This is a genomic window from Devosia sp. Root685 (assembly GCF_001427875.1).
Lineage (GTDB): Bacteria > Pseudomonadota > Alphaproteobacteria > Rhizobiales > Devosiaceae > Devosia.
Window position 1 is genome coordinate 1,252,874 of the sequence record NZ_LMHK01000002.1, and the last position, 113,822, is coordinate 1,366,695.

Here is a 113,822-nt window from a genome sequence, read left to right on the forward strand (position 1 = left end):
ATCACCCCAATGATCGAACGCGTCAGATCGGTCTCGCCAATCCCCGCCCGCAGGGCCTTGGCCGCCCCGTCATAGACATCGAGCGTCTTCAAAAGGTTCGGATCGCGGTAGCTGAGGAACGAAAAATTCCCCGATGACAGATCGAACCGGCTAGACCCGCCATAGGCCCCACCCTGCACGCGCACCTTGTCCCAGAGATAGGTGGTATTGAGGAACCGCAGCACCACGGCGGAGGCGGCCGAAGCCGAATAGCCCAGCGCCTTCAAATTCGCGCCCTTGCCGACATAGTTGACCTGCGCCGGAATGACCAAACCTTCCGACTTCGGCTCAGAAGCAAAACCCCAGTCATGCCTCGTGACATCGCGCTCCGGCAGTCCCGAAACAAATGCTTCGAGCGCCCCACGCGTCTCGGCAAAAAGACTGGCATCGGCCGTCAGATTGACCACCATCCCCGTGCGATTGAACAACAGGTCCCGAATGCGCCGGAACGTCGCTTCCACCCCGGCCCAATCGCTATCGATCCGCTTCACCAGCTCGCGCAAGAAATTCAGATAGCTGACGCCACCCAATTGCTCCGCCGCCCAGCTTGCCTCGGTCAGGCCCGCCTTGAGGCGCGTATCGACGATGGAATTGCCGGCCGGGATCATGCGGGCTTCAAAGCCGGCCTTTTCCTCGAGCGCCATCTGGCGAATGCGCTCCTTGTTGTCGAGCCGCGCATCGAGCAGCACATCGCTCATGATATCGAGCATGTCGCCATATTTCGCCGGCACCGACTTGCCCGAGAGGAAAAACCACGCTGCCGTCTCGTCATTATCGAGCCGCGTCGCGAGGCTCCGGTGCTGCGCAATACCGCCAGTATTACGGCCAATGCGCTGCGTCAGGCTGACAAAATCTTCCTTGCTCGTGCCGGTCTGCAATAGCGCCCGCCCAAAGAGCGGCAGATAGGGCAGCAGCGCCGGCTCCAGCACTTTCAGGTCAAAGCCGAGATCGAGATACAGGATCCCCAGCGTCGGCAGATCATGATGCATCAGCCGCGCACCAGCCAACGTGCTTTCGTCGGTCGGCAGCATACGGATCGAGCGATCGAGATCCCCCAGCGTCAGCGTCGGAATCTTCGCGAGGTCTTCCGGCTTGTCGACCTCCTCCTGCAAGGCTTTCAGCTTCCCGGTCTGCGCAATCGTCGCCTTGATGGCGTCTTCGTCCATCCCGGCACGCACCGCGGCCAGCTTGTCTTCCTCAGCCTTTGCCTCACGCGCGCCCTTTTCCGGATCGGCCTCGATCTTGGAGGTCACGCGATGCGGATTATCAAGGAACAGGCGACGGATTTCGCGTTCAAAATGCCCCTGCCCAGCCTTCTCCTTGAGAGCGGCTAACGCCGCCTCAAACGTCAGCGGCGCCAGCGGATCACCACCGTGCAGCCAGGAACCAAGCGCGGAGAACATATAGCTCATGCCCCGCGGCTGCCCGCCGGTATTCTGTTCGCGAAGATGGAATTCAAACGTATTAAGCGCCGCCTCGCGCTGCTCCTCGGAAAAACCGGTTTCGGCCAATTCCGCCAGCGTATCCAGCACCAGTTTCTCGACCTTCTCGGCATCCGCCGGGTCGATCCCCTTCATCCCGAAACCAGCCATCGGCTGGCGCAGCCAGGTGGAAATACCACCGCCCAACATGCTCTCGCCAATACCGCTTTCGGTCAGCTTTTTCCGCAGCGGTGCCGCCGAATTGCCGGCCAGCAAATAACTCAGCAGACCATGGCTCAGCGTTTCCTCGCGCCCCGTCGGCGGGTCGATCATCCAGTTGATGCTGGCCATGCCGTCGCGGCGCTTTTCCGCGTCCACCGTCCCGGCATAGGTGCCGCTCACCTGCCGCGGCGCATTCCAGCGCGGCTGCAGCGCAATATCGGCATCGACCGGCGCCGCATCGAACTGGCTGAAAACCTCGTCGAGGATGGCAAGCCGCTTCTCCGGCGCATCATCGCCCGAAAACACCACGCGGGCATTGGACGGGTGATAGAATTTTGTATGAAAGCGCTTGAACTGCTCATAGGTCAGCGCCGGAATATCCCTGGGGTCGCCGCCCGAAGAGAGCCCATAGGTCGTATCGGGATAAAGCGCCCGCTGCGTCTGGTCGTGCATCACCGAGTCAGGCGAAGAAAACACGCCCTTCATCTCGTTGAAAACGACGCCCTTATAAACCAACGGCGCATCCGCACTTTCGAGCTCGTAGTGCCAGCCTTCCTGGGCAAACGTGTCTTCCGTCAGCAGCGGGAAAAACACCGCGTCGAGATACACATCCACAAGGTTGTAAAAATCCTTGAGATTGGCGCTGGCCACCGGATAGGCCGTCTTGTCCGGAAAGGTCATGGCATTGAGGAACGTGTGCATGGAGCCCTTGAGCAGCTCCACGAACGGCTTCTTGACCGGATATTTGCGCGATCCGCAGAGCACAGAGTGCTCCAAAATATGCGCGATCCCGGTCGAGTCATCGGGCGGCGTCTTCAGCGTAACGCCAAAAACCTTGTTCTCGTCGTCATTGATCAGGCTCAGCACCTCCGCCCCGGTCTTCTTGTGCCGAAAGAGCTGCGCCTGTGAATTGATCTCGGCAATGGACTCGTCGCGCACAAGCTCGAAAGCAGGGTGGATGGACATGAAACTGGCTCGTCTTGTTGTTATGTAAAGCTAACCTAGGTGCGGCAGGCCGGTTCCGCTAGGGTGGGCACAAAGGGTTCACACCCCGCCGCGGATCTCAGGCTTCACTTCTTGTCGATACCACTCGCCGAGCTGGGTCATCAGCGCCGGGAACAGGCTTTTGCGCTCGGTCGCCGCGACATTGTCGGCGATCTGTTCCGGCTTTGAGACGCCGGCAATGATCGTGGACACCTGCGGATGGTCGAGAATCCAGCGCAAAGCAAAGTGGCTCATCGGTACGCCCTCGGGCGCCAACCCCTTCAATTCCTGCACCAGTTCGACTCCCCTCTCGAATTTTATCCCCGAAAACGTCTCACCCACCGAAAAAGCCTGCCCGTCGCGATTGTAATTGCGGTGGTCGGACGTGTCGAAAGTGGATGTCTTGTCATATTTGCCGCTCAACAACCCGCTCGCCAGCGGCAGCCGCACGATGATCCCGACATTCTTCTCCGCCGCCAGTGGCAGGAGCTTGTCCGCCGCATCCTGCCGCAACAGATTGAAAATGATCTGCAGCGTGGCGCAGCCGGGCTGTTCGAGGCAAATCAGCCCTTCCTCGATAGTCTCGACACTGGCCCCCCAGTGCCGCACGAGGCCCTCGGCCTTGAACTCATCCATCCAGCCAAAGATTTCGCCCTCGCGCAGCACCTCGGTCGGCACGCAGTGGAGCTGCGCCAGATCGAGCGCGGCAACGCCAAGCCGCTGCGCCGAACCAACAAGGCTCTCGCGCACCCGGTCCTTGCTGTACTTATTGGGAAAAAGCGCCGCCGAACGCCCAAGCTTGGTCGCAACCTTTACATCGGGCGCCTTTACATGCGCGCCAATCCGCCGCTCGGAAAGCCCGCCGCCATAAACGTCCGCCGTGTCCCAGAAATTGATCCCCGCCCCATTGGCCGCATCGAGAATAGCTGAAGCCGCCTCGTCCTCGACCGGGCCGAAATCCCCGCCCAACTGCCAGCAGCCAAGGCCGATTTCGCTGACCTCAAACCCCGTCTTGCCCAAAAGCCGCGTCTTCATTCTACGGTCTCCGTATGCTTGTCCGCTGGTTCCGTGCCCAGCGTGATAATCTGATCGTCCGGCCCGATCACGCTGCGCCTGTGAGTGATGGCGAGGATAGTCACGCCATCGAGCCCCCGCAATTCGCGCATGATCTGCCCCTCGGTCGCCTCGTCGAGCGCCGAACTTGCTTCGTCGAGGAACAATACTTTGGGACTGGCATAAAGTGCACGTGCTATCGACACGCGCTGGCGTTCCCCACCGGAGAGTTTTAGCCCCCGCTCCCCCACCGTGGTCTCAAAGCCCTCCGGCAGGTTGTCGATAAATCCGAGGATCGAAGCCTGCGCCGCCGCCTGCCGCATGCGTTCCGGATCGAGCGGACGCCCCAGCACGATATTGGCCGCAATGGAATCGTTGAGCAGCATCACATCCTGCGGCACGACACCCACGGCTTCATACCAGTCCGCCCGGTCGATCTCGGCGAGATCGACGCCATCGACCAGTATCCGCCCCTCGGTCGGCTCCAGCGATTTCAGCGCCAGCCGGAACAGCGTCGTTTTCCCCGCTCCGGTCGGCCCGGTGATAAAGGCGATATTGCCCGGCGCCACCGCAAAGGACACCGCCTCCAGCGTCTGTCTTTCGCCATAGCGGAAGCCAACCTTGTCGAACGTGATATGGCCCCTGACCGTGCCCAGGTGGCGGTCGCCATGACTCGCCCGGTCATCTGGCGCCTGCCACATCTCGGCAAAGGGCTTGAAGCGCGAGATCGATCGCATCACCTCGTCGATCGCCGTGCCGATCATTTCAAATGGCCGATTGAGTTGCACCAGCACGAGATTGATGAGCACCAGATCGCCCAAGGTCATCAGCCCTTCGGCAAAGCGCGGCAGGAGTATGAGATAGGTCACCGCCAACTGCACCGCGAGTGCGAGGCCAAATAGCCCCGATAGCGCAATGCGCCGCCACGACCAGCCGACCCAGGAGGCCCGCGCCAGTTCCGCCTTTTCGGCAAATTTCTCGCTGATCCAGCGGTCGCCGTTGAAATAGCGGATCGTCTCCATGGCGTTGACGGCATTGCCGACAAAGCGCGCATTGTCCTGATTGGCTTCGATCGCCTGATCCAGCAGTGGCCGGGTCCACTGATTGGCAAAATAGGTCAGCGTGACAAAGCAGACGCCATAGACCACCACGATAACGACGATCTCGCCGCTGATCGCTGCCCCGAGAAGACCGATGGAAAGCGCGATCTGTGCTACGCCCGGCACGAAAACGATAAGACCCAGCTGCACCAGCGCCTGCACCGCTCCTTCCCCCTGCGCCCGCGCCGTCTGGATGGCCACCGGATTGTGTTCGATGAAAAAGGTGCCAGGCTTTCTCAAGAGCTTGGCGAAAAACTCGGTCGCCGCGATAAAGCGCAGGTTTTCCGAGGTCATGAACGACATGAAGCCCGAAGCATTGCCAAACAGCGTCTCGAACCCGCGCATCACCGCATAACCGACAAAAGCAGCAGCGATTCCAGCCGCCACATTGCCGGCGGCCAGTTCATCGACAAGCCGCGAAAACACATAGGGCGTCGCGATGGCAAGAACCGAGGACACCAGCGTCACCGCCGTGATCCCCACTAGCATCAACCGCGAGTCACGCCAGAAATGACGGAGAATGGCGCGCAAGGCGGGCCAGGCCGTCGTCCAGTCCGTTCGGGTCATGGGCGCTCGCTCGCTGCCGGGTGCTTTAGGCATAGCCTGCAAGGAGGCGTAACCTGACGAGGTGAACGCGTCGGGTCAACCCGCGGGGAACAAAAACCCGCGCCGCAGCCTATTCAAAATAATCGGGAAAATCGGAAATCGTCTGATTGAGCAAAAGCTCGGCCCGCGCCAGATGCGCCCGCATCGCCGTTTCCGCCGCCGCCGCATCGGCCCTGGCCACCGCCTCGACGATCTGCTTGTGCTCGGCGATCGCCCGCTGCGTCGACGACACGCCGAGCGTCAGGTAGCGCACGCGATCGAGCTGCATCTTGTGGTCGTCGATCAGCTGCCAGGCGTATTCGACCCCCGCAAGACGCGCGAGCGTGCGGTGAAAAAGCTCATCAAGCGTATGAAAGCGCCTGCTGTCACCGGCATCGGACGCCGCTTCCTGATCCGCGATCAGTTTTGTCAGCACATCGGCCGCATCATCGCTCGGCTGCCCCGCAACCCGGCGGATGATTTCCACCTCGATGCTTTCGCGAATAAACCGCGATTGCCGCACGCCGAGCGGCGAAATCTTTTTTACCACCGTTGCCCGCTTGGGCCGGATCAGCAGCAGGCCCTGCTGGGCGAGGCGAATGAAGGCCTCGCGCACCGGCTGGCGCGACACGCCATAGCGGCCGGCAATATCGCTCTCGGAAATCACATCGCCGGGCTTGAGAGCCATGGTGATGATGTCGTCGCGCAACGCATCGACGACGCGCATGGCGATGGTTTCCTTGGTATTTTCCAGCGCCGCTGCGGCCATGGCTCACCGATTCCTTGATTGCCGACCATGGGCCGAAACACCGGCCATGGCTCTATTTCCCCGCAGACTTCCACAGCTTTCTGGCCAATGCCGACATGCTTCCATACAAGATCGGCATTTACCCAGCCTGTCAATTCGGGGCCAGTGCTTCGGCAAGCAGATCGAACACCACGCGGATGCGCCGCGCCGTGCGCAATTCGCGGTGGGTCGCCAGCCACGCCGGCACCGGCACGCCGGCAAATTCTGGCCAGGCGTCCACCACTTCCGGCGTCACCTCGGCCACCTGCTGCACCATTATGCCGAGCGCCATGCCCCGCCTGACCCAGTCCCAGGCGACGAGCCCGCTATTGGTCATCAATGGAAAATTGGCGGCATTGAGCGAAAGCCCATGGCGCCGCAACTCGGTTACGAGCACCTCGATATTGTCGCTAAAACCGACGAAATCGGCGCGGCCAAGGGTCTCCGCACTCACCGGCCGTCCGATCTCTCCCACGAGCCTCGGGACGCCATAAATCCGGGCCACCGTGTCCGGCAAGCGCCGCGCAATCAGCTCTGCCTCCTGCGGCGGCACATGGCGAATGGCGATATCGGCCTTGCGCCGGATCAGGTCTTCCACCGAGTTGGAAGCGACCACATCGACGACAATGCCCGGCGCCACTTGTCGCAGTTTCATCAGGATCGGCGGCAACAGATATTGCGCATAGACATCGCTTGCGGTGATGCGGACCAATCCCTCAACCGACTGCGATTGCCGCGACGCCACCAGCGCGATCGTCTCCGATGCCGCATCCATGGCGCGCAACGGTGCCACCAGTTCCCGCCCGGCCTGCGTCAACACCAGCCCGCGCCCGACGCGCTCGAAGAGAGTCACACCCAGACTCTTTTCGAGCGCCGTCACCTGCCGTCCCAATGTCGGCTGGGTCAGGCCGAGCTTTCGTGCCGCGCCCGAGAGCGATCCCGCCTCGATAGTCGCAAGCAGCGCCCGCATCTGGTTCCAGTCGAGCTTTTCACGATCATCCATGCATCCATGTATATGATCTCTGCTTATTTCTGCAATTTTGTTGGATCGCACAAAGCTCTATTTTCAACGCCGTGGACCGCCGCAGGAGTACGCGAATGAGTGGGCAACAAGCTTTCTGGAATCGCATGGCCGATCGCTATGCCGCGCAGCCCATCGCGGACGAAGCCGCCTATCAGACCAAGCTCGCCGCCACCCGGCGTCTCTTGCGCCCCGATATGGAACTCTTCGAATTCGGCTGCGGCACCGGCTCGATTGCGCTGATCCACGCCGCCAATGTCGGGCATATCCGCGCCGTGGATTTTTCCGAGCGCATGATCGAGATCGCCGAGGAAAAGGCGAAAAAGGCCGGCGTCGAAAATATCGACTTCGAAGTCGGCTCCATCGAAAATGTCGAGCTTGCGCCTCAAAGTCTCGACATGGTGCTCGGCATGTCCATCCTGCACTTGCTCAAGAACAAGGAAGCCGCCATCGCCAAGGTCTTCCGCGCCCTCAAACCCGGCGGCTATTTCATCACCAGCACGGCCTGCCTCAGCGACATGATGCCCCTCATCCGCTTCGTCGCTCCCCTCGGCAATCGCCTGGGCCTCCTGCCCCATCTCGATGTCATGACGCAGAGCCAGTTGCGCACTGCGATCGAAACCGCGGGCTTTGCCGTGGAGCACGAATGGTTGCCCAAGAAGAAATCGGCGGCTTTCATGATCGCCCGCAAACCAGCCCTGTAAATTGAACTGGCTCTTTGCCGAATCGGCGGCTCCGCGTGCTAAAGGTCTCGGCACGCGTGTGCTGGAGTTGAGATGCAGGTTGCAATCGACATGGGCGAGAGCCGGGGTGCCGGCACTGCCCACATGGACCTTGAGGAATTGCTGGCCACCCGTCTTCTGGTCCAGGGCAATTCCGGTTCCGGAAAATCCCACCTTCTGCGGCGCCTCCTCGAACAATCCGCCCCCTGGGTGCAGCAATGCGTCATCGATCCCGAGGGCGATTTCGTCACGCTCGCTGACAAGTTCGGCCACCTCGTTGTCGATGCCACCCGCACCGAAGCCGAGCTGACCCGCATCGCCACCCGCGTGCGCCAGCATCGCGTCTCCGTCGTCGTCAATCTCGAAGGGCTCGACGCCGAGCAGCAGATGCGCGCCGCCGCCGCCTTTCTGGGCGGCATGTTCGATGCCGATCGCGACTTCTGGTATCCCGTTCTCGTCGTCGTCGACGAAGCCCAGCTCTTCGCCCCCGCCGCCGCCGGCGAAGTCTCCGACGAAGCGCGCAAAGTCTCGCTTGGCGCCATGACCAATCTGATGTGCCGCGGCCGCAAGCGCGGCCTTGCCGGCGTCATCGCCACCCAGCGCCTCGCAAAGCTTGCAAAGAACGTGGCAGCCGAGGCGAGCAACTTCCTCATGGGCCGCACCTTCCTCGATATCGACATGGCCCGCGCCGCCGACCTTTTGGGCATGGACCGCCGCCAGGCCGAACAGTTTCGCGATCTCGCCCGCGGCCATTTCGTGGCGCTCGGTCCCGCCGTCTCCCGCCGGCCCCTGCCCATCATCATCGGCCCCGTCGAAACCTCGGCCCGCTCGACAAGCCCCAAACTGACCCCGCTGCCCGAAGCCCCGGTCGATGCCGCCGACCTGATCTTTACGATGGATCCGGACGAGATGGCCCGCCCCGTCGTGCGCCGTCCCGCGCCGCCACCGCCGCCCTCGACCAATGAACTCCTCGCCCAGGTCGCCAAGGCCCGCGCCGAACGCGAACCGGAACCGACCTCGCTTTTCCCCGAGATCGACGAAGCCGAGCGCGAAGAAACCATCAAGTCGGTCATGATCGAATTGATGAGCGACCCCGATGCGGGCTTTCGCAACACCGCCCAGCTCTATCAGGATTTTCTGGTGCGCTGCCGCATTCGCCGCGTGCCGGGCGAGCCACCGGCTCTGCCCGCCTTCAAGCGTCTCCTCGCCGTCGCCCGCGTCGCGCCCGACGAACAAACCGCCTCATCCGACGGCTGGCAACAAGCGCTGGCGCTTTCCGAAACACTCACCGACGACGTGCAGGGCGTCTTCCTGGTTGTGGCGCAAGCCGCCCTTACCGGCGGCCCCTGCCCCTCGGACGCAACCATCGCCCGGCTCTATGGCACCCACTCCACCAGCCGCGCCCGCCGCCTTCTGACGTGGTTCGAAGAGCGCGGCCTCATCGTCATCCGCACCGATTTCCGCAACCAGCGCATCGCCGCCTTCCCCGATCTCGGCGCCGAAACCGCCCCAGGCGATCCCAACGGCCCCGATATCGTCACCGAAGAACGCGGCGCGGCGGAATGACGGCTATCACCAGCCCTACCCTCGCCCCTTGAGGGAGAGGGACAGACCAACTTTGCGTTCAGCAAATTGGTCAGGGTGAGGGGTATCTATCCTCCGCAGAGGAGTTGTGAGGCGCTCCGCAAGAATACCCCTCATCCCGACCGAATTCGCTTTGCGAATTCGGTGACCCTTCGGCACCTTCTCCCGCAAGGGGAGAAGGGAAACCGTTGGTGGCGCAACTCCCCTACCCCGCCAACTCCGCCCTGAACGAATACTTCGCCACCGCTCCCGGCCCCAGCGACGCCGTGAACGGCCGCTGATCCAGCGCATCCGAACCGCCAACTTCCGCCGCCGTGCCATGCCATGGCTCAAGGCAAATAAACCCCGCCCCCGGCTTGCTCCAAAGCGCGAAATTGGGCAAATTTTCCCACGTCAGATGGATGGAAGGCCCCTTCTCCGCCCCATAGACCAGCCCCGCGCCGGCCCCATCGGGAAAGATCATCGCATCCCTCTCGAAATCGGCATGGTTCAGCGCCAGCGCCCCCGCCACAAAGGGCGAAGCCAGCGGCTCGGGATTGACAAGACCGCCCGAGAGGCGAAACAGCGCCGGCTCCCCGCCATTTTCAAGCGTGACGCTATGGCTCTGCCCCTCGCCGCCCGGCAGCGGCCAGGCAAAGGCGGGGTGAAACCCGACCCCATAGGGCATGACCACCGCGCCGCGATTGGTGACAGTCGCCGTAACGATGACGGCCCGCCCCTCCAGCCGGTGCTCCACATCGAGCCCAAAATCGAACGGGAACATGGCCCGGCTCGCTTCCGAGGCTTCGAGCCGATAGATGCAGTGCTCGCGCCATTCCTCCACCAGCGTAAAATTGCTGCGCCGGGCAAAGCCGTGCTGCCCCATCTGGTAGCGTTTGTCCCCGACACTGACGACGTCCATGGGCGCGCGGCCAACCATGGGGAAAAGCACCGGCGAGCGGCCGGTCCAATAGGTGGCGTCCCCGCTCCATAGCCAGTTCCGGCCATCCTTGGTCGATAGCGACTGCATTTCGGCCCCCAGAGCGGCCACGTCTACGGTCAGGTCGCTATTGCTGATTCGCGTGAGTTGCATGCGTCCTCCAGCCAACTCTTCGAAAGGGCAGCGGACACTAGCTCGCACAGAGGAGCAAGGAAACCGCTTTTAGGGCAATCGCTTGAGTGATTAGCAGAGCGCGCGTAAGCAGCGGGTAAAGGATGACTTCACAATGACCATGCCGCCGCTGCCCATCGACGCCGCCCTGCCGGCCCTGGCGAATGCGCTCGCCGAGGGTTTTGGCGCCGTGCTCGTCGCCCAGCCCGGCGCCGGCAAAACCACCCGCGTGCCGCTCGCTTTGCTCGACGCGCCCTGGCGTAGAGATGGCCGCATCATCGTCCTCGAACCGCGCCGCCTCGCCGCCCGCGCCGCCGCCCGCCAAATGGCCAAACTCCTCGGCGAAGAGGTCGGCCAGACCGTCGGTTTTCGCGTCCGCATGGAATCGAAAGTCTCGGCCAAAACGCGCGTGGAAGTCGTCACCGAAGGCGTCTTCACCCGCATGTTGCAGGACGACCCCGAACTCTCGGGCGTCGCTGCCGTGCTCTTTGATGAATTCCACGAACGCAGTCTCGACGCCGACCTGGGTCTTGCTTTGGCGCTCGACGCCCGCGCCCTGCGACCAGACCTGAAACTCCTCGTCATGTCCGCGACCATCGATGGCGCCCGTGTCGCAAAACTCCTCGACGACGCCCCCGTCATCGACAGCCCCGGCCGCGCCTTCCCGGTCGATACCATCTATGCCGAGCCCGACCCTCTGGAACGCCTCGAAGACCAGGTGACCAAGGCCGTGTTGAAAGCCATGCGCGAGCACGGAGGCTCAGCCCTCGTCTTCCTCCCCGGCCAGGGCGAAATCACCCGCGTGGCCGAACGCCTCGCCACCCGCCTGCCTCAAAACACCGACCTCGCCCCGCTCTATGGCCTGCTCACCCCCGCCGAGCAGGACGCCGCCATTCAGCCGTCCCCTCCGGGCCGCCGAAAAATCGTGCTCGCCACCTCCATCGCCGAAACCTCCCTGACCATCGAAGGCGTCCGCATCGTCGTCGATTCAGGCTTTCGTCGCGTCCCCGTCTATGAACCCGCGACCGGTCTTACCACCCTCGCCACCACCCGCGTCTCCCGCGCCGGCGCCGACCAGCGCCGCGGCCGCGCCGGCCGCACGTCCCCCGGCGTCGCCATTCGCCTCTGGAACCTCGGCCAGACGGCAGCATTGGAGGCCTTCGAAACCCCCGAAATCCTCTCCGCCGATCTCTCCGGCCTCGTCCTCGACCTCGCCGCCTGGGGCGTCAGCGACCCCAAAACCCTCGCCTTCCTCGATCCCCCGCCCGCCCCGGCCTGGGCCGAAGCCAAGGCGCTGCTCGCCCGCCTCGACGCAATCGACGAAGGCGGCCACCTCACCCAAGCCGGCAAAGCCCTCTCCAAACTGCCGCTCCACCCGCGCCTTGCCCATATGGTCATTGCCGGCGCCGAAGATGGCGACGCCGAAACCGCAGCCGAACTGGCCGTTCTCATTGGCGAACGCGGCCTTGGCGGCGACGACACCGACCTCGCCCGCCGCCTCGATCGCTTCCGTACCGACCGCTCCCCCCGCGCCCAAGATGCCCGCGCCATGGCAAGGCGCTGGAGCAAACTCGCTGGCGGCAACGACAAAAATCCCCGCGACCCCGGCCATCACCTCGCCCGCGCCTTCCCCGATCGCGTCGCCCAGCCCGCCGGCCCGCGCGGCCGCTTCCGCCTCGCCAATGGCCGCCAGGCCCAGGTGGACGAAACCCATGCCCTCGCGGGCGCCGCTTTCCTCGTCGTCGCCGATATCACCGGCAGCGCCACGCAAGGCCGCATCCGCTCCGCCGCCGCCCTCGATCCCAATGACCTCGAAACCCTCTTCATCAATCACATCACCAGCGAAACGACGCTCACCTTCGACAGCGCCTCCGGCTCGGTCCGCGCCCGCCGCCAGCGCCGCCTCGACGCCCTGCGCCTCGCCGATGAGCCAACCCCCGTCGCCGATTTCGAAAAAGCCGCCGAACTCCTTGCCACAGCCGCCATGAAGCGCCCCGAAACCCTGCCCTGGACCAAGGACCAAAAGGCCATGCGCGCAAGGGCGACCTTCCTCCACCAAACCCTCGGCGAAGATTGGCCCGACCTCTCCGACACGGCGCTCGCCGCTGACCCAGCCTGGCTCGTGCCCCACATCGTGGGCGAAACCCGCCTCTCCGCCATCTCAGCCGATCATCTCGGCCAGGCCCTCGATACCCTTCTTCCATGGGCCAAAAAACAAGAGATCGACCGCCTGCTCCCAAGCCACTTTTCCGCCCCTTCCGGCAGCCATCTCCCCATCGACTACGCCGCCGAAAACGGCCCCGCCATCGAGATCCGCGTGCAGGAACTTTTTGGCCTCGACCGCCACCCCGCCATCGCCAATGGCCGCATTCCCTTGCTGCTGGTGCTGCTCTCCCCCGCCCATCGCCCCATTCAAACGACCCGCGACCTCCCCGGCTTCTGGCGCGGCAGCTGGAAAGACGTCGCCAAGGACCTCAAAGGCCGCTACCCCCGCCACCCCTGGCCCGAAGACCCCATCGCCGCCCCGGCCACGAGCCGGGCAAAACCGCGGGGGACGTGAGCCTCTTATTCCTCTCCCCCTCGGGGAGAGGTGGCTCGGCCGAAGGCGGAGTCGGTGAGGGGGATTTCTCCACTCTCGTTGAAGCACCCCCTCATCCGGCGCTAACGCGCCACCTTCTCCCCGAGGGGGAGAAGAAAAAGGCCCCGGACTTTCGTCCAGGGCTCTCTCATTCACGCCGGCGTAAACTCCAGCGCCACGCCATTGATGCAATAGCGCCGCCCGGTCGGGGGCGGACCATCGGGGAACACATGCCCCAGATGGCTGCCACAGGTGGCGCAATGCACTTCCTCGCGCACCATGCCATGGCTGCGGTCGATCGTGCTCTCCACAGCCCCCGGCAGCGGATCGTTAAAACTCGGCCAGCCGGTACCGCTTTCAAATTTCAGCGTCGACCCGAACAGCGGCGTATCGCAGCCCGCGCAGGCAAAAGTACCCTGGCGCGTCTCGTGCAGCAGCGCGCAGCTTCCCGGCCGCTCGGTGCCGTGCTCGCGCATGATGTAATATTGCTCAGGCGTCAAACGCTCCCGCCATTCGGCATCGGTCCGGGTCACGGAAAAAGCATGGGCGTCCATGGCATCACTCCTTTGTCGCACTGTCATTCGCTGATGATATAGGTTTAGTTACACCCATTCGCCAGCGCTAGCTTCGATCACGACGCGCTGACCAACCCGCCAAAATGCTCCCCATCCGCTTTGAAAAGAGGTCTTCATGTCCCAGCACATCGTCTCGTCCCTCGCTGAGCTTGAAGCCCTCTACCTGCCCGCTCCCGCCGCCGCCTCGACGGTCAAGGTCGCGCACGAAATGACTTCAGAATATCGCCGCCTCATCGAAGCCAGTCCCTTCGCCGCGCTTGCCACCGTCGGCCCCGAAGGCATTGATTGCTCGCCCCGCGGCGACAAAGCCGGCTTCGTCCGCGTCCATGACGCCAAAACCCTGATGATGCCCGACCGCCGCGGCAACAATCGCATCGATTCCCTGCGCAATATCGTCAGGGATCCCCGCTGCGCCTTCCTGTTCCTCCTGCCCGGCTCCGGCACCACCATGCGCGCCAATGGCCGCGCCCATCTCTCGACCGACCCGGCCCTCCTCGACAGCTTCGCCGTCGACGAAAAAGCCCCGCGCTCGGTTATCGTCCTCAAAATCGACGAGCTTTATTTCCAGTGCGCCCGTGCCATCGTCCGCTCCGAACTCTGGAACCCAGCCCGCCACATCGACCCGGCCACCCTCCCCTCCCCCGGCGAAATCCTCGCCGCCATGAGCCAAAACACCGTCGGCGGCGAACCCTATGACAAGGCCTGGCCCGAACGCGCCAAAGCCACCATGTGGTGAGAGCGCGTCCGCGCCTCACCTCTTGCCAAAACCCATGTGCGGGCATATACCCGCACCCATGTCAAACGACACCTGCCACGCCACATTGCTGCGAAAGGCCTATCGCAAGGCCTCGTCGCGCTATGACGATCTCCTCGCCCCGCTCGGCATCAATATCGGCCAGTTCAGCCTGCTGCGAAACATCCGGCGCATGGCGCCCGTCTCCCTCACCGATCTCGGCACCAAGGTCGAACTCGATCGCTCGACCGTCGGCCGCAATTCCAAGGTGCTCGAGCGCATGGGCCTCATCGCCACCCTGCCCGGCAAGGACAAGCGCGAGGCCATGCTGACCGTCACCGGGAAAGGCCACGACATCCTTGCGGCCGGCGCCCCCTTCTGGGATCAGGCGCAGCGCGAATTCGAAGCCCGCCTTGGCCCGGGAAATATGAAGGTCCTCAACGACCTCCTCTCGTCACTCTGATTTTTACGCCCAAAAACGGGCATATACCCACACCTCTGCCAGCGGAAAGGCGAACCGACAAATGATCTCCAACAGCGTCGCGCGATGGATGGAGGCCCGCAACCTGCACTATGGCTGGATTGTCGCCGCCACGACCTTCCTCACCATGCTGGCGACGGCCGGTGCCATGGGCTCGGCCGGCGTCATGATCCAGCCGCTGCATCAGGAGTTCGGTTGGGACATTGCGGACATTTCCGCGGCCATGGCAGTGCGTCTGGTGCTCTTCGGTCTCCTCGGCCCCTTCGCCGCCGCCTTCATGAACCACTTTGGCATCCGTCAGGTGGTGACCACCGCCCTTGGCCTCATCATGGCCGGCATCATCGCCTCCTTCTTCATGCGCGAAGTCTGGCAGCTCCTGCTGCTCTGGGGCGTCGTCATCGGCGCCGGCACCGGCATGACCGCCCTCGTCCTCGGCGCCACTGTCGCCACCCGCTGGTTTTCCAGGCGCCGCGGCCTCGTCGTCGGCCTCATGACCGCCAGCAGCGCCACCGGCCAGCTCGTCTTCCTGCCCATTCTCGCTTCGCTCACCGAAGCCTATGGCTGGCGCACCGCCATGACGCTCACCGTCGCCATCATCGCCAGCGCCATGATCCTCGTCGCCTTGTTGATGCGCGATCACCCCGCCGATCTCGGCCTACCCGCCTATGGCGACACGACCATCACCCCTGTTCCCAAGCGCGAACAGAGCCTCCTCAAGACCCTTGCCTTGCCCATCGTCACCCTCAAGCAAGTGGCCGGCGTTCCCGCCTTCTGGGTCCTGTTCGGCACCTTCTTCATCTGCGGCCTATCCACCAATGGCCTGATCCAGACCCACTGGATTTCCATCTGCGGCGATTTCGGCATGGCCGCCGTCACCGCGGCCGGCACCCTCGCCGTCATCGGCATCTTCGACTTCTTCGGCACGGTCCTCGCCGGTTGGCTCTCCGACCGCTTCGACAACCGTTTCCTCTTGTTCTGGTTCTATGGTCTGCGCGGCCTGTCGCTGATCTATCTCAGCTTTTCCGGCTTCACCTTCGCCGAACTCGCCATTTTCGCCGTCTTCTACGGTCTCGATTGGGTCGCCACCGTCCCGCCAACGGTAAAACTCGTTGCCGACAATTTCGGCCGCGAAAAAGCCGGCATGGTCTTTGGCTGGGTCTTTACCGGCCACCAGCTTGGCGCCGCCACCGCCGCCTATGGCGCGGGGGCCCTGCGCAGCGATTTCTCGACCTACCTGCCTGCCCTGCAACTGGCCGGCGCCATGTGCATCATCGCTGCTCTCGCAGTGCTCCTGCTCCAGCGCCCCGGCACGCAACGTCCGGCACTGCAACCCGCCTGATCGAATGGAATCAATGCCGGCACGTTCCCGCGTGCTGGCCGAGCCGGCGCTTGCTTCGCCACAAAGCCCGAAGATATGGTCCCCTCATTCAACGGGAAGCCCATGTCATGCGCATCATTGTCACAATAGCGGTCGCCGTCATCCTGTCCGGCTGCGCCAGCAGCGGCGGGCCCGCCTACCTCAACAAGGACGGCAATGCCGCCAGCTGGGGCGAAGGCAAGCGCGAGGTACACACCGCGCTGTCAGACGTGAACACCAAGGACGACCTGTAAATCCGGGCCCGGACAGGGCGCAAAGTGCCCTTCCCCCATACGCATGGCAAATCGCCAAAAGCTCTTGAGCCTTGAAGAGACACCAGCAATGTCAGGAAGTCAGATGGTGGGTGCGACAGGGATTGAACCTGTGACCCCTGCCGTGTGAAGGCAGTGCTCTCCCGCTGAGCTACGCACCCGCTGCACTTGGCAGGGAAGGAAGAAGAGATGGTGGGCGTAACAAGGATCGAACTTGTGACCCCCTCGATGTCAACGAGGTGCTCTCCCGCTGAGCTATACGCCCATCTCTCCGGGCCGGTTCGGCGTTTGCCTCTCCGGTGGCGCGGATAAACCATGAAGCGACCAAGGGGTCAAGAGGCTCATTTCCGCGCCTGTGGATTTCTTCGTCACGCATGCCTTCTAAAAGTGGACGCCGCTTTTACGGCCAGGGCATGCGCCGGCAATCAGGCCGCCAGCAGCCGCTCCACTTCGGAAACCAGATCCTTGAGGTGGAAGGGTTTGGAAAGCACCGAGGCATCTTTTGGCGCGTCGCTGTCGGGGTTGAGCGCCACCGCGGCAAAGCCGGTGATGAACATCACCTTCAAATCGGGATCGAGTTCGGTCGCGCGGCGCGCCAGTTCGATCCCGTCCATTTCCGGCATCACGATGTCGCTCAGGAGCAGCGAAAACGGCTCTTCGCGCAGGCGCTCATAGGCGGAAAGCCCATTGTCGAACGAAACCACCTCATAGCCCGCATTCTTGAGCGCGCGCGTGAGGAACTGGCGCATATCGTTATCGTCTTCGGCGAGCAGAATTCGCTTCATCAAAAACCTCTTTAGGCGCCAGTCCGCGCAGTGAGTCGCATTATGTCGATGTTTAATTCAGATTTGCCGCAACGCAAACGGCCTCACGCGGCCAAGGCCTGTTTTTGCAATCAACTGGACAAGTTGGCCGCGGCGCGCGACACTTGCGCCATGTCTCGTGACAGTGGGAACTGGTTTCGGGACAAAGACATGCGTAGAATAAAGCGCTGAAGCGCCAGGAGCGAATCCCGAGGGATCGCGACGCGTTTCAGATGACAACAAATCACTCGACCGCGCGTCCGGCGCGGCGCCCGTGGAGGCAGCGTGCGATCCGACTATTGGGATCAACCGGCATTCGAAACCATACGGCCCCGCCGCATGGTCGCGCCCCTAGTGTTCAATTCGCCCCATTCGGGCCGCCTCTATCCCGACCGTTTTCTTGCGATGACCCGGCTCGACCATCTTTCGATCCGCCAGTCCGAGGATGCCTATGTCGATGAACTGTTCGGCCGCGCGCCCCATCTTGGCGCCCCGCTCCTCAGGGCGCATTTCCCCCGCGCCTATCTCGACGTCAATCGCGAACCCTGGGAACTCGATCCCACCATGTTCGTCGAGCCGCTGTCCGAGAGGTTCAATACCACCTCGCCGCGCGTCGCGGCGGGTCTCGGCACGCTCGCCCGCGTCGTGGCTGAAAACAAACCCATCTATCGCGAGCGCCTGACCTTCGAGGATGCGCGCATGCGCATCGAGGGCATCTACCACCCCTATCACGCCGCCCTCCAGAACCTGCTGAGCGAAGCCGCCACCCGTTTCGGCGTCGCCGTGCTGATCGATTGCCATTCCATGCCCCAGCTCGGCCGCCATGGCGAGCGCGCCACGCCCGATATCGTCCTCGGCGATCGCTACGGCACCACCTGTTCGCCCGCGCTCATCGATCTCGTTGAAACCGGCTTCATCGCCGCCGGGCTGAAAGTCGCGCGCAATCGCCCCTATGCCGGCGGCTTCTGCACCCGCGCCTATGGCCGCCCGCAACACGGCGTCCATGCCCTCCAGATCGAGGTCAGCCGGCATCTTTACATGAACGAGGCGACGCTCGAAAAAAACGCGGGCTTCGAGCCGCTGCGCCAATTGATCGACAGCATGATCCACGCCCTGATCGGCCTCGACCTGCTGGCGCTGGCCACCCCCGCCCCCTCGCCCGAACGCGCCGCCGCCGAATAGATCATTTCAAAGAGTTGCCCTCACAAACAAGGGCCGCCCCGAAAGGCGGCCCAGTCAAGGGAGGAACGATGCGCTCCGGACCGGCGCAACAGCTGCGCCAAGGGCCGGAATGCACATCATGCCCCTCTGGCTTGAACCCATTTCCGCTCCCATACAAGGCTGATCGCCAAACGCACAGCGCTTCGAAACGCGCTGTTGCAAAAATGAATCATGACAGCGGCGCGACATTTCCGCGCCGCCGGCCCCCTCCCCAGCGCCGCAAAAATCATAACACCCTGACACGCACCGGCATTTGTCCGCTTGCCCCGCGCCGCGCTGGCTCCTAAACCTCCTCAGCCTGCCGCTTGAGGATTTTTCATGGCCACGACCATCGATTTCGCCCGCATCGAAGCGACCCTGTTTGCTGCCGCCGATGCCGCAGCGGCCCATACGCTGCCGCTCTTTCGCACCGGTCTTGCCATCGACAACAAGCTGACCTCGGGCTTCGATCCGGTCACCGAGGCCGACAAGGGGGCCGAAAAGGTCATCCGCGCCATCATCGCCGACGCCTTCCCCGACCATGCCGTGATCGGCGAGGAATGGGGCACGAGTGGGCAAAGCCCCTATACCTGGATCATCGATCCCGTCGATGGCACCCGCGCCTTCATTTCCGGCGCCCCGGTCTGGGGCACGCTGATCGGCTTTGCCGTCGATGGTGTCGCCAAGGCCGGCATCATGAGCCAGCCCTTTATCGGGGAAACCTTCATCGCCCTGCCCGGTCATTCGCGCTATGAGCGCGGCGGCCTCAAAGAGCCCAATCGCGTCAGCGGCCTCACCGATCTCGCCCCGGCCCGCGTCTTCACCACCACGCCCAAACTCTTCAACACGCCAAGCCTTGCCGCCAAATGGCACGCCGTGGAAGCCGCGACGCGCCTGCAGCGTTTCGGCATGGATTGCTATGGCTATGCCCTCCTCGCCGCCGGCCATGCCGATCTCGTCATCGAGCCCCATCTCAACACCTACGACATCGCCGCCCTCGTGCCGATCATCCGCGAAGCCGGCGGCGCCATCGCCTGCTGGGACGGCTCCGAGCCGACCGGCGGCGGCAATGTCGTCGCTGCGGCGAGCCAGGCCCTCCTCGACAAGACACTCGCGCTCATCGCGGCCGCCTGACCCCGCCACCTGCCGTCCCTGTGGATGCACCAATATTTAACGCGCTCCCGCCATGTTGCGGCACGTACATCCGGTTTCCTCAGCGCCCCATGCATCTCAAAGCAGCAGCACGTATGTTTGGCGATTCCGCAGGAAGCGTCGCCATCATTTTCGGGCTGCTCCTGCCCTGCCTTCTGGGCTTTGCCGCGCTCGCCATCGAGGTAGGCTACTGGTATAGCGAAAAAAACAAGCTCCAGATCGCGGCCGATACCGCCGCCTATAGCGCCCTGGTTGCCTATGGCATCGATGACAACCTCGACAAGGCTATTGCCGTGGGCGTCGCCCAGGCCAGGGCCTCGGGGTTTTCCGGCACGGACGCGGAAATCGAAATCCTCATTCCCTCGCAGGACGCCGCGCTCGGGCCCAATTCATCCCGTGCCAATCTGGTTGTTAACACGAAGCTTTTTCTGTCGAGCCTCTTCCTCAATACTGGCACCATCGACATCGGCGTCAACGCCTTTGCCACCATGGACGCGGTCGGCACGCCCGCCCCCTGCATGCTGGCGCTCAAACCCAACCAGTCGCGATCCATCGTCATGGCCGCGAGCGTAAAGACCAATATGAATTGCGTCGTCGCGACCAATTCGGCGAGCAATGACGCCATCTGGGTCGAAGGCTCCGCCAGTCTCACCGCCACCTGCGCCAAAACCCCGGGCACCATCGGCACCAATGGCGGCGCCTGGGTCAGCCTGACCGACTGCCCCGGTGGTTACGCCCGCGAAACCTCCACCGACCCCCTGTCCTCGACCCCGTTCTGGGGCAGTCCGGCCATTCCCGATACCGGCTTTTTCGCCGATCAGGCGATATCGCAGGGTCGCTACGGCGTAGGCATGCCCGGCGGCAATATTTTAAAACCCGGCAAATACGGCAAGCAGGTGGAAATCGACGGCACCGTCACCCTGCTTCCCGGCATCTATTATTTCACGGCCGGCTTTCGCGCCGCCCCCGGCAGCCGGATCACCGGCGACGGCGTCACCATCTATCTCGACCAGAGCAGAGTGCTCGACATCGCCCAAAATGTCGCCTGGGACCTCAAGGCCCCGACCAGCGGCCCCACCGAGGGCATGGCCATCATGGGCGATCCATCCCGGACCGGCGGCTCGGTGCGCCTCATCGGCATATTGGGCAATGTCGAGGGCGGCGTCTATTTTCCCAATCAGACGCTCTTGACCGAAAGCGGCCCGAACCTGTCCACGGCGCGCTGCACCAGGCTCGTTGCCAGCACCATCGACATTCGCGGCGGCGGCACCGTCAACAATGACTGTTCCGGGTCCACCGGCGGCGCAGGCGGCGGCAATGGCCGCGTCCGCCTCGCCAAGGGATCGGCATGATAACCCGCGCGCGCGCGTTCATTGGCGCCTACTGGCACGATTGCCGGGCCAATGCCGCCGTCGAATTTGCCCTATTGCTACCCTTCCTGCTGTTTCTGATCGCCGGCACCATCGATCTCGGCCTCGGCTTTCGGGAGAAGGTAAAGCTGCAATCCGCCCTCAATTCGGGCATGCAGCATGTCATGCAGACCGGGGGATCGGACCTCGCAACATCCCGCCAGGTCGTCGCCTACAGCCTCGGGGCAGCCAGTTCAGCCGCGATCGAAATAGACGCTTTCTGCCGTTGCGCCAGCAAGGCCGTGGGCTGCAGCACCCATTGCGCCTCGGGGCTCGACCGGTTTGTCGGCGGCACCGTTTCCATGCCCTATCGGACAGCGATCTTTGATCAGGACATGTCCATCAGCGCCAATTTTGAAGTCTATCTGGGTGAGGTCGAGTGAGCCGGCCCCCGATAAACATTCTCTCAAAATTCCGCCGGCATCAGCATGGCAGCACGGCTGTCGAATTCGCGATCGTCATTCCCGTCTTCCTGATCTGCGTCATGGCCCTGTTCCAGATCGGGTTCGCCGTTTATGCGCATTCCACGATCTCCCGGCTGGCCGAAGATGGCCTGCGCCACCTGCTGTTTTTGCCCGACGACGAAGATGGGGCGCGAAAAACCATTTTCGCCGCCATGACCCACACCGCCCTCGACCCGGCGCAATTGACCATTTCGATGCAGGATCGAACCGCGCCCTACCACCATATCGAGCTTCGGCTGGACTATCTCTTCCAGGTGCTCGGGCCCTTCCCGCTGCCCGAACGCGTGCCCCTCCACGCCGTGGTCATGGTCCCGATAGCCAGCGACTAGCTTTCTTTTTCGCGTTTTGCCTGAGAGGGGCTGCTCCAGCGCCCCTCACCACGAGGGGCGAAGCCCTCAGTAGACCTCATCCTGAGGTGCTTTGCGCAAGCAAAGCCTCGAAGCGCGAGGGCGTGGCACGGAGCCCCCATCCACCGCCTGTCACCCCCGAGCTCTGCGTCCCGGTGGCAAATCCCCTCAACGCGTCTGATTGGTAATAAACGCATCGAACGCCGCCAGCACCTGGCCGCGAATGGCATCGGTTTCCATGAACAGTTCATGCTTGGCCCCGGCGACGACCACATGCCGGCCATTGCGCAACCGCAGTCCCAATTGCTCCAGCGCCGGTGTCGATACGATGGTGTCGCGCGCCGCCGCCAGCACCAGCAGCGGAATTTGCAGGCGCCCGGCGAAATCCTCGCGATTGGCCTCGACCATCGCCTTCATCGCGGCGGCGAGCCAGCGAAAGCTCGGCGAACCGATATAGAGCCCGTCATCGGCCCGCACGGTTTCGACCATCCGCGTATAGCGCAACAGGTCCGATGTGAGCGGATTGTCGAGAAACCCCGCCTCGTTCGGCCGCCTGTCACCCTTGCGCTTGAGCGGCACCGCGCCCAGCCCGACAAAGCTCAGCGTCTCGGCAAAAGCGCCAAAGCCGCCAAGACTGTGCTCCATGCCATAAAGGCTGACCATGGGCGCCGAGAGGAACACGCGGTCGAACATCATCCGGTCGCGCGTCGTTGCATAAAGCGAAGCCAGCCCGCCCATGGAATGGCCGACGAGATAAAAGGGCGGCGGACAATCGGGCAGCAGGATTTCGGCGTGAAAGGTGCGAAGGTCGGTCCAATAGTCATCGAACCGGTCGACATAGCCCACCGTCCGATTGCCGATCAGCCGGTCCGACCCGCCCTGCCCGCGCCAGTCAAAGGTCGCGACGGCAAAACCGCGCGCCTGAAAGTCGGCAATGGTCTCAAAATACTTCTCGATATATTCCGTGCGCCCCTGCACCAGGCACACCGTGCCCCGATGCGGTCCCGCCGATTTGGGCCAGATGGCATAGCGCAGTTTCACCCGGTCAGGCGTTGTCACATAGCCCACCCGCGCGCCGGCGGGCACGGGATTGGACGGAACAACGGCAAGTTTTGGACCTTGGGGATCGACCAATGCGGTCACGACGCGCCTCCACGATTTTATCGCGAGAAAAACAGATAGCGTCGTGAAGTAAAGAAAAGCCAGCATTCCGGGCGGGAATGCTGGCCTTTTCTGAGAGCAGGTCCGTGCGGGGGGCGGATGACGGACCTGCTGGGGCAAGACCGCAAGGCGGCCTCACGCTTTCCTTATGCCCGGGTCAGCCTGAACGGGTCCGGACCGCTCCATTCATTTTCGGTTCACTTTCTTCCGGCCCCTCGTTTCGCCCCGTAGCGTGCCCCCACGCGATGCGGCACCTCCCCCTTTATGGGGGAGGCTGGGAGGGGGTGCCGGCTGACACTGACGTCCATATTTCCCCTCCCCCTTGAAGCCCCAAAACCCCTTCCTAAATATGTCGGGTCAGCCGGAAAGCCGGGGACACCGGCCCACCAAACGCTCGCTCGCCACATCTGGGAGCACCGCGGGAGGCGCCGGCATCAGCGGGCCGCAAGGCATCGCGTCAACCACGTTGCTCACTGGAGAATGTGAAAATGCAGACCATCGATTTTTCCCCCTTCTATCGCTCCACCGTCGGTTTTGACCGCCTGTTCAACCGTTTGGACACGCTGGGCACCCAGGAAGCGAAATCCTACCCGCCCTATAATATCGAGCGCACCGGCGAAGATACCTACCGTATCTCGATCGCCGTAGCCGGTTTCTCCAATGGCGACATCGCCATCGAAACCAAGGAAAACAGCTTGGTCGTCAAGGGCGCCAAGCCGGCCGAGACCGCCGACAGCAAGCGCGAATTCCTCCATCGCGGCATTGCCGAGCGCGCCTTCGAGCTGCGCTTCCAGCTCGCCGACTATGTGGAAGTCAACGGCGCCACCCTCGAAAACGGCCTTCTGCATCTCGAACTGAAGCGCGAACTGCCCGAAAGCAAGAAGCCGCGCACCATCGCGATCAATGGCAGCGCCGCTACAATCGAGGACAAGTCTGTAAACTGAACTAGAAGTCTCCTCCCTGAGACGATGAAGGCGCGGCCCCCAAAAAGGGCCGCGTTTTTGTTTTTAGGCCCCCCTGAAGTCGCCTATGGAAGGCACCATTCACTCCCACCCACGAGATCAGCCCCTCCCCTTTCAAGGGGAGGCTGGGAGGGGATGCGTGAGCCACCGCCTCGTGGTTTTCAACCCGTCCATGCATGGGAAGGAACGAGTCGCACGCCCTGCCAGTTGAAGATGGACCGAGGCCCATACCCTCAAAAATTCAACCAGCGTCAGGATTCTCCCCGATGAAAACCCCATCCATCGCCCTCAAGGCCAATGCCAAAACCGCCGTAATCGACATTCTCAACGCCCGTCTCGCCGACGCCATCGACCTCGCTCTGATCACCAAGCAGGCGCACTGGAACCTCAAAGGTCCCAATTTCATCGCCGTGCACGAAATGCTCGACCCCATGCGCACCCAGCTCGATGATCACGCCGACACCATCGCCGAGCGCGTCGCCCAGCTCGATGGCATTGCCCTTGGCACCAGCCAGATCGTCGCCAAAGCCTCGAAACTCCCGGCCTATCCCACCGATATCCGCAAAGTGCCCGATCATCTCGCAGCGCTCGCCGACCGTTACGCCGCCCTCGCCAATCAGGTGCGCGAAGATATCGACGCCACCGACGAAGCCGGCGATGCCGACGCGGCCGATATTCTCACCGCCTTCTCCCGCGATCTCGACAAGAACCTCTGGTTCATCAAATCCCATCTCGAATAGGATTTACCGCCCATTAACCATAAAAAGCGCGTCCCCCGGCGCGCTTTTTGCGTTTCGGGCCGCACAATCCTATTGTTTCCTACAGACAAAGTAAGAAAGTCCTATTTTTTGTGGCTTAACTTTGGTGAAAGCGCTTGCTCGCAGTTTGGAATTATGCAAATGTGAAGAGGTTAGGGCAGTGCTTCTGTCCTATCTGACGCGTCGCCCCGCTCTCCGCGGCCAGCAGCGCACGCTGGTTCGGCTGGACCGCTAGACGATAGCGGAAACGAACAGGCGGGACTAATATAGTCCGAATATGAGCGGCCATTTGGATGCAGCGCCGCTCCCCACGCATGGACGATTTGCTCATTCGAGCCGTACTTGGTACGACCCGCCTGACCAACGCGCCCACCTGAGGAAACAAGACTGCATCCAGCGGGCCGGCACCGGCACCATCAGGATGCACACGACATAGCGAACCAAGCCCGGCAACGGGTGCGATCACAGAGCGAGGAATAAAATATGGCCCCCCAGCAGAACGGACACATCTCTCCGGTTTCAGCGAAAGCCAATACTCGCAAAACCACCCTGATCGCCGACGGCAAGCGCGTCCATAGCCGCCCTCAAGCCCAGGGTCTTTATGATCCGGCCAACGAGCACGATGCCTGCGGCATCGGCATGATCGCCAACATCAAGAACCAGCCAAGCCACGAAGTGGTCGAAAAGGGTCTCGAAATTCTCGAGAACCTCGAACACCGCGGCGCCGTGGGCGCTGATCCCCTGATGGGCGATGGCGCCGGCATCCTGGTGCAGACCCCGCATGCCTTCTTCGAAAAGGTGCTGCCCTTCGCCCTCCCGGAAAAGCACCACTACGCCGTGGTGATGATTTTCTATCCCAACATCGTCGCGCTGCGCGACCGCTGCGCCGCCGCCGTCCGCGCCTGCCTTGCAAAGGAAGGCATGAGCCTCCTCGGCGAGCGCGTCGTCCCCACCGACAACAAGAAGCTCTCGGCCGGCGTCATCGCCACCCAGCCGATCATCGAGCAACTGGTCATCGCGCGCCCCGAAGGCCTCACCCTCGACGAGTTCGAGCGCAAGCTCCTGATCGTGCGCAAGGTGATTTCCAACACCGTCTATGCCGAAGTCCCCGAAAGCAACGGCGACAACGGTTTTTACGTCGTCTCCATGTCGGCCCGCACGCTGGTCTATAAGGGCATGTTCCTTGCCGACCAGCTCGGCGCCTTCTATCCCGACCTCCACGACGACGCCTTCGAAAGCGCCATCGCCCTCGTGCACCAGCGTTTTTCGACCAACACTTTCCCAAGCTGGAAGCTCGCGCACCCCTACCGCATGACCACGCACAATGGTGAAATCAACACCATCCGCGGCAACGTCAACTGGATGGCAGCCCGCCAGGCCTCCGTGCACTCCAAGTACTTTGGCGACGACATCTCAAAAATCTGGCCAATCTCCTACGAAGGCCAGTCGGACACCGCCTGCTTTGACAACGCGCTCGAATTCCTCGTGCGCGGCGGCTATCCGCTGCCCCACGCAGCCATGATGCTGATCCCGGAAGCCTGGGCCGGCAATCCGCTGATGGATGAAAAGCGCCGCGCCTTCTACCAGTACCATGCCTCCCTCATGGAACCCTGGGATGGCCCCGCCGCCATGTCCCTCTCGGACGGCCGCTATGTCGTCGCGACCCTCGACCGCAACGGCCTCCGCCCCGCGCGCTATCTCGTGACCAAGGAAGGCCACGTGGTCCTCGCCTCGGAATCGGGCGTTCTGACCATTCCCGACGAAGACATCGTCGAGCGCTGGCGCCTGCAGCCGGGCCGCATGCTGCTCATCGATCTCGAACAGGGCCGCATCATCTCCGACGAAGAGATCAAGGCGACCCTTGCGACCGCCAATCCCTATGCCGATTGGCTCGCCCGCACTCAGATCGTCCTCGAAGACCTGCCCGCCGTCGCCCCCAAGGCCCCCGAGCCGACCGAGGCCCTCCTCGATCGCATGCAGGCCTTTGGTTATACCCAGGAAGACGTCAAGCTGCTGATGGCGCCCATGGCCACCACCGGCCAGGAAGCCGTCGGCTCGATGGGCACGGACACGCCGATCTCGGCGCTCTCCAACAAGTCAAAACTCCTCTACACCTACTTCAAGCAGAACTTCGCGCAGGTCACCAACCCGCCCATCGATCCGATCCGCGAGGAATCGGTGATGAGCCTCGTCTCCTTCATCGGCCCCCGCCCCAACCTCTTCGATCTCGAAGGGCTCTCGACCGTCAAGCGCCTCGAAGTGCGCCAGCCGATCCTGACCAATGAGGATCTCGAAAAGATTCGCGGCATCGGCGAGATCGAGACCAACCAGTTCAAGACCAAGACGCTCGACATCACCTACCCCGCCGCAGACGGCGCGGCCGGGATGGAGGCGGCTATCTCGGCCCTCTGCGAGGCAGCCGAAGCCGCCGTGCGCGGCGAATACAACATCATCATCCTCTCCGATCGCCTGATCGCAGCGGATCGTCTCGATATTCCGACACTCCTCGCCCTCGCCGCCGTCCATCACCACCTGATCCGCAAGGGCCTCCGTACCTCGACCGGTCTTGTGGTCGAAACCGGCGAAGCCCGCGAAATCCACCACTTCGCCATGCTGGCCGGCTATGGCGCCGAAGCCATCAACCCCTACCTTGCCTTCGAAGCGCTGCAGGCGCTCCACGCCGAAGGCAACTACCCCGAAGAAGTCTCGGCCGACGAAGTCGTCTACCGCTACATCAAGTCGGTCGGTAAGGGCCTTCTCAAGGTCATGTCCAAGATGGGCATTTCCACCTACCAGTCCTATTGCGGCGCCCAGATTTTCGACGCGGTCGGCCTCAACTCCGATTTCGTGAAGAAGTATTTCTTCGGCACCGCCACCTCCATCGAAGGCGTCGGCCTCGCTGAGGTCGCCGAGGAAACCGTGCGTCGCCACGCCGAAGCCTTTGGCGACGACGTGGTGCTCAAGAAGGCGCTCGATATCGGCGGCGAATATGCCTATCGCATCCGCGGCGAAAAGCATGCCTGGAGCCCGGATGTCGTCGCCGACCTTCAGCACGCCGTCCGCACCTTCGAAGAGAGCCCCGAAACTGCGCAAGACCGCTACAACAGCTTTGCCGAACGGGTAAACTCGGGCGAAAACGGCTATCTCGCCATTCGCCACCTCTTCGACATCAAGCCCCTCGGCCCCGAAGTCCCGCTCGAAGAAGTCGAAAGCGCCGCGACCATCGTCAAGCGCTTCGTCACCGGCGCCATGTCCTTCGGCTCGATCAGCCGTGAGGCGCATACGACGCTGGCTATCGCCATGAACCGGATCGGCGGCAAGTCGAACACCGGCGAAGGCGGCGAAGAGCCCGATCGTTATAAGCGCCTGCCCGATGGGTCGCAGAACCCTCTGCGCTCCGCCATCAAGCAGGTCGCCTCCGGCCGCTTCGGCGTCACCACCGAATATCTGGTCAATGCCGACCAGATCCAGATCAAGGTCGCGCAGGGTGCCAAGCCCGGCGAAGGCGGCCAGCTGCCCGGCCACAAGGTCGATTGGGTCGTCGCCAAGACGCGCCACTCGACCCCCGGCGTCGGCCTCATTTCGCCCCCGCCACACCACGACATCTATTCGATCGAAGATCTCGCCCAGCTCATTTACGATCTCAAGAACGTCAATGAAGCGGCCGATATTTCGGTCAAGCTGGTCTCGGAAATGGGCGTCGGCACGGTTGCGGCCGGCGTTGCCAAGGCACGCGCCGACCACATCACCATCTCCGGCTACGATGGCGGCACGGGCGCTTCGCCCCTGACCTCCTTGAAGCATGCCGGCGGCCCCTGGGAAATCGGCCTCGCCGAAACCCATCAAACCCTTGTGCTGAACCGCCTGCGTTCTCGCGTAAAACTGCAGGTCGATGGTGGTTTGAAGACCGGTCGCGACGTCCTCATTGGTGCCCTCCTCGGCGCCGACGAATTCGCCTTCTCGACCGCGCCGCTGATCGCCGCCGGCTGCATCATGATGCGCAAGTGCCATCTCAACACCTGCCCGGTTGGCGTCGCCACCCAGGACCCGGTGCTGCGCAAGCGCTTCAAGGGCACGCCCGAACACGTCATCAACTACTTCTTCTTCATCGCCGAAGAATTGCGCGGCCTGCTCGCCGCCATGGGTGCCCGCACGCTCAACGAACTGGTCGGCCGGTCCGACCTGCTCGATCAGCGCCGCGCCGAAGGCCAGTGGAAGAGCGAAGGCATCGACCTCACAAAAGTCTTCTACAAGCCCGAGCCGCTTGGTGGCGACACGCTCTACCACTCCGAGAGCCAGAACCATCACCTCGAAGCCGTGCTCGATCGCAAGCTGGTCGAACTCGCCAAGCCCGCGCTCGAAGAAGGCAAGGCCGTGCAGATCGAATTGCCGATCCGCAGCCGCGACCGCTCGGCCGGCGCCATGCTCTCGGGCGCCCTCGCCAAGAAGTATGGCCATGAGGGCCTGCCCGAGGACACGGTGTCCATCACCCTCCGCGGCACTGCCGGTCAGGCCTTTGGCGCCTTCCTTGCCAAGGGCATCTCGATCGACATGATCGGTGACGCCAACGACTATGTCGGCAAGGGTCTTTCCGGTGGCCGCATCGTCGTCCGCCCGTCCGACAAGGTGTCCTTTGATCCGACCAAGTCGATCATCGTCGGCAATACCGTCCTTTACGGCGCCATCAAGGGCGAGGCCTATTTCCGTGGCATCGCCGGCGAACGCTTCGCCGTGCGCAATTCCGGCGCCATCGCCGTTGTGGAAGGCACGGGCGACCATGGCTGCGAATATATGACCGGCGGTCTCGTCGTCGTCATCGGCCAGACCGGCCGCAATTTTGCAGCCGGCATGTCGGGCGGCGTCGCCTATGTCCTCGACGAGGACGAAACCTTCCGCTCGCGCTGCAACCTCGCCATGGTCGATCTCGAACCGGTGCAGGAAGAAGAAGACCTGATGCGCAAGCTTCACCACCACGGTGGGGATCTCGAATGGCATGGCCGCGTCGACATTTCGGGCGACATGACCAAGCACGACGACGAGCGCCTGCATCAGCTGATCTCGAACCACCTGCACTATACCGGTTCGACCAAGGCCAAGCAGATCCTCGACAACTGGGTCGAAATGCGCCCCAAATTCGTAAAAGTCATGCCCGTCGAATACCGCCGCGCCATCCTCGAGATGGAACGCAAGCGCTCGTCTGGCGCACACGTGGCTGCTGAGTAAGGAGAGAGCAAATGGGTAAGGTAACAGGCTTTCTCGAGATCGAACGTGAAGAGCCGCGCTACGAGCCGGCTTCCGACCGCATCCGTCACTTCGGCGAATTCACCATTCCGATGACGGAAGGTCGCATCGTCGACCAGGCCGCGCGCTGCATGGATTGCGGCGTGCCGTTCTGCCACGGCGATACCGGCTGCCCGGTCCACAACCAGATCCCGGACTGGAACGACCTCGTCTACAACAACGATTGGGAAGAGGCTGCGCGCAACCTCCACTCGACCAACAATTTTCCGGAGTTCACCGGCCGCATCTGCCCCGCCCCCTGCGAGGAAGCCTGCACGCTGAATCTCGAAGACGTGCCCGTCGCCATCAAGACGGTCGAACAGGCCATTGCCGACAAGGCGATCCGCTCGGGCTGGGTCAAGCCACAGATTGCCAAGCAGAAGACCGGCAAGAAGGTCGCCGTCGTCGGCGGCGGCCCCGCCGGCATGGCTGCGGCCCAGCAGCTGGCCCGCGCCGGTCACGACGTTCACCTCTTCGAGCGCGAGCCCAAGGCCGGCGGTCTCCTCCGCTACGGCATTCCCGACTTCAAGATGGAAAAGGAACACATCGACTTCCGCACCACCCAGATGGAAGCCGAAGGCGTCACCTTCCACTATGGCGCCAATATCGGCGTCAACGTGCCGCTCTCCGATCTGCAGCGCGACCATGACGCGGTGCTCCTCTGCGGCGGCTCCGAACGTCCGCGTGAAGTCGATGTCGAAGGCCAGCAGTTCAACGGCGTGCACTACGCCATGCCCTTCCTCGTGCAGCAGAACCGTCGCGTCGGCTACGAAGACGTTTCGAGCGAAGTCCAGCTCACCGCCGCCGGCAAGCATGTCGTCGTCGTCGGTGGCGGCGATACCGCCTCTGACTGTGTCGGCACCTCGTTCCGTCAGGGCGCCATCGCCGTCACCCAGCTCGACGTTCGCCCGATGCCGCCCGAGCTTGAAAACAAGATGACCAACTGGCCCAACTGGGCGGTCAAGATGCGCACCTCGTCCTCCCAGGCCGAAGGCGCCATCCGCGAGTTCTCCGCCGGCACCATGAAGATCATCGGCAATGCCGCAGGCGACGTCACCGGCGTCGAATGCGCTCGCGTCGATCGCAAGCGCCAGCCGATCCCCGGCAGCGAATTCATCATCAAGGCCGACCTCGTGCTCCTCGCCATCGGCTTTGCCGGCCCGGTACACGACGGCATGCTGACCGAACTCGGCGCCGACTACGACAAACGCGGCAACCTCTTTGCCGACACCATGACCTACCGCACCACCAAGCCCAAGGTCTACGCCGCCGGCGACATGCGCCGCGGCCAGTCCCTCGTCGTCTGGGCCATCCGCGAAGGCCGCCAGGCCGCCCGCTCGATCGATTTCGATTTGATGGGCAAGACGGACCTGCCACGGTAATTTTTTTAAAAACTCTCTCCGCCCCGGACGGGGCGGAGAGATCTAGCCCCCAACTCGGCGCAAGAAATTTCACCTCGCGCACCGGCAGATCCCTCCCCCTATCAGGGGGAGGCTAGGTGGGGGTAACCACCTCCGCCTTCGACGGTAACGAGACGCTACCCAATTCCCCCCTCCCGCTACCCTCGACGCTAACAGTCTGCTAACACTTCCGGCGCTCTGTGACTCGGACGTGCCATGACCCAAAAGCCCTACATCGTCGACGAACTGATCTCCGCCAAGGCCATCGCCGCCCGCGTCGAGGCCCTCGCAAAAGAGATTTCCACCCACTTCGCCGACACCGACAAACTGGTCGTCGTCGGGCTTTTGCGCGGCTCTTTCATCTTCATCGCCGACCTCGTGCGCGAACTCGATCTCCCCGTCGAAGTCGATTTCATCGAGGCCTCATCCTATGGAAACGCCATGGAATCGAGCCGCGAAGTCCGCATTCTGAAGGATCTCCGCGGCGAAATCGGCGGCCGCGACGTGCTGGTCGTTGAAGACATTATCGATACAGGCCATACACTTAAGCACGTTCTCGAAATCCTCGAGACCCGCCATCCCCGCCGCATGGAAGTCTGCGCCCTGCTCTCAAAGCCCAGCCGCCGCGAGACCGAAATCGCCGCCAAATGGATCGGCTTTGAAATCCCCGATCGCTTCGTTGTCGGCTACGGCATCGACTACGCCCAGCGCAATCGCAACCTCCCCCACATCGGCGCCGTCCGCTTCACCGAAGAAAATTCTTGAACGCCTGGGATTAAAACCCACGCCCCGGTGTTCCTCTCTTTGCGGGCCGCACAATGCGCCCGCCAAGAGGAGACACATCATGATCCTGCGTTCGCTTCTCGCCGGTGCAGCGGCCCTCGCCCTCATCGTCGCCCCGACCTTCGCCACCGACTATCTCGGCGGCGCGGTCAAGTCCGTTGATATTGCTGGCAAATCCGTGCTGACCGACACCAATGGCATGACCCTATACATCTTCGACAAGGACACTGCCGGCGTCACCAATTGCTACGACACCTGCGCCGAAAAGTGGCCGCCGCTCTTTGCCGACGCTTCGGCCAAGGCAGAAGGCGACTTCACCCTCGTTGATCGCAAAGACGGCACAAAAATGTGGGCCTACAAGACCATGCCGCTTTACTACTGGTACGAAGACATGGCCCCCGGCGACGTCAAGGGTGACGGCGTGGGCGGCGTCTGGCATCTTGCGATCGAGTAAGAGCGAGGCCTCTTTTGGTCGACATTCTGCACGAGATCGAAGCCGCCGTGCCGGCGCTCAGGCGTTACGCCCGGGCGTTGACGCGCGACTTCGACCGCGCCGATGACCTCGTGCAGGATTGCCTCGAACGGGCGCTGGCCAAGCGCGGCCTCTTCCGGCCCAAAGGTCCGGTCCGCGCCTGGCTCTTCACCATTCTGGTCAATGTCCATCGCAACAGCCTCCGCGGCGCCCGCCGCCGCGGTGACATGGTGGATTTTGCCGATATTGCCGAGCCATCGGTGCCGGCGCCACAACCCGGCCATATGGCGCTGGCCGAACTCGACCGCGCCATTGGCACCCTGCCGCACGAACAAAAGGAGGCCCTGCTACTGGTCACTCTCGAAGGCCTTCCCTATGCCGAGGCAGCCGCAATTCTCGACATTCCCCTCGGCACGCTGATGAGCCGGCTCGGCCGCGCCCGCGCCGCCCTCAAGGCAATGACCGGCACCCCTTCCGAACCGCATTTAAGAACCGTGAAATGAGCGAGATCACCCGCGACACATTGATGGCTTATGCCGACGGCGCGCTCTCCCCCGCAGAGCGGGCGGAAGTGGACGCCTATATGGCCGATCGCCCCGACGCCGCCGGCGAAGTCGCCCTGATGCAGCGCCAGGCCAATGGCATTCGCACGCTCTATGGACCAATCTCTGCCGAACCGGTGCCGCCCCGTCTCTCGGTCGAAAAGCTGCTGCAAACTCAGCAAAAGCGCCGCGGCCGCGCATGGATGCGCCTTGCCGCTGCCGTCATTTTTATTGGTCTTGGCCTGGGCTCCGGCTGGCTGTTGCGCGGCCAGATGGATGTACCAAACATCGCCGATCGCCTCATCGCCGATGCCGTCAGCGCCCATACCGTTTATGTGTCGGAAAACCGCCACGCCGTCGAAGTCGGCGGCGCCGATAGCGAGCACCTGTCCTCCTGGCTGTCCAACCGTTTGCAGACGAGCCTCGCCATGCCCGATCTCAGCGCCTCGGGTCTCACTTTCCTCGGCGGCCGCCTCCTCCCCGCCCCCGAAGTCCCCGGCGGCCGCGCGGCTCAACTGATGTACGAAGACGCCTCTGGTGCTCGCCTGACGCTCTATGTCACCCCATCACCCGGCCCTGATACGCCAACTTACGAATTGGCAAATCTCGGCCTCGACACGGCGCTGTTCTGGGCAGACGCCGTCATATCTTGCACCATCACCGCCCCCTACCCGGCCGACAAACTGCAGGAAATCGCCCGTACCGTGTTCACGCAACTGAACCCAGCCACACCCGATTACGAGACTTAAAGCCAGGCTCCCGGTAGCCCCCATGGTGGCATGACATTGAAGCAGAAAGGCCGGGTTTCCCCGGCCTTTCTCGTCTCTTACGCTGCCGCAGCAGCGGTTTTGCGCAGGCGTCGCCGCTCTTCGCGGCGTTCCATTTCGACTTTTGGATCAGGCACCGGCACCGAGGCGATCAACCGCTTGGTATAGTCGTGGTGCGGGTCCATGGTCACCTGCTCGGCCTCGCCGATTTCGACCACTTCGCCGAAATAGAGCACCATGATGCGCTGGGCGATGTGCCGGACAACGGCGATATCGTGCGAAATGAACAGGAGCGAAATGCCCAGTTCCTTTTGCAGATCCATCAAGAGATTGACCACCTGCGCACGGATCGACACGTCGAGCGCCGACACGGCCTCGTCGCAGATAATCAGCTTGGGATTGGTGATCAGCGCCCGCGCAATGCCGATACGCTGGCACTGGCCGCCCGAAAATTCGTGCGGATATTTGTTGATCATATTGGGGAGCAGGCCGACCTTCTGCATCATCTCGGCGACCCGCGTCGCGCGTTCGGCCTTGCTGACATTGGGCATATGGATCTTAAGCGGCTCGGCAATGATATCGCCTGCCGTCATACGCGGATTGAGGGAGGCCAGAGGATCCTGGAAGATCATCTGGATATCCTTGCGCAGACCCAGAAGCTCGTTCGAGTTCATCTTCTGGATATCGCTGCCAAGCCATACCGCCTCGCCCGATGTCGCCGGCAACAGCCGGATGATCGCCCGCGAAAGCGTCGACTTACCGCAGCCGCTCTCACCGACAATTCCAAGCGTTTCGCCCTGATAGAGATCGAAAGAAACGTTCTTGACCGCACGCAGGATTTTCGTGCCGCCAAAAAACCCGCCCGAGCTGATGGTGAATTCCACCGACAGATCACGGACTTTGAGAATAGGTTCGCGGTCCGTCATGCTTCACCCTTTGCGGCCACAAAGTCGTAGGAAACGGTCGAGAGACGCTCCACTTTTCTGTCAAGACGCGGCACCGCTGCGAGCAACCCTTGCGTATAGGGATGTTCGGCCTTGTCGAAAATGTCAGCGGTCTTGCGATATTCCATCACCCGTCCGTCAAACATCACGAGCGTATCCTCGCAGGTACCCGCCACGATCCCGAGATCGTGGGTGATGAGGATGATAGCGGTGTTGAAATCCTCCTGCAGATCGACGAGGAGATCAATGATCTCGGCCTGCACGGTCACATCGAGCGCCGTGGTCGGCTCGTCCGCAATCAGCAGTTCAGGACTGCACAGCAGCGCCATGGCGATCATGACGCGCTGGCGCATGCCGCCCGAAAACTCGTGCGGATACATATGCACGCGGTTTTTCGCGTCGGGAATACGCACCGCTTCGAGCATGCGCACGCTCTCGGCCAAAGCCGCGCTGTGGCTCATGCCCCGGTGCAGTTCGAGCACCTCCGTCATCTGTCGCGAGATGCGCAGATAGGGATTGAGCGAGGTCATGGGGTCCTGGAAGATGATCCCGATGCGCTCGGCGCGATAGGCCCGCAAATCCCGCGTCGGCAGGTTGAGGATTTCCTTGCCGTCGAACATGACCGAGCCGGAGGCCCTGCCGTTCTTGGGCAGGAGCCCCATGAGCGCGAATGCGCCCTGGGTCTTGCCCGAGCCACTCTCGCCGACGATGGCGAGTGTTTTGCCCTTTTCGAGTGTGTAGCTCAGATCCTTCACGGCATGGACGGTGCCATCATGCGTGAGGAAGTCGATCTTGAGATTCTTGACTTCTAGCAATGCCATCGCTCAGCTCCTTACCGGTCTTTCGGGTCGAGCGCATCGCGCAGACCATCGCCGATATAAGTCAGACAGAGCAGCAGGGTGACGAGCACGGCAGCCGGCCCCATCAGCATCCAGGGCAGCACTTCAGCCACTGGCGCACCGGCCGAGATCAGCGTGCCGAGCGAAGTTTGCGGCTCCTGCACACCAAGACCGAGATAGGAGAGGAAGCTCTCGGCAATGATGATTTCCGGGATCGTCAGGGTGGCATAGATCACCACGGGCCCCGAAAGATTGGGCACGATGTGACGCATGATGATGGCGAAGGGCTTTGCTCCGCTCGCCCGCGCTGCTTCGATAAACTCCTTCTCCTTGATGGAGAGGGTCTGTCCACGCACGATGCGGGCCATGGTCAGCCATTCGATGGCCCCGATACCGACAAACAACAGCACCGGATTGCGCCCGAACATCACGACAAGAATGATGACGAAGAGGATGTAGGGGAGCGCATACATGACGTCGACAAAGCGCATCATCAGCGAGTCGACGCGGCCACCGAAATAGCCCGACACTGCGCCATAGATAACCCCGATCGTCACCGAAACAATGGTGGCCACACCCGCCACGATCAGGCTCATCTGCGTGCCTTGCAGCACACGGGCAAGCATGTCGCGACCGTTCTGGTCGGTGCCGAGATAATGGCCCTTGTCGAAATCGGGCGGCTTGCGGATCGCGGTCCAGTCGACCTCAGAATAGCGCCACGGCACGAAATAGGGGCCAATGAAGGCGACGAGAATGATCAGCACAACGATGCCGATCGAGATCACCGCCGCCTTGTTCTTGGAGAGGCGCCGCAAAGCGTCCTGGGTCAGCGAACGGCCCTTGGGCGCGTCGAGTACTGCCAGCTTGTTGGCGTAGTCCGTCAGGACCTGGTCTTTACCGGTAAGGCCGGGCATCAGCGGTACCTCACCTTGGGGTCGAGCCAGGCATAGACCAGATCGACGATGAGATTGAGGGCGAGGATGATGAACATGTAAAGGATCGTCGTGCCGAGCACGATGCCATAGTCGCGGTTGAGCGCGGCGGTCACAAAATACTTGCCGATGCCGGGCAGGCCAAAGATCTGCTCGACGGCCAGCGAGCCGGTGAGGAGATAGGAAAGGCCTGGCCCGAGATAGGACACGACGGGCAGCAGCGCCGGCTTGATGGCGTGCCGCGCGAGGACGAGACGTTCTCCGAGCCCCTTGGCGCGCGCCGTGCGCACATAGTTCGACCCAAGCACTTCAATCATCGAGCCGCGCATGAGCCGGCTGATACGCGCCGCATGCGGCCAGGCAAGAACCGTGATGGGCAGCACGAGGTGCGCAACCGACCCCGAAACCCAGCCACCGGCCGGCAGCCAGTGCAGATGTACGCCAAACCAGAGCTGCAGCAGTGCGGCATTGAGGAAGTTGGGAATGACCACGCCGATCATGACGACCAGCACCAGCACATAGTCAGGCCACTTGTTCTGGTTCACCGCGGCAATGATGCCGGCGAGAATGCCGATAGCCGTGGCGATCACGAAGGCATAGAGCGCCAGGGTCAGCGTGAACGGAAAACCGATGCGGATCAGATCGGCCACCCGGAAGCCGTCAATGACCATCGAGGGGCCGAGATCGCCCTGCAGCAGCCTTCCGACATAGATGAAGTACTGCATGATCAGCGGTTGATCGAGGCTGTAATGCGCCCTCAGATTGGCCAAGACGGTCGGCGGCAGCGCGCGCTCGCCATCGAAGGGCCCACCGGGCGCGAGGCGCAGAATGAAAAAACAGACTGTAACGGCGATCAGTGCAATCGGAATGGCCGAAAGCACGCGCCGGAAGGCATAAGCCAACATGTGTTAGGACTCCAAGGGCATCGGACCGAAACGTGCGAAGCGGTTTTCGGACGAATTCGATGCTCCAATAAACCTCCGAAGCGCCGGACACGGAAAGGCCGGAGGGCGCTATACGGCAAAAGAACCGTGGGGGCCGCTCTGGCCCCCACGATCTCATTCTATCCGCTTATTCCGACTTCGAGAGCCAGCGGGTGCGGAAGATGTTCTTGGCGTTTTCTTCGAAGCCCGAGATCTTGGGCGATACGACGTCCTTGGACACGTACCAGTAGATCGGGATGGCAGCGAATTCGTCCATGGCGATCTTTTCGGCCTGGGCGAGGAGTTCGCCGCGGGCATCGAGATCTAGCTCGGTCGAAGCCTTGGCCATCAGGCCATCGAACTCGGCGTTCGAATAGCGGCCGTAATTGTTGCCCCAGTTCATCGTGCCGTCCTGGCTGATGCCAGTCTTCAGGAGATCGAGCGTATTGGACGGATCGTTGTAGTCGAGCAGCCAGCCGGCACGGCCGACCTGGAAGTCACCGGCGCGCAGCGCGTCGTAGTGCACGGCGGTTTCGGCGTTGAACAGCTCGACCTTAACCCCAAGCGGCTCCCACATGGCAGCAATCGCCACGGCGATGCGCTGGTGGTTGTCATTGGTGTTGTAGCGCAGCTGCAGGGTCAGCGGCTTGTCGGGACCATAACCGGCTTCGGTCATCAGTTCCTTGGCGTGAGCAACGCGCTCTTCATAGGGAATGCTCGCCCATTCCGGCGCATAGGCATTGTCGACATAGTTATTGGTGCCCGGGGGAACCCAACCGTAGGCCGGCAGTTCGCCGGTCCCCAGGATATCGGGCCCGATGACTTCGCGCACGACCGTGGTCGAAAGCGCTTCGCGGATGCGAACGTCGGAGAGAATCTGGCCCTCTTCCTGGTTCATCACGTAGTAGTAGACGCCGAGGAACGGCACCACATGCGCCTGGCCCGGCATATTGTCCTGCAGCCACTGATACTGGTCAGCGGGGAAGTCGGTCAGAATGTCGAATTCGCCAGCGCGGTAGCGGTTGAGCGCGGCGGCCTGATCTTCGAGCACGTGGTAGAACACTTCGTCGATCTTGACGTTGGCGGCATCGTAATAGTCAGCGTTCTTTTCCGAACGAACATAGGAGCCCGGCAGCCATTCCTTGATCAGGTAGGGGCCGTTGCCGACGATGTTTTCCACCTTGGTCCAATCGTCGCCGAGCTTCTCAACGAGATGCTTCGGCACCGGATAGGCGGTGTAGTGGGTCAGTGCGTCGAGGAAGAACGGCGTCGATGCCTCGAGGGTGATTTCGAGCGTCTTGTCGTCGATAGCCTTGACGCCGAGCTCGTTGAAATCGGTGATTTCGCCCGAGTTGATCTTTTCCGAGTTCTTGATCGGGAACTGGAGATAAGCGTAGTCCGCCGCAGTTGCCGGGTTGAACAGACGCTGGAAGGCGAAGACGAAGTCGCCGGCGGTCACCGGAGTGCCATCGGACCACTGAATGCCGTCACGCAGCTTGAAGGTGTAGACCTTGCCGTCTTCCGAAATTTCCCAGCTTTCGGCCTGGCCCGGAATGGCTTCGGCCTTGGCATTCTCGGTCAGCAGACCTTCGATGTAGTCGCCGATAACGCGGTTTTCCCAGTCGCCGGAGGCCTTGTGCGGATCCAGCGTGCCCGGATCGCCACCATTGTGGAGCTGCAGCGTCACGGCAGAGGCCGCCGTCGACATCATCAGCGCCATGGCGCCGGCAGTCGCAATTGCCTTAATGGCAGTGGTGAACTTCATTCTCGTCCCATCTCCTTGTGGAATTCTTGAGCTTGTTGACCCGCATGTTTGCCCATGCGGCCCCACCCTTTACGCAAAGGATTTGTCCCTTCGGTCAAGATTGCTGGACGGTATCTTGCAAAAGCGTCCACTGACAAGCAAAAGATTGACCTAAGCGTAAACGCTCCGCATGTTGTTAACATCTCGGAAGCCATAGCAAGGCTTTCCACTGCGCAGATGTTTTACAGCAGAGCGTTCCGAAAACCGGTCAAATGACAAAATTCACTGCTGCGGCACTGCAGCAGTGAATGGAAATTATCCTTAGGACGAAATGGCGCAGGCGGTCAGCCAATAAAGCCCGATTGACCGGCAAAATAGATAATAAGGGCCAGAGCCAGCAGCACCGCAAAGGGCAGCCAGTTCGGCATCGGGCCTCTTGGCGGCTTGGGCTGTGGCGGTTCGGGTTTCTTCGGGGGGACCCGGAATTTTACGACATTGTCACTCATGCCGCGCTTTCTACCAGCGCCGCGACGCCCATACCACCCGCCGTGCATACTGAAATCAGCGCTCTTTTATTTGTCTCTTGGGACAAGAGCTTTGCCGTGACGCCCAGAATGCGCGCGCCGGTCGCCGCGAACGGATGGCCATAGGCAAGGCTTGACCCCTTCACATTGATCTTGGCCGGATCGATCTCGCCAAGAACAGCATCACGCCCCAGCACATCCTTGCAATAGGCCGGGTCCTTCCAAGCCTTCAGGGTGCAAAGCACCTGCGCGGCAAAAGCCTCGTGCAGCTCAAAATAGTCGATATCGGCAAAGCCAAGGCCAGCCCGCTCAAGCATTTCGGAAACGGCAATGGTCGGGGCCATCAGCAGCCCCTCACCATGGGCAAAATCATTGCCCGCAACGCGTCCCATGGTGAGATAAGCGAGGATCGGCAGGCCCCGTGCCTTGGCCCATTCTTCGCTCGCGAGGAGAACACTGGACGCCCCATCGGTCAGCGGCGTCGAATTGCCCGCGGTCAGCGTGCCGTGGCCGGAGGATTTGTCGAAGGCCGGTTTTAGCGTCGACATCTTGTCGAGATTGCTGTCCGCGCGAACATTGTTGTCGCGCACAAGACCGACGCATTGGACGAGCAGGTCGTCATGAAACCCCTCGTCATAGGCGGCGGCCGCGTGTCTGTGGCTCGCCACCGCCAATTCATCCTGCGCCCGGCGCGAAATGCCCCATTCGCGCGCCATCAATTCGCAATGCTGGCCCATCGACATGCCAGTCCGCGGCTCATTGACCGAGGGCGCCACCGGGGTCAGCTCGCCAAAGGAAAAACCCTTGGTAAAGGCCTGCAACTTGCCGCCTGTGCTCTTGGCCGCATTGGCAGCAAGCAGCCGATGCTGGAATTTCGAGCCAAAGACGATGGGGCTATCCGAAACCGTATCGGAACCCGCGGCAATACCACTGTCGATCTGCCCAGAGGCAATCTTGCCCGCCAGCACCAAGGCCGCTTGGAGGCTCGTGCCGCAGGCGATCTGCAGCGTCGTGCCCGGCGTGCGCGGCGACAGGCCGGCATCGAGCAGCGCTTCACGGGCGATGTTGAAGTCACGCGAATGGTTGATCACCGCCCCGGCAATCACCTCATCCACCTTCTCGCCCCTAAGCCCATATTTGTCCGCCAGCCCGCCGAGGGTCGTCGCCAGCATGGAGAGATTGGTTTCATCCGCATAGGCCGTGCCACCGCGGGCAAAGGGAATGCGAGCCGAGCCGACAATGGCAACGCGCTTGAGTTCAGTCATTTTTTCTCTCCCTCAAGCCCGGCCATCGGCGCGTGCGCGTAACGGCCCGCCGAGGAATGGCGCAAAGCCCGTACCCATGATGACGCCGACATCGGCCAGATCGGCATTGGCGACAACACCTTCGCTCAGCACCACTTCCGTCATATCGACCAGCGGTTTCACGAGATCACGCCCCATCGCCACGAGATCGGCATGGGGCGGCGTCGCGCCTTTGATGGCCTTGCCGTTCTCCCACTTATAAAAACCTTCATTGGTCTTGCGACCCAGCTTGCCCTCGGCAATCAGCCGCGCAAACGTACTGTCCGAGGGCACGGAATGCCCCAGTTCAGTCGCCACCGACTTGCCGACATCGAGCCCCACCGTATCCATCAACTCGATCGGTCCCATAGGCATGCCAAAAGCAACCGCCGCCGCATCGAGCAATTCCTTGCTCTCGCCCCGCTCGACCCGTTCGACGGCGCCCAGCATGTAGGGCATCAGCACGCGATTGACGAGGAAGCCGGGCGCCGATTTTACCACCACCGGCGACTTGCCGATGGCGAGCGCAAAGCTCGCGCCCTTGCCGATCGCCTCGTCCGAATTGAACTTTGACTTGATCACCTCAACCAGCGGCAACTGCGCCACCGGGTTGAAGAAATGAAGCCCGATCAGCCGGCCCGGCTCCTGCAGCGCCTCGGCAATACGCTCCAACTCGATGGAAGACGTATTGGTCGCAAGGATCGCGCCCGGCTTGAGCTTGCCTTCCACGCCCGAGAAGATCGACTGTTTTACTTCGAGCTTTTCGACCACCGCCTCGATGATCACATCGGCCCGCGGCACGCCATTGCCCTGCGGATCAGGCGTCAACCGCAGCATGGCGGCGTCCACTTCGCGCTTCTTCTTGTAGCGCTTCTGAAACAGCTTTTTCGCCCGATCGAGCGCCGGCTGAATCCGCGCCATATCGAGGTCCTGCAAGGTGACACTCATGCCGCGATAGGCGCACCAGGCAGCGATATCGCCGCCCATCACGCCCGCGCCAATGACATGCACCCGCGAGAATTTCGCTGATTTCAAACCCTGCTTCTTCAGCCCCTCGGACATGAAGAACACGCGCCGCAAATTCGTCGCCGTCGGCGACCCCATCAGCGGCACAAAGGCGTCTACTTCGCCGCGCACCATCGCCTGCCAATCATTGCCGTGCTTTTCAAACAGTTCAATGAGCGCATAGGGCGCGGGATAATTGACGCGATTGGCCTTCTTGCCGACCTCGTCGCGCATCTTGTTGGCGACATAGTCGCGCAGGAGCGGTCCGGCCATGGCGCGCTTGGCAAAACCAGCGGGCTTCGATCTGCGGTTCTGCAGCACCGCCTTGCGGCCTTCCCAGCGCAGCATATCGCGATGCCTTACGAGCTTATCGACGAGATTAAGCCCCCGCGCCGCGCCCGCCTTCAGCATTTTTCCGGTCAGCATGATCTGCATGGCGTCCACAGGCCCAGCCTGACGGATAGACCGCCCCGTACCGCCGAAGCCTGGAAAAATCCCGAGATTAACCTCGGGAAAACCGATGCGGGTTTTGTCGTCATTGACGGCAATCCGGTAGTGGCAGGCCAAAGCCAGTTCGAGCCCACCGCCAAGGCAGAACCCATGAATGCCGGCAACGAATGGAATCTTCAGATTCTCGATCCGCGCAAACAGCGCGTGCGTGCGCCGCAGCGCCTCCGGCAGCACCGAAAAATCGCTCATCGCGTCGAATTCGCTGACATCGGCCCCGGCGATAAACCCGCTCTCCTTGCCCGAGAGCAGCACCACGCCGACCAGTTCCTTGCTATTGGCAAGGTCCTCGAACCGCGCCACCAGCGTTTCAAGCTCCATGATCGCTTCGCGGCTCAGCACATTCACCGGGCCGCCGGGCGAGTTGATGGTGAGCCAGCCGATATTCTCGATATCGGTATGAAAACTCCAGTGCTTGGTCTCGGTTGCCTGTGGGGCGATCATGCTTGCTCCTCGGTATTCCTGGGCTTTGCGCCTTTATCGATCTGCCGGGCTTCTATTCCGCTGCCGCGCGCGGCTCGGTGTGCTTCAAGACATCATGATCGAAATCATCGACATGCACCGCCTTGTTGGTCGCCTCATCCGCCGCCCGCATGATGCCGGCTTCGTTGTCGTTGATCACCCCCGCCGCTACCGCATCGGCAATCGCATCGCGGTCGAGACGCCGCTCGAACACCCCGCGCCGCGAGGCCTTGATGAACCGGGCCTCGATTTCCTCGGCCTCCGTCACCTTGATAAACGCGTCTTCCAGAACGCCCGTGACGTCATTTGGGTCCGTCGTCACGTAAACGCCCGTGGTCAAACGATCGCGGAAGGCGCCCGGACGCAGCACGGAACGCACGAAACGATAATTGACCCGGTCGCTCGCCCGCTTGGCATGACGCCCCAGCGGGAAACACAGGAACCGCATGGCCCAAGCAAAGAACGGATTGGGAAAATTGTCGAACACCTCGCCAAAGCTCTTCTCGATTGAAGCGATACGATCCGCCATGATGGCCTCAACCAGTTCCTTGTCCTCGGCGATCCGCCCCTCTTCGTCAAAACGCTTCAGCGTTGCCGACATCAGATAGAGATCGCCCAAGAGATCGGCCATTCGACCCGAAAGCTTCTGCTTGCGCTTCAGCGCTCCCCCCAGAACCACCGTCGTCCAGTCGGCCACCAGCGCATAGGCCTGCGAGTAGCGATGGAGCTTGCGATACCACCCCGCCATCGGCCCATCATTGGGCGAGGACGCAAAAGCGCCATTGGTCAGCCCATGGAGAAAGCTCGCGACGATATTGCGCAGCATGAAGCCGGTATGCCCGCCAAACGCCTTGTCGAAAGCGTCGATCCCGGCCTTGCGATCCTTGTTCTGCGCCGCCTGCACTTCCTTGAGCAAATAAGGATGCGCCCGAAGCACGCCCTGCGCAAAAGTCATCAGCGTGCGCGTGAGGATGTTGGCGCCCTCGACGGTGATCGCCACCGGCAGTGCCTGATAGGCACCGAAGAGATAATTGCCCGGCCCATCCTGAATGGCGCGGCCACCCTGGATATCGAAGGCATCATCCATGCTGTCGCGCATGGCTTCGGTCGTCGTATATTTTAAGAGCCCCGCGATCACCGCCGGGCGCTGGCCTTCATCGACCATGGACGCCGTCAACCGCCGCGCCGCCTCAAAACTATAGGCGCGCTTGATCATCTCGCCGAGCGGCTCAGCAACGCCTTCCATGATCCCAACCGGAATACCGAACTGGCGGCGCACCCGTGCATAGGCGGAGGTCGCGCGCAGCGTCGCTTTGATCGAGATCGAGCCGATAGCCGGCAGCGAAATGGCGCGGCCCGTCGCCAGACATTCCATCAGCATGCGCCAGCCCTGCCCGGCATATTCGGTACCACCAATGAGATAGTCGATGGGCACGAACATATTCGTGCCCCGCACCGGGCCATTCATGAAAGCCTGCCGCGCCGGAAAATGCCGGCGGCCGATATCGAGCCCCGGATGATCGCTCGGGATCAGCGCCAGCGTAATGCCGATATCCTCGCCACGCCCAAGCAGGTTGTTCGGGTCCTTCAAAATGAAAGCCAGCCCCACCAGCGTCGCAATCGGCGCCAGCGTAATGTAGCGCTTGTCGAAGGTCAGGTTGACCCCGAGCACTTCCTGCCCATTCCACATGCCCTTGGTGACAATGCCGATATCGCGCATGCCGCCAGCATCCGAACCCGAATGCACGCCGGTCAGCGCAAAGCACGGAATGTCCTTACCGGTCGCGAGACGATGGAGATATTTGTCCTTCTGCTCCGGCGTACCGTATTTTTCGAGCAGCTCGCCCGGCCCGAGCGAATTGGGCACCATGACGGTGATCCCCGCCGCCACCGAACGGCTGGCGATTTTCGACACGATCATCGACTGCGCTTGAGCGGTAAAGCCGAGGCCACCATGCTCCTTACCGATGAGCATGCCGAGAAACCCCTTGTCCCGCAAAAACTGCCAGAGCTCGGGCGAGAGATCCGCGCGATTGTGACGAATGTCCCAATCGTCGATCATCTTGCAGGCGGTTTCGGTTTCATTGTCGAGGAACGCCTGCTCTTCGGCCGAAAGCGTCAGCGGACGGATCATCGTCAGCTTGTCCCAATCGGGCCGGCCGGAAAACAGCTCCGCATCCCAGCCGACGGTGCCGGCATCGAGCGCTTCCTGCTCGGTGCGGCTCACTTTGGGCAGGATGGATTTGACGGCCCCGAAGATCGGCGTGATCAACACCGCCTTGCGCAGCGGCTCGATACTCAAGGCCAGCAGCACCGCGCCAAAAACAATAAGCACCCAGCTGCCAAAGCCGAGGCCATATTCGACATGGACCGTGCCAAAGCTGACGCCCGACACGAGACCGACCGCAACGGCCGCCACACCCCAGTGCCAGAGCGGACTTTCGCGCATCGCCAGGGTGGCGAACACGACAAGAGCGATCACGAAAAGCAATAGGGTCACTGCACTGTCCTCCTCGGACGGCGCGACGCCGGATTTGGGGCGTCGTCCGCCATGCCAAACCAAAGGTCGCCTGCTGCATGAGTGCGAGGCCGACCGTCTATGCCGCGCGCCATTTCAATCTATGGCCGGGCAGGTGTTGAGTTCAATCTAGCAAGGTTTACGTAAACGTCAACTAAACGCCGTTTGCGTCTATTTGGTTCACCCCCCCCAGCCTGACCAAGCCATCCCCGGACTGCAGCATGCGCCCGGGTTCTTTATGCGAGGTTTCCGGGGCTCAACATGCCCGATATGGCGTTGAACCTGTCGCGATAGGCGCCCACCCCGAGCCCGGTAATGCGCTGAAACACGCGCCGAAACGCGGCGGGGTCCTTGTAACCAACATCCCAGGCGATCTGCTCCACCGTATCGCGGCTGAATTCGAGTTTTTCGCGCGCCAGCGCTACGCGCAGGTCCTGCACATATTCGGTCGGCCGAACGCCTGTCGCCTTCTGAAACCGGCGCAAAAATGTCCGCGCCTCAAGCCCCGCCTCGGCCGACATGGCTTCCACGGACACTTCCTTGCCCGCGCGCACCTGCAGCCAATGCTGCACTTTCAGGATCGCCTTGTCGCCATGCGTCAGATTTGGCGCAAAGCGCGAATAATGCCGCTGCTCGCGCCCCGCCGGATCGACCAGCAGGAACTTTGCCGTATCCGCCATCACCGTCGGCCCGAGAATGCGGTGCACGAGCCGCAGCCCGAGATCGGTCCAGGCCATCATGCCCGCAGCGGTGATGATATCCCCATCCTCGACAAGGATGTCGCCCGGCATCAGCGTCGTTGCCGGAAACGCAGCTCTGAACGCGTCGCCATAAAACCAGTGCGTCGTCGCCCGCCGCCCCTCGAGCAATCCACAATGCCCGAGGACAAAGGCACCGCCGCAGACCGAGGTAATGGTGGCGCCATGGGCGTGGCAATCGCGCAGCCACTCTGCCAATTGGCTCGCCTCGTCCTTGTCCATCGGTGCGGTCAACCGCCCCGGCACGATCACATAGGCGGGCCGCTGCCCTTCGTCGGTTTCCGGGGACCAGTGATAGGACCGGATGCGCACCGTGCCCCCATGGTCGGACGCATATTGATTGGCAACCGAGAACAGATCTCCCAGTCCGTGCACGGAGGCCATCTGACAATTGGCATAGAGCATCAAGGCTACATCGACGGTCTTCATCCCACCCTCGCAGCGTTTGTCACTTCTGGACCTATTAATGTCATATCCGCCAATCCCGGCAATGACGAACCCGGCCTAATCTCTCCTCATGAACAGCGAACAAGGCGTTCGCCAAACACTGAGGAGACTAAAAATGACCAACACGATCGTTCTTATCCATGGCGCCTGGCTCAATGCCCGTTCCTGGGAAAAGGTGAAGGCCCGCTACGAAGCCAAGGGTTTTAATGTCATCGCCGCCGACTGGCCCTTTGACAACCGCACCCCGGCCGAACTGCGCGCCGCCCCAGCCGCCGAACTTGCTACCCTCGGCCAACGCCAGATCCTGGATCACTACGAAGCCATCATCCGCGCCCTGCCGGAAAAGCCGATCCTGATCGGGCATTCGCTCGGCGGTGTCTTCGTCCAGCACCTTCTGTCCCGCGGTCTCGGTGTTGCCGGCGTCGCCATCAACCCCGCTCCCACGCCCGGTGTGCCGCTTGGACCTCACGCCATCGTCTCGGCCCTGCCGGTCTTTTCCGATCTCTTCTCGTGGAAGAAGGCCAAGGTGATGACCCGTGATTTCTTCGCCAGCCGCTTCGCCCAGACCCAGGATATCGCCGATGTCGATGCCAATTATGATCGCTATGTCGTCCCGACCCCCGGCCGCGTCTACTGGAATGGTGTCGTCAACCCGATCAAGATCGACTGGGCCAAGCAGAGCCGCGCCCCGCTCCTCCTGATCGGCGGCGGCAAGGACCTGATCGCCGATGCCTCGATGACCCGCGCCATCTACAACAAGCAGCGCCAGGCCAGGACGCAGACCGACCTCCACATCTTCGAGGATCGCTCGCATTGGACGCTGATGGACAATGGCTGGGAACAGGTCGCCGACATGGCGCTCGACTGGGCGCTTGCCCAGACGGAAGGCAAGCCGCAGCCGCGCGCCGCTGCCTGACGGCCGGGCCCACCTTGATGCAGAAACAACGAGTGCCCCGCTCCGGCGGGGCTTTTCTTTTGGAGCGAAGCACAAGGCGCCCGCGACGCTTGGGCAGCTGTTTGACGCTAACGTAAAGCCGTGAAATAGTTCGTCCATGCTGGCGGAGGAAGCGACGGAACAAACCGCGCTGCCGGCATCACGAGGAGGAAACAAGGCATGTCGACCGAGATTCATTCGCCCGACCGCGTCCGCCCCTGGATTGCCAGCTATCCCGAAGGGATCGAGTGGCAGACCGAGATCGACACGACCCCGGTGCATGAACAGGTTCTGGCCGCCTGCGCCCGCAATCCCTCGGCAGTGGCGCTCGATTTCCTTGGGCACACCACTACCTTTGGCGATCTTGCCAAAAAGATCGTCGCCTTTGCCGGCGCCCTCCAATCGCAATATGGGGTAAAAAAGGGCAGCCGCGTCGCGCTCATGCTGCCCAATACCCCCTTCTACCCCATCGCCTATTATGGCGTGCTCCGCGCCGGCGGCACCGTGGTCAATTGCAACCCGCTCTATACGGTCCCGGAACTCAGCCACATCACCAAAAATGCCGGCGCCGACATCCTCGTCACACTCGACCTCAGGCAGATATTTGAAAAAGCCGAGGCCCTGCTCACGGCCGGCCACGTCAAGTCGCTGGTCGTCTGCCACTTCCCCGACGCCCTGCCGCTGGCGAAAAAGGTTCTCTACACCCTCTTCAAGCGCAAGGACCTCTCGAACCCGGCAAGATCCGTCCATGCCGGCAAGACCCGCGATTTCAACGATCTGATCGCCGCGCGCGAAACCCCCAGCGCCATTCATATCGACGCCAAGACCGATATTGCCGTGCAACAATATACCGGCGGCACCACCGGCATCCCCAAAGGCGCACTGCTGACCCATGCCAATATCGCGGCCAATATGAGCCAGATCGACAAATGGGGCTGCGGACTTTTCTACCCGCCTTCCAAGGTCGTGGCCGTCCTGCCCTTCTTTCACATCTTCGCCATGACCGTCTGCATGAACGTACCGCTCTGCAACGGCACCCAGGTGGTCATGCTGCCGCGCTTCGAATTGAAAGCGCTGCTCGATCTACTGATGCGCACCAAGGCCAACGTCCTCCCCGCCGTGCCAACCCTTCTCAACGCCATCGCCCGTGCCGACACCGCCACTGCTGCCCATCTCGCAAGCCTTGAAGTCGCCATTTCCGGCGGCGCGGCTCTCCCCGATGAAGTGCGCAATGCCTTTGCGAAAAAATCGAAGGCTATCCTTGCCGAAGGCTATGGCCTTACCGAAGCCTCGCCGGTCGTCTGCTGCGCCGCGCTGCGCGTCGCCTCAAAGCCCATGTCCATCGGCCTGCCCCTCCCCGGCACCGATATCCGCTTCGTCGACGTCGACAAGCATAGGCCAGTCGGCATCGGCGAAGACGGCGAATTGCAGGTCAAGGGCCCCCAGGTCATGGCTGGCTACCATAACAATCCCGAAGCAACGGCCGAAGCGTTCGACGATGGCTGGCTGCGTACCGGCGATGTCGGCCATATTGACGAAGACGGCTATGTCTTCCTCGTCGATCGCATCAAGGACCTGATCATCTGTTCCGGCTTCAACGTCTATCCGCGCACCATCGAGGAAGCGCTGATGACCCACGAGGCGGTTGAGGAAACCAATGTCATCGGCGTGCCCGACGACTATCGCGGCGAGGCGCCGGTCGCCTATGTCAAACTCCGCGCCGGCCAGACCGTCAGCGAAGCCGACCTGAAACACTTCCTTGCCGAAAAGCTCAACAAGATCGAAATGCCCAAGGAAATCATCTTCAAGGACGCGCTGCCCAAAACCCTGATCGGCAAGCTCTCCAAAAAAGAGTTGCGCGAAGAATATGCCCAGAAGAAAGCCAAAAAGCCGTGACGTCCCCCGATGCCGATAGCCCGGACCTTTATTCCATCGCCGATCTCGCCCGCGAATTCGGCATTTCGACCCGGGCCATCCGCTTTTATGAAAGCAAGGGTCTGATATCGCCCGAGCGCCTCGGCGCCACCCGCGTTTTCCGCCGCCGCGATCGCGCCCGGCTGATTCTGATCCTGCGCGGTAAGCGCCTCGGCTTCTCGCTGCGCGATATTTCGGACTATCTCGCGCTCTACGACGCCGACCGCGGGCAACAGGTCAGCCTGCTGGCCGAAAAGGTCGACGAGCGCGTAAAATTGCTTGAACAACAATTGGCGGACCTGCAAACCACGATTGCCGAACTGCAAGAAATCCGCAAACTTGCCCGAAATCGAGTCTCCCCCGCGAGTTAGGCCATGTCAGAATTATTCGCGCCCCTGACAGACGGTATCGGCCATCCCCATCGCTGGCCGGCTGCGATGCTGGTCTCTAGCCAGACCGAGGCCCGCCGCAATGGCCTGGAATGGGCGCCAAGCCACATCATTTCCATCTATGGCCCGGAAAGCCGCTATCTCGGCCTGCCTGACTTCGATCAGAGCAAACAGCTCCACGCGCGCTTCGAGGACGTCGCCGATCCCGCCGCTCCCGGGGCCCCGACCCGCGCCCATATCGAAGAAATCATGGCCTTCGTCGATGCTCTCCCCAAAGACGCCCGCCTGCTGATCCATTGCCTCCAGGGCAGCACCAGAGGCGCCGCCACCGCGCTCGGCATTCTCGCCCGATACCTCCCCGCCGACAAAGCCGGCCAGGCAATCTTCAAGACATTCCCCAACGTCGCCCCCAGCCCCCTCGTCATCGCACTCTGGGACAAGATGCTCGGCCTCGATGGCAAACTGATCAAAGCCGGCCGGAAATTTCCAACTTCAGGACTAAGACGGGCGGTGGCGTAGCCCCCGCCGCTTCAACAGTAGACCTCACCTTCCCAGTAGACCTCATCCTGCCCAGTAGACCTCATCCTGCCCAGTAGACCTCATCCTGAGGTGCGGAGCGCAGCGTAGCCTCGAAGGACGAGGTCGTGCCCGGATGCCTTAACGCCACGTCCTCGGGGTTCGAGGCCCCGGGCAGGCCCGGGGCACCTCACCATGAGGTCCACTGATAGCTAACTCGCCCCCAAAAACGCATCCATATCCTCAAGCCGCGCCGCCTCCTGCGCCGGCTTGTCCCACCGGATCCGGCTTATGCGTGGAAAGCGCAGCGCCACGCCCGATTTGTGCCGCCCACTCTTCTGCGCCGAGTCGAACGCCACCTCGAACACCAGCTCCTTCTTCACCTCGCGCACCGGCCCGAAACTACCCGTCGTATTCGCCCTGATCCATTTGTCGAGCTGCTTCAACTCTTCATCGGTAAAACCGAAATAAGCCTTCCCGATCGGCACGATCTCGTTCCCCTTCCAGACCCCGAACGTATAGTCCGAATAGTACGAACTGCGCTTGCCATGCCCGCGCTGCGCATACATCAGCACCGCATCCACCACATTGGGATCGCGCTTCCACTTGAACCAGAACCCCTTGGGCCGCCCCGGCACATAGGGTGCGGTCCTGAGCTTGATCATCACCCCTTCGTGGCCATGCTCATCGGCCCCCTGCCGGCGCAGCGCCCCGAGATCATTCCAATCGCCAAACGGCAAAATTTCGGAGAGATCGAGCCGCGTCTGCCTGTTCCTTGCAAACCACGCCTCGAGCCGCGCCCGCCTCTCTTCCCAGCCCAACGCCCGAATATCCTCGTCGCCATCGAACAGCATGTCATAGATCCGCACAAAGGCCGGCAATTCCAGCATCTGCTTGCCCTGCGCCACCTTCCGGTTCAGTCGCTGCTGCAGGTCATTAAAACTCCTGGCGTCGAAATCATGCCCGACCAGCAATTCGCCATCGAGCACACCCTGCCCCATCACGTTCCCGACCACATCGGGAAACGAGGCGCTGATCTCATCACCCGTGCGCGAGAACATGGAAACGCCCTGCGCCCCCATGACGATCTGCACGCGAATGCCGTCCCATTTCCACTCGGCCGAAAAATCCCTGGGATCGAGCTTGTCGAAATCCTTGTCCTCGATCGGATTGGACAGCATCAGGGGATGAAACCGCGCCGCATGATCGACATCCGGCCTTGCCGCCTTGCCCTCGAGCCAGGCAAAGAGATTGCCATAGGGCGGTTTTAAGCCGTGCCAAACCTCCTCGATCTCCTGCAGCTCGATCCCGCTCATCTCCGCCAGCGCGGTCTTGGCCAAGCGCGCCGAAACCCCGATCCGCAGCGCCCCCGTCGCCAGTTTCACCAGCGCCCAGCGCTCATGAATGGCAGCCTGACTGAGCAGCCCGCCGATCACCTTGGGCAGTTCCGCCTTGCTCGTGTGATTGAGCAGGTCCACCAGCACACTCAGTCCCGGCAATTCCCCCTCGGCCTTATGCGGCCAGATCAGCGCAATCGTCTCTCCGAGATCGCCGACATAATCGTAGGAGAGCCTGAACAGCGTCTCGTCGACCTCGGCAAGCACCGTGTCGCGCAACAAAGCCGGTTTCACATTGCGAATATCCATCTCGCTCGTCAGCACCGCCAGCGCGATACCGCGATCGGGGTCCGGCACCTCAGTAAAATACCGCTTCAGCGCTTCAATCTTTCGCGTCCGCGAGGGCGTCAGGGCAAGGAGTTCGAGAAGATCGGCAAAGCGCTTCATTCCCCGCCCTCCCCGCCATCGTCATCGAGTCCCGGCAACGCCAGCGGCTCGGCATTAAGGCCCTGCTGCCTGCACCAATAGACCAGCGCATCCTCGCGCCCATGCGTCACCCAGACCGTCCCGGCCCCGCTTTCAAGGATCGAAACCGTCAATTCGTCCCAGTCGCAATGGTCCGAAATCACCAGCGGCAGTTCCACCAATGCCTGCCTTGCCCGCTGCTTGACGCTCATCCAGCCCGAGGCCTGACAGACGACCGGATCGGGAAACCGCCGGCTCCAGCGATCGCGAATGGCCGAAGGCGGCGCAATCACGATCTGCCCCATCATCTCGGCCTTGCCCATGCCCGTCGCCGGCAGCAATTCCCCAAGCTCGACGCCCAGCGCTTCATAAAGCTCGCAAAGCCTGGTCATGGCGCCATGGAGATAAATCGGCTTGTCCCACCCAGCATCACGCAGTAGCGCAATCACCCGCTGAGCCTTCCCCAAGGCATAGGAGCCGACCAGATGGCTCCGCTCGGGCTGCGCCGCGACCGATTTCAGGAGCCGCGCAATTTCATCCTTGGGATCTGGATGCTGAAACACCGGCAGTCCAAACGTCGCCTCGGTAATCAGCAGGTCGCAAGAAACGGCTTCATAAGGCTGCGCCGTCCGGTCCCGCAACCGCTTATAGTCGCCGGTCACGACCGCCCGCTGCCCCTCGGCCTCAATGAGAACCTGCGCCGAACCAAGAATATGCCCGGCCGGGAAAAACGTGACCGTCGCGCCATTGATCGTCAGCGGTTCATGAAAATCGAGGCCCTGAAACTGCCCGGCGCAATCTTCGCCATAGCGCACCTTCATGATCTCGATCGTATCGGGCGTTGCCAGCACCGCCCCATGCCCCGAGCGCGCGTGGTCGGCATGCCCATGCGTAATGATCGCCCGCGCCTTGGGCTCGGACGGATCGATCCAGGCGTCGATTTCAGGCACATAGAGATTGCGGTCGATGATGAAGCCCATAATCCCTCAAACGGTTCTCTACCCCTGCCGGTTCACCACCCACGGTGTCATTCCCGCCAAAGCGGGAATCTATGGTTCGCCCGGTCGTAGGGTTGTCAATTCATCTGCACTGATCCAAACCCAAGGGCACAAAAAGGAGCAAGATATGCGCCGCACCACCCATCCCGCAGGTACCATCCACCGGCTGATCCTCGACAGCAAGGCCCTTGCCGGCAATCGGCTCGGCGACCCGACGGAGCGCCTTGTCGATGTCTACGTGCCCGCCGGCCATACCGGGGAAGGCCTGCCCCTGCTGGTCGATCTTGTCGGCTATACCGCCGGCGGTCCGGCCCACACCGCCTGGAAGAATTTTGGCGAGAACGTTCCCGAGCGGCTCGATCGCCTGATCGGCGACAACAAGATGCCGCCCGTCGTCGTTGCCTTCCCCGATTGCTTCTCGCGCCTTGGCGGCAATCAATATGTGAACAGCCCCGTCCTCGGAAACTACGAAGACTTTCTCATCAAGGAGATGACGCCCTTCGTGGAACAAAAGTTCTCCTGCGGCGGCAGCGGCAAGCGCGGCGTTTTCGGCAAGTCCTCGGGCGGCTTCGGCGCCCATATCCATGCCATGCTGCACCCCGATTTCTGGGCCGCTGCCGCCAGCCATTCAGGCGATGCCGGCTTTGAAAACCTTTATATCCCGGAATTTCCGAACAGCCTGCGGATCCTAGCGAAATCGGAAAATTCCATCGAAACCTGGATGCGCGCCTTCGAAGCCAAGCAAAAGATCGACGGCAAGGACACGCTCCTCCTGATGATCCTCGCTCAGGCCGCGAGCTTTGATCCCGATCCCGAACCCAGCACCTTTCTCGGCCTCCGCCTGCCGGTCACATCGGACACCTGCGAATTGATCGAAGAGCGCTGGGCCAATTGGCTCAAATGGGACCCGGCCCGCATGGTCGAAACCCATGCCGACGCGCTGCGTCAGTTGAAGGGCTTCTACTTCGATTGCGGCACCGAGGATCAATACAACATCCTCTACGGCTCCCGCCGCATCCACCGCACCCTCGAACAACGCGGCATCCCCCACCGCTACGAAGAATTTTCCGACAATCACTCCAGCGTCGACTACCGCATGGACATCAGCCTGCCCTTCCTGGCGGAAACGCTGACGAGGTAGCCGCTGACTGGTCGACAGTCCGCTCAGGCTGAGACGAAAATGGCTGCTTTCGAGAAGTGATGAGCGCCTTGGCAAAGGTCCGGTGGACCATTGCCAGCGAAGAACGCCCGCAGAGCTACGCTCGCAGGGCTATGGCGGAGCGTACATCAGTATGTGAGCACCGGAAGCGCAGAAAGCTGCCATTTGCAGGCCAGCATCAGCGGAATGGCGACCGGTCAGTAATGCGGCGGCGGTCTTTCGCTTGAGGGATCGGCGATATAGCCGCCGCTGCGCACCTGCTCTTCCATCACCTCGATCTTGCGCCGCAATTGCTCGATCACCGTCCACTGCTCGGTGATGACACCATTGAGATCTTCAATCGTCTGGTCCTGGAAAGCCACCCGGCTTTCGAGCCGCTCCAGCCGGTCGTTCTGATCGTGATCTGCCATGACCGTTCCCTTGCAAAGACCGGCCCCAAATAGTCCTCGCCACCGTGCTCCGCAAGTTATCCCTACACGCGAGAGTGTTAACCCAAAGGGAACCTCTCGCCCGTCAGCGCCATTGATCCCACGAACATGAACAGCGGGAGCCGCAAAATGGCGACCACGACGGCCAAAGAAAATAGCTTCCACCCGATTGCACACACGCTCGATTTAGGGGCCGTGGCGCAATTGGCGCTGGCCGCCACTCTGCCGCTTGCCGCCTTCGGCGCCGCCAATTTTCTTGGCGAAGCCGTGGGCCTCCAGCCGCACTTTTTCTCCCCCGCGGGCCTGCCCGGCTGGGCCGGTGCAGCAATGCACCTCGTGCTGCTGTTTCTCGTCGGCCTCGCCATTGGCCTTGCGACAAAACAGAACCGCGCCGTCCTCCCCTGGGGCATCGCGCTGGTCATCGCCATGATCGCTTTCCCGTTTCCCGCCGCCGCGCTCGATTCTCTGGGTCTGGCCCTGGTCATGGCAGGTGTGCTTCTCCTCGCCATTGCCACTGGCCTGCGCGTTGCCGCCGCGTCTAGCCTTGGCGGCTGGCTGATGCTTCCGGCTCTTGTCTGGATCGGTTTTGGTGCCGCCCTTGGCCTTGCCATTGCGGCCGCCTGGAGCCCGCCCTTCGCGCTGATCACTGCGCAAAATCCGCCCGCCGCCGCCCCTTAAACCCAGTTACCGCAAAGTGCCTTCTTGCGAGTGGTGCCTCTGCGCGCCATGTGAGGGCAACCTCATCCATTGGAGCGTAAGATGGCTCGCTTGCTCAAGATCGATGTCTTTACCGATGTCGTATGCCCCTGGTGCCTCGTCGGCTCCGCCCGTCTCGATCAGGCTCTCGCCAATCTCCCCGACGACGTCGAAGTGGCCGTTGAAAATCACCCCTTCTATCTCGACCCCACCGTTCCGCCCGAAGGCGTCGATGTCGGCGAAATGCTGAAGGAAAAGTACGGCCGCGACCCCAAGGAAATGTGGGCCCGCGTCGAAGGCGAAGCGGAAAAGGCCGGCATTGATCTCGATCTGTCCCAGCAACCGCGCATGTTCAATACCGCCAAGGCGCACACCATCACCCGCCTCTCTAAAGCCAATGGCAACCAGCACGAATTGGCCAATGCCATTGCCGAGGCCTATTTCCTCGACCACCAGCAGATCAACGACGACAATGTGCTTGCCGATGTCGCGGTAAAGTTCGGCTGGGATCGCGGCGATGCGCTCGACGCCATGAACGACGCCAACGAGCTCGCAATCACCGAACAGCTCGCCACCTCAGCGGCCCAGCAGGGCATTCGCGGCGTGCCCTTTTTCGTCTTCGGGGAAAAATACGCCCTTTCCGGCGCCCAGCCCGACGAGGTTTTCGCCCAGGCGCTCGAAAAGACCATTTCCGAACTCTGAACTAGCCGCCGGTTTCGGGACAAAGACATGCCCAAGCACGCCAAGCCTGCTATAGGCTTGGCGGAAAGCTGTTCGGGAACACGCCGGTGAAGTTCATTCGTATCGGGGCCATCGCCCTCATCGCTCTGGTCCTCGTGATCTATACGGGGGCCGTTGGCTTCATGTATTTCAACCAGCGCGCCCTGCAATATGAGGCGACTGGCGAGATAACGCCCCTCGCCGGCGCAGCCCTTCCAAACGCCACGGAAATTTCCATTCCCGTCGATGGCGCAGTCATCAATGGCTGGTACCAGCCACCCCAGCCCGGCAAGCCCCTGATTGTCTATTACAAAGGCAATTCCGGCAGTTTTTCCGCCGAACACATTCGCTACGAGCGCTTCGTCTCTGAAGGCTTTGGTTTCCTCGCCTTCGACTATCGCGGCTTTCCGCTCTCTCCCGGCGCCATCAGCGAAGCGGGCATTCTCGACGACGCCATCGCCGCCTACGACTGGGCCGCCGCCAAAAATGTCCCGATCGTCATCTGGGGGCGCTCGCTCGGCACGGGGCCCGCGACCTATGTCGCCAGCGAGCGCGATGCAAAAGCGCTGCTGCTTGAAACGCCCTTCCTTTCCGCTGTCGCCGTCGCTGCCGAGCGCTATCCCATCCTCCCGGTAAGCTGGGTCATGCTCGACCAGTTCCGCTCCGATGAATGGATCGCCGACGTCACCGAACCCGTCATGGTCGCGCACGGCACTGCCGACCGCACCATCGACGTATCCAATGGCGAACGCCTCTTTGCCCTCGCGCCCAATCCCGACGAGCTTTGGATCGTCCCCAATGCCGGCCATTCCGACCTTTGGAACGCCGACATCTGGGAGAAGGCCAAAGCCTTCTTCATCCGCTCAGGAGCGGTGAACTGACCTCCACCACCAGCAACACCCCCGCCGGCCCCGCCATGTCGGGACGCCGCACGGCGATCATCGGCGGCCTCATGGTGGCGACGGGGCCGTTGAGCCTGACGCTCTATGCGCCCGCCTTGCCGTCCCTCGTCACCGATCTCTCGACCGATGACGCCGGCGGCAAGCTGACGCTCACCGTCTATTTCGCCGCCTTCGCGCTGGCCCAACTCATCTGCGGCCCTCTTTCGGACCGCTTTGGCCGCCGCGCCGTGGGCATCGTCTTCTTCGCGATCTACGTCCTTGGCGGCCTCGTCGCCACTTTCGCGCCCAGCCTCGAAGTGCTGCTGCTCGGCCGCATATTACAAGGTTTTGGCGTCTCCGCCGGCGTCGCGCTTTCGCGCGCCATGGTGCGCGATCTCTTTGTCGGCCGCGAGGCCATCGGCATTCTCACGCTCATCAATCTCGTGCTCACCGTCGCGCCCGCCGTCGCCCCGACCCTTGGCAGCGCCATCATGCTTATCGGTTCCTGGCACGTCATGTTCATGGTCATGGCCGCCTTCGGCCTCGCCATCATCGCCCTGCTCGGTTTTTCCGCGCGCGAAACCCTGCCCGAGGATCGCCGCGTTCCGCTAAAACCGTCCACCATCGTCGGCAATTACGGCCGGCTCCTCCGCGCCCCCGCCTTCCTGCTGCCGGCCGGCACCCTCGCCGCCGCTTTTGGTGGTTTTTATGCTTCGGCCGCGCTCCTGCCCTTCGTGCTCATCGGCCAGATCGGCCTAACGCCTTTTCAGTTCGCCATGGCCATGCTGATCCAGACCGGCTCCTTCATCACCGGCAATATCATCGCCGCACGCCTCTCAAAGCATCTCGATGGCTGGCAATTGGTCGCCATCGGCCTTGTCCTGATCGCGCTCGCCGGCCTCGCCTATGCCATCGGTCCGCGCATCTGGCCCGGCGAAGTGCTCGCCGTCATGATCCCCGTTGGCCTCTGGATGCTCTCGCTCGCCTGCCTCAGCCCCAGCGCCACCGCCGCTGCCATGTCCGGTTTCGGCGAAATCGCCGGCTCGGCCGGCGCGCTCACCGGCTTCTTCCAGATGGGCGGCGGCTTCCTCGCCTCCCTCGCCGGCACGGTCCTGTTCCCCGAAGCCCGCACCGCCCTCGTCACCCTCATGCCCATGCTTGCAGCGCTGGCCATCATTCTGGCAATCATAGATCTGCGACGCGTGCGGAAGGCATAGCCTCTTCGCTGCCTAGAGCCGATATTTCTCCCCCACCCTCGATGTCACCCCGGCGAAGGCCGGGACCATCTTGAGATCTCAGGTTGGATCCCGGCCTTCGCCGGGATGACAGCCGGTGTGGAAACAGGCATCACCCCACCCCCAAAAACAAAAACGCCGCCCAAAAGGACGGCGTTTTCAAATCTAATACTGCGCCAACTAGTTGCGCGGCGGCGGCGCGGCAATCAAGCCTTCGCGCTGTGCGCGCTTGCGGGCCAGCTTGCGGGCGCGGCGAACGGCCTCTGCCTTGTAGCGAGCCTTCTTTTCGGAGGGCTTTTCGTAGTAGTTGCGAAGCTTCATCTCGCGGAAGACGCCTTCGCGCTGCAGCTTCTTCTTCAGGGCGCGCAGCGCCTGGTCAACATTGTTATCGCGAACGACTACTTGCAAAGGTCAACTGCCCTTTCAAAGCTTTGGCACATTGTCATTATTCGATGCGAAATAGCCATAACAACCACTTCGCCGACCAGCCGAGCCGGTCACCGTGGCGCGCTATATAGCTCGCCTCCAGGAACTTGTCCACATGGGAGTTGAGGAAATTCGGCGTATTGCCTCAATTTCCGAAGCGGTCTACCGCTTCATAATCGCGCTCAAAGGCTTGTACCATGCTGACACCCGTCGTCTTCCTGCCCGGTCTTCTGTGCGACGCCCGACTGTGGCGCGACGTGGTCCAGCCGCTGCGCGACGAAATCGCGCCCATGGTCGCCGACCTGACCCTTGATGACTCGGTCGCCGCCATGGCCAGCCGCACGCTCGCCGCCGCCCCGCCGCGTTTCGCCCTCGCGAGCCTCTCGATGGGTGGCTATGTGGCGCTGGAAATCATGCGCCAGGCCCCCGACCGCGTAACCCATCTGGCCCTCCTCGACACTTCCGCCCGCCCCGACAGCGACGAACGCCGCGAAGCTCGCCGCAAGGGCATCGATAATGTGAAGCTCGGGAAATTCATCGGCGTGTCGCGCAGCCTACTGCCAAGCCTCCTCGCCAAGCGCAACCTCAATACCCCGCTCTCCGAAGAGGTGCAGGCCATGGCCGAGCGCCTCGGGCAGGAGGCCTATATCCGCCAACAGATGGCGATCCTCGGCCGCATCGACTCTCGTCTTGATCTACCCAAGATCACGGTCCCCACGCTGATCGGCGTCGGCACCGAAGATGCGCTGACCCCGCCCGAACTCGCCGAGGAAATGGCCGCGACCATTCCCCATGCCGATATTGTCCGCTTCGCCAAAAGCGGCCACCTGCCGACCATGGAAAACCCCAAGGCCGTCGCCGACGCGTTCAGGAACTGGCTCGCCCGCTGATTATTGGCTCCGCACGATCTTGTTGATGTGCCCCATCTTCCGCCCCGGCCGCGCTTCCGCCTTGCCATAAAGATGCGGCTGGGTATCGCCGTCGATGCCATCGGGCACCACGTCCACTTCGTCCCCGACCAGGTTCTGCATCACCACATCGGCATAGCGCCTGGGATCGCCGAGCGGCCAGCCCGCCACCGCCCGCATATGCTGCTCGAACTGGTCGGTGAGGCACACGGCCTCGGTCCAGTGCCCGGAATTGTGCACGCGCGGCGCGATCTCGTTGACGATGAGACTTGGCCGCTCTCCACCGAGCACGAAAAATTCCACGCCAAGAACACCGACATAGTCGAGCGCCACCACAATAACCTTGGCCAGCATGGCAGCGTGCTTTGCGATGCCCGGCGCAACATCGGCCGGAACAGTGGACGTGAATAGAATATGGTCCCGATGCACGTTCTCGGCCGGATCGAACGCCCTGACCGACCCATCGGCCCCGCGCGCCACCACCACGGAAATTTCCTTTTCGAAGGGCACAAACCCCTCGAGCACCAGCGGATGCGGCTTCAATTCGGCAAAAGCGGCTTCAGCATCACCCGGCTCGCGCAGCACCCGCTGCCCCTTGCCGTCATAGCCCAGACGCGTCGTCTTCAGCACCGCCGGCAGACCCAGTTCGGCCACCGCCGCCTGCAAATCCTCAAGCGAATGCACCACCCGATACGGCGCCACCGGAATATTCTTCGAAGCCAAAAAACCCTTCTCGGCCAGCCGGTCCTGCGAAATCGCCAAAGCATTGGCGCCCGGTCGCAGCGGCTTCAGGCTCGCGAGAATTTCCGCCGTCGCCGCCGGTACATTCTCGAATTCATAGGTGATGACATCGACCTCGGCCGCAAAAGCCCGCAGCGCCGCCTCGTCGTCATATTCAGCCACCGTCTTGAACGGGGTCACATCAAAAGCCGGGCTCTGCGGATCCGGGCAATAGATATGGCTCTTCAGCCCAAGTTTGGCACCGGCAAGGGCCAGCATGCGGCCAAGCTGCCCGCCCCCCAGAATACCAATGGTGGAACCAGGACGCAGCGAGACGGGGAGATCGGACAAGGCGCTACTCGGTATCGGAAGGAAATTGTGGCACGGCCGCGGTCTGCCGCGCGCGATGCGCATCGAGCCGGTCAGCCAGTTCATCATCGTTGAGCGCCAAGACGGCGGCAGCAAGCAGCGCCGCATTGATCGCACCCGGCTCGCCGATGGCCAGCGTGCCGACAGGCACCCCGCCCGGCATCTGCACGATGGAATAAAGACTATCCATGCCGCTCAGCGCCTTGGAACGCACCGGCACGCCAAAAACCGGCAGCGGCGTCATCGCCGCGATCATCCCCGGCAGGTGCGCAGCCCCCCCGGCCCCGGCAATGATGATCTTGAAGCCTTCCGCCTTGGCATTCATGGCGAAATCGACCATCCGCTCGGGCGTACGATGCGCCGAAACGATCCGCGCCTCATATTCAATTTCGAGATTTTCGAGGGTTTCGGCGCAGAGCCGCATGGTGGGCCAGTCCGATTGGCTGCCCATGACAATGGCAACTGATGGCTTGAGCATGGCGAGTTCTCCCCCTGCCGCTCCGCAAAGCGCGCATCTAGCCTAAAATGCGGCAGCGCTCAAGGCATGAGCCGCCAAAAGCGTCAGGCAATGATATCGGGCAGCAGGAAGCTTTCGAGCTGCACGATGCGATCTTTCAGCGCCAGCTTGCGCTTCTTGAGCCGCTGCACCAGCATCCGGTCGGCAAATTGCGATTGCGTCAAAGTGTGGATGGCGGCGTCGAGATCCGCGTGTTCCTGGCGCTTTGTCGCCAGCTCCAGCCCGAACTGGGCTTCCTGTTCCTTGTCGAGCTGCAACATCAACGAAACCGGCTATTCGTGCCCCACTTACCCTTGGTTAACCCATCACATCACGATTTGCATCAGATTTCGGTGAGCGTCTCCGGGGCCGTCGACAAAGCATGAAAGATTTGTGACTATGCCTCTGTCCACGATGTCTAAGGGAGTTGTCTATGACCACTGAAGGCCACATCGAAGCGCTGGAACGGCGCCATCAGGAACTGGACCGGCGGATTCAGGCAGAGATGCAGAACCGCCAAATGGATGACCTGATGGTCTCCGCGCTGAAACGGAAGAAGCTGGAAGTAAAAGACGCAATCACCCGCTTCAACATAACCGAACGGCATTAGTCTGGTTGGACGACCACACTGACTGAATTCTGGGGTCACGGAATTTTCCGCGGCCCTTTTTATTTGCCTCGCTGTCGGCGCCAGAAATTCGTTAGGATTAACACCCTCTTAAGCCACTTTCCTCATTCTCTCCCAAAACGGCACACCCGATTCGTGCCGGGCAACGAAACAAACTTGGGATAGGCATGACGCGCGTTCTTGTGGTCGACGACGATCCGGTGCAACTCCGCCTGACGGCCGAAATCGCCAACCGGGCCGGTTTCAAGCCGCTCACCGCCACGGGCGGCGAACAGGCGCTCGCCATTCTGCGCGACGACCGCCAGATCGGCGCCATGATCCTCGATCTCGTCATGCCCGATCTCGATGGCATGGGCGTCATGGCCGCCATGCGGGCCGAGGGCCTGACGACCCCCGTCATCATCCAGACGGCGAACTCCTCGCTCGAAACCGTCATCACCGCCATGCGCCAAGGCGCGGCCGATTATTTCGTCAAACCCGTCTCGCCCGAGCGCCTCGTCGTCTCGCTGCGCAATGCGCTCAAACTCGACACGCTCGAAGCTGCCATCCGCTCCGAACACGCCCGCCGCTCCGGCACCTTCGCCCCATCGGACATGATCGCCAGTGCCCCCGCAATGGCTCGTGTCCTGACCCTCTCCGCCAAAGCCGCCAAAAGCCCGATTCCCGTTCTCATCGAAGGCGAGACCGGCGTGGGCAAGGAATTGGTCGCCCGCATCATTCAGGGCGGTTCCGATCGCGCCGGCAAACCCTTCGCCACCGTCAATTGCGGCGCCATCCCCCCCAATCTCGTTGAATCCGTCCTCTTCGGCCACAAGAAGGGCGCCTTCACCGGCGCCATCGCCGATCAATCCGGCAAATTCGCCGAAGCCCATGGCGGCACGCTGTTCCTCGACGAGGTGGGCGAACTCCCCCTCGATACTCAAGTCAAACTTTTGCGCGCCCTCCAGGAAGGCGAGATCGAACCGGTCGGCGCCACCCGCCCCGAAAAGGTCAATGTCCGCCTGATCTCGGCGACCAATCGGCGCCTCCTCAATCTCGCCAAGTCAGGCGAATTCCGCGAGGACCTGTTCTACCGCCTCAACGTCTTTCCCATCTATGTGCCGCCGCTGCGCGAGCGCCTCGAAGACCTGACCGCCCTCGTCTCCCATTTCATCGCCCGCTTCGCCGCCGAAGCCGGCAAGCGCATCCTCGGCGCCACCCCGGCCGCCCTCGACCTTCTCGCGGGCTATGACTGGCCCGGCAATGTCCGCCAGCTCGAAAACGCCTGTTACCGCGCCGTGGTCCTCGCCGACGCCGCCTTCCTCGAAGTCGAAGATTTTCCGCAAATCCTTGCCCAGTCCTCGGGCCGCGAAGAAGCCGTCCGCGCCACCGAACAGGCTGCGGTTCTCTCTGCGCCCATTCACATCGACAGCGCCCCGGCCCGCCTTCGCGCCGAACCGATCATCCAGTCCATGCAGGATCGTTTCCTCAATTCGTCCGGCGACCTCCAGGCCCTCTCCGATATCGAGCGCGAAGCCATCGCCTTCGCCGTCGATTACCACGGCGGCCGCATGTCCCGCGTCGCCCGCGCCCTCGGCATCGGCCGCTCGACGCTCTACCGCAAACTGCACGAATACGGCATGGCCGAAGGCCTCATCAACGACGCCGCGTAAACGCAGTTCATCGCGGGCGTAAACGACGTTTATCGCCAGCGGCCTGAGCTTTTGGCATGGAAGCCCTGACCATACCGCCCTTGCGTTATGGCGGGGCCGTGCTTTAGAGCACGGGCAACAAAAACAGCCCCAGTCGTCCTCATGGTGCACCAGTAGCCCTCATGGTGAGGTGCTTTGCTTTTGGCAAAGCCTCGAACCACGAGGGCGTGCCGCGCCGCCACGGGGACCACTGCACTTCTCTGAAAGCCCAAAAAAATGATCCGCCTCGAAAGCATCGGCAAGCAGAACGGCAAGCAGATTGTCTTCATCGAGGCGTCGGCGACCCTCCTCAAGGGCGAAAAGATCGGTCTCGTCGGCCCCAATGGCGCGGGCAAGACCACCCTCTTCCGCATGATCACTGGGGAAGAACAGCCTGACGAAGGCCAGGTCTCGGTCGAGCGCGGCACCACCATCGGCTACTTCAGCCAGGACGTCGGCGAAATGGCCGGCCGCAGCGCCGTCACCGAAGTCATGGATGGCGCCGGCCCCGTCAGCACGCTCGTCGTCGAAATGCGCGCCCTTGAAGCCGATATGGGCAATCCCGACAAAGCCGACGAGATGGACGCCATCATCGAGCGCTATGGCGAAATCCAGCACCAGTTCGAAGAGCTTGATGGCTACTCGCTCGATGGCCGCGCCCGCGAAGTCCTCGACGGTCTCGGCTTCTCCCAGGAAATGATGGACGGCGATGTCGGCGCCCTGTCGGGCGGCTGGAAGATGCGCGTCGCGCTGGCCAAAATCCTCCTTATGCGCCCCGACGCACTGCTGCTCGACGAACCCTCGAACCACCTCGATCTCGAAAGCCTGATCTGGCTCGAGGCCTTCCTGCAGAATTACCAGGGCGCCCTGTTCATGACCTCGCACGATCGCGAATTCATGAACCGCATCTGCACCAAAATCGTCGAGATCGACGCCGGCTCCCTGACCTCCTATTCCGGCAATTACGAATTCTACCAGAGCCAGCGCGCCATCGCCGAAAAGAACCAGCAGGCGCAATTCGAGCGCCAACAAGCGATGTTGGCGAAGGAGTTAGACTTCATCGCCCGCTTCAAGGCCCGCGCCTCCCACGCTGCGCAGGTGCAGAGCCGGGTCAAAAAGCTCGACAAGATCGACCGCGTCGAGCCGCCGAAACGCCGCCAGACCGTCGATTTCGAATTCCGCCCCGCCCCGCGCTCCGGCGAAGACGTTGCGCTTTTGAAGGGCGTTTCAAAGAGCTATGGCTCCCGCTCCATCTATGACGGCCTCGATTTCCACGTCCGCCGCCGCGAACGCTGGGCCATCATGGGCATCAACGGCGCCGGCAAATCGACATTGCTCAAACTCGTTACCGGCACCACCGACCCCGACACCGGCTCCGTCTCCCGCGGCCCCTCGGTGAAAATGGCCTATTTCGCCCAGCACGCCATGGATGTGCTCGATGGCGACCTGACCGTCTTCCAGCAGCTAGAATATTCCTTCCCGCAAGCCGGCCAGGCCCCCCTCCGCGCTTTGGCCGGCGCCTTCGGCTTTTCCGGCGACGAAATCGAAAAGAAATGCCGCGTGCTTTCAGGCGGCGAAAAGGCGCGTCTCGTCATGGCCATGATGCTGTTCGATCCGCCGAACTTCCTCGTCCTCGACGAGCCGACCAACCACCTCGACATATCAACCAAGGAAATGCTGATCACCGCGCTCAGCCAATACGAAGGCACCATGCTCTTCGTCAGCCACGACCGCCACTTCCTCGCCGCGCTCTCCAACCGGGTGCTCGAACTCACCCCGGAGGGCGTTCATGTCTATGGCGGCGGCTACACCGAATATGTCGCCTCCACCGGCCGCGAAGCCCCGGGCCTCCATAGCTGAGCCCTTTCACCCCACCGCGTCATTCCCGCGAAAGCGGGAATCCTGCAGCCACACCCCGGATAGAGAGAGAATCCCGCCTGCGCGGGAAGGACGCTGTGGCATGGGCCCCACCCCATCCCTAACGCCACCTTTCACAATTTGATAAAACCCGGTGCGTTAACCTTATTCCTTACCCGATCATTAAGACCTTCAGCCGATTTTGGGCCTCATGTTTAGGCGTATATCGACGAGGCCAAAAATGAAGCGTTCCGCCATTGTGATTTCTGCTCTCCTGACGCTGACCGCGTCGGCAGGAGCCGCCGATCTGGGTTGGAACAGCGCCCCGGCCACGTCCCCCATGTATTCGTCCACCTCGGCCGTCGACTGGAATGGCTTTTATGCCGGCGTCAATGGCGGTTACGCTTTTGGCAACGCCGCGACATCCCCCGCGATTGCCAATACCAACAATAACAGCTCCGGCTGGACCGGCGGCATCCAGGCCGGCGTCAATGCCGACATGGGCGGCTTCGTGCTCGGCGGCGAAGCCGATTTCCAGCTGTCCAACCTGGGCTATAGCGAACCGGCTGCCGGCGGCGTCGGCACCTTCGAATCCAAGCTCGACAACTTTGGCACCATTCGCGGCCGTGCCGGCGTAACCTTTGGTCAGGTCATGCCCTATGCAACCCTCGGCGCCGCCTTTGGCCGCGGCACCTCGCAGATCGTCAACGGCCCCCTCACCACCTCGCAGTCGGCCACCCATTTCGGCTGGACCGCCGGCCTCGGCATCGAGGCCAAGGCCACCGACAATATCTCGGTCAAGGCCGAATACCTCTATGTCGACCTCGGCAGCCAGGCCTATGGCAACCTGCCCGGCGGCTCCCGCGACATCGGCCACAAATTCAGCGTCATCCGCGCCGGCGTCAATTACAGCTTCTAAGGCCCGAGGCCGAAAGGCCTTGCTCCTCCCCTCACAAAAATCGGCCCCGTTCGCATCCCGAACGGGGCCTTTTTCTTATCCACACTGCCGCAGCACTTTGGCGATCGCGGCATTTGAGCCCCGGGCGCCAAACGCGTGCCCATCGAAAACCTCGAGCCCGCCCTGGCTTTTCTCTCGCACAAAGCCGACGCGGATCAGGTCCGCGGCGCGCTGCGCGATTCCGGCCCATTGGCGGGCCACCGGTCCACGCACCAGGATCGAACTGCCATCGCTATGAATGAGCGGAAAATCCTGCGCAAAAACGGTGCCGCCCGCCGCGGCAAGACTGCCCGAGCTTGCCCCGCCCACATTGATGGCCAGACTCATCGCCTTGGCCTCAGCAACCTCCTTGCTTGGCTTGCGCACCCAGAACGCCATGGCAAGGTCTCCGCCGCGACAGGCGAATTGGAACTGCGCCGCGCCCGTGTCGAAATAGGCGATGGGAACGCCCGCGCCCTCATATTTCCATTCCGCCGCGACGCTAGGCACTGCCAGGGCAAGGCAGAGGACAATGGAAAGAGATTTGAGCATCGCGCGTCCTGCCGGATTTTAGTGAATATGTGCCGCCCGGCGTCGCGTGCCGGGTGTCTTGCGCCGCGCACCTTGAAGCGCCTTGGTAAACGCCACCCTAATTCGCCCCGCAATCGACGCCCACCAAAGCGCGATTAAATCCAAAATTGACCGATATCGCAAAATCACGTACTATTATATAAGCCAATAATAGGATGTTGTTCTTCTAATTATGGACATTTTAGAACACAGAGAAACCTGGACAAGCCGCGCCATTCGAACGCTCGACGCCGACGCGCAGCGCTCCGCCGATTCCCATCTTATCCCCCTGGCCCTGCCCGGTTTTCCAGAAGTAGACTTCTACTTCAAGGACGAATCCTGCCACCCGACCGGCAGTCTAAAACATCGCCTGGCGCGCTCGCTCATTCTCTATGGCCTCTGCAACGGCGTCATCGGCCCCGATACCGCGCTTGTTGAGGCCTCCTCCGGCTCCACCGCCGTCAGCGAAGCCTATTATGCCCGCCTCCTCGGCCTCAAATTCTACGCCGTCTTGCCGCGCACCACGTCCTGCACAAAGATCGAAGCCATCGAGCAATATGGCGGCCACTGCGTCTTCGTCGATGAACCCTCGGCCATCTATGACGCAGCCAAAAACCTCGCGGCCCGCGAGGGCGGGCACTATCTCGACCAGTTCACCTTCGCCGAGCGCGCCACCGATTGGCGCGGCAATAACAATATCGCCGAATCGATCTTTCGCCAGATGGCCATGGAGCGCCACCCCATCCCGCGCTGGGTGGTGATGAGCCCGGGCACCGGCGGCACCTCCGCCACCATCGGCCGCTACATTCTCTACAAAAGTTTTAAAACCGAACTCTGCGTCCCCGATCCGGAATTTTCCGCCTTTTACGAAGGCTGGACCCAAACCGACACCGCCTGTCGCTGCCAGCGCGGCAGCCGCATCGAAGGCATCGGCCGCCCCCGCATGGAAGCCTCCTTCGTGCCCAACGTCGTCGACGCCATGCTCAAGGTCCCCGACTCCGTCTCGATTGCAGCAACAAGAGTGCTCTCAAAACGCCTCAGCCGCCGCGTCGGCGGCTCCACGGGCACCAATTTTATCGGTCTTCTCTGGGCCGCCTCCGAAATGGCCCAGCGCGATGAAGCCGGCTCCATCGTAACCCTCATCTGCGACAGCGGCGAACGCTACGCCCAAACCTATTTTTCCGATGACTGGCTGGCGCAACAGGGCATCGACATCGCCGACGACATGGCGCGTATCGAAGAGGTCATCGCAACGGGTATTTTTAACCCCGACCTGCTGATTGCCGGCCACCGCAAAGACCGCGTTTAGGGACGCAGTCCCCAGCAGGCTCATGGTGAGGTCCGAAGCGCCAGCGTAGCCTCGAACCACGAGGTCGTGGCACGAGAGCAGTGTGAGGAGAAAAACCCACCCCACACGCGATGCAACACCTCCCCCTAGATGGGGGAAGAAGGGAGGGGGTGGAGCCACACGCACCAGGCAGGCGGCTCTTAACCCCTCACCACCCGCGAAAACGTCACCGGCACTTCCGGATGATCACTCTCTGCCGCCGCCTTCCCAAAAATCCGCCGCACCGTATCCTCGCCCTCGACCACCTGCCCGAACGCGGCAAACCCCTGCCCATCGGGATTACGCTTGCCGCCGAAATCGAGCTCCGGCTGATCACCAATACAGATGAAAAATTCCGAAGCCGCCGAGCCCGGCGCAAAGCGCGCCATGGAGACGGTCATGTTCTTGTGCTTGATCCCAGTGACATCATTGGTCTCATGCGCAATCGGGGCAAACGGCGCCGGCCTCTCGTCCGAAGCGCGATATCCCCACTGCACCACCTCGATCTTGATCGGTTTCTCCGGCTCATTGCTGTCGGTCACGATACGATAGGCCGTGGCGTCGTTGAGATAGCCGCCATCGACATAGGCGAGAAAATTGGCAGCCGAAATCGGCGCGTTCTTATCGTCGACCGCAATGGTGAAAGTGCCGAGTTCGGTTTCGAGAATGACAGGGATGGTCACGATATAAATCCGGGTATGAAAGAGAGCTCCCGCCGGACGACCCGGCGGGAGCGATTGGTCTACTGTGCGATTTGAGCGTCGCGGAAATAAGGCACGTTGAGCGGCGAACGCCAGAAGCCGGTCACTTCCGGGCTCATCATCATGTAATTGTAGCGGTGATACTGCGGCAGGATGATGTGATCGTTCATCAGGATCGCCTCGGCCTTGCGCATTTCGTCGCGCGATGCGACCTCGTCGCTCGTCGCCTTGGCTGCTTCGATCGCCGCGTCATAATCGGCATTCGACCAATTCGCGAGATTGTTGGCATTGCCGGTGACAAAATTGTCGAGGAAGGTCATCGGATGCGGATAGTCGGCGCCCCAGCCCATCTGCGCGATCTGGTACTCAACCTTCTGCACTTCGGGATAGAACACCTGCCATTCGGTGGCCTGGATATCGACGTCGATATTGAGGTTTTCCTTCCACATCTGCTGGATGGCTTCGAGCAGCTTTTCGATCGGCGGAGAGGAATAGGTCACGTAGACGGTCTTGGGGAAACCTTCGCCATTGGGGAAACCGCCCTCGGCCAATTCGGCCTTGGCGCCTTCGACATCTGCGGTTTCCGAGAGACCAAACGTATCGCGGCCCTCGGTGAAATCTTCCCCGGCCAGGCTCATGCCGGGCGGCACTAGGCCAAGGGCCGGCGTATCGGCCGATTGCAGCACGAATTCGATGATTTCCGAACGATCGATCGCCATCGAGAGCGCCTTGCGCACATGGAGATTGTCGAGCGGGGCTTGATGCGGATTGAAGAAACCATAGGTCGTGCCCAGAGCCGGCACGATCATGAAGCCGGGCGCTTCAACCGAGAGACGCGGAATTTCTGGCGCCGGCACCGCTTCGATACCGTCGACATCGCCCGCCTCAAACGCGGCCAGCGCCGTCGCAGGATCGGGGATCAGGCGGAAAGTCAGCTTGTCGAGGCTGACCGCATCGGCGTCATAATAGTTCGGGTTCTTTTCGAAAACGACCGACTCGCCCTGATTGAACGCGGTCACGCGGAACGGCCCGGTGCCGATAAAGGTCGCGGGATTACGCGTCCAGCCTTCGGGATCAGCCGAAACCACATCTTCGCGCACGGGATAGAAGGTCGGGTAATTCAGCAGCTGCAGCATATAGGGCACGCGCTGCTTGAGCGTGAATGTCAGCGTCTTGTCGTCGGGTGCCGAAACGGCAATCGCACTGGCATCGCCACCGCCAAAAGCCTCTTCGGCGCCAACGATGTGATAGAGCATCTGCGAGTTCATCGCGCCGGTCGCCGGATCAAGCACGCGCTTCCAGGCATAGACGAAGTCCGAAGCTTTCACCGGCTCCCCATCCGACCATTTTGCATCGCGCAGGTGGAACGTATAGGTGAGGCCATCCTCGGAAATGTCCCAGCTTTCGGCCAAAGCCGGCACGACTTCGCCCTCGGGGCTCAGGCGCACGAGGCCTTCAAACGTATTGCCGATGATCGGGGAAGCAAAGGTTTCCGCCGTGGTGCCGGGATCGTATTTGGCGCTTTCATTGTTGACCACATAGGTCAATTCGCCGGCGGCAAAGGCCGAGCCGGCCGAAGCCAGCAGCGCCGCGGTTATGAGCGGCAGAACCAGTCTCTTCATTGCACTCTCTCCTATTGCGGGGCCCTTACCCCGTTTGCGTATTGCGCCAGTTCCCCGGCGAAGTGGCAGGCGGCCAGATGCCCCCCGCCTATATCGGTCAGTTGCGGCTCGACGCGCGCACAAAGTTCGGTCGCGAACGGGCAGCGCGTGCGGAAACGGCAGCCGGATGGAATGTCGATGGGGCTCGGAATTTCCCCCTGCATCGGCTCTGCCGCCCGCGCGGCTTCCGGGTCCGGCACCGGAATGGCCGAGAGCAGCGCCCGGGTATAGGGGTGCGAAGGCCGATGGTAGAGATCGGCGCTGGTCGCGAGCTCGACGATTTTGCCTAAGTACATCACCCCGATCCGGTCCGAGATATGCCGAACCATGGAAAGGTCATGGGTGATGAACAGATAGGTCAGCCCCAGGTCCGCCTGCAGGTCCTCAAGCATGTTGACGACCTGGGCCTGCACGGAAACATCGAGCGCCGAAATCGGCTCGTCGCAGATCACCAGATCCGGCTCCAACGCAATCGCCCGCGCAATCCCGATACGTTGCCGCTGCCCACCAGAAAATTCATGCGCAAAGCGCTGCGCGGAATCGCTCGGCAGCCCGACCCGATCAAGCAGACCCACCACCTTCTTCCGCCGCTCCGCCGCCGTGCCGACACCGGCAATCTCCAGCGGCTCGGCAATCAGGTCGCCCACACTCATGCGTGGATTGAGGCTGGCATAAGGGTCCTGAAAAATCATCTGCACCCGCCGCCGGAAATTCCCCAGCAACCCCTCCGGCGCTTTCCCGACCTCCTGCCCGTCAAAGACGATGCTGCCCAAAGTCGGCTCATGCAGCCGAATAACCGTCCGCGCCAACGTCGATTTTCCGCACCCGGATTCGCCCACCAGTCCAAGCGTCTCGCCCTTCATCAGGTCGAGATCGACCCCATCCACCGCCCGCAGGATCGGCTTTTGGGCGAATGGGGCGGCCGGCAGCCGGAAATGCTTGTGAAGGTCGCGCAGTTGCAGAAGAGGCTGGGTCATGCCGCCACCTCATGCACCGCATCCACCTTGGGCGCCTCGGGATGCTGCAACCAGCACCGCGACTGATGAGAGGCACCAAACAGCGGCGGCAGTGCCGCCATGCATTGGCTCATCGCATGCGGACAGCGCGGCGCAAAAGGACATCCCGGCGGCGGTGCCAACATGTTCGGCGGGCTCCCCGGAATAGGCGTCAGCCGCCGATGCGTATCATCCCGCAAATCGGGCACAGCCCCCAAGAGCCCCACCGTATAGGGATGCGCCGGCCGGGCGAAGAGATCACGCACCGGCGCCGTCTCCATGATCAGCCCGCCATAAAGCACCAGCACCCGATCGGTCACCTCGGCAATGACGCCAAGGTCATGGGTAATCAAAATGACGGACATGCCCAACCGCCGCTGCAAATTCTTGAGCAGCGCCAGGATCTGCCGCTGAATGGTCACATCCAGCGCCGTCGTCGGCTCGTCGGCGATCAGCAGTTTCGGGTCACAGGCCAGCGCCATGGCAATCATCACGCGCTGCCGCATGCCGCCCGAAAATTCATGCGGATAGGAGTCGAGACGCTTGGCCGCCGACGGAATCCGTACCAGCTCGAACAGCTCCACCGCCCGCGCCCGCGCTTCCGCCGCGCTCGCTTTCCGATGCCGCCGCACGGCTTCCATCACCTGCTCGCCCACGGTCAGCGTGGGATTGAGCGAGGTCATCGGGTCCTGAAAAATCACCCCGATCCGATTACCCCGCAGGTCCGACAGCGCCTCTTCGTCGAGCGAGAGAATATCGGTCCCTTCAAACGTCGCCGACCCCGCCTTGATCGTTCCGCCGGCCTTGAGGAGCCGCAATACCGACATGCAGGTGATCGATTTCCCCGAGCCGCTCTCCCCCACGAGCCCGAGCATTTCGCCCTCATAGACGTCAAAACTAACGCCCCGCACCGCCTGCACTTCGCCGCGCCGCGTGAAGAACGAGGTCGTCAAATCCCGCACCGACAGAATGGGCTGGTTCATCGTCCGGCCCTCGGATCAAGCGCATCGCGCAAACCATCGCCCAAAAAGTTGAAGGCAAACATGGTGAGCGAAATCGCGGCGGCCGGGAAAAACAACTGATGCGGATAGGCCCGCAACGTCTCGACCGCCTCCGAGGTCAGCGAACCCCAGGACGCCAGCGGCGGCGTCACGCCGAGCCCGATAAAACTCATAAAGCTCTCGATGAAGATGGCCGAGGGGATCAGCATGGTCAGGGTGACAATGATCGGCCCGATGGAATTGGGTAAGAGGTGCCGCGTCAGGATGCGTGCCGGCGAAGCCCCCATGGTCCGCGCCGCCGCCACATAATCCTGGCTCTTCAAGCTGAGGATTTGCCCGCGCACGATCCGCGCCATATCCACCCAGAACACCGAGCCGATAGCGACGATGATGGAGAGCAATCCAGAGTCAAAAACCACCATCAGCAACACGACATAAAGCGTCAGCGGAATGGTCGAAATGATCTCGACAAAGCGCATCATCACCGCATCGACCTTCCCGCCCATATACCCGGCAACGCCGCCATAAAAGACGCCGATGAAAAAGTTCACCAGCGTCGCGACAAAGGCTACGGTCAACGAAATCTGCGCCCCATAAAGCTGCCGCACCAGGATATCGCGCCCCAACTGATCGGTGCCGAAGAGATAGGTCTTGTTCCAGCTCCAACCGCTCGGCCTGACTTCACTGCCATCTTCAAGCAGCAGCCGCACCGGCAGCTTCGAATAATCCAGCATCAGCGTTTGATCGCCGAACTCATAGGGCTGGCTCTTCTTGATCATATCCTTGCGCCCGCCGCGCAGGAGCCCCAGCATGTTTCCGTCCGCGTCCACCTCATAGAGGTTGAAGTTCGACGCATTGAGGAAGAACCGCGTCACCTCCCCAGCGCCATCCGTCACCGCATAGGTTTCAAAAAACGGCGGAATATTCGCCAGTTTCAAGTCCTGCTTGAAATAGGTGTGCGGCGAGAAATACGGCCCGAAGAACGCGGCGATCACCAGCGCAATAATGAACACAATGCTGACCACAGCCGGCTTGTTGGCCCAAAGCCGCCGCCGCACTTCCTGCCCATAGGTCGGCGCGGGCGGCGCAATGGGCGCCACCTTCTCCCCTGCCGGCACGTTGGCCCACATTTCCGGCGAGATATCGGTCATGCGGCAGCCTTGGTCAGTTTGATGCGCGGGTCGAGCCACACATAGAGAAGGTCAACGATCAGGATCATGACCATCAGGATCGCGGCATAGAAAATGGTGATGCCCATGATGGCGGTATAGTCGCGATTGGTGATCGACAGCACGAATTGCCGCCCGATCCCCGGCAGCGCAAAAATCTGCTCGATGACAAACGACCCGGTAATCAGGTTGGCCACCACCGGCCCAAGTACCGTCACCACCGGCAGTAGCGAATTGCGCAGCCCGTGCTTGAAAAGGATCTGCCCTTTTCGCAATCCCTTGGCCCGCGCCGTCACCATATAATCCTGATCGAGCGTTTCGAGCAGCGACGAACGCGTCAGCCGCGACACGAAGGAAATCCAGAACCCCGACAGCGCAAAAACCGGCAGAAAATACCCCCGCCAATCGTCGAGTCCAAACGTCGGCACCCAACCGAGCCGCAGCGCAAAAAAGTAGATGGAAACGGTCGCGATCACATAGCTTGGAATAGCCACGCCGAGCGTTGCGATAAACATCACCGTTGTATCGGGCCAGCGATTACGATTGAGCGCGGCAATCACCCCGAGCGGCACCCCAAGCGCCACGACGCAGATCACGGCCAGCAATCCCGTCCGCAGCGTCACCGGCAAGCCCGCCGCGATCATCGAATTGATCGACACACCGGGATATTTGAACGACGGCCCCAAATCGAACGTCAGAATCCGCCCGAGATAATTGAGATATTGCTGCCAGATCGGCTGATCGAGCCCATATTTGGCATTGAGCGCCGCCGCGATCTCAGGCGCCAGCATACGCTCGGACACGAACGGCCCGCCCGGCACGGCATGCATCAAGAAAAACGTCAGCGTGACAATCGCCCAGAGGGTGACGAGCATCATGCCCAGGCGATTGAGAATATAGGTAAACATCAGCTACGCCGCCTCAGGAAGGCCGTGCTGAAGATAGACGCGGTCTTGAAACATCCCGCCACAAAACCACCAAAGCGACGCAAACTCAATCCGATTACAGGAGACTCACAGGCATTATTTACCCCACCGGCCCACCTCCTCCCCCGACCAGGCGGAGGCCGGGTGGGGGTATCGGCAAACGCCGGCACCCCCACAAAACCTACTTCAGGCTCTCGGCAAAAAACTCCGCAAAGGTCCCATCGACCAGCGCAGTCACGTCCGGCTGATCGCTATAAAACCCATAGCCATGATCCGCCTCCGGCACGACCACGAGGCTCGCCTCGGGATAGGCCGCAATCACCGCCTCATTGACCGCCGCCGGCACGACAACATCCTTGTCGCCATGCACGACGATCATCGGGCCCTTATAGGACCCCGCCAACTCTAGCGGCTTTGACGCAATCATGTCGTCAAACCACTGCCGGCTCAGCTGCTGGACCTGCCCCCACTGCGTGGTGAACTCGGCATATCCCTTGTCCCCGCCGGATTCGGCATAGAGCCGGTCATATTCAGCCTGCCCGCCCAAAAACCCCACCATCATCTCCTGCCCCCAGTCCGCCGAAGGCGCCAGAAGCCCGATGGCCTTATAGGGATTATCGCTCCCAGCCCCCACGGTCAGCGCAATGCGCCCGCCCATGCTGTAGCCAAAAATCCCGAGCCGCTCCTTGTCGACCGCATAATTCTCCAAAATGTAGCCAAGGCTCGCATTGGAATCCGAGATCATGTTGGTGAGGTAGCCCTCGGTGAACGGCTCCTTGCTGTCGCCCGATCCGGCAAAATCCATGCGGATGGTCAGAATGCCCTTGTCGGCCAGCGCCTTGGCAATCCGGCCAAAGCCGCCATTTTCCTGCCGCCCGCCGCCATGCCCATGGTTCATCACCACGGCCGGAAACGGCCCTTCCCCATCCGGCACCACCACCGTCGCCGGCACAGCCCGCGCGCCGTTCTGCACCGTCACTTCATCCACCGTCTCTGCCCTCACAGCGACACTTGCAGCAAAAATCGCGACGCCGGCCACGAGCAGCGACGATCCCAAACGTCTGGCTTTCATATTTTTATCCTCTACCGGTGGCGTCAGCAGGGGCCCGCCACCCAAGATCGCCCAACCGCGATCACGCCAAGTGTATGACGCCCAAAAACCTTGTCTACACCCCGCGCAAATTTGACATGTGCATATGCACGACCTAAATCACCGCCATGGAGTACGCGCTCGACGATTGCCTGATCATGAACACGCGCAAGGCGGCGCGGGCGCTGACCCGTCGCGCCGACCATCAATTGCGCAGCGTCGGCATCACCGCCGCCCAGTTCAATATCCTTGGCACTCTCAGCACCAACTCGGCCGCCTCGATCACCGAAATGGCCAGCATCCTCGCCGTAGACCGCACCACCCTTTCCCGGAACCTCGCCGTGCTGGAACGCCGCAAACTGCTCTCGACCGGCCCCGGCGACCTCGCCAGAACCCGCCGAATTGAACTCACCCCGGAAGGTAAAAAAGCCTTCGAAGCCGCCCTGCCCATCTGGAAAGCCGCCCAGGAAGAGCTGCGCAACATGCTGGCCCACCCCGATTTCCAGACCACACTGACCGGCCTCCGGCACCTCGCCAAACTCTAGGCCCAAGACCCTCAATTCGCCCCAATTCGATCCCAGATCGTGCATATACACAGGAGAACAAGACATGCTGCGCCCCGATCCCCAGGACCCCATCGTCGTCACCGGCATGGGCGTAGTAAGCCCGCTCGGCGTAGGTGTCGAAACCAATTGGCAGCGCCTCCTTGCCGGTCGCAGCGGCATTGTCCGCAATGACCGCTTCGACACCACCGATTTCGTCGCCCACATTGCCGGTCTCGTGCCGTCCAAGGCCAATGACACCGCCGGTTTCGATCCCGCCGATCATATCGACGGCAAAGAAATCAAGAAGATGGACGTCTTCATTCAGTATTCCATCGCCGCCACCGCCGAGGCCCTGAACCAGGCCAATTGGCACCCCGAAAGCCCCGAGGATCAGGCCGCGACCGCGACCATCATCGGCTCCGGCGTCGGCGGCTCCCCGGTCATGGCCCGCGCCGTCGAAACCATCAACACCAAGGGCCCGCGCCGCCTTTCCCCCTTCACCGTGCCCTCCTTCCTCGCCAATCTCGCCGCCGGCTGGCTCTCGATCATCCATAGCTTCCGCGGCCCCATCGGCACTCCGGTTACCGCCTGCGCCGCTTCGGCCCAGGCCATTGGCGATGGCATGCGCCTGATCATGACCGGCGAAGCCGAAGTGGCCGTGGTCGGTGGCGCCGAAGGCTCGGTCGATCCCATTTCGCTCGGTGGCTTCGGCGCCTCGCGCGCCCTTTCGCCCTCGCATGCCGATAACCCGGCCAAGGCCTCGCGCCCCTTCGACAAAGGCCACGATGGCTTTGTGCTCTCCGAAGGCGCCGCCACAATCGTCATCGAAAAACTGAGCCATGCCCGCGCCCGCGGCGCCAAGCCGCTGGCAATCCTTGCCGGCTACGGCACCTCGGCCGATGCCTATCACCTGACGGCCGGCGCGCCCGATGGCGCCGGGGCCCAGGTCGCGATCCGCAATGCCCTTTCCATGGCCGGGCTCGACCAGACCCAGATCGGCTATGTCAACGCCCACGCCACCTCGACGGCCGTCGGCGACACGGCCGAAATCGCCGCTCTGGCCGCAGTCTTCCAAAACCGCGGCAAGGACCTCTCCATCTCTTCCACCAAGTCGGCCACCGGCCATCTCCTCGGCGCCGCTGGCGCCCTCGAGGCGGTGTTCTCCATCAAGGCGCTCGAAACCGGCCAACTGCCCCCCACCATCAATCTCGAAGACCCGATCGACGAAGCCGCCCCCTTCGATCTCGTCCCCAATCAGCCGCGCGCCAAAACCCTCGACTACGCCCTCTCCAATTCCTTCGGCTTTGGCGGCGTCAACGCGGCCCTGATCTTCGGCAAGGCGCCCAAGTAGTAAGACGTCACTTTCACTCTGAGACGCCCACCAACTCGACTGTCACCCCGGCGAAGGCCGGGGCCCATCCTGAGATCTCAAGATGGCTCCCGGCCTTCGCCGGGATGACAGCAGGTGGATGGTCGAAACTTCAGCACGAGCCGCTACATTTAAGCCGTTAAACGCCCTGAACCGCCGACCGCCTCCCCTCAAACACCCCACTTGCCAACCGCCCGCTTCAGGAACACTCTCCCCGAGGCGCCGCATATCCAAAAGCGGCGGGGAGCACGTCGCAATGACCTCGATCGGGAAAAGCCTTGGTGTTGACGGTCTGACCCGCCGGACCTTCCTCGCCGGCATCGCCGCCGCTGGCGCGCTGAGCCTTGCCGGATGCGCATCGGGCGGCATGAGCATGGCCGAAGCCGAGCGCGTCTATGGGCCGTTGCCGAACGAGCGCTTTCCCGTTCCCGCCGTCAATGTGAACAAGGTCGATCCAAAATATCTGCGCCGGCGTGTCCGCTACGCGTCGAACGAAGCGCCCGGCACGATCATCGTCGATCCCCGCCACTACTACGTCTATCGCATCGAGGGGAACGGCGAGGCGACCCGCTACGGCGCCAATGTCGGGCGCGCTGGCTTCCTCTGGAGCGGCGACGCCTATATCGGCCGCAAGGCCGAATGGCCCATCTGGACCCCGCCAAAGGAGATGATCGCGCGCCAGCCGGAAGCCGCGCCCTATGCCAATGGCATGGCCCCGGGCCTCGACAATCCGCTCGGCGCCAGAACGCTCTATCTCTACCGGAACGGCGCCTACACGCTCTATACGATCTACAGCACGATCATGCCCGAAACGATCGGGCGGGGCGTCTCGAGCGGCTGCGTGGGCCTGCTGACGCAAGACATGGTCGATCTCTACGAGAAGACGCCGGTCAATACCAAGGTCGTGGTCCTGAAAGCCTGAAACGCTCCGAACCAAGCGCCGGCTGAGGCGTTGGGTCAGTCACCGCCAGCAAAAGGCTGGCCCTAAGTGAACTGATCGGAGCATGCAATGCACTTCCTCAAGTCCGTGGCTGTCGCAGCCGCCCTCGCCAGCACGCTATCCCTGTCCGCCTTCGCGCAGGAAGCAGCTTTTGACCCGAACGGGACCTTTGTCGACGAATACGGCACGACCTTCACCTTCGCCCTCTGCGGCGCGGGAACGGACCTTTGCGGAACCCTCGATGTCCTCAAGGGCGAGTCCGCCACCGAGGAAAACCTCGCCTTTGTCGGAACCCAGGTCATGCAGGCCCAGCAGACCGAACCCAATGTCTGGAAGGGCACGATCGACGCCGGCGGCCTCAGCGCCGACGCGACGGTCACCCAAACCAGCGCCGACACCATCGATATCGAAGGCTGCCGCGCCGGCCTCCTGTGCCAAACCCTGACCTATACGCGCCAGTAAGCGCACGCGCTGCGTGTCTGGTAGAGGCGCCGCTCATACCCGGCTATGTCGTTTCGGGTGAATGACGCCATTCCAGTAGCCCTCATGGTGAGGTGCCCTCGGGCTTGTCCCGAGGGCCTCGAACCACAGGGGCGTGACGCTGAAGCAGGTGCCACCCCGGCTCAAGGCCGGGATGACAACCGCTGGATGATCGAAATTCAGAAAGGAGCCGTCGCCCCGGCTTTACCCGGAGTGACCATGGCGCCTAGCGCCAACCAACCCCTCACTCCGCCGCGGAAGCCCGCTGCGGCAGCACCCATCCCGGACGCACGAAATGGCAGGTATAGCCATTGGGAATGCGCTCCAGATAATCCTGATGCTCCGGTTCGGCCTCCCAGAACGGCCCGACAGCGGCCAGTTCGGTGACAACCTTGCCCGGCCACAGACCCGATGCATCGACATCGGCTATGGTGTCTTCGGCGACGGCCTTCTGTTCTTCGCTCGTATAAAAGATGGCCGAGCGATAGGACATGCCGCGGTCGTTCCCCTGCCGGTTGAGCGTCGTCGGATCATGAATCTGGAAAAAGAATTCCAGGATTTTGCGAAAACTGATCACCGCGGGATCAAAAACGATCTCGATGGCTTCGGCATGCGTACCATGATTGCGATAGGTGGCATTCTCGACATCGCCGCCGGAATAACCGACGCGCGTGGAGATCACCCCGGCATAGCGCCGGATCAACTGCTGCATGCCCCAGAAACAGCCACCGGCAAGCACGGCACGTTCGGTTGTCACGCTCATTCTCGTCTCCTTCTGGCTATGCCATCAATATGGGTGACAGAGCGGAGTTTTTCTATTCCTGTGCACGCATGTTTCAACGGCGCGAGCCAAAAATACGATCAGCGGTGCGGCCATTGCTCCGGGCGGCCATGCCCGGAATAAGCAGCGCATCGATCAGCCACCAGATGGCGACGAACACCCAAAGAAAACTCAGGAGGCCAAAGCTCGCAAAAGCCAGCAGCAGCGTCACGCCCGAAAGCAACAGCATGATCAAGCCGCTCAGCGGACGTCCGAGATAAAACCGGTGCGCTCCGACATAGCCGATAAAGGCCCAGAGCAGATAAGCCACCAGCAGCGATTTCTTCTCGATATCATATTGGGCCGAAGCCCGATCCATCACCATCTGCCACTCCTGTTTCAATAGCGAAAATGGTGCAGACCCCAGGCGTTTCAAGGGCGGCACAGCGATGCCGTGAAAGTCGCTTGCATCCCATGCCGCGTCATTTGCTTTGCCCGCCGTCCATGACGGCGCGTGCGCCATCAGGAGAAACGGCTCGCTTCCGCTTCGGTCGGCAACCGGCCCTCGGGCGTCATTTGGTTTACCGCGTCCGGCAGCGTTTCCGAGAGGCGCTTGAGCAATTCCTCTCGCGACAACCCGGTCTTTTCGGTCAGTTCGGAAAGGGTATCCTCGCCAAGCGCCTCTTCGAGATCGGAGGCTTCGACGGGTGCATTATCGCCCGGCCTGATCCAGCTATCGGCCTTGTCGCCGCGGCCGGTCTGGCGGAAGCGATCCACCAGATCGCCGAGCCCACCGCTCAGAACGCTGCCGCTCGTTGCCCCGCCCAGCACACCGCCGAGCCCGTTGACAATATCGCCGAAGCCGCCCGATTGCCGATTGGGGTCAGCCGGATTGCCCGGCTGGTTGCCAAGACCGCCCAGGAGCCCACCGAGCTTTTCCCGGTTCTGATACCCTGCGACCGCGAGCAGGCCGAGCAGTGCGACCATAGAAGGCATGCGTGCCATTTTATCTCTCCTCTGTGTGGGATTAGGCGCGTCGACGGGCGATCAGGCCCCAGACGAACAACACGATGATGGAGCCGACGATGGCGCCGATAAAGCCCGCGCCTTCGCCCGGTGAATACCACCCCAAAGCCTGACCGAGATACGAAGCAACGAAGGCCCCGACGATCCCCAGAATTGTCGTCATGATGAAGCCCGACGGCTCGTTGCTGCCCGGCATGATGAACTTGGCGATGATGCCAGCGACGAAACCGATAATGATGGTCCAGATGATACCCATGGCACGCGCTCCTGATGCTGCCCAATGCAACGTGCACGAGAGCATCGCGTTCCCGGCCACTGTTCGAATAGAAGCGTCCGGCGCCGCGGCGATATACGCGTTGTGATCCAGCATTCAGTCACGCTTGCCGAACCACATGGCCCGATCCGGCAGCGTCAGGAAGTGACCAGCCGATAGCCCACGCCGGCTTCATTGATGATGAGGCTGGCAGCCTCGCCGCCCAGCTTGGCGCGCAGTTGACCCACCAGAACGCGCAGATATTGCGCGTCGTCTTTATGGGCTGGTCCCCAAAGACGCTGCAGGGCCGTACCATGGGTGACGACGCGGCCGGCATTGTCGGCGAGCAGCACGAAGAGATCGTATTCCTTGGGGGTGAGGTGAATGAGCCGGTCATCCCGTGTCACTGTGCGCCGGTCACGGTCGAGAACCACGGGGCCGAAGGCCTCCGGTCCGGGCAGCGGCCCGGCCGGCTCGGCATGCCGCAGCGCCACCCGGATGCGGGCGAGCAGTTCACCGATGCCGAAGGGTTTTTCGACATAATCGTCGGCGCCCAGATCGAGAGCGGCGATCTTCTCGATCTCCTGGTCGCGGGCGGACAGCACGATGATGGGCACCGATGAAAAGGCGCGAACTGTCTCGATGACCGTCTTGCCATCGCCATCGGGCAGGCCCAGGTCGAGCACGATCAGGTCTGGCGCGCGCGTCGCTGCAAGGCGCTTGGCCTCCGCCGCGGTTGCGGCGGTCTCGACGTCAAAGCCTGCCGCATCGAGCGCGGGCCGCAGAAACCGCTGGATCTGCGGCTCGTCATCGACGACCAGAATACGCTGCCGCATCACGGTATCTCCGCCAGCGGCAGACGCAGGGTAAAGCGCGTGCCGCGCTTGCGGGTCGCGGGGCTGGTCGCCTTGATCGTCCCGCCCATGGCGGCCATCAGGCCCCGGGCGATGGAAAGCCCGAGCCCGGTGCCGGCCGGACGACCGTCACCCTTGGCCCGACGGTAGAACTTGTCGAAAATTTTCTCGAGGTCTGCCTCGGGAATGCCCTTGCCCTGGTCTGTCACCGAGATAGAGGCGATATTGCCATCTTCGGCGCGAGCAAAGATAGCGACTGGCTGGTCTGAACCGCCATATTTTCGGGCATTATCGAGCAGATTGAACAGGACCTGTTCGAGCAATGCCCGATCGCCCATCGCCCTGGGAAGGGCCGGCGCGATCGACAGGTCGATCTCGAGTTCGGGATATAATTTTCGGGCTCGGGCCGCACTGGCATCGATGATGGCGACAAGGTCGATCGGCTCGCGCCTGGCCTTCATCATGCCCGCTTCGATGCGGGTCATGTCGAAGAGATTGGCAACAAAGCGATTGAGCCGGCCGGACTCCTCCTCGATGGACAGCAGCAAGTCTGCCCGGCTCGCCGCCGACATCTTGTCTCCCAGCTGGCGCAGGCTGGTGACGGCGCCGGTGATGGACGCCAGGGGTGTACGCAGGTCATGCGATAGCGAGGACAGCAAGGCGGCCTGCACTTTTTCGCCCTCTCTGGTCAGCGAGGCCAGCGCACTTTCCCGGTTGAGCCGGGCGCGGTCCATGGCGATAGCGGCCTGATCGAGCAGGGCCACCCATGTCCGCTCCTCATCGGGCGCCAGCGCCACGTCACCCGGACCCATGGCGAGACCAGCCACCCCCAGCAAACGCTGCGCCGAGATGACCGGCCGGAAGAGGTAGCGCACCTGCGGCAGGGTACCGGTAAGGAACCCGGCCGGTTCCTTCTTGTCGAAGGCCCAGCGGGCTGCGGTCAGTCCGGTATCATCCAGCGTCTGGTCGGGCGGCCAGGCTGCAGCAAGGGAGAGGTCACCTCTCTCATCGGGCACCAGCATCACCGCAGCACGGCCCAGGCTGGCATGGAGATGGCTGGCAATGGCGTCGAGCACGCTGTCCTGCCCATGGGCACCCGAGAGCTTGCGGGAAAACTCGAGCAAAGACTGGCTTTGGCGCGCCTGGCTGCGCGCCAGCTCAACCTGTTCGCGCAGCCGCGCGGCGAGCTGGCCGGCCGCCAGGGCCACGGCGATAAAAATGACCAGCGACAGCACTTCTTGCGGCTGCGCTACGCTCAGTTCTCCGGTCGGTTCGATGAAGAAGAGGTTATAGGCGAGAAAGGACAGGATTGCCGCGAGCAGGGCTGACAAACGGCCGGCAATAACGGCGGAAAGCAGCACTGCGGCCAGATAGAGCATGGACAGGTTCTGCAACGCGATCAGCGCGTTGATGCCGAGCCCGAACAGCGTTGTTGCCCCGACCGAGACCAGCGGCAGGCCCAGTGTCAGCGCCCATTCCGGCAGGGTGAGCCGCCGTCGCGGCGTCCGCTTGGTCAAGGCCGCTTCGCCGGGCACGACATGGACCCCGATGTCGCCGGCCTGCTGCAGGATGGCGTCGGGCAGCGAGCGGCGGAACCAGTGCGTACCGGCCGGCCGGCCGATGACGATCTGGGTGATGTGTTCGCGTCGGGCGATGCGCTTGATCGTCTCGACAAAATCGCGCGCCGTTTCGCGACGCGTTTCGGCGCCCAGCCGCTCGGCCAGACGGAGCGTTTCGTCCAGCCGTTTGGCATCGACAGGCTCGGGCAGCGGCGTACCGGGGCGCGTCAGCGACACGACCAGCCAGCGGGCATTGAGGCCCGATGCCAATCGGCTGGCGACACGCACCACCTTCTCCGACATCTGGTCCGGGCCAACGCAAACCAGCAGCCGTTCGCCGGTGGCCCAGGGCCCTTCAACGGCGCTCTGGCGCAGGAAATCGACCATCTGATCGTCCACCCGGTCGGCGGCGCGGCGCAGCGCCAGTTCGCGCAGGGCCGTCAGCGTGGCGGGTTTGAAAAAGCCATCGAGCGCCCGCTGCGCATTGTCGGGCAGATAGACTTTGCCGGCATGGAGACGCTCGATGAGCTCGGCGGGCGGAATATCAACGAGGATCACTTCGTCGGCCGTCTTGAGCACGATATCGGGCACCGTCTCGCGCACCGGAATGCCGGCAATGCGGGCAATGAGGTCGGAGAGGCTTTCGAGGTGCTGGATATTGAGCGCGGTCCACACATCGATCCCGGCGCCGATCAACTCGGCGATATCCTGGTGGCGCTTGGGGTGGCGCGACCCTAGGGCATTGGTGTGAGCCAGTTCATCGACGATCAGCAGAGCAGGGTGACGCGTGAGCGCGGCGTCGAGATCGAATTCGCCATAGGCGCCGCCCGCATTCTGGCGCGGCAGCGTCTCGATACCTTCGGCGAGGCGGGTCGTGTCGCTGCGCCCGTGCGTCTCGACGAGGCCGATCACGACGTCGATCCCATTGGCCTTGAGGCCCCGGGCGCGCTCGAGCATGGCATAGGTCTTCCCCACCCCGGGGGCCGCACCCAGAAAGACGGTCAGCTTGCCGCGACCTTCGCGCGCGGCAAGCTGCAACAGGGCGGTTGGATCCGGCCTCTGGTCTTGTGTCTGGCGTACCATCTCAGTTTCCAGTGGGCGCAGCCTGGTCCAGCGCCAGGTTGAGACGCAGCACATTGACGCGCGGTTGCCCGAATATACCCAAGAGGGGCTGTTCCGTCACATCCGCAAGTATCGCATCGACAAGGGCAGGCGCGACGCCCCGCGCGGCAGCAATGCGCGCAACCTGCAACGCGGCATTTTGCGGCGTGATGTGCGGATCAAGCCCCGAGGCGGAAGTGGTAACGGCGTCGGCAGGAACCGGCGCCGCAGCGCCGAGCGAGGCGACGGCCCCCGAGACCCGCTCGATCAGTCGCGCATCGGTTGGGCCATAATTGGAGCCGCTTGAGCCAGCAGCATTATAAGGATCGGGCACGGTCGCCGATGGCCGTGGCCAGAAATAGCCTGGCTGGCTGAAATTCTGACCGATCAGGTCCGAGCCGATCAGTTGTCCATCTATTTCGATGCGGCTGCCATTGGCCTGGACGGGGAAGGCTGCCTGCGCCACAGCGGTGATGGCAAGCGGATAACCGAGCCCGGTGAGGGCCGAGAGCAGAACGGTAAGAACGATGGCCGGGCGGAATTGGTCGAGCATGATTGCGGCCTCCTAGAGAATGCCGAGGGCGGTGACGGCCAAGTCCACCAGCTTGATGCCGATGAAGGGCGCGACGAGCCCGCCGAGGCCATAGACGAGCAGGTTGCGGCCGAGCAAAGCGGCGGCGCCGACCGGGCGATATTTCACGCCGCGCAAAGCCAGCGGGATCAGCGCGACGATGATCAACGCATTGAAGATGACCGCCGAGAGGATCGCCGACTGCGGTGAGTGGAGGCCCATGATGTTGAGCGCCCCCAGTTCCGGATAGGTTGAGAGGAACAGCGCCGGGATGATGGCGAAATATTTCGCCACGTCATTGGCAATCGAGAAGGTGGTGAGAGCGCCGCGTGTCATCAGGATCTGCTTGCCGATCTCGACGATCTCGATGAGTTTTGTCGGGCTGGAGTCGAGATCGACCATATTGCCCGCCTCGCGTGCCGCCTGGGTGCCCGACTGCATGGCGACGCCGACATCGGCCTGGGCCAAAGCGGGCGCGTCATTGGTGCCGTCGCCGCACATGGCGATCAGCCGGCCGCCGGTCTGCTCCTTGCGGATATAGTCGAGCTTCTGCTCGGGGGTGGCTTCGGCGATGAAATCGTCGACACCGGCTTCTGAGGCAATGGCGGCGGCGGTAATCGGATTGTCGCCGGTGACCATGACCGTGCGGATGCCCATGGCGCGGAGAGCAGCGAAACGCTCCTTGATGCCGGGCTTGACCACGTCCTTGAGATGGACGACGCCGAGCAGGCGCTCGCCTTCGGCCACCGCCAGCGGCGTGCCGCCCGAGCGGGCAATGGCGTCGACGGCCTGGTTGAATTCAGGACCGGCCTGGGCCTTGTCGAGACCGACGAACTTCAGCACTGCATTGACGGCGCCCTTGCGGATATGGCGATCCCCGATATCGATGCCCGAAATGCGGGTCTGGGCCGAGAAGGCAATAGGGACCGCGCCCTTGCCTGCCAGATCGGGTTCGGTCAGGCCGAAATCGGCGTTGGCCAGCGCCACGATGGAACGGCCCTCGGCGGTTTCGTCGGCGAGGCTGGCCAGCAATACGGCCTCTGCCAGATATGTCTCGCTGACATCGGCGACCGGCAGAAACTCGGACGCCATGCGATTGCCGAAGGTGATGGTGCCGGTCTTGTCGAGCAACAGCGTATCGACGTCGCCGGCCGCCTCGACGGCCCGGCCGGAGGTGGCAATAACGTTGAAGCGGATCAGCCGGTCCATGCCGGCAATGCCGATAGCCGAAAGCAGCCCGCCAATGGTGGTGGGGATCAGCGTCACCAAGAGGGCAGCCAGCACGGCGACCGACAGGTCGGTGCCGGAATAGGCCGCAAGGCCATAGAGCGTCACCACGGCGATCAGGAAGACGAGGGTCAGCCCCGACAGCAAAATCGACAGCGCGATCTCGTTGGGGGTCTTCTGCCGCTTGGCGCCTTCGATCAGCGCGATCATGCGATCGATGAAGGTTTCGCCGGGCTTGGTGGTAATGCGCACCTTGAGCCAGTCCGAGATCACCTCGGTGCCGCCGGTCACCGCCGAGCGGTCGCCGCCGGCCTCGCGGATGACGGGGGCGGATTCGCCAGTGATGGCGCTTTCATTGACCGAGGCGACGCCCTCGATGACCTCGCCATCGCCGGGCATCAGGTCGTTGACCTCGACGAGGACAATGTCGCCGACCTTGAGCATGGTGGCGGAAATCACCTCGCTGGCGCGATTGTCCTTCTGGTCGGGGAACAGCAGCTTCTTGGCAAAGAGGTCCGATTTACCACGTTTGAGGCTCTCCGCCTGCGCCTTGCCACGGCCTTCGGCGACGGATTCGGCGAAGGTGGCGAACACTACGGTAAACCAGAGCCAGAGCGCGATCTGTCCGGAGAAGGCCGCGTCGATGCCAGCAGTCAGGTCCTCTACGAACAGCACCGTGACAAGCACGGCGACGATCTCGGTGACAAAGATCACCGGATTGCGGATGAGCTGGCGCGGATCGAGCTTGATGACGGCACCGCGCAGCGCCGGCACGAGAATGGCCGGATCCAGCATGGAGATGGATTTTGTGGTGGACATGATGGTTCCTTAAAAGCTCTGGCCGGCGAGCATGACGAAGTGCTCGACCACGGGCCCAAGAGCCAGGGCGGGGAAGAATTGCAGCCCACCCAGGATGAGAATGATGCCGATGAGCAGGCCGGCGAACAGCGGCCGGTCGGTCGGAAAGGTGCCCGAGGATGGGGCAATGCGCGGCTTCTTCACCAGGGCGCCGGCAATGGCCAGCACTGGCACGATATAGGCAAAGCGCCCCAGCAGCATGGCGATACCAAGCGTGCAATTGTACCAGAGCGTATTGGCGGTGAGGCCGCCAAAGGCCGAGCCGTTGTTCCCGGCGGCGGAGGTATAGGCGTAGAGGATTTCGCTCAGGCCATGCGGGCCCGGGGTCAGGATCGAGCTGGTGCCGAATTCGGCGACGGCCGAGACAGAGGTGAAACCGAGGATGGTCAGCGGCAGGATGAGGACGGCCAGCATGGCCAGCTTCATCTCCCGCGCCTCGATCTTCTTGCCGAGAAATTCCGGGGTACGGCCCACCATCAGACCGGCCACGAAAACGGCGAGAATGGCGAAGACGACGAGGCCGTAGAGCCCCGAACCGACGCCGCCGGGCAGCACTTCGCCCAGCTGCATCAGGAACATCGGCACCAGCCCGCCGAGCGGGGTGAGCGAGGAATGCATGGCATTGACGCCGCCATTGGAGAGCCCCGTGGTCACCGCCGCGTAGAGCGCGCTCATGGCTTGGCCGAAGCGGACCTCCTTGCCTTCCATATTGCCCATGGATGGATCGACCCCGACGGCGCTCAGCAGCGGATTGCCATAGGTTTCGGCCCAGTAAATGGCGCCGGTGCCGATGACCAGCAGGATGACCGTCACCGAAATCAGCGCCCAGCCCTGACGGCGGCTGCCGACCATCTGGCCAAAGGCATAGACCAATGCCGCCGAGATCGAGAGCATGGCGACAATGTTGAGATAATTGCTGAACGCCGTCGGGTTTTCGAACGGATGGGCGGCATTGACGTTGAAGAAGCCGCCACCATTGGTGCCGAGCTGTTTGATGGCCTCCTGGCTGGCAACCGGACCTGAAGCGATGGTCTGCTGCGCCCCTTCGAGCGTGGTTGCGACAAAGTTCGCATCAAGGCTCTGCGGCAGGCCGAGAGCGACGAAAACCAGCGCCACCACTATCGCCAGGGGCAGCAGCACATAGAGCGTGGCACGGGTGAGATCGACCCAGAAATTGCCGATCGCGCTGCCCCCCGAGCGCATGAAGGCGCGGGTCAACGCCATGGCGACGGCGATCCCGGTGGCAGCCGAAACGAAGTTCTGCACCGTGAGCCCGAGCATTTGGCTGAGATGGCTCATGGTGGTCTCTCCACCAAAGCTCTGCCAGTTGGTATTGGTCACAAAGCTCGCCGCCGTGTTGAAGGCGAGATCGGGCGGGAGGGCGGGAAAACCCTGCGGATTGAGCGGCAGGACGTTCTGGAGGCGCAAGATAGCGTAGAGCGCCAGGAAGCCGAGCAGGCTGAACATCAGCATGCTGCCGGCATAGCCCAGCCAGTTCTGCTCCTTGCCGGCCCGAACGCCCGCCAGTGCTAGAAAGCCGCGTTCGACGGGGTCGACCACGGGAAAGAGAAAAGTTCTCTCGCCGGTAAAGACACGGGCCAGGTAAAGGCCGAGCGGCTTTGCCAGCAACAGGACCGCGACCAGCACGAAGCCGATTTGCAGCCAGCCGAAAAAGGTCATGATGGGCTCCGGAAAGGTCAGAACCGCTCAGGCGCCAGCAGCGTCACCAGGAGGTAAACGGCCAATGCCAGGGCGATGAGGAAGGAAATGATGAGCATGGCAGCGCTCACAGCCGGTCAAGGGCAGCGGCATATAGCGCCAGGGCCATCAGCGCGCCGGCGCCAAGAGCGATAAAGGCAAGGTCGAGCATGAAAAGCCTCTTGTTTTGAGGCTCATGGATTGGACCCACCCTCCATCAAATTGCCATATGGATTAGTGGCCCTGCGCATAAGGATTTCATAAAGCCGCGGACCTGGAAGCCGCATGAACCGAGATGACTTCCGCATGGCTGCAAACGGTCTAGACAAGCCATTCCAACTAATTTATTACCATCTGGTCGGAAATAAATGGACTACGAATGTGGGACGTAAGCGCGTTATTGACCAGCAGGCAATCCTCGATGCCGGTGAGGCGGTCGTCGCCAGATTGGGTGCGGCCAACCTGACATTGGATAGCGTGGCGGCCGAGGCCGGCATTAGCAAGGCCAGCGTCATCTACGACTTCAAGACCAAGCAGGCCCTGATCGAGGCAATCGTGGAGAGAGCTTTCCGGCGGGACCGCGAGCATCATGCGGCGGCCGAGGCCGATCTGACGTCTTCTGACAGTCTCGCCATCCGCGGTCGCATAAAAGTGGCATCCGAACCGCCGCCAGAAGAGTTCAAGCCTGTAGCCCTCAACCTCAGCATGGCCCTGACGCTCGACCCCGAACTGCGTTCGCATATGCAAAAAAGCCAGGCCGAAACGATCAGCCGGATCCTTGGGACAGCATCGTCCCCACGCGGCGCCCTTCTCGCCTATCTGGCCGTAGAGGGGCTGAAATTCCTTGAATATCTGGATTTCCATCATTTCGACCCAATCGATCGATCGCGGATAATCCGTGAGATCGATTGGCTGGTGACCGCAACTCCGCCGGACGAGAAGCCCGGCAGCTAGCACGCAAAAACGGAAACGATCATGAATCAACCAAACGACGCAGCCAGCGCTGCGGCGACCGACGCCGCTTGGCCAAACGCCAGAATTTTTATCACGGGTGGCAGTGGCTATGTTGGTCGCAATTTGATCCGCCACTTTGTCGGCAGGGGTGTTCCCGTGAGGGCTTTGGCGCGATCGGTTAAGTCGGAAAGGGTGGTTGCCGAACTTGGCGCGTCTCCCTTTTCCGGTGACCTCCTGAGCGCCGATCTGGTGCGCGGCATGGAAGGGTGTAACCTCATGATCCATGCTGCTGCCGATACCGATCATGGCCCGGGCACAGCGAGCCAGCAGCGTGTCAATGAGGAGGGCACCGAGGCGGTGTTTGCGGCAGCGCGGGCAGCGGGCATTCAACGGGCGATTTTGCTCAGCACTGAATCCGTCCTGGCCGATGGGCGCCCCATCATTCATGTCGACGAGAGCCATCCTTTGCCGCGTCGATTTGCCGGATCCTATTCTCGCAGCAAGGCGGCCGCCGAGCGCTGCGCCCTGTCCTGCAATGGTGGTGGCATGGAGGTCATCGCGGTCCGGCCCCGCTTCGTCTGGGGGCGTGACGACACAACTGCCTTGCCAAATCTGCTCTCCGCGGTTCAATCGGGTCAGTTCGCCTGGATCAGCGGCGGCGACTATCTGACGAGCACCATCCACATCGCCAATCTCTGCCACGGTATCGAGCTGGCGATTGCCAGGGGCAAAGGCGGAGATATCTATTTCCTTGGCGACAATGAGCCCATCCGCTTCCGCGATTTCGTCACCGCGCTATTGGCAACACAGGGCATAAAGCCACCAGACAAATCGCTACCGCGGGTAATGCTTCGGCTCATTGCCGGAGTCGGCGATCGGCTTCATAAGGTTTCCGGCGGCAAGATAACTGCGCCGCTGACCTTACAGTCCTTCGCCACTTCAGCGGTGACGATAACGCTCAATATCGACAAGGCGCGACGCGAACTCGGCTATGAGCCGATCATGACGCGAGAAGCAGGGCTGGCTGAAATGGCCGCGGAGAACCGAAACGCTTCACGCTGAAGTGGCGAAATGGACCCGCGCAGATCGAGCCCCACAGCGTCCCTCCTGATCTGGCCAACCAGGAGACCGACGCGATGAGGGTCATTGGGAGTTTTCCCCAATGCCTGTGATGGCCAGATTGGGGCGGCTGTCCAAATGGCCGCACCCGACCCCATGACGGTCGTTAGGAGGCGTAAGCGTCGGCCCCGAAACCGGACGCGACAGGAACGTAAAATCACCATTTTCGCAGTGTGGTTTGACCATAATCAGCCAACATCAGATGGGCAAATAACGCCACAACGATCTTTTTGCCGGTCCTAGCTTTTGGACGGTATCACTAAGCCCCACGGGCGCGGAGCCAAGGAAGCCATCAATTGTCAGTTCTCGGCCGTTGCAGCGCACATGACCTGAGTTGAATTTCGGCAATGCGTGGATACCGCGGATGACGATGTTCGTCCTGTCGCTGAATACCCACGTCGCAGATTCAATCTCCACTGCGATCTTGCCCTGCAATGGATCTACGAGAAGCCGTTGCCCGTCCCAATCCAAGCGCACGTTGCCTGAGGCAAGCGATCGGGTCGCATTCCACAAGGTTCCGCCCGCTAAAAGGGCCCACGCCGTCAGCGGTATCAACATTATTGGTTCTATGAAGGAGCTAGCAGCCAGAACTGCTCCCATCCCCGCTAGAATGGCTAGCAGCGTTACGCTACGCCATTTGCGGCGAGACACTGTGAAATTCCGCATTTCCCCTGCGTCGCATTCCCAAATGGGGCTGTGTCGTACGCGGAGTAATAACGGGCTGCTGCGTAGTGAGCGAGCCATCGATGTGAACTTGGTTTACAGGAAAAGTGAGGGCAGCTTCATGTTGCGCTTACCTGAAACTTGCCAGTCCCCTTCCCACCCATTTGGCGATGGCGATGTTTGTTCGTCTCTTCCAAAGGGCGGTCTACGATCGATCAACCTCATCGTAGCGGTTACGATTTTCGTCGATCCCGTCGAGATGGTGACTGCCCACATGGCAAGTTGTCGAACTGGTTCGGAAAGCTCACGTCCGAGGTCGGTTAGCGCATATTCGACTGTGGAGCATGCTAATTCAGCGCTCGCAACCCTGCGGCAATGTTGTCTGGTAGGGCTTTGTCGATAGCCAAGGAGATCGGCGTGCGCATTTTGTTGGTCGAAGACGAACGGGAGATGGCTGACCTAGTGATCCTTGCACTCGGCAGGCACGATATTTTGGTCGACCGCGTCACGACACTCGAGCTTGCGAAAGAAGCGTGTCGCAGCGGGATCCATGATGCCGTCCTGCTGGATCGCAAGCTGCCGGACGGGGACGGGCTCGATCTCATCCCATTGCTGCGTAAGGAACGGGTGGGCGTGCCGGTCATCGTCCTGTCCGCTCTTGGCAGCGCCATTCAGAGAATTGCTGGCCTCGACAACGGGGCGGATGACTATCTGGCAAAACCGTTCTCCGTTGATGAACTGCTCGCAAGGCTGCGTGCGGTCATGCGGCGCCCCTCTCAACTGGGAGCCAGCCTGGTCAATGTCGCAAGACTCTCCTTCGATCTGGCTGAACGGCAGGCCTATATAGACCATGAGCCGCTCGACCTCACGCGGCGTGAGGTGCTGGCGCTCGAGATATTGGTGCGTCGCGCGGGCCGTACTGTTTCACGGTCATCCCTAGAGGAAGCGGTCTACGGGTATGATGACGAGATCGCCTCCAACAGTCTGGATTCACACATATCACGGCTCCGCCACAAGCTGGCCTCTGCTGGCGTCGAAATCCATGGCATCCGCGGACTCGGATACCTCTTGAAAGCAGCCCCATGATGCCATGGCGATCCAGTGCCCTCCGTGCCCGTCTGACATGGCGGATCGTCATAATGCAGGCCTTGGTGCTTCTCGCGTTCGCTGCAACGACCGCCGTGCCGATCTACGGCCTCATCAACGGCGACACGCGGTATGACGACAACGTAATCGACGACATTGCCAATGCCATCGCCGTTGGGAATCGGGGAGAGTGGCAGGTAGTCATAAGGGGTGAGCTCGAGGAGGAAACGACCGACCACCCCGATTTCTGGTTCTACGCGTTCGACGCGAATGGTCGATCGGTGGAGTGGGGCGAGATCCCCGAACGCCTGATAGAGATGACCGACGCCTTCCAAACGATGCGCTCGGCCTATATCACTGGCCTCGGCCCCAACGAGGATGTCTCTGCGATCCTGCGGCGCTACAATGGAGACACGGGGCAGATCTGGATCGTCACCGGCAATGGTCCGGAGGTGAGCATATGGTCGATATTTGAGAACCCGGCATTCGTGAGCCTGCTTTCGCTCCTGACAGTGGTTTCATTTCTCGTCATCCCACTGGTCGTGAGGAGAGAGATGCATGGCGTAGATCAGATCGCCCGGGACGCGGACAAGATTGATATCGCTCAACGAGGCATGAGGCTGTCGATGGATCTCGTACCGGACGAGCTCCATTCGCTGGTGCGGGCGGTCAACGCTGCCCTCCAGCGTCTCGACGATGGGATCGAGCGCCGCCACCGGTTTATAGCGGATGCCGCCCACGAGTTGCGCACCCCCATCGCGATCCTGAAGACACGGCTTGAGCTCGCGCATGGCATTGAGAACCATGGTCGGGTGATGCTCGACGTTGAACGGCTCTCCAATCTTGCCAATCAGCTTCTGGATCTGGAGCGCATTGAGGCCGATGCGCTCCAGTTCCAAGAGGTAAACCTTGTCGACTTGGTTGCGCAAGTTGCCGCGGACATGGCGCCGGTGGTCATTGCCGCAGGGGATGAGATCATCTTCGACGCCGAGACCGAGAAGGTGCCGGTCTTTTGTGATCCGCCCTCATTGTCACGGGCTGTTACGAATCTCATCCAGAACTCCGTCAGCCATGGCGGCGTGCGCTTGACCGTCACCGTTACCGTTGGTGCGAACGCCACGGTTCGAGTGGCGGATACGGGACCTGGCGTGCCAGAGAACTATCGCGACATCATCTTCGAGCCCTTCAGCCGTGTTTCTCCGCTCGATTACGGGGCTGGTCTGGGTCTTTCGCTCGTTCGCGATATCGTCACTCGGCACAACGGGCGCATCACCGTTGGCGACGCTCCCGGCGGGGGTGCCCTCTTTGAGGTCTCTCTCCCTCAGCTCGACCGCTGAGCGTTAACCGACAAGTGCTTACAGCCGACGTCAAAAGCCGCCGTAGTGCCATCCCTGTTGCTAGCCATGTCCACGAGTGATCGGCCTGCATCGCAGGCGTTCCCGACCGACGAAGGCGCCGGTTCGGACGGGGCACCGTCCTAGATTTCGGTGCGCTCAAAAATCGACGCATCACGGTAGGCAAGGCCTCGGGCAGGCGCGATATCGAGGCATCGGTGCCTAGTCCTACCGGTTGAAGTTCAAAGTCATGACCCTCGGCTCAACCTGGAAACGCATAATTTTCGGGCAATGGACGGTCCGAATATGGGGAGGGTCGCCGACAATGCTGAAGTCAGCGTCGACAGCAGGTGATCCATCCTTCGGAAGTCCTTCGCTCACTAATGAATGGAGTGGGTAAAAGCTCTCACACTTCCAGGCACACCGACCCGCGCAACAAAAACTACGGAGCAGAACTCATGAAGCCTATAGCAAATTCCTCGGAACTCGTCTCATCACGGCGGCGAAACTTCCTGAGCGCCGCCGCATTGGGCGTCGGTGCTGGTTTGTCCGGACCCGCCCTCATCACGCAGGCAGCTGCATTGGACAAGTCGGACATCATGGCGCGCGATCAGGATTTGAAATTCTTCGGCATCGAGGAAACCTACTCCACCGAGGAATTGATGACGTTGAACGCTATCAACGTCGAGCACAGGCAGTTTCTCGAGGAAATCGGGCTGGCTGATCTTGGCCCTGGCCGCGTCGCTGCGATGGATGACGCGGGATTGAACGTCGCCATTCTCTCCGCGCACACGCCAGGCGCTCAGGACCTTGCCAGGAAGGAAGGGATTGACGTGGCCTATCGTCTCAACAAGATGATCGCCACCGGTCCGATCGTCACAAATCCCGACCGATACCTCGCTTTTGCGACCTTGCCGCTACAGGATCCGGTGGCATCGGCCGACGAGTTGGAGCGCGCCGTTCGAGAAGATGGCTTCGTAGGTGCGATGACCAATGGCTTCATCGGGACGAAGTTCTTGGACCATCCGGATTTCGAGCCGCTCTTGGCGCGTGCCGAAGCGCTCAACGTGCCGATATACCTCCACCCTGGTTACCCGCCGAAGGAAGTGCTCGATATCTATTATCGAACCTCGCGCAATGGAGAGGATACTGAGTTTCAGGACTACCTTTTCAGCGGATCAGGGTACGGGTGGCACCAGGAGGTCCTCACTCAGAGCCTCCGGATGATCCTGACAGGAGTATTCGACCGATTCCCGAAATTGCAGGTCATCATCGGCCATATGGGGGAGGGGCTCCCCTTCTTCTACAAGCGCTTCGAAGAAGAGTTCACCGAGGTGACCCAGGGTACCTTGCAGAAGCCTATATTGCAGTACTTCAGCGACAATTTCTGGTACACCACCAGCGCTTTCCCGCAAGACGAACTGCTTCACCTACTTCTGCGGTACATCAGCGTGGATCGAGTGATGTTCGCCACCGACTATCCCTTCGCAGACATGAAGCAACAAACGGACTGGTTCCGGGCGGTCGATCTCCCAAGGGAGGACAAGGAGAAGATCGCCTTCCGGAATGCCGAAAAGCTATTCCGCATCAAGATCTGACGGATCGAGACCTCGTGGGCAAGTCGTTGGCTGCACCCTGGTGGTGCAGTCAAAAAACGTCGACCGTCCACCCCCCAGATCTTTGCAGAAGTGACGGCTGCAACGTTGAACGCAGCTTGCCGTCACCCACGGTGCGGGCGGGCGGCTGTCGACCCCATTTCGGTCGTTTGTTTGACACCTACCAAGAACTAGTTGGAAACCGACCTATGCTACGCTAGCTTGGCACCATGCTCACATTTCAGATCATGGTCTCAAGTTTGGCGAACCGCATAGTTGGCTCGTAAGAACTCGGCCGCCGTTGTCGGTTTGCGACCCAAGAGTTTCTCCAGGTCCCCCGCCGTGCCGCCCCATTCTCCGGCATTGATACCCTGCACCCACACAAGCGCGAAGCGGGCAGCCTGCTCAGGCAAACCCGCCGCCACTAAGTGGGCGATGTAATCCTGATCGGAGACGGAAACAAACCGCACTGGTTTGGCGCTGATATCCGACAGGATCTGCGCGACATCAGCGAAGGACACGGCAGGATCACCATACAGCGAGTAAGTCTTATACTCGTGGCCGTCTTCGCTCAGCACGACAGAATGCGCCTCTGCCAAGTCATCACGACTGGCATATCCCGCCTTGCCCGCGCCAGACGGCGCGTGCACCCCGGTCTCAAGGGCGTTGCCGCCTATGTAAAACGGGATGCTCTCGATAAAAGGCGGATGGCCAACCAGCGTGTAGGCCAGACCGGAAGCCTTCAGTTTATCCTCAACGAATAGGTCCTGCCCGGTGATATCCGGCAAAGTGAAGACAGATCCTGCTTCGTGGATGATCGGCATATAGACGATGTGCTTGACACCCGCCTGCCGTGCCGCGCTGATGGCATTTTGGTGTTGGGTGTTGCGATCGGTAAAGGCCGTGGCGGACACGAGCATCAGCTTATCAATGCCCTGGAATGTGCGAACCAGCCCGTCATGGTCGAAATAATCGCCTTTGCGGATTTCGATCCCTGCGGCCGCCAGGTCGGCCGCTTTGGCGGAATCGCGCGCTAGCCCCACGAGATTGCTGGCGGGTAGCCGCTTCAGGAGCTGCTGAAGAGTTTTTCGGCCGATATTACCGGTTGCGCCAGTTACGAGGATCTTGGTCATGATGATTTCCTTTGGACTTTTGCACGTCGACATCGTCATGCAATCCAGCTAGGAGAAAACATACCTGGATACCAGTACCGACCATTTGGTAAGTGTCAGAATTCGGAGATCGACATGACCGAGACGAATTTCCAGTGCGGCCTGGAAGCGGTTATTGCCATCCTTGGCGGGAAGTGGAAGCCGCTGATTGTCTATCATCTCGCCAGCGGGCCCCAACGCACCGGTCAACTCCGCAGGCTCGTTACCAGTGTGAGCGAAAAAATGCTGATCCAGCATCTGAGGGAACTGACGGATGATGGCATCATTCGCCGCATTGATTTCCAGACGGTGCCGCCGCACGTCGAGTACGAGTTGACTGAGTTTGGCCAAAGCCTGACAAAAGTTCTTGCTCCGATGTGCGACTGGGGCACTCGTCATACGGCCGAGGTCGCCATCATCGTGCAAAACCGCACACGCGCATCAGAGGCTGCGTAGCTTCCGGACCCCCGGCGTAATCATAGTCGGCATTCGAAGAAAGCAGCTTGGGAGCGGACGGTCAGTTCTCCACCCCTCAAAGGGCCAAGACTAACGCTTCACGACCTGCCTGATCCTATCGGTCAGCACCTGATCGATCTCGAAATAGCCTGCCCACGCATCTGGTCCTGGTGCTCGTTCTGCCGCGGCGAAGACGTCGAAGGCATTGGCGCGATCAATGCCTTCCAGCTCGTCCCACGTCACCGGTACCGCTACGGTGCCGCCAGCTCGAGCGCGCGTGGACCACGGGCAGACGGCCGTAGAGCCTTGTCCGTTTCGTAGATAGTCCACGAACATGCGGCCCTTGCGCCGGGCCTTGCTCATGTTGGCGACGAAGCGGCGCGGATCCGTCTTCGCGAGCAGCTCAGCGAAGTCCTGGCAGAATCCCTTTACCTCGTTCCAATCGGCCTCGGGCACGATCGGCACAACGACGTGGATGCCTTTTCCGCCCGAGAGAAGCGGCCAAGACTGCAGGCCAATGGCACCAAGGATATCGCGGATGTCGATGGCCGCTTGCTTGACATCCTTGAAGCCCAAACCCTCGTCTGGATCGATGTCGAAGACCATGCGCTCCGGAAGTTCTGGCTCATGTCGATTGGATCCCCACACGTGGAATTCGAGGGTGTTCATCTGCACGCCGCCAACGAGGCCGGCGAGGTCCTCAATCCAGAGGATGCGGGCCTCGGTGCCCTTCATCTTCGTCAGCTCGCCGGCGTGCAGCGTCTTGGGCATGCCCGGCAATGCGTGCTTCTGGAAGAACGTCTTGCTGAGATCGTTGTCGGTGTCGCGGACTAGCGAGATAGGCCTGTCCTTGAGATGCGGCAGCATCTTGTCTGCGACGGCCGCATAGTAGGCGACGAGATGCGCCTTAGAGATGTCGGTCCCCGGATACATGATCTTGTTGGGGTTCGACAGCTTCACGCCCAGAGCTTGCGCGATCTCCACGCCGACGACGGGATCCAGGCCGCTGCTGGAATCGTCGGTTGGCACCTCGAGCACGACCTGCGTCGCCTTCTTGTCCGCGCGCAGGCCTTGAAAAGAGGCGTGGCGCAATGAGCCGTCAGGAGTGATCTCGGCGTAGGCCACCTCAGCGACGAGCTCGGGTTTCACCCAATTCGCTTTGCGGGCAATGTCGCGCGGTACCGAGGCGAAAGCAGGCTTGGCGAGCCGGCGCTTCTCCAACTGCGCCATGATTTTGTCCTTCATCGCATCAGTGAAGCCGGTACCCACCCGGCCGCGATAGACGAACTGTCCCTTTTCGTATGTGCCCAAGATCAGGCTGGCCATTCCTCGTCCGTTGTCGCTCGGCCGCCAACCTCCGATGACGAACTCCTGGCGCTTGGTGCACTTGATCTTTAGCCAGCCCTTCGTCCGATCGGCGATGTAGCGACCGTCGACCCGTTTGGCGATCATCCCTTCGTGGCCACCCTTGCACATGGCATCGAAGACCGACGTCCCGTTGTCGATGACGTGGTGGGAATACTGCAGGCTGTCGTCGGGGTCGCGCTCGCCGATCAGTTCCTCAAGGATGGCCTTCCGCTCGATCAGCGGCACCGACGTCAGGTCCTCGCCGTTCTTCTCGAAGATGTCGAAGGCGTAGAACTTCAGCGGGATGCCGGCAGCGATGCCTGTCTTGAGCATGCTGAAGTTCGTGCGGCCCTGCTTGTCGATGGCGACGACTTCGCCGTCGAGCAAAACGGAGCCCTTTGTGAGCGTCTTGAGCGGCGGCAGGATGACGCGGAACTGCTCCGTCCAGTCATGACCGTTGCGCGTGTAGACCCGGACCTTCGAACCCGAGATCGCGATCTGCACGCGATAGCCGTCGAACTTCATCTCGAACAGCCAGTCGTTACCCCTCGGGATCGTCTCCGACAAGGTGCAGAGCTGGAATGGGCGGAATGTCGGGAGAGGGTGTGTAGGGGTAGATTCTGAGTCCCTGCGGCGTGGCCGCTTTGTGCGGAGGTCAGGCGTCAGCCCAACCATGTGGAACTCGGGTACATCGTGAGTCAAGAATGCAGCTCGAAGGAATCGGTTGCGAGTGGAAAACGCGAGTCACGACAAGGGCTTGGGTTTGTGAAGCAACCCGCCTGCCGAACAGCTATTTATGGATAGTCGATTCAATCCTTTAGGAGGCCAAGATGCCGAATACGAAGCAGGACCGTAGCAAGGTCGCAGGCGGGCAGGACCATGAGGTCGAATACGAAGCCAAGAAGACTGGCGCTTCAAAATCCAAAGTGAAAAGCGCCGTGAAGTCAGAGGGCAACAGCCGCGTGGCGGTCGAGAAGAAACTCAGGGACTGACTGCCATGCCGACAGTCGACCTTGCTCAACGGCGAATTCTCGTCGTTGAGGACGAACCTCTTTTGGCAATGGACATCATCGATCTGATAGAAGCGCACAACGGCATTGTTTTGGGGCATGAGACCACCCTCGATCGAGGGATTGAAGCTCTTGATAATGAGCGTTCCGATGCCTGCATCCTAAACATCCGCCTCGGGCAAGAGATGGTCTACGAGTTGGCCGATCGGCTGATGGAGATGGGTATTCCGTTCATTTTCGCCAGCAGCGAGAGTCGTTCCGATATTCCTGACCGCTTTGCCGACGTTCCTCTGCACTCGAAGCCGATCAAGGCCGCGGCGGGTTTGATGGGGCGACCGCTGAACACTGACAGGAGAGCATTGATGTCCGATCTTTGGGGCAGCGAGCGACGCCTCTGGCTCGAAGGCGTGGCGGCGTATGAAGAACTGATGGCGCCAGAGTGCCTAATGGCGTTTGGGCCCATGAGCATTGTGAAAAACGAGCAGATCATCGAGAGCCTGCGCGAGGCACCACGCTGGGCCGACGTTGTGATGACGGATCGTACGCGGACGAGCCCTGTAGGCGATGTCGCTATCATCGCCTACAGGGCCCGGGGCACTCGTGACGGCGCCGAACCATACGAAGCCATCTGCACTTCGAGCTATGTCTGCATCGACGGATACTGGTGGCTGACCCATCATCAACAGACGCAGGTGACAAAGTGATCTGGAGCATTGGGATAGGAGCCGGCATCGCCATCGGCGTGGCAATTGGTGCCATCATGGGCAGCGTCGGCATGGGCATCGGTATTGGCATTGCCATAGGGATGGCGCTGGCCGGTGCGGTGTATGCCTTCCAGATCGAGAAAAAGCGATAGGAACGATTTTCCTTTCAGGCCATTGGCTTGCCAGAGACCGGAGCGCGTCAACCGGACATGGTGGCATAGGGAACGGGGATGGTTTTTCCGGTTTCCCGCCCCGGCCAACGAAACGGCAGCCGAGCCCTTATCCCACTCCGCTCCGGTCTCATCCCGACCCCATATCGGTCATAGAGGCGCTGCAGTTGTTGTCTCAAAAGCAGCCGCTCTGTCCTATGGGGATAATTCGGCTGCTCGGCCTTCAAGTTGCCGGTCTTCAACCGAAACACCCCAGGCGTTCATGGCATTCAGCACGCCACTCAGCGTCATGCCCAGTGCCGTCAATTCATAGACGACCCGTGGCGGTGTCTCGGCAAAGGCAGTTCGGGTAACAATCCCATGCTGCTCGAAGCGTTTGAGCCGATGGGTGAGCGTGTGGGCGCTAATGCCGTCCAGAGCCATTTTCAGCTCATTGAACCGGCGCGGACCCACCAGCAGTTCACGAACGATCAGCGTTGCCCAGGGGCCGTCCAGCAGTAGCAGGCAGCGTTCGACACCACATTCTGGAAGACAGTGTTCAGCCATGTTTACTCTCTCGCTTTCCGCACAAAATAATTTTGCGGGGCGTTCATTAGTGCATTTGACGTAACCGATGCACAGAATGCACTGATGCGGCTTTCTAACAGCTTAGCGAGATCATGCCTATGTCCTTCATCATCCATGGCGCCACCGGCGCACAAGGTGCTCCCCTGTTCGAACGCCTCAAAGCGGCAGGAAAATCCGTAAAGGCGGCGTCGCGAAATGCTGAGAACGGCGACCAAGCCGTGACCGCAGACGCCGCTTCTGCCGACTCGCTGACCAGCGCATACGACAAGGCAGAAGGCATTTTCGTGCACCTTCCTCAGGCTCCGGAGGATCTGCGTCTCAGCTACGCCAACAATATCGTTGCAGCGATCCGCGCCGCTCGCCCTGGGCGCGTCGTGATTTCGACCAGCGGCGCGGTTGTCGACGCCCCAGATAGCCCGCTGCAATCGCCTGCAGATTCCGCCATCATGACACTGATCAATGGCGTCAAGGACAGTGGCGTTTCAAACGCTGTGGTTGCGCCCCGGCTGTATCTTGAAAACCTGCTGCTACCGATGGTTTCCGCACCCGTCACGGCCGAGGGCGTGTTGCGATACCCGGTTCGGCCCGACTATGCAGTTTCGTGGAGTTCTCATGCCGACGTGGCCAAGGTGGCAGAACGACTGCTGATGGACAGCACATTGGCGGGCGTTGTTGGCATCGGCCATTTGCCCGGATTGCTGGGCGCGGATCTGGCCGCCGGTTTCAGCCAGCATTTTGGCCGCGACGTGAGATTTGAAGCGCTGACACCTGAAGAGTTTGGGGATCTTATCGAGCCGTTCTTCGGCCCGGCCTTTGCCGGCGTCGTCGGTTTCTACAAGGCACATTGGCAGGCTCCGGCAAATACCATCGAGCCAAAGACCAGTGCGCAGACCTTGTTGGGTGCCGAGCCTGACAACGTGCAAACCTGGCTTGCCAACGCTTTGGGCCGTTAACCCGCGACCACTGTCTCACCTTCTGTGCTGGAGCGGCCGGCTTAGAGGACATTGTCGGCTAGGTTGCGCCTGTGCGGGTAAGCGTCCCGCACGGGCGCAGTTGCATTTACTTCACGTATTCATCGGCTTTCACGACCTTGCCGTAAGCAAAGCCCAGGGCCGACATGAACGCGGCGTGCACCTGAGCTGCCGGAACAGTCACACCGTCAAACTCGGCGTCGCGGGTTGCGGCAGCATCTTCGACCACAGTCACGTTGAACCCGTAGTCGGCGGCGGCCCTGGCGGTGGCGTCGATGCACATGTGGCTCATGGCCCCGATGACAACGAGATCCGTGATGCCCGCGGCGTCCAGCTTGGCCTTGAGGTCAGTGCCGCGGAACGCGTTCGGGAAGTTCTTCACGACGACCTGCTCACCTTGCTTGGGCGCTACGGCGGGGATGATCTCGGCTCCGGATGTCCCGATGACGAAGAACGGCGAGCCTGCGGGGCTCTCATGCCGGACATGGATGACGGAAATGTCCTTGGCTCGAGCATCGTCGATCACCTTGACGGCATTTTTTACGGCGGCATCGACACCGACCAGTGGCCAGGAACCGGATGCTAGGTAGTCGTTCTGGAAATCGACGACGATGACAGCTTGGTTACTCATGAGTGAAATCCTTTCGATGCGTGTTTATGGACGGTGGTTGAGGACTGCGCTATTGGCGGTGCCGACAATTTTCGGGTTGGAAACGACAAATGAGCAACGACATCGAAATCGCGCTTCTCGAGTATTCCGGCGCTCAGGAAGCTGCATTGCTCGGGCTGGCAGACTTGTTCGAAATCGCAAATCAGCCTGATCGACCTCAACTCAGGGTGACGAGATGGCGGACTATCGGCGAGGAGCTAGTACCCGGCAGTAATACCGAGGCGCCGATCGTCATGATCATACCTCCCGGCAAGCTGGGGCCGGTTACTGCCGAGGTGGCTCGACCGAGCGTCTCGGCGCTGCGGCAGTTGCATGGTAGCGGCACCACCTTGGCGTCCGTATGTGTTGGTGCCTTCATCTTGGGTGAAACAGGGTTGCTGGACGGGCGATCTGCGACGACACATTGGGGAACAGCCGAGCTTTTTCGATCCCGCTTTCCGAAGGTTGACCTCGACGTCGATCGACTGGTGATCGATGACGGGGACATCATCACTGCCGGAGGCATGATGGCGTGGACGGACCTGGGCTTGAAGCTGGTTGACCGATATCTGGGCACTACGGCCATGATGAATACCGCAGGAACTCTGCTGATTGATCCTCCAGGGCGTGAACAGCGCTACTACAGCTCCTTCGTCCCAACACTGACTCACGGCGACGCTGCTATCTTGGCGGCGCAACATTGGCTTCATGCCGAATTTGCAGACAACATCAGTCTCTCAGATATGGCCAGCAAGTCAGGCTTGGAGGAGAGAACCTTCCTGCGGCGGTTTCGGAAGGCGACGCACATGACTGCAACCGAGTACCTCCAACGATTTCGCGTCAACAAGGCCCGCGAGATGCTTCAGTTTGGAGCTGATGCCGTTGAAGCGATTGCATGGGCGGTTGGCTACGGTGATGCCAGCGCCTTCCGGAAGGTCTTCATCCAAACCGTAGGCCTGTCGCCATCGGAATATCGTCGGCGATTTCGCGGGTAGCCACACGCGTCCAAGCCCTGCCGCCACTGGCAGCTTTACCTGGGCATGTGTCCAAAAGCGGTCTGACCGCTACCCACCCCGAGGCGGCGTTGGGGTAGCGGCTAACTGCGACCCCATTTCGGTCGTTAGCAGCAATCCTGCTTCGTCTCAGAAGCAGACGGAGGCAACGGGCCCATACCGGCATTACGGATCGAGGGCGAGCCGACAATGAAAGCGCTGATATTTGTCGAAGATTTCGACAGCCGCGAAGCCAACGCGTTCCAGCACGGCTCTGCTTCTCCAATTGCCGTGAGTGACGCCAGCGAAAATGTCGGTGGCTCTCAATTCGGTTCTTGCAAACTCTATAAGAGCCCTCAACGCAGCGGTGGCATACCCTTTCCCGGTTGAGGTCTCGCCAAGCCAGTATCCTAAGCCATATCGAGGCGGAGCGACTGGAACCAAGTCCATGCTTCCAACGAGTTGCCACCCCACAAAAATTCCGAAACGCAGATTGCTGTTGGTCGGCCGCTTGAACTCCGCCGCTATTCTTGCCAGTGGTGCCGCAACCAAATCCTCATAGTCTCCGTGCGCAGTCAGGTGCGCGGAATTTTCCTGAATTAGCTCGTACAACGCTAGAGAGTGATGCTCAGCCAGTGGCGTCAGAACCAAATTCGGTATCGACGTAACGAGCATCAGAACCGCCTCGTATCAGCATGATGAATTGGCCTTGGATAGTTTTCGGCTGTCTTGGCTAGCACCAGGCAGTCTGGTTTCCACCTCGCAGAGGTCGGATCGACATCAGACCCCATACGAGCCCAAAATTCTCAACCCTTTTTCCGCAGCCAAAAGCAGACTGTCGCGCCCAGTCTGATTGGCCTCAAGCCCTTAACAGAAATCGCCGCTGGGTGATTTCCGTTTCGCGGGACTGGGAGAATACTCTTACATCCGCTACTCGGTCGAAACCTAGCCGGGTCAATATCGCCGACGATGCAGCGTTGTCGTCAGCGCACGCTGCCTGGATGGTATTCAGACCAACGTCTTCCAAAGCGAAGCGCACCAGCCGCTTAGCAGCCTCAAGCCCAAGGCCGCGTCCCCAGACCGCCTGCTCGATCCAATAACCGATTTCGCCCTCGCTATCCGCGACGTCGAACACATCACAGACCCCAATCATGCGGCTATCCAGCTCAATCGCAAGTCGGTAAGCGCTGCCCTCTCGCCACTCGTCGGAGTGACTTTGGAACCAATCAGTCATTTTCTCCGTGTCAGGGGGTATTGTGGCCGAGACCAGGTTGCGGGCCACAGCGGGGTCTGACCTGATAACCAGCGCGCGCACGACATCACTAGGCACGGTCGGGCGCAGGATTAGATGCTCGGTCACCAGGCGGATGGCAGGATCATACTGCAATATGTTTCTCCAACGCAGTTGGACGAGACACTAAGGTGGACTGCTCGTGTCAACAAGGCATCCAGTGCTCCAAAGGCCGCCTCACCGCTCTCCACTCCGACCAAGATGTCCCACAAAACACGATATCGATCCAATTCTGGAAGGGTTTTCGGTTTGGTCCGCTAGTGGTTGCGGGCCAATATGGCCTTCGCCTCGTCAATGAAAGCTCGTTTTAACTCATTGTATTTTGCCCGGCCCACTGGGGCTGACGCGATTGCGGCCTCTTTCGCGGCAACATAGCGTTGGCGGAGGTGTTCGTCCCGTCTTAGGGCGTCTCGGAGTTGAAGGTTGGAGGTCCACGACTGCCCTTCAAATTCCACTATATGAAGCAAATGCGTTCGTTCGCTGGCGTCTCGACCCTTTCCGAAAATGTAGTGACCTGGGACGCCTGCGTGCTCGGCATAGTCGTATCCTAAGTTCGCTAATGGCTCGACGCACTCTGACCAGCGCTCCAGGGGACACACGCCGACCAGAATATCGATTATTGGTTTCGCTCTCATGCCTTCAACTGAAGTCGAGCCGTAATGCTCAATGCCCTTGGCGACGGGGCCCAGTGCCGCTCTGACCCGTTCACCCTCGGTGTCAAATTCCGTTTTCCAGCTAGCCTGGTAATCAACGAGAAGGTTCAAATCGTGCTTCAACCCAAGCATTCGGCCCTCATGATGCAGCCCGGAGTTCCCTGGCAGCTTACAGGCTTATTTGTTCAGAACCAGACTGACCGCTCTCCACCCCACTTGGACCAGTTCATCACCGATGGGCAGTAGGCCTGCTGGTGTGGGTTCGTAACCAAATTTCAGTTGACGATGTTGAAATTGGCCGAAACTTTTTCGATTGTGCCCTCGAAGAGGGGCATCTTTTGGTCTCGGTGCTTTCGCAAAGCGTCATCGGCAACTGTAGGTGCACGGACGTCTGCTATTGCCAGATCTTCCTCCTAAGCCGACAGTCTTCTTCCCCCAACCCACCACCCCCCTACACCCCAGTTGAAACCGTGGACCTTTCTCCTAGTATTCCGATCATTTGGGAGGATGGCATGGCCGAGGGAATTGTCCTGGCGACAATTTGCACGATGTCGAGGGACGATTGTGTGCGCCGCTTGTGCAGGCCGCGCCGGCGTTGAAGCGATTTTCTCTCTGGGGTGGCCGTTAGCCTGACCGAGGCAACGGCGCCTGAGGTCGCTCTAGTGCTCGAAGGCGAAGCTTGGTGCTCTCGTGGCCTATCATCCGGTTGGCGAGGCCATCATCGGCAAGGCCCGCAGGGATGCGGTTGGGCTCGCGCTTAGGCTCGGCGGGACACGGGTGCTGTATTCCGACATCGATCATTACTGCGCTGGATCGAGGTCGACGTCGAGGAGCTCAGCGAGTGCCTCGCGAGCCATCCGGCAACGGAATTGCTCATAATCGGCAGAACCGAAGAGGCGATGCAGCAGATTCCCCTGCGACTGCGTGAGACCGAAGTACCGGTCAACAAAGCCTATGAATTGATGTCGGGGCGACGCGCGGACTTGCTCTTCGCGATCCGCCGCATGGATCGAGCCGTTGCGATCGACCTCGCAACCTAGCGCTGCGTGGGCAATGAGTTGAGCCGCTTTGTCGATCTGGTTGGTTTTCGCCGCGACGCCGATTTCATTGGCGACAACCTGCCCAACGGTATCTGCCGCAGCCAATCTCAGGGCAGATATCAAAGACTGATCAAGCGCTTGCCCTTCGATTATGGTTGAAACACCGATCTTTATCGCGGCTTTGATGAGGTTTGTTTGAGCGGCATTGACGAAATTCTGGCCGAACGCTGCGCCCGGGGTGACGGCGCCGATGTGCGACGACCGCCAGAAAGTTGCCGGATGCATCGAGGATCGCGCAGTCCACCGACGGGTTTGGCGCAGTACCGACAGCGAGCACAGGATGGCAGCGAGCCATTGACCGACGCATGACCCTGGAGACCAATGCAGGTGCATCGCGCAGTCTGACTTGGCCGTTCCGTGCGAGGCTTCGTTCGCAGGCTTGGCTGCCGAGCGGTTCACCCGCTGCGGGCAGGGGGGCTATTGACCCCATTTCGGTCATTGCCGTTTTTCTGTCGCCATCTGAAAGCGGGCTGGCCTGGATTTGCGAAGCAACCAGTCTCTAAAATTCACAACTATGTAGGCATCAAGCACAAGCGGGTGCTCGTCATGCTCTGGCGAATGATAAACTCTCTGTCCAGCTCAGGGAGTAGTGCTCTGAGCCAACTTTAGCGCCCGAGCAATCATATCGACGCTCACATAAGGGACGAAACCAAGCCTGTCGCCCGCCCTCATACTAGATAGATAAGCTTCTAAGCGCTCCGCATCTCTCAGAATCGCGAGTGCCGCAAGGTGCCAGATCGGGCGCGCACCCGGCGCGCTGGTCGGGAGCTTGGAGTAGTCGATTAATGCTTGCCTTATGTCTTGCTCAACGGCCCATTGCCGAGCCGCCGCGCTGAGCGCATCCACCTCGGCTTCACCAATCTCTTTCGCTCTTTGCTCGGGAGGACGCAACGCGCGTACCAAGGGATCTCCATGCTGTTGCGACCGATCACCGTAGATTTCTGCGCACGCGTTTGAGAAAACCTCGGTGGTCACACTGAGGACGCAGTAGAGTACCGTCTCTTCAGACAAATTCCTAATGCCGAAGACCATTTGTATCCGTCGGTCCACAAGGTCTCGTTCAGCGAAAAAATCACCGACGTTGTCCCTACCAACGCTCCAACCCATCGCAACCAGGCTGGACGCCACTTGCTTCACATTCATTGTCCTGCTCCGGGAAAGGTCTTTACGATAATAGGTATGCCATTTGGATACCCTTGATCCTTGAGGGGGACACCAGGCCTAAGCCCAAATTGACTTGCCACACGTCCCGTGGGAATTGCATTTCCGTCTCTGATCTCAGGGAATATCTCGCTTTGTCTTATGGATAGAGAGGCATCACCCGTCTTCACCTCAATAATGCCAAAAGTGCCGTCTGGACGTTCGAAAATGATGTCTGGTCGGCACCGTCCAGTCGAGCAAGCTGCACCAAAAGACACCTCGCCCGGAGAAACCCTATTTCCTGCCTCTACAAGTTGCGCTCTGAGATCGTCAACGATGTCTTGATGATGCTTCCGTTGGTCGTTGATCGTTAGCTTAACGCCCGTGGTAGCGATCTCGAGCGCGGTCTCCATCGCTACTGAGGTATTCTGCAGACCTGTTCTAAGGGCGAGGGCTTCCACGTTTGCGCTCATGCCCCCGGCGGCGGCGCCGATAAAGAAGCCAGCCCGTCGAATATTCTGCTGCGTTTCGGGAGTGAAGCTGTTCCAAGTACCACTGACGACATTGCCGGTTCGGTCGTCGACGTACGCGATCATCTGATTGCCGAGTTCGCCAGTGGCAGCGAGACCTTCGAGCACCGCTTGGGTCTGGTCAGGGGCGACTCCATAAGCCACCTCAATGCCTGCGCTTACCGCTGCCACCGCCACTTGGGTCAGTGTGTCTTCGCCCGCAAGTATCTTATCGACTCCGCGGATGACGTCTCCTTCCCCTTCAACGGCCGCATAGCCGCCAGCCATTATTAGGGCGATGATTGCTGGGACAAAGAAGGCATTGTTTGTTGCCGCGTTCGCGCCCGCATTTCCGCCGGTTGCGACATCGCCTCCAAGGAGTGCAGCAGCGATGCCCCCGGCGAGCGCCGCGACGTTGACGCCCTGTGCGCGCAGCAACGCAAAATCGCGTTCCAAGGCATCAGTGTCCAAGGACCCCGTTGCCATTGCTTCTGCAAGTGCCGCCTTTGCCCAATTTGAGATCATCACCTGAGCTGTCAGCTCACCTGCAAATGCGCCAGATGCCCCTCCGACGCAGTCACCGGCCGCGAGACCTCCCGTCACGCAACCAAGCGCAGCGTGAGCGAGGAGCTGTGCAGCTGTATCGATCTGTCCGGTCTTCGCAGCGACACCGATCTCAATCGCAACTGCTTGACCTAGAGTGTCGGCCGCTGCCAGTCGAAGAGCTGAGGCAAGGGACTGATCAAGGGGTTGTCCTTCTACAGTCGTTGATACGCCAACCTTGATCACCGCCCTGATCAAGTTGGTCTGCGCCGCGTTCGTGAAATTTTGGCCGAACGTTGAGCCCGGGGTGACGGCGCCGACCTGCGCGATGTCCAAAGCACCTTGAGTCAGGCCAGCCGTAAGGATGGAACCGACGAGCGACCGAAGAGAGGCTTCGGAGCCAAGCTCGGCCAGCACTGCTGCTAGATCACCCTGGTTGTTGATCATCGAGATGGTGGTCTTTTGCAGTAGGGCAGTCACACCCGCGTCGATGGCCGCCAAGGCGATCGCATTGCCGGCCAACCCCATGCTGCCGGCGATGGACGAAGTGAGGCTCGCCCCAAGACCGGTGCCGCCGCTGACGGCGGCTACCGCCAATGCGACGAGGGCGGCGCCGGCGTCAGTCAATCCCTGATCGGAGTAGTTCCAGTTCTCCTGAGCCGCGGAGACTGCCTGCCAATCGACATCGGGGCGATCCCGCAGGTCGTCCATCCATGCGAGACCCTCAATTTGGGAAAGCTGGTCGATCGAGGCGGAAAGGTCGCCGGTTTCGCGATACTGGACAACGATCCCTTCGCTGGTCGTGATATCGAGCCCGCCCCCTGCCTGGATCATTGTGTGAACAACAGACTCGGTGTTCGATCCTGCGTCGCTGGATGTCCACCAGAGGAGGCTTTCGGTGTCCCGCGTCCGACGCTCAAAATCGCTATCGACGTAGGTAGCGAACGTCACCGAGCCATCGAGGGCCGCGAGCTCTACGGCGCCATCGGCCGCGAGGTCGGCTGCGTCCAGGAGCACGTCACCACCGGTGGAAGTGACTTCGATGTCGCCGCCAGCGGTGATACTGCCACCGGTTGTTGTGACCGATTGGCGCTGCTCGGTTGTCGTTTGGTCACTGCCGAACAGGAAACCAAAGAAGCCCTCGCGCTCAAAGGTGACTGAGCGATCGACGGTGGTGATGTCTTGCACAGCGGCGACGGTGACGTCGCCGTCGGCGGCCAGCTCCACATCGCCATCAGCCGACACCTCGGCACCGCGTAGCGTAGCGTCGCCTTGCGCTGTGAGACTGACATTGCCACCCGCCGTGACCGTCGAGAGCTCGTTATTGAGGCTGTAGCGGTTGTCGAAGCCTTCGTTGAAGGTGATGGACGATGAGGTTTCCTGCTCAAGAGCGGCGATGTTGATATCGCCACCCGCGGCGACGGAGAGATCGTCACCGGCAGAAATGTCTCCACCGATTGAGGAGAAATCTCCATCGGTCGCAATGGCAAGGTTGCCCTGCGCGACAATGGAGGCAGTCTGGTCGAGCCGATCGGCAAAGCCATTGGCGTTGATGTCGCGGGTGATGGCTGTCTGGTTGACCAGGTCGCCCGCCACAATGGAGATGTCGCCACCCGAGATCATCCCCGAGAGGTTCAGCAGCGTCCCCTCGGCATCGAGAGAGACATCATCGCCGTAGATGGCCCCGCCCAAATTCAGGAGGTCGCCGGTGAGGCCGATATCGAGACTGTCATAGGCGCTGACGAGACCGGTATTGGTCATGTCGGCACTGGCGAGGATTATGCGATTGCCCAGGAGCTGCGCGCCACCGGTCTGGCTGTCCTGCGCCGTTTGCGCCAGATACACGCGAGGCACAAGGACCTCGACGCCGTTGATGACAGCTGTCTCGTACCAGACAATATCGGAGGTGAGCGCTGCGACCTGTTCGGCGGTCAGTGCCACGCCTGGGCTCAAATTGAGATCGCCCTGTGCGACCAGTGCGTTGTCATAGAGGGCCTTGATCTGATCGTAGTCGGCATCAAAGCCGTCGAGGAAGCGGCGGCCGGTGAGCGCAGCAATCTGGTCCTGGATTATCCTGGTCTCGACATAGGCATCGCCCAGCCGCTTCTGTGTCAGATCCGGATCAAAGCCGGTCAGGGTTCCGAGGAAGCCGTCGGAGTTGTAGAATTTGGTGAGGTCGACGAATTCCGATCGCGTCTCGATGAGGTAGGGCGCGGTCGGATTGGGCACGATCTGGTGCAGGCTCCCTCCGGAAAGGTATCCCGACAGGTCGATGCTGGGCGCGGTGCCTGAATTGTTGTTCCAGGTCAAATTGACCGAGACGAGGCCGGGGCCCGTTGTGCCAATGCCCGATGATAGACCAACCTGGCCGGCGCCCTGACGAATGGCGACATTGTCGATGCGGTTCGTAAAGTCGCCCGAGAGCGTCCCGGTAGCCTGAATGGTAGAGTAGATGCTGCCGATGGTCGCGGTGGACGTACCGTAGGATGGCGCGCTCTCGATCCAACGGTGCTTCCAGCCATCCCAGCAGCCGCCGAATATCTGCAGGCTGTCGCAGTAGGTTTCTTCCCACCAGGTTCGCGTTGTGACCTGGGTGGTTTCAATCAGATCCCGGGCTGTGTTGGCGAGGGCGGACCCGCTCAAGGTGACATCACCATTGGCCGCTATCAGGCCATAGGTGTTGGTGATGGCGCCACCGGCCAGTGTGAGGCCCGAGCCGGCGAGCATGCGCGCCCGGTTAACGGTCCCGATCAGATATTCGCGCGTCACCGTTGTCTCGACGATGTACGGAATTGCACCGCTGCTGGTCGTCGTAGTTGTGGTGCCGACCGAGACACCTGTTGTGGTGTTGGCGATCGTGTCGGCCTTGATCGAAAGGTGCCCGGCATTGGCCTCGATCAGCGCGTCGGTGTTCGTAACTGACGCGGCTCTCGCAGCATTCAATCCCGCGATGGTCAAATTTTCGGCGCTGAAGATGGTGCCGGTATTGGACAGGACGCCATCAAGGCGGATGCCCATGTGTCGCTTTGCTGCGATCAGGTCAGAATTGAGCAGCCAGCCGTCAAGCTCGATCTCGAGATCGCGCCCGGCGCCGATGGCACCGGTGTTGTTGAGATTTCCGGCGTGAAGGGCGATATCGCCGCCAGCAATAAGCTCACCATCACCCAAAATGCTGACGGTGTGCGCTGCGTCAACGGAAATGGCTTCAGCCGATCGCAGGCTGCCCGAGAAGACGATGCCGCCGGCCGACGCCGCGACAACATCGCCATTTGCCTTCAGGGTCCCGGAATGGATGAGCCCGTCCGCGCCGGCGGTTAGTCTAGCTTCGTCCAGTGCCGTGAGTTCACCGCTTTGGATAACGCGTGACCCGGTAATCGACAGCGACTGACCGGCCTCAATCTTAGCGGTGTTGGAAACAACACCTGTCGCGGCGAGCAGGACAAGGTCTTCAGCGGCCGCCAGATCGGCGTAGTTGGCTATTGAGCCGCCGCTCAGCGAGAGGCCACCGGCCGCCTGCAAGCGCATAGAATTCGAAAGTGCGCCGATCCCCGAGACAATGATATCGCCACCGGCACGCAGTTCGCCACCGACAAGAGCCAGGTCTCCCGCGGACCCGATCCGGGTTTCTCCCGAGGATAGCAATTGCGCACCAGTCGCATCGATGCGATCCGCGCTGATGTCGAGCGCCGCGTTACCAGCAAGAAGGCCCGTGCTGTCCATGCCGGCGCCGACCACGGCCCCGTTGCCGAGCGTGAGATCAGCAGTTCGAAGCGATAGATCGCCATCCGACGCCACCTGCCCAAGGATCGTGCTGCCACCCGTGATCTCAGCAAGCACGGAATTGCCGCCGCGAACGATCGTATCGGCACCAATGTGCAAATCACCCGAGGCCGTAATGCTCAGGGTGCCCCTGCCGGCATTGATGGTGCCTGAGGCGTCAACGCCGGTCGCTACCAGGTCGCCATCGAGCTCGATACCGATCCCTGAGAGGGACACATCGTTCCAGGCGGCGAGATAGCCGCCATCCAATGCAAGGTCCTGGCCGGCGGACAGCCGCAGCGTGCCGCCGGAGTAGACGCCACCTTTGATCTCAAGCCGATCAGCAGCGCTTGCGCGAACGTTGCCAGATGATGAGGCTGAATTCATCACCAGCTTGCCGCTGGACGTGAGGGTCATGCCGCCGGCACCGGCGACGACGTTGTCCGGCATGCGGACGCCAACGCCGGCCTCGGTGCCCTCGAGGCTGATACGGCCTGCATACATGCCGCCAAGCGCGGAAGAATCGAGCGCAAAGGCTGGCGCCGACCCGCTGCCGGTGCCGGTCCGAGCTATCTTTCGGGCGTCATAGTCGAAGTCGTTGGGTCCGAGAAATATGCCCACATCCTTGCCATGCAGGGCGCCGTTGAGGATCGCGCTGCGGCTGATGATGTCGAAATAGTCCACACTCGAAGCATCGAGACCACC

105 protein-coding genes and 2 tRNA genes (2 of these 107 running past the window's edge) are annotated in these 113,822 nt (G+C 61.5%); 50 read left to right on the forward strand and 57 right to left on the reverse strand.

From position 1 onward, the window contains the following. The 5 genes from ASD83_RS14330 to ASD83_RS14350 form a co-directional block, all read right to left on the reverse strand. Nucleotides 1-2,648, reverse strand: the 5' portion of a protein-coding gene (locus tag ASD83_RS14330) for an insulinase family protein (RefSeq protein WP_056311956.1). 262 nt of this gene lie to the left of the window's left edge; the window shows 2,648 of its 2,910 coding nt (coding positions 1-2,648); it begins with the start codon at nucleotides 2,646-2,648; the stop codon falls past the left edge of the window. Between the two features lie 78 nt (nucleotides 2,649-2,726). After that, nucleotides 2,727-3,701, reverse strand: coding sequence for an aldo/keto reductase (locus tag ASD83_RS14335; protein WP_056311958.1), 975 nt, complete (start codon nucleotides 3,699-3,701; stop codon nucleotides 2,727-2,729). Beyond that, entirely contained in the window at nucleotides 3,698-5,386 is a 1,689-nt protein-coding gene (locus tag ASD83_RS14340; protein WP_056311960.1) for an ABC transporter ATP-binding protein, read from the reverse strand. Before ASD83_RS14340 ends, ASD83_RS14335 begins: the two co-directional genes overlap by 4 nt. A gap of 109 nt (nucleotides 5,387-5,495) precedes the next feature. Continuing rightward, complete coding sequence (locus tag ASD83_RS14345; RefSeq protein ID WP_056311961.1) at nucleotides 5,496-6,173, reverse strand: GntR family transcriptional regulator; 678 nt, start codon at nucleotides 6,171-6,173, stop codon at nucleotides 5,496-5,498. Between the two features lie 130 nt (nucleotides 6,174-6,303). Then, complete coding sequence (locus ASD83_RS14350) at nucleotides 6,304-7,194, reverse strand: LysR family transcriptional regulator (RefSeq protein WP_056311964.1); 891 nt, start codon at nucleotides 7,192-7,194, stop codon at nucleotides 6,304-6,306. A gap of 95 nt (nucleotides 7,195-7,289) precedes the next feature. Between ASD83_RS14350 and ASD83_RS14355 the strand changes: the two genes are divergently transcribed. Both ASD83_RS14355 and ASD83_RS14360 read left to right on the forward strand, forming a co-directional pair. Next, nucleotides 7,290-7,916 (forward strand): class I SAM-dependent methyltransferase, encoded by a 627-nt coding sequence (locus ASD83_RS14355; RefSeq protein WP_056311966.1) that lies wholly within the window; start codon nucleotides 7,290-7,292, stop codon nucleotides 7,914-7,916. A 72-nt stretch (nucleotides 7,917-7,988) separates the two neighbouring features. Next, nucleotides 7,989-9,500: an ATP-binding protein gene (locus tag ASD83_RS14360; RefSeq protein ID WP_056311968.1), complete on the forward strand. Its 1,512-nt coding sequence runs from the start codon at nucleotides 7,989-7,991 to the stop codon at nucleotides 9,498-9,500. Between the two features lie 223 nt (nucleotides 9,501-9,723). Here the strand turns inward: ASD83_RS14360 and ASD83_RS14365 are convergent, their stop codons facing one another. Continuing rightward, the gene (locus ASD83_RS14365) at nucleotides 9,724-10,590 is read right to left on the reverse strand and encodes an aldose 1-epimerase family protein (RefSeq protein ID WP_056311970.1); all 867 of its coding nucleotides are present in this window, start codon (nucleotides 10,588-10,590) and stop codon (nucleotides 9,724-9,726) included. 133 nt (nucleotides 10,591-10,723) lie between these two features. On the opposite strand from ASD83_RS14365, the gene hrpB reads away from it, so the two are divergent. Then, a complete protein-coding gene (gene hrpB / locus ASD83_RS14370; RefSeq protein WP_156385967.1) occupies nucleotides 10,724-13,168 on the forward strand; it encodes an ATP-dependent helicase HrpB in 2,445 nt (814 codons plus the stop codon). Between the two features lie 170 nt (nucleotides 13,169-13,338). Here hrpB and msrB read toward each other — a convergent pair whose 3' ends face one another. Then, a complete protein-coding gene (gene msrB / locus ASD83_RS14375; protein ID WP_056311972.1) occupies nucleotides 13,339-13,740 on the reverse strand; it encodes a peptide-methionine (R)-S-oxide reductase MsrB in 402 nt (133 codons plus the stop codon). Nucleotides 13,741-13,876: 136 nt separating this feature from the next. On the opposite strand from msrB, the gene ASD83_RS14380 reads away from it, so the two are divergent. From ASD83_RS14380 to ASD83_RS21030, 4 genes are all read left to right on the forward strand, one after another. After that, on the forward strand, nucleotides 13,877-14,497 hold the full coding sequence (locus ASD83_RS14380) for a pyridoxamine 5'-phosphate oxidase family protein (RefSeq protein ID WP_056311975.1): 621 nt from the start codon (nucleotides 13,877-13,879) through the stop codon (nucleotides 14,495-14,497). A gap of 58 nt (nucleotides 14,498-14,555) precedes the next feature. Beyond that, the gene (locus tag ASD83_RS14385) at nucleotides 14,556-14,957 is read left to right on the forward strand and encodes a MarR family winged helix-turn-helix transcriptional regulator (protein ID WP_056311976.1); all 402 of its coding nucleotides are present in this window, start codon (nucleotides 14,556-14,558) and stop codon (nucleotides 14,955-14,957) included. Nucleotides 14,958-15,018: 61 nt separating this feature from the next. After that, nucleotides 15,019-16,314, forward strand: coding sequence for an MFS transporter (locus ASD83_RS14390; RefSeq protein ID WP_056311977.1), 1,296 nt, complete (start codon nucleotides 15,019-15,021; stop codon nucleotides 16,312-16,314). A 107-nt stretch (nucleotides 16,315-16,421) separates the two neighbouring features. Next, on the forward strand, nucleotides 16,422-16,586 hold the full coding sequence (locus ASD83_RS21030; RefSeq protein ID WP_156385968.1) for a hypothetical protein: 165 nt from the start codon (nucleotides 16,422-16,424) through the stop codon (nucleotides 16,584-16,586). A 104-nt stretch (nucleotides 16,587-16,690) separates the two neighbouring features. On the opposite strand, the gene ASD83_RS14395 is transcribed toward ASD83_RS21030, so the two are convergent. The 3 genes from ASD83_RS14395 to cpdR form a co-directional block, all read right to left on the reverse strand. After that, nucleotides 16,691-16,765 (reverse strand) — tRNA-Val (locus tag ASD83_RS14395). A gap of 29 nt (nucleotides 16,766-16,794) precedes the next feature. After that, a tRNA-Val gene (locus ASD83_RS14400) sits at nucleotides 16,795-16,869 on the reverse strand. Between the two features lie 160 nt (nucleotides 16,870-17,029). Beyond that, the gene (cpdR, locus tag ASD83_RS14405) at nucleotides 17,030-17,389 is read right to left on the reverse strand and encodes a cell cycle two-component system response regulator CpdR (RefSeq protein WP_035086991.1); all 360 of its coding nucleotides are present in this window, start codon (nucleotides 17,387-17,389) and stop codon (nucleotides 17,030-17,032) included. A 303-nt stretch (nucleotides 17,390-17,692) separates the two neighbouring features. On the opposite strand from cpdR, the gene ASD83_RS14410 reads away from it, so the two are divergent. The 5 genes from ASD83_RS14410 to ASD83_RS14430 all read left to right on the forward strand — a co-directional run bounded on the left by ASD83_RS14410 (nucleotide 17,693) and on the right by ASD83_RS14430 (nucleotide 21,961). Further along, a complete protein-coding gene (locus ASD83_RS14410) occupies nucleotides 17,693-18,589 on the forward strand; it encodes an N-formylglutamate amidohydrolase (protein ID WP_056311979.1) in 897 nt (298 codons plus the stop codon). Between the two features lie 357 nt (nucleotides 18,590-18,946). Further along, nucleotides 18,947-19,741: an inositol monophosphatase family protein gene (locus ASD83_RS14415; protein WP_056311981.1), complete on the forward strand. Its 795-nt coding sequence runs from the start codon at nucleotides 18,947-18,949 to the stop codon at nucleotides 19,739-19,741. Nucleotides 19,742-19,854: 113 nt separating this feature from the next. Then, entirely contained in the window at nucleotides 19,855-21,111 is a 1,257-nt protein-coding gene (locus ASD83_RS14420; protein WP_056311983.1) for a pilus assembly protein TadG-related protein, read from the forward strand. Further along, entirely contained in the window at nucleotides 21,108-21,551 is a 444-nt protein-coding gene (locus ASD83_RS14425; protein ID WP_056311984.1) for a TadE/TadG family type IV pilus assembly protein, read from the forward strand. The genes ASD83_RS14420 and ASD83_RS14425 overlap by 4 nt, the downstream gene beginning before the upstream one ends. Beyond that, complete coding sequence (locus ASD83_RS14430) at nucleotides 21,548-21,961, forward strand: TadE/TadG family type IV pilus assembly protein (protein WP_056311986.1); 414 nt, start codon at nucleotides 21,548-21,550, stop codon at nucleotides 21,959-21,961. The genes ASD83_RS14425 and ASD83_RS14430 overlap by 4 nt, the downstream gene beginning before the upstream one ends. Nucleotides 21,962-22,147: 186 nt before the next feature. Here the strand turns inward: ASD83_RS14430 and ASD83_RS14435 are convergent, their stop codons facing one another. Then, the gene (locus ASD83_RS14435; protein ID WP_162249170.1) at nucleotides 22,148-23,122 is read right to left on the reverse strand and encodes an alpha/beta fold hydrolase; all 975 of its coding nucleotides are present in this window, start codon (nucleotides 23,120-23,122) and stop codon (nucleotides 22,148-22,150) included. Between the two features lie 506 nt (nucleotides 23,123-23,628). Here ASD83_RS14435 and ASD83_RS14440 point away from each other — a divergent pair. The 8 genes from ASD83_RS14440 (at nucleotide 23,629) to ASD83_RS14475 (ending at nucleotide 34,086) form a co-directional block, all read left to right on the forward strand. After that, complete coding sequence (locus ASD83_RS14440) at nucleotides 23,629-24,084, forward strand: Hsp20 family protein (RefSeq protein WP_056311990.1); 456 nt, start codon at nucleotides 23,629-23,631, stop codon at nucleotides 24,082-24,084. A 284-nt stretch (nucleotides 24,085-24,368) separates the two neighbouring features. After that, nucleotides 24,369-24,842, forward strand: coding sequence for a DNA starvation/stationary phase protection protein Dps (gene dps / locus ASD83_RS14445; protein ID WP_056311991.1), 474 nt, complete (start codon nucleotides 24,369-24,371; stop codon nucleotides 24,840-24,842). A 501-nt stretch (nucleotides 24,843-25,343) separates the two neighbouring features. Then, complete coding sequence (gene gltB, locus ASD83_RS14450) at nucleotides 25,344-30,083, forward strand: glutamate synthase large subunit (protein WP_082561198.1); 4,740 nt, start codon at nucleotides 25,344-25,346, stop codon at nucleotides 30,081-30,083. An 11-nt stretch (nucleotides 30,084-30,094) separates the two neighbouring features. After that, complete coding sequence (locus ASD83_RS14455) at nucleotides 30,095-31,522, forward strand: glutamate synthase subunit beta (RefSeq protein WP_056311993.1); 1,428 nt, start codon at nucleotides 30,095-30,097, stop codon at nucleotides 31,520-31,522. A 234-nt stretch (nucleotides 31,523-31,756) separates the two neighbouring features. Beyond that, nucleotides 31,757-32,305 (forward strand): hypoxanthine phosphoribosyltransferase, encoded by a 549-nt coding sequence (gene hpt / locus ASD83_RS14460; protein WP_056311995.1) that lies wholly within the window; start codon nucleotides 31,757-31,759, stop codon nucleotides 32,303-32,305. 79 nt (nucleotides 32,306-32,384) lie between these two features. After that, on the forward strand, nucleotides 32,385-32,777 hold the full coding sequence (locus ASD83_RS14465; RefSeq protein ID WP_082561199.1) for a hypothetical protein: 393 nt from the start codon (nucleotides 32,385-32,387) through the stop codon (nucleotides 32,775-32,777). 14 nt (nucleotides 32,778-32,791) lie between these two features. Beyond that, nucleotides 32,792-33,298 (forward strand): sigma-70 family RNA polymerase sigma factor, encoded by a 507-nt coding sequence (locus tag ASD83_RS14470; RefSeq protein ID WP_056311997.1) that lies wholly within the window; start codon nucleotides 32,792-32,794, stop codon nucleotides 33,296-33,298. Further along, nucleotides 33,295-34,086, forward strand: coding sequence for an anti-sigma factor family protein (locus ASD83_RS14475; RefSeq protein WP_056311999.1), 792 nt, complete (start codon nucleotides 33,295-33,297; stop codon nucleotides 34,084-34,086). The genes ASD83_RS14470 and ASD83_RS14475 overlap by 4 nt, the downstream gene beginning before the upstream one ends. 77 nt (nucleotides 34,087-34,163) lie before the next feature. Here the strand turns inward: ASD83_RS14475 and ASD83_RS14480 are convergent, their stop codons facing one another. The 10 genes from ASD83_RS14480 to ASD83_RS14520 all read right to left on the reverse strand — a co-directional run bounded on the left by ASD83_RS14480 (nucleotide 34,164) and on the right by ASD83_RS14520 (nucleotide 46,972). Then, entirely contained in the window at nucleotides 34,164-35,030 is an 867-nt protein-coding gene (locus ASD83_RS14480) for an ABC transporter ATP-binding protein (RefSeq protein ID WP_056312000.1), read from the reverse strand. Further along, entirely contained in the window at nucleotides 35,027-35,869 is an 843-nt protein-coding gene (locus tag ASD83_RS14485; protein WP_056312002.1) for an ATP-binding cassette domain-containing protein, read from the reverse strand. Before ASD83_RS14485 ends, ASD83_RS14480 begins: the two co-directional genes overlap by 4 nt. A gap of 11 nt (nucleotides 35,870-35,880) precedes the next feature. After that, on the reverse strand, nucleotides 35,881-36,801 hold the full coding sequence (locus tag ASD83_RS14490; protein WP_082561200.1) for an ABC transporter permease: 921 nt from the start codon (nucleotides 36,799-36,801) through the stop codon (nucleotides 35,881-35,883). Continuing rightward, nucleotides 36,801-37,724: an ABC transporter permease subunit gene (locus ASD83_RS14495; RefSeq protein WP_056312004.1), complete on the reverse strand. Its 924-nt coding sequence runs from the start codon at nucleotides 37,722-37,724 to the stop codon at nucleotides 36,801-36,803. Before ASD83_RS14495 ends, ASD83_RS14490 begins: the two co-directional genes overlap by 1 nt. A 166-nt stretch (nucleotides 37,725-37,890) precedes the next feature. Further along, nucleotides 37,891-39,507, reverse strand: coding sequence for a peptide ABC transporter substrate-binding protein (locus ASD83_RS14500; protein WP_056312007.1), 1,617 nt, complete (start codon nucleotides 39,505-39,507; stop codon nucleotides 37,891-37,893). A 323-nt stretch (nucleotides 39,508-39,830) separates the two neighbouring features. Next, nucleotides 39,831-39,992 (reverse strand): hypothetical protein, encoded by a 162-nt coding sequence (locus ASD83_RS21035; RefSeq protein ID WP_156385969.1) that lies wholly within the window; start codon nucleotides 39,990-39,992, stop codon nucleotides 39,831-39,833. Continuing rightward, nucleotides 39,989-41,275: an acetyl-CoA C-acetyltransferase gene (locus ASD83_RS14505; protein ID WP_056312008.1), complete on the reverse strand. Its 1,287-nt coding sequence runs from the start codon at nucleotides 41,273-41,275 to the stop codon at nucleotides 39,989-39,991. The genes ASD83_RS21035 and ASD83_RS14505 overlap by 4 nt, the downstream gene beginning before the upstream one ends. 12 nt (nucleotides 41,276-41,287) lie before the next feature. Further along, nucleotides 41,288-43,249, reverse strand: a complete 1,962-nt coding sequence (locus ASD83_RS14510) for a 3-hydroxyacyl-CoA dehydrogenase NAD-binding domain-containing protein (protein ID WP_056312011.1) — start codon at nucleotides 43,247-43,249, stop codon at nucleotides 41,288-41,290. Nucleotides 43,250-43,301: 52 nt separating this feature from the next. Next, nucleotides 43,302-45,767 carry an acyl-CoA dehydrogenase gene (locus ASD83_RS14515; protein ID WP_082561201.1) on the reverse strand — a complete coding sequence of 822 codons (2,466 nt, stop codon included), beginning with the start codon at nucleotides 45,765-45,767 and terminating at the stop codon, nucleotides 43,302-43,304. Nucleotides 45,768-46,021: 254 nt separating this feature from the next. Further along, complete coding sequence (locus ASD83_RS14520; protein ID WP_056312013.1) at nucleotides 46,022-46,972, reverse strand: GlxA family transcriptional regulator; 951 nt, start codon at nucleotides 46,970-46,972, stop codon at nucleotides 46,022-46,024. A gap of 133 nt (nucleotides 46,973-47,105) precedes the next feature. Between ASD83_RS14520 and ASD83_RS14525 the strand changes: the two genes are divergently transcribed. The 4 genes from ASD83_RS14525 (at nucleotide 47,106) to ASD83_RS14540 (ending at nucleotide 50,746) form a co-directional block, all read left to right on the forward strand. Next, a complete protein-coding gene (locus ASD83_RS14525) occupies nucleotides 47,106-47,906 on the forward strand; it encodes an alpha/beta hydrolase (protein WP_056312015.1) in 801 nt (266 codons plus the stop codon). A gap of 198 nt (nucleotides 47,907-48,104) precedes the next feature. Continuing rightward, complete coding sequence (locus ASD83_RS14530) at nucleotides 48,105-49,820, forward strand: long-chain-fatty-acid--CoA ligase (RefSeq protein WP_082561202.1); 1,716 nt, start codon at nucleotides 48,105-48,107, stop codon at nucleotides 49,818-49,820. Next, a complete protein-coding gene (locus ASD83_RS14535; RefSeq protein WP_056312016.1) occupies nucleotides 49,817-50,209 on the forward strand; it encodes a MerR family transcriptional regulator in 393 nt (130 codons plus the stop codon). Before ASD83_RS14530 ends, ASD83_RS14535 begins: the two co-directional genes overlap by 4 nt. Before the next feature lie 3 nt (nucleotides 50,210-50,212). Continuing rightward, nucleotides 50,213-50,746 (forward strand): hypothetical protein, encoded by a 534-nt coding sequence (locus tag ASD83_RS14540; RefSeq protein ID WP_056312018.1) that lies wholly within the window; start codon nucleotides 50,213-50,215, stop codon nucleotides 50,744-50,746. Nucleotides 50,747-50,955: 209 nt separating this feature from the next. Here ASD83_RS14540 and ASD83_RS14545 read toward each other — a convergent pair whose 3' ends face one another. Continuing rightward, entirely contained in the window at nucleotides 50,956-52,527 is a 1,572-nt protein-coding gene (locus tag ASD83_RS14545; RefSeq protein WP_056312020.1) for a cisplatin damage response ATP-dependent DNA ligase, read from the reverse strand. Beyond that, complete coding sequence (locus ASD83_RS14550) at nucleotides 52,524-53,525, reverse strand: ligase-associated DNA damage response exonuclease (RefSeq protein ID WP_056312023.1); 1,002 nt, start codon at nucleotides 53,523-53,525, stop codon at nucleotides 52,524-52,526. Before ASD83_RS14550 ends, ASD83_RS14545 begins: the two co-directional genes overlap by 4 nt. Before the next feature lie 145 nt (nucleotides 53,526-53,670). Between ASD83_RS14550 and ASD83_RS14555 the strand changes: the two genes are divergently transcribed. Then, nucleotides 53,671-54,684, forward strand: a complete 1,014-nt coding sequence (locus tag ASD83_RS14555) for an alpha/beta hydrolase (protein WP_056312024.1) — start codon at nucleotides 53,671-53,673, stop codon at nucleotides 54,682-54,684. A 215-nt stretch (nucleotides 54,685-54,899) separates the two neighbouring features. Here ASD83_RS14555 and ASD83_RS14560 read toward each other — a convergent pair whose 3' ends face one another. After that, on the reverse strand, nucleotides 54,900-55,112 hold the full coding sequence (locus tag ASD83_RS14560) for a SlyX family protein (protein WP_056312026.1): 213 nt from the start codon (nucleotides 55,110-55,112) through the stop codon (nucleotides 54,900-54,902). A 147-nt stretch (nucleotides 55,113-55,259) separates the two neighbouring features. On the opposite strand from ASD83_RS14560, the gene ASD83_RS14565 reads away from it, so the two are divergent. The 4 genes from ASD83_RS14565 to ASD83_RS14580 all read left to right on the forward strand — a co-directional run bounded on the left by ASD83_RS14565 (nucleotide 55,260) and on the right by ASD83_RS14580 (nucleotide 58,644). Continuing rightward, entirely contained in the window at nucleotides 55,260-55,808 is a 549-nt protein-coding gene (locus tag ASD83_RS14565) for a tryptophan-rich sensory protein (protein WP_162249171.1), read from the forward strand. Between the two features lie 81 nt (nucleotides 55,809-55,889). Continuing rightward, complete coding sequence (locus tag ASD83_RS14570) at nucleotides 55,890-56,528, forward strand: DsbA family oxidoreductase (RefSeq protein ID WP_056312030.1); 639 nt, start codon at nucleotides 55,890-55,892, stop codon at nucleotides 56,526-56,528. A gap of 86 nt (nucleotides 56,529-56,614) precedes the next feature. Next, nucleotides 56,615-57,427, forward strand: a complete 813-nt coding sequence (locus tag ASD83_RS21145; RefSeq protein ID WP_056312032.1) for an alpha/beta hydrolase — start codon at nucleotides 56,615-56,617, stop codon at nucleotides 57,425-57,427. 35 nt (nucleotides 57,428-57,462) lie between these two features. After that, a complete protein-coding gene (locus ASD83_RS14580; protein ID WP_056312035.1) occupies nucleotides 57,463-58,644 on the forward strand; it encodes a multidrug effflux MFS transporter in 1,182 nt (393 codons plus the stop codon). Between the two features lie 198 nt (nucleotides 58,645-58,842). On the opposite strand, the gene rpsU is transcribed toward ASD83_RS14580, so the two are convergent. Then, complete coding sequence (gene rpsU, locus ASD83_RS14585) at nucleotides 58,843-59,070, reverse strand: 30S ribosomal protein S21 (protein WP_056312037.1); 228 nt, start codon at nucleotides 59,068-59,070, stop codon at nucleotides 58,843-58,845. A gap of 215 nt (nucleotides 59,071-59,285) precedes the next feature. Between rpsU and ASD83_RS14590 the strand changes: the two genes are divergently transcribed. After that, entirely contained in the window at nucleotides 59,286-59,978 is a 693-nt protein-coding gene (locus tag ASD83_RS14590) for an alpha/beta fold hydrolase (protein ID WP_056312039.1), read from the forward strand. On the opposite strand, the gene ASD83_RS14595 is transcribed toward ASD83_RS14590, so the two are convergent. The 3 genes from ASD83_RS14595 to ASD83_RS14605 form a co-directional block, all read right to left on the reverse strand. Beyond that, complete coding sequence (locus ASD83_RS14595; RefSeq protein WP_056312041.1) at nucleotides 59,979-61,067, reverse strand: 5-(carboxyamino)imidazole ribonucleotide synthase; 1,089 nt, start codon at nucleotides 61,065-61,067, stop codon at nucleotides 59,979-59,981. A gap of 4 nt (nucleotides 61,068-61,071) precedes the next feature. After that, the gene (gene purE / locus ASD83_RS14600) at nucleotides 61,072-61,563 is read right to left on the reverse strand and encodes a 5-(carboxyamino)imidazole ribonucleotide mutase (protein ID WP_056312044.1); all 492 of its coding nucleotides are present in this window, start codon (nucleotides 61,561-61,563) and stop codon (nucleotides 61,072-61,074) included. A gap of 83 nt (nucleotides 61,564-61,646) precedes the next feature. Beyond that, nucleotides 61,647-61,862, reverse strand: coding sequence for a YdcH family protein (locus ASD83_RS14605; RefSeq protein WP_056312046.1), 216 nt, complete (start codon nucleotides 61,860-61,862; stop codon nucleotides 61,647-61,649). A gap of 152 nt (nucleotides 61,863-62,014) precedes the next feature. On the opposite strand from ASD83_RS14605, the gene ASD83_RS20745 reads away from it, so the two are divergent. From ASD83_RS20745 to ASD83_RS14620, 4 genes are all read left to right on the forward strand, one after another. Next, on the forward strand, nucleotides 62,015-62,191 hold the full coding sequence (locus ASD83_RS20745; protein WP_082561205.1) for a YdcH family protein: 177 nt from the start codon (nucleotides 62,015-62,017) through the stop codon (nucleotides 62,189-62,191). 185 nt (nucleotides 62,192-62,376) lie between these two features. Next, nucleotides 62,377-63,861, forward strand: coding sequence for a sigma-54-dependent transcriptional regulator (locus ASD83_RS14610; RefSeq protein ID WP_056312048.1), 1,485 nt, complete (start codon nucleotides 62,377-62,379; stop codon nucleotides 63,859-63,861). 255 nt (nucleotides 63,862-64,116) lie between these two features. Then, on the forward strand, nucleotides 64,117-65,739 hold the full coding sequence (locus ASD83_RS14615) for an ABC-F family ATP-binding cassette domain-containing protein (protein ID WP_056312051.1): 1,623 nt from the start codon (nucleotides 64,117-64,119) through the stop codon (nucleotides 65,737-65,739). 238 nt (nucleotides 65,740-65,977) lie between these two features. After that, complete coding sequence (locus ASD83_RS14620) at nucleotides 65,978-66,655, forward strand: outer membrane protein (protein WP_162249172.1); 678 nt, start codon at nucleotides 65,978-65,980, stop codon at nucleotides 66,653-66,655. 75 nt (nucleotides 66,656-66,730) lie between these two features. On the opposite strand, the gene ASD83_RS14625 is transcribed toward ASD83_RS14620, so the two are convergent. Beyond that, a complete protein-coding gene (locus tag ASD83_RS14625; protein WP_056312054.1) occupies nucleotides 66,731-67,225 on the reverse strand; it encodes a hypothetical protein in 495 nt (164 codons plus the stop codon). Between the two features lie 211 nt (nucleotides 67,226-67,436). Between ASD83_RS14625 and ASD83_RS14630 the strand changes: the two genes are divergently transcribed. Continuing rightward, nucleotides 67,437-68,552, forward strand: coding sequence for a PLP-dependent cysteine synthase family protein (locus ASD83_RS14630; protein ID WP_056312056.1), 1,116 nt, complete (start codon nucleotides 67,437-67,439; stop codon nucleotides 68,550-68,552). A gap of 179 nt (nucleotides 68,553-68,731) precedes the next feature. On the opposite strand, the gene ASD83_RS14635 is transcribed toward ASD83_RS14630, so the two are convergent. The 7 genes from ASD83_RS14635 to ASD83_RS14665 all read right to left on the reverse strand — a co-directional run bounded on the left by ASD83_RS14635 (nucleotide 68,732) and on the right by ASD83_RS14665 (nucleotide 76,095). Beyond that, nucleotides 68,732-69,253 carry a peptidylprolyl isomerase gene (locus ASD83_RS14635; RefSeq protein WP_200946513.1) on the reverse strand — a complete coding sequence of 174 codons (522 nt, stop codon included), beginning with the start codon at nucleotides 69,251-69,253 and terminating at the stop codon, nucleotides 68,732-68,734. A gap of 59 nt (nucleotides 69,254-69,312) precedes the next feature. Further along, nucleotides 69,313-70,893 (reverse strand): peptide ABC transporter substrate-binding protein, encoded by a 1,581-nt coding sequence (locus tag ASD83_RS14640; RefSeq protein ID WP_056312061.1) that lies wholly within the window; start codon nucleotides 70,891-70,893, stop codon nucleotides 69,313-69,315. An 11-nt stretch (nucleotides 70,894-70,904) separates the two neighbouring features. Next, nucleotides 70,905-71,909: an ABC transporter ATP-binding protein gene (locus tag ASD83_RS14645; protein ID WP_056312063.1), complete on the reverse strand. Its 1,005-nt coding sequence runs from the start codon at nucleotides 71,907-71,909 to the stop codon at nucleotides 70,905-70,907. Continuing rightward, a complete protein-coding gene (locus ASD83_RS14650; RefSeq protein WP_056312065.1) occupies nucleotides 71,906-72,910 on the reverse strand; it encodes an ABC transporter ATP-binding protein in 1,005 nt (334 codons plus the stop codon). Before ASD83_RS14650 ends, ASD83_RS14645 begins: the two co-directional genes overlap by 4 nt. After that, nucleotides 72,907-74,079, reverse strand: coding sequence for an ABC transporter permease (locus tag ASD83_RS14655; protein ID WP_056312067.1), 1,173 nt, complete (start codon nucleotides 74,077-74,079; stop codon nucleotides 72,907-72,909). The genes ASD83_RS14650 and ASD83_RS14655 overlap by 4 nt, the downstream gene beginning before the upstream one ends. Next, nucleotides 74,076-75,005: an ABC transporter permease gene (locus ASD83_RS14660; RefSeq protein ID WP_056312069.1), complete on the reverse strand. Its 930-nt coding sequence runs from the start codon at nucleotides 75,003-75,005 to the stop codon at nucleotides 74,076-74,078. Before ASD83_RS14660 ends, ASD83_RS14655 begins: the two co-directional genes overlap by 4 nt. A 199-nt stretch (nucleotides 75,006-75,204) precedes the next feature. Beyond that, nucleotides 75,205-76,095 carry an alpha/beta hydrolase family protein gene (locus ASD83_RS14665; RefSeq protein WP_082561207.1) on the reverse strand — a complete coding sequence of 297 codons (891 nt, stop codon included), beginning with the start codon at nucleotides 76,093-76,095 and terminating at the stop codon, nucleotides 75,205-75,207. A gap of 176 nt (nucleotides 76,096-76,271) precedes the next feature. Between ASD83_RS14665 and ASD83_RS14670 the strand changes: the two genes are divergently transcribed. From ASD83_RS14670 to ASD83_RS14685, 4 genes are all read left to right on the forward strand, one after another. Then, entirely contained in the window at nucleotides 76,272-76,658 is a 387-nt protein-coding gene (locus ASD83_RS14670) for a MarR family winged helix-turn-helix transcriptional regulator (protein WP_162249173.1), read from the forward strand. Between the two features lie 64 nt (nucleotides 76,659-76,722). Beyond that, nucleotides 76,723-78,009, forward strand: a complete 1,287-nt coding sequence (fabF, locus tag ASD83_RS14675) for a beta-ketoacyl-ACP synthase II (protein WP_056312075.1) — start codon at nucleotides 76,723-76,725, stop codon at nucleotides 78,007-78,009. A gap of 274 nt (nucleotides 78,010-78,283) precedes the next feature. Continuing rightward, the gene (locus ASD83_RS14680; RefSeq protein WP_056312077.1) at nucleotides 78,284-78,949 is read left to right on the forward strand and encodes a L,D-transpeptidase; all 666 of its coding nucleotides are present in this window, start codon (nucleotides 78,284-78,286) and stop codon (nucleotides 78,947-78,949) included. Between the two features lie 87 nt (nucleotides 78,950-79,036). After that, nucleotides 79,037-79,429 carry a hypothetical protein gene (locus tag ASD83_RS14685; RefSeq protein ID WP_056312078.1) on the forward strand — a complete coding sequence of 131 codons (393 nt, stop codon included), beginning with the start codon at nucleotides 79,037-79,039 and terminating at the stop codon, nucleotides 79,427-79,429. 262 nt (nucleotides 79,430-79,691) lie between these two features. Here the strand turns inward: ASD83_RS14685 and msrA are convergent, their stop codons facing one another. From msrA to kdpF, 10 genes are all read right to left on the reverse strand, one after another. Beyond that, nucleotides 79,692-80,210 (reverse strand): peptide-methionine (S)-S-oxide reductase MsrA, encoded by a 519-nt coding sequence (gene msrA, locus ASD83_RS14690; protein WP_056312080.1) that lies wholly within the window; start codon nucleotides 80,208-80,210, stop codon nucleotides 79,692-79,694. A 73-nt stretch (nucleotides 80,211-80,283) separates the two neighbouring features. Then, nucleotides 80,284-80,592 (reverse strand): TM2 domain-containing protein, encoded by a 309-nt coding sequence (locus ASD83_RS14695; RefSeq protein ID WP_156385970.1) that lies wholly within the window; start codon nucleotides 80,590-80,592, stop codon nucleotides 80,284-80,286. 137 nt (nucleotides 80,593-80,729) lie between these two features. Further along, the gene (locus tag ASD83_RS14700; RefSeq protein ID WP_056312082.1) at nucleotides 80,730-81,212 is read right to left on the reverse strand and encodes a YidB family protein; all 483 of its coding nucleotides are present in this window, start codon (nucleotides 81,210-81,212) and stop codon (nucleotides 80,730-80,732) included. A 22-nt stretch (nucleotides 81,213-81,234) separates the two neighbouring features. Then, complete coding sequence (locus ASD83_RS14705; protein ID WP_056312084.1) at nucleotides 81,235-81,489, reverse strand: GlsB/YeaQ/YmgE family stress response membrane protein; 255 nt, start codon at nucleotides 81,487-81,489, stop codon at nucleotides 81,235-81,237. Nucleotides 81,490-81,644: 155 nt separating this feature from the next. Then, nucleotides 81,645-82,325, reverse strand: a complete 681-nt coding sequence (locus tag ASD83_RS14710; RefSeq protein WP_156385971.1) for a response regulator — start codon at nucleotides 82,323-82,325, stop codon at nucleotides 81,645-81,647. Next, nucleotides 82,322-84,982, reverse strand: coding sequence for a sensor histidine kinase (locus ASD83_RS14715; protein ID WP_056312088.1), 2,661 nt, complete (start codon nucleotides 84,980-84,982; stop codon nucleotides 82,322-82,324). The genes ASD83_RS14710 and ASD83_RS14715 overlap by 4 nt, the downstream gene beginning before the upstream one ends. Nucleotide 84,983: 1 nt before the next feature. Beyond that, on the reverse strand, nucleotides 84,984-85,553 hold the full coding sequence (kdpC, locus tag ASD83_RS14720) for a potassium-transporting ATPase subunit KdpC (protein WP_056312091.1): 570 nt from the start codon (nucleotides 85,551-85,553) through the stop codon (nucleotides 84,984-84,986). A gap of 12 nt (nucleotides 85,554-85,565) precedes the next feature. Then, a complete protein-coding gene (kdpB, locus tag ASD83_RS14725) occupies nucleotides 85,566-87,617 on the reverse strand; it encodes a potassium-transporting ATPase subunit KdpB (protein WP_056312093.1) in 2,052 nt (683 codons plus the stop codon). A 9-nt stretch (nucleotides 87,618-87,626) separates the two neighbouring features. Continuing rightward, on the reverse strand, nucleotides 87,627-89,336 hold the full coding sequence (gene kdpA / locus ASD83_RS14730) for a potassium-transporting ATPase subunit KdpA (RefSeq protein WP_056312096.1): 1,710 nt from the start codon (nucleotides 89,334-89,336) through the stop codon (nucleotides 87,627-87,629). A 17-nt stretch (nucleotides 89,337-89,353) separates the two neighbouring features. Next, the gene (gene kdpF / locus ASD83_RS20750) at nucleotides 89,354-89,446 is read right to left on the reverse strand and encodes a K(+)-transporting ATPase subunit F (protein ID WP_200946514.1); all 93 of its coding nucleotides are present in this window, start codon (nucleotides 89,444-89,446) and stop codon (nucleotides 89,354-89,356) included. 193 nt (nucleotides 89,447-89,639) lie between these two features. On the opposite strand from kdpF, the gene ASD83_RS14735 reads away from it, so the two are divergent. Further along, a complete protein-coding gene (locus tag ASD83_RS14735; protein WP_244489183.1) occupies nucleotides 89,640-90,308 on the forward strand; it encodes a TetR/AcrR family transcriptional regulator in 669 nt (222 codons plus the stop codon). A 21-nt stretch (nucleotides 90,309-90,329) separates the two neighbouring features. Then, complete coding sequence (locus tag ASD83_RS14740) at nucleotides 90,330-91,370, forward strand: NAD-dependent epimerase/dehydratase family protein (RefSeq protein ID WP_082561209.1); 1,041 nt, start codon at nucleotides 90,330-90,332, stop codon at nucleotides 91,368-91,370. Nucleotides 91,371-91,625: 255 nt separating this feature from the next. Here ASD83_RS14740 and ASD83_RS14745 read toward each other — a convergent pair whose 3' ends face one another. Further along, nucleotides 91,626-91,985, reverse strand: a complete 360-nt coding sequence (locus ASD83_RS14745) for a hypothetical protein (protein ID WP_156385972.1) — start codon at nucleotides 91,983-91,985, stop codon at nucleotides 91,626-91,628. Nucleotides 91,986-92,507: 522 nt separating this feature from the next. Between ASD83_RS14745 and ASD83_RS14750 the strand changes: the two genes are divergently transcribed. From ASD83_RS14750 to ASD83_RS14760, 3 genes are all read left to right on the forward strand, one after another. Further along, nucleotides 92,508-93,176 (forward strand): response regulator transcription factor, encoded by a 669-nt coding sequence (locus tag ASD83_RS14750; protein ID WP_056312478.1) that lies wholly within the window; start codon nucleotides 92,508-92,510, stop codon nucleotides 93,174-93,176. Nucleotides 93,177-93,229: 53 nt separating this feature from the next. Continuing rightward, the gene (locus tag ASD83_RS14755; RefSeq protein ID WP_162249174.1) at nucleotides 93,230-94,513 is read left to right on the forward strand and encodes a sensor histidine kinase; all 1,284 of its coding nucleotides are present in this window, start codon (nucleotides 93,230-93,232) and stop codon (nucleotides 94,511-94,513) included. Between the two features lie 455 nt (nucleotides 94,514-94,968). Further along, on the forward strand, nucleotides 94,969-96,108 hold the full coding sequence (locus ASD83_RS14760) for an amidohydrolase family protein (RefSeq protein ID WP_056312480.1): 1,140 nt from the start codon (nucleotides 94,969-94,971) through the stop codon (nucleotides 96,106-96,108). 251 nt (nucleotides 96,109-96,359) lie between these two features. On the opposite strand, the gene ASD83_RS14765 is transcribed toward ASD83_RS14760, so the two are convergent. After that, a complete protein-coding gene (locus ASD83_RS14765; RefSeq protein ID WP_056312482.1) occupies nucleotides 96,360-97,238 on the reverse strand; it encodes an NAD(P)H-binding protein in 879 nt (292 codons plus the stop codon). A 114-nt stretch (nucleotides 97,239-97,352) separates the two neighbouring features. On the opposite strand from ASD83_RS14765, the gene ASD83_RS14770 reads away from it, so the two are divergent. Continuing rightward, nucleotides 97,353-97,712: a winged helix-turn-helix transcriptional regulator gene (locus tag ASD83_RS14770; protein ID WP_056312105.1), complete on the forward strand. Its 360-nt coding sequence runs from the start codon at nucleotides 97,353-97,355 to the stop codon at nucleotides 97,710-97,712. Nucleotides 97,713-97,802: 90 nt separating this feature from the next. On the opposite strand, the gene ligD is transcribed toward ASD83_RS14770, so the two are convergent. Beyond that, on the reverse strand, nucleotides 97,803-99,734 hold the full coding sequence (gene ligD, locus ASD83_RS14775) for a DNA ligase D (protein ID WP_082561210.1): 1,932 nt from the start codon (nucleotides 99,732-99,734) through the stop codon (nucleotides 97,803-97,805). 155 nt (nucleotides 99,735-99,889) lie between these two features. Between ligD and ASD83_RS20755 the strand changes: the two genes are divergently transcribed. From ASD83_RS20755 to ASD83_RS21185, 3 genes are read left to right on the forward strand one after another with little or no spacing between them, the layout of a single operon-like run. Then, on the forward strand, nucleotides 99,890-100,051 hold the full coding sequence (locus ASD83_RS20755; RefSeq protein WP_082561211.1) for a DUF3606 domain-containing protein: 162 nt from the start codon (nucleotides 99,890-99,892) through the stop codon (nucleotides 100,049-100,051). Nucleotides 100,052-100,056: 5 nt separating this feature from the next. Further along, nucleotides 100,057-100,773: a DUF4440 domain-containing protein gene (locus ASD83_RS14780; protein ID WP_156385973.1), complete on the forward strand. Its 717-nt coding sequence runs from the start codon at nucleotides 100,057-100,059 to the stop codon at nucleotides 100,771-100,773. Then, nucleotides 100,770-100,925 (forward strand): hypothetical protein, encoded by a 156-nt coding sequence (locus ASD83_RS21185; protein ID WP_200946515.1) that lies wholly within the window; start codon nucleotides 100,770-100,772, stop codon nucleotides 100,923-100,925. The genes ASD83_RS14780 and ASD83_RS21185 overlap by 4 nt, the downstream gene beginning before the upstream one ends. A gap of 213 nt (nucleotides 100,926-101,138) precedes the next feature. Here ASD83_RS21185 and ASD83_RS14790 read toward each other — a convergent pair whose 3' ends face one another. Then, the gene (locus tag ASD83_RS14790; protein WP_056312114.1) at nucleotides 101,139-101,489 is read right to left on the reverse strand and encodes a winged helix-turn-helix transcriptional regulator; all 351 of its coding nucleotides are present in this window, start codon (nucleotides 101,487-101,489) and stop codon (nucleotides 101,139-101,141) included. Between the two features lie 119 nt (nucleotides 101,490-101,608). Here ASD83_RS14790 and ASD83_RS14795 point away from each other — a divergent pair, with 119 nt between their 5' ends. Beyond that, entirely contained in the window at nucleotides 101,609-102,463 is an 855-nt protein-coding gene (locus ASD83_RS14795; RefSeq protein ID WP_056312116.1) for an NmrA family NAD(P)-binding protein, read from the forward strand. Nucleotides 102,464-102,569: 106 nt separating this feature from the next. On the opposite strand, the gene ASD83_RS14800 is transcribed toward ASD83_RS14795, so the two are convergent. Next, a complete protein-coding gene (locus ASD83_RS14800) occupies nucleotides 102,570-103,112 on the reverse strand; it encodes a cysteine hydrolase family protein (RefSeq protein WP_056312118.1) in 543 nt (180 codons plus the stop codon). 89 nt (nucleotides 103,113-103,201) lie between these two features. Between ASD83_RS14800 and ASD83_RS14805 the strand changes: the two genes are divergently transcribed. After that, a complete protein-coding gene (locus ASD83_RS14805) occupies nucleotides 103,202-104,125 on the forward strand; it encodes a GlxA family transcriptional regulator (protein WP_056312120.1) in 924 nt (307 codons plus the stop codon). 183 nt (nucleotides 104,126-104,308) lie between these two features. On the opposite strand, the gene ASD83_RS14810 is transcribed toward ASD83_RS14805, so the two are convergent. The 6 genes from ASD83_RS14810 to ASD83_RS14840 form a co-directional block, all read right to left on the reverse strand. Beyond that, a complete protein-coding gene (locus tag ASD83_RS14810) occupies nucleotides 104,309-104,797 on the reverse strand; it encodes a GNAT family N-acetyltransferase (RefSeq protein WP_056312121.1) in 489 nt (162 codons plus the stop codon). 184 nt (nucleotides 104,798-104,981) lie between these two features. Next, nucleotides 104,982-105,509: a GNAT family N-acetyltransferase gene (locus tag ASD83_RS14815; protein ID WP_056312124.1), complete on the reverse strand. Its 528-nt coding sequence runs from the start codon at nucleotides 105,507-105,509 to the stop codon at nucleotides 104,982-104,984. 161 nt (nucleotides 105,510-105,670) lie between these two features. Further along, complete coding sequence (locus ASD83_RS14820) at nucleotides 105,671-106,198, reverse strand: GrpB family protein (protein WP_082561213.1); 528 nt, start codon at nucleotides 106,196-106,198, stop codon at nucleotides 105,671-105,673. A gap of 668 nt (nucleotides 106,199-106,866) precedes the next feature. Beyond that, entirely contained in the window at nucleotides 106,867-107,391 is a 525-nt protein-coding gene (locus ASD83_RS14830; protein WP_056312130.1) for a DUF637 domain-containing protein, read from the reverse strand. A 354-nt stretch (nucleotides 107,392-107,745) separates the two neighbouring features. Next, nucleotides 107,746-108,309 carry a DUF6990 domain-containing protein gene (locus tag ASD83_RS14835; protein ID WP_056312132.1) on the reverse strand — a complete coding sequence of 188 codons (564 nt, stop codon included), beginning with the start codon at nucleotides 108,307-108,309 and terminating at the stop codon, nucleotides 107,746-107,748. Then, a protein-coding gene (locus ASD83_RS14840) for a DUF637 domain-containing protein (RefSeq protein ID WP_082561214.1) crosses the window boundary here: on the reverse strand, nucleotides 108,306-113,822 show its 3' portion. It continues 570 nt past the right edge of the window; the window shows 5,517 of its 6,087 coding nt (coding positions 571-6,087); the start codon falls outside the window, past its right edge; its stop codon occupies nucleotides 108,306-108,308. The genes ASD83_RS14835 and ASD83_RS14840 overlap by 4 nt, the downstream gene beginning before the upstream one ends.

What these genes read in the sequence shown, in the direction of transcription:
- ASD83_RS14335 (WP_056311958.1), bottom strand. Translation starts at nt 3,701, where the DNA reads ATGAAGACGCGGCTTTTGGGCAAGACGGGGTTTGAGGTCAGCGAAATC.
- ASD83_RS14340 (WP_056311960.1), bottom strand. Translation starts at nt 5,386, where the DNA reads ATGACCCGAACGGACTGGACGACGGCCTGGCCCGCCTTGCGCGCCATT.
- ASD83_RS14345 (WP_056311961.1), bottom strand. Translation starts at nt 6,173, where the DNA reads ATGGCCGCAGCGGCGCTGGAAAATACCAAGGAAACCATCGCCATGCGC.
- ASD83_RS14350 (WP_056311964.1), bottom strand. Translation starts at nt 7,194, where the DNA reads ATGGATGATCGTGAAAAGCTCGACTGGAACCAGATGCGGGCGCTGCTT.
- ASD83_RS14355 (WP_056311966.1), top strand. Translation starts at nt 7,290, where the DNA reads ATGAGTGGGCAACAAGCTTTCTGGAATCGCATGGCCGATCGCTATGCC.
- ASD83_RS14360 (WP_056311968.1), top strand. Translation starts at nt 7,989, where the DNA reads ATGCAGGTTGCAATCGACATGGGCGAGAGCCGGGGTGCCGGCACTGCC.
- ASD83_RS14365 (WP_056311970.1), bottom strand. Translation starts at nt 10,590, where the DNA reads ATGCAACTCACGCGAATCAGCAATAGCGACCTGACCGTAGACGTGGCC.
- hrpB (WP_156385967.1), top strand. Translation starts at nt 10,724, where the DNA reads ATGACCATGCCGCCGCTGCCCATCGACGCCGCCCTGCCGGCCCTGGCG.
- msrB (WP_056311972.1), bottom strand. Translation starts at nt 13,740, where the DNA reads ATGGACGCCCATGCTTTTTCCGTGACCCGGACCGATGCCGAATGGCGG.
- ASD83_RS14380 (WP_056311975.1), top strand. Translation starts at nt 13,877, where the DNA reads ATGTCCCAGCACATCGTCTCGTCCCTCGCTGAGCTTGAAGCCCTCTAC.
- ASD83_RS14385 (WP_056311976.1), top strand. Translation starts at nt 14,556, where the DNA reads ATGTCAAACGACACCTGCCACGCCACATTGCTGCGAAAGGCCTATCGC.
- ASD83_RS14390 (WP_056311977.1), top strand. Translation starts at nt 15,019, where the DNA reads ATGATCTCCAACAGCGTCGCGCGATGGATGGAGGCCCGCAACCTGCAC.
- ASD83_RS21030 (WP_156385968.1), top strand. Translation starts at nt 16,422, where the DNA reads ATGCGCATCATTGTCACAATAGCGGTCGCCGTCATCCTGTCCGGCTGC.
- cpdR (WP_035086991.1), bottom strand. Translation starts at nt 17,389, where the DNA reads ATGAAGCGAATTCTGCTCGCCGAAGACGATAACGATATGCGCCAGTTC.
- ASD83_RS14415 (WP_056311981.1), top strand. Translation starts at nt 18,947, where the DNA reads ATGGCCACGACCATCGATTTCGCCCGCATCGAAGCGACCCTGTTTGCT.
- ASD83_RS14420 (WP_056311983.1), top strand. Translation starts at nt 19,855, where the DNA reads ATGTTTGGCGATTCCGCAGGAAGCGTCGCCATCATTTTCGGGCTGCTC.
- ASD83_RS14425 (WP_056311984.1), top strand. Translation starts at nt 21,108, where the DNA reads ATGATAACCCGCGCGCGCGCGTTCATTGGCGCCTACTGGCACGATTGC.
- ASD83_RS14440 (WP_056311990.1), top strand. Translation starts at nt 23,629, where the DNA reads ATGCAGACCATCGATTTTTCCCCCTTCTATCGCTCCACCGTCGGTTTT.
- dps (WP_056311991.1), top strand. Translation starts at nt 24,369, where the DNA reads ATGAAAACCCCATCCATCGCCCTCAAGGCCAATGCCAAAACCGCCGTA.
- gltB (WP_082561198.1), top strand. Translation starts at nt 25,344, where the DNA reads ATGGCCCCCCAGCAGAACGGACACATCTCTCCGGTTTCAGCGAAAGCC.
- ASD83_RS14455 (WP_056311993.1), top strand. Translation starts at nt 30,095, where the DNA reads ATGGGTAAGGTAACAGGCTTTCTCGAGATCGAACGTGAAGAGCCGCGC.
- hpt (WP_056311995.1), top strand. Translation starts at nt 31,757, where the DNA reads ATGACCCAAAAGCCCTACATCGTCGACGAACTGATCTCCGCCAAGGCC.
- ASD83_RS14465 (WP_082561199.1), top strand. Translation starts at nt 32,385, where the DNA reads ATGATCCTGCGTTCGCTTCTCGCCGGTGCAGCGGCCCTCGCCCTCATC.
- ASD83_RS14475 (WP_056311999.1), top strand. Translation starts at nt 33,295, where the DNA reads ATGAGCGAGATCACCCGCGACACATTGATGGCTTATGCCGACGGCGCG.
- ASD83_RS14480 (WP_056312000.1), bottom strand. Translation starts at nt 35,030, where the DNA reads ATGACGGACCGCGAACCTATTCTCAAAGTCCGTGATCTGTCGGTGGAA.
- ASD83_RS14485 (WP_056312002.1), bottom strand. Translation starts at nt 35,869, where the DNA reads ATGGCATTGCTAGAAGTCAAGAATCTCAAGATCGACTTCCTCACGCAT.
- ASD83_RS14490 (WP_082561200.1), bottom strand. Translation starts at nt 36,801, where the DNA reads ATGCCCGGCCTTACCGGTAAAGACCAGGTCCTGACGGACTACGCCAAC.
- ASD83_RS14495 (WP_056312004.1), bottom strand. Translation starts at nt 37,724, where the DNA reads ATGTTGGCTTATGCCTTCCGGCGCGTGCTTTCGGCCATTCCGATTGCA.
- ASD83_RS14500 (WP_056312007.1), bottom strand. Translation starts at nt 39,507, where the DNA reads ATGAAGTTCACCACTGCCATTAAGGCAATTGCGACTGCCGGCGCCATG.
- ASD83_RS21035 (WP_156385969.1), bottom strand. Translation starts at nt 39,992, where the DNA reads ATGAGTGACAATGTCGTAAAATTCCGGGTCCCCCCGAAGAAACCCGAA.
- ASD83_RS14505 (WP_056312008.1), bottom strand. Translation starts at nt 41,275, where the DNA reads ATGACTGAACTCAAGCGCGTTGCCATTGTCGGCTCGGCTCGCATTCCC.
- ASD83_RS14510 (WP_056312011.1), bottom strand. Translation starts at nt 43,249, where the DNA reads ATGATCGCCCCACAGGCAACCGAGACCAAGCACTGGAGTTTTCATACC.
- ASD83_RS14520 (WP_056312013.1), bottom strand. Translation starts at nt 46,972, where the DNA reads ATGAAGACCGTCGATGTAGCCTTGATGCTCTATGCCAATTGTCAGATG.
- ASD83_RS14525 (WP_056312015.1), top strand. Translation starts at nt 47,106, where the DNA reads ATGACCAACACGATCGTTCTTATCCATGGCGCCTGGCTCAATGCCCGT.
- ASD83_RS14530 (WP_082561202.1), top strand. Translation starts at nt 48,105, where the DNA reads ATGTCGACCGAGATTCATTCGCCCGACCGCGTCCGCCCCTGGATTGCC.
- ASD83_RS14540 (WP_056312018.1), top strand. Translation starts at nt 50,213, where the DNA reads ATGTCAGAATTATTCGCGCCCCTGACAGACGGTATCGGCCATCCCCAT.
- ASD83_RS14545 (WP_056312020.1), bottom strand. Translation starts at nt 52,527, where the DNA reads ATGAAGCGCTTTGCCGATCTTCTCGAACTCCTTGCCCTGACGCCCTCG.
- ASD83_RS14550 (WP_056312023.1), bottom strand. Translation starts at nt 53,525, where the DNA reads ATGGGCTTCATCATCGACCGCAATCTCTATGTGCCTGAAATCGACGCC.
- ASD83_RS14555 (WP_056312024.1), top strand. Translation starts at nt 53,671, where the DNA reads ATGCGCCGCACCACCCATCCCGCAGGTACCATCCACCGGCTGATCCTC.
- ASD83_RS14560 (WP_056312026.1), bottom strand. Translation starts at nt 55,112, where the DNA reads ATGGCAGATCACGATCAGAACGACCGGCTGGAGCGGCTCGAAAGCCGG.
- ASD83_RS14565 (WP_162249171.1), top strand. Translation starts at nt 55,260, where the DNA reads ATGGCGACCACGACGGCCAAAGAAAATAGCTTCCACCCGATTGCACAC.
- ASD83_RS14570 (WP_056312030.1), top strand. Translation starts at nt 55,890, where the DNA reads ATGGCTCGCTTGCTCAAGATCGATGTCTTTACCGATGTCGTATGCCCC.
- ASD83_RS14580 (WP_056312035.1), top strand. Translation starts at nt 57,463, where the DNA reads ATGTCGGGACGCCGCACGGCGATCATCGGCGGCCTCATGGTGGCGACG.
- ASD83_RS14590 (WP_056312039.1), top strand. Translation starts at nt 59,286, where the DNA reads ATGCTGACACCCGTCGTCTTCCTGCCCGGTCTTCTGTGCGACGCCCGA.
- purE (WP_056312044.1), bottom strand. Translation starts at nt 61,563, where the DNA reads ATGCTCAAGCCATCAGTTGCCATTGTCATGGGCAGCCAATCGGACTGG.
- ASD83_RS14605 (WP_056312046.1), bottom strand. Translation starts at nt 61,862, where the DNA reads ATGTTGCAGCTCGACAAGGAACAGGAAGCCCAGTTCGGGCTGGAGCTG.
- ASD83_RS20745 (WP_082561205.1), top strand. Translation starts at nt 62,015, where the DNA reads ATGACCACTGAAGGCCACATCGAAGCGCTGGAACGGCGCCATCAGGAA.
- ASD83_RS14610 (WP_056312048.1), top strand. Translation starts at nt 62,377, where the DNA reads ATGACGCGCGTTCTTGTGGTCGACGACGATCCGGTGCAACTCCGCCTG.
- ASD83_RS14615 (WP_056312051.1), top strand. Translation starts at nt 64,117, where the DNA reads ATGATCCGCCTCGAAAGCATCGGCAAGCAGAACGGCAAGCAGATTGTC.
- ASD83_RS14620 (WP_162249172.1), top strand. Translation starts at nt 65,978, where the DNA reads ATGAAGCGTTCCGCCATTGTGATTTCTGCTCTCCTGACGCTGACCGCG.
- ASD83_RS14625 (WP_056312054.1), bottom strand. Translation starts at nt 67,225, where the DNA reads ATGCTCAAATCTCTTTCCATTGTCCTCTGCCTTGCCCTGGCAGTGCCT.
- ASD83_RS14630 (WP_056312056.1), top strand. Translation starts at nt 67,437, where the DNA reads ATGGACATTTTAGAACACAGAGAAACCTGGACAAGCCGCGCCATTCGA.
- ASD83_RS14640 (WP_056312061.1), bottom strand. Translation starts at nt 70,893, where the DNA reads ATGAAGAGACTGGTTCTGCCGCTCATAACCGCGGCGCTGCTGGCTTCG.
- ASD83_RS14645 (WP_056312063.1), bottom strand. Translation starts at nt 71,909, where the DNA reads ATGACCCAGCCTCTTCTGCAACTGCGCGACCTTCACAAGCATTTCCGG.
- ASD83_RS14650 (WP_056312065.1), bottom strand. Translation starts at nt 72,910, where the DNA reads ATGAACCAGCCCATTCTGTCGGTGCGGGATTTGACGACCTCGTTCTTC.
- ASD83_RS14655 (WP_056312067.1), bottom strand. Translation starts at nt 74,079, where the DNA reads ATGACCGATATCTCGCCGGAAATGTGGGCCAACGTGCCGGCAGGGGAG.
- ASD83_RS14660 (WP_056312069.1), bottom strand. Translation starts at nt 75,005, where the DNA reads ATGTTTACCTATATTCTCAATCGCCTGGGCATGATGCTCGTCACCCTC.
- ASD83_RS14665 (WP_082561207.1), bottom strand. Translation starts at nt 76,095, where the DNA reads ATGAAAGCCAGACGTTTGGGATCGTCGCTGCTCGTGGCCGGCGTCGCG.
- ASD83_RS14670 (WP_162249173.1), top strand. Translation starts at nt 76,272, where the DNA reads ATGAACACGCGCAAGGCGGCGCGGGCGCTGACCCGTCGCGCCGACCAT.
- fabF (WP_056312075.1), top strand. Translation starts at nt 76,723, where the DNA reads ATGCTGCGCCCCGATCCCCAGGACCCCATCGTCGTCACCGGCATGGGC.
- ASD83_RS14680 (WP_056312077.1), top strand. Translation starts at nt 78,284, where the DNA reads ATGACCTCGATCGGGAAAAGCCTTGGTGTTGACGGTCTGACCCGCCGG.
- ASD83_RS14685 (WP_056312078.1), top strand. Translation starts at nt 79,037, where the DNA reads ATGCACTTCCTCAAGTCCGTGGCTGTCGCAGCCGCCCTCGCCAGCACG.
- msrA (WP_056312080.1), bottom strand. Translation starts at nt 80,210, where the DNA reads ATGAGCGTGACAACCGAACGTGCCGTGCTTGCCGGTGGCTGTTTCTGG.
- ASD83_RS14695 (WP_156385970.1), bottom strand. Translation starts at nt 80,592, where the DNA reads ATGGTGATGGATCGGGCTTCGGCCCAATATGATATCGAGAAGAAATCG.
- ASD83_RS14700 (WP_056312082.1), bottom strand. Translation starts at nt 81,212, where the DNA reads ATGGCACGCATGCCTTCTATGGTCGCACTGCTCGGCCTGCTCGCGGTC.
- ASD83_RS14705 (WP_056312084.1), bottom strand. Translation starts at nt 81,489, where the DNA reads ATGGGTATCATCTGGACCATCATTATCGGTTTCGTCGCTGGCATCATC.
- ASD83_RS14715 (WP_056312088.1), bottom strand. Translation starts at nt 84,982, where the DNA reads ATGGTACGCCAGACACAAGACCAGAGGCCGGATCCAACCGCCCTGTTG.
- kdpC (WP_056312091.1), bottom strand. Translation starts at nt 85,553, where the DNA reads ATGCTCGACCAATTCCGCCCGGCCATCGTTCTTACCGTTCTGCTCTCG.
- kdpB (WP_056312093.1), bottom strand. Translation starts at nt 87,617, where the DNA reads ATGTCCACCACAAAATCCATCTCCATGCTGGATCCGGCCATTCTCGTG.
- kdpA (WP_056312096.1), bottom strand. Translation starts at nt 89,336, where the DNA reads ATGACCTTTTTCGGCTGGCTGCAAATCGGCTTCGTGCTGGTCGCGGTC.
- ASD83_RS14735 (WP_244489183.1), top strand. Translation starts at nt 89,640, where the DNA reads ATGAACCGAGATGACTTCCGCATGGCTGCAAACGGTCTAGACAAGCCA.
- ASD83_RS14740 (WP_082561209.1), top strand. Translation starts at nt 90,330, where the DNA reads ATGAATCAACCAAACGACGCAGCCAGCGCTGCGGCGACCGACGCCGCT.
- ASD83_RS14745 (WP_156385972.1), bottom strand. Translation starts at nt 91,985, where the DNA reads ATGTTGATACCGCTGACGGCGTGGGCCCTTTTAGCGGGCGGAACCTTG.
- ASD83_RS14755 (WP_162249174.1), top strand. Translation starts at nt 93,230, where the DNA reads ATGCAGGCCTTGGTGCTTCTCGCGTTCGCTGCAACGACCGCCGTGCCG.
- ASD83_RS14760 (WP_056312480.1), top strand. Translation starts at nt 94,969, where the DNA reads ATGAAGCCTATAGCAAATTCCTCGGAACTCGTCTCATCACGGCGGCGA.
- ASD83_RS14765 (WP_056312482.1), bottom strand. Translation starts at nt 97,238, where the DNA reads ATGACCAAGATCCTCGTAACTGGCGCAACCGGTAATATCGGCCGAAAA.
- ASD83_RS14770 (WP_056312105.1), top strand. Translation starts at nt 97,353, where the DNA reads ATGACCGAGACGAATTTCCAGTGCGGCCTGGAAGCGGTTATTGCCATC.
- ligD (WP_082561210.1), bottom strand. Translation starts at nt 99,734, where the DNA reads ATGGTTGGGCTGACGCCTGACCTCCGCACAAAGCGGCCACGCCGCAGG.
- ASD83_RS20755 (WP_082561211.1), top strand. Translation starts at nt 99,890, where the DNA reads ATGCCGAATACGAAGCAGGACCGTAGCAAGGTCGCAGGCGGGCAGGAC.
- ASD83_RS14780 (WP_156385973.1), top strand. Translation starts at nt 100,057, where the DNA reads ATGCCGACAGTCGACCTTGCTCAACGGCGAATTCTCGTCGTTGAGGAC.
- ASD83_RS14790 (WP_056312114.1), bottom strand. Translation starts at nt 101,489, where the DNA reads ATGGCTGAACACTGTCTTCCAGAATGTGGTGTCGAACGCTGCCTGCTA.
- ASD83_RS14795 (WP_056312116.1), top strand. Translation starts at nt 101,609, where the DNA reads ATGTCCTTCATCATCCATGGCGCCACCGGCGCACAAGGTGCTCCCCTG.
- ASD83_RS14800 (WP_056312118.1), bottom strand. Translation starts at nt 103,112, where the DNA reads ATGAGTAACCAAGCTGTCATCGTCGTCGATTTCCAGAACGACTACCTA.
- ASD83_RS14805 (WP_056312120.1), top strand. Translation starts at nt 103,202, where the DNA reads ATGAGCAACGACATCGAAATCGCGCTTCTCGAGTATTCCGGCGCTCAG.
- ASD83_RS14810 (WP_056312121.1), bottom strand. Translation starts at nt 104,797, where the DNA reads ATGCTCGTTACGTCGATACCGAATTTGGTTCTGACGCCACTGGCTGAG.
- ASD83_RS14820 (WP_082561213.1), bottom strand. Translation starts at nt 106,198, where the DNA reads ATGCTTGGGTTGAAGCACGATTTGAACCTTCTCGTTGATTACCAGGCT.
- ASD83_RS14830 (WP_056312130.1), bottom strand. Translation starts at nt 107,391, where the DNA reads ATGCATCCGGCAACTTTCTGGCGGTCGTCGCACATCGGCGCCGTCACC.
- ASD83_RS14835 (WP_056312132.1), bottom strand. Translation starts at nt 108,309, where the DNA reads ATGAATGTGAAGCAAGTGGCGTCCAGCCTGGTTGCGATGGGTTGGAGC.